Source organism: Streptomyces sp. SID12488, from assembly GCF_010548275.1.
In the GTDB taxonomy this organism is placed as follows: Bacteria; Actinomycetota; Actinomycetes; order Streptomycetales; family Streptomycetaceae; genus Streptomyces.
On record NZ_JAAGLT010000016.1, the window covers coordinates 1 to 113,358 of the forward strand.

Consider the following 113,358-nt stretch of genomic DNA (forward strand, 5'->3'; position numbering starts at 1 on the left):
GTTTACTACTTCAAAGGAACCTCAACCCACAGACAAAGCCTGTGAGCCGGGGTATCAACAAACTTGGCGTTGATTTTTGGCACGCTGTTGAGTTCTCAAGGAACGGACGCTTCCTTCGTACTCACCCTCTCGGGCTTTCCTCCGGGCAGTTTCCCTTCGGTCTTGCGTTACCGACTCTATCAGACCGTTTCCGTATCCGATTTCCTCGGCGCTTTCCAGGTTTCCGCTTTCGCGTTTCCCTTTCCGGCGACTCCGACTCTACCAGACCGTTTCGGGCCTGATTCCCAGTCAGCGGGGCTTGTCTTCCCGGCTGTTGGGCCGTTCCGACGAGTGAGACTTTAGCGGATTCCCTGCCTCCCGAGCCAATCGGGGGGTGCGCCCTTTCGAACGCGGATTCCTCATTTCGCAAATACGCATGCCAATGACATGCCAGCGGCGCGACGACAAGTCGTCGACCGTTGCTTGGTACCTGCGGAATGGCTGTCCGGGGACCGACCGGGGTCGGCGCTCACGTCGAACAACTCGGAGAACACTACGTATGGGCCTGGGACGTGTCAACTCGGTGTCGGAGGGGGCGTCGGCGGCGTAGTCTCGTGGACGTGATGACTACGCATACGTGCACCCAGCAGTGGTGGGCCGCCTGACGGCGGCCGTACACACGTATGTACTCAACGGCCGCCGCCTCGGCGGCCGTTCTTGTTTCTCCCTCCAGAGGGGGTCGGCCGGCCGGGTGCGGTGGTCTCGACCAGGAGGTGGAGAAGAGATGACACGGGTCTTCAGCGGGATCAAGCCGACCGGGCATCTGACACTGGGGAACTACCTGGGGGCCATGCGGCGGTGGGCCGCGGTGGACCAGCATCGGGCGGACTCCCTGTTCTGCGTCGTCGATCTGCACGCGCTGACCGTTGATCATGATCCCGCGCGCGTGCGGCGGCTCAGTCGGCAGGCGGCCACGCTGCTGCTGGCCTCGGGTCTCGACCCGGAGCTGTGCACCGTCTTCGTACAGAGTCATGTGGACGAGCACACGCGGCTGTCGTACGTGCTGGAGTGCGTGGCGTCCGACGGGGAGATGCGGCGGATGATCCAGTACAGGGAGAAGGCGGCGCGGGAGCAGGCGCGGGGTGGGAGTGTGCGGCTGTCGTTGCTGACGTATCCCGTGCTGATGGCGGCGGACATCCTGGCGTACGGGGCCGACGAGGTGCCCGTCGGGGACGATCAGACGCAGCATGTCGAGTTGACCCGGGATCTGGCTGTGCGGTTCAACCAGCGGTACGGGCATACGTTCGTGGTGCCGCGGGCCACGCGTCCGGCGGTGGGTGCTCGGGTCATGAATCTTCAGGAGCCGACGTCGAAGATGGGGAAGAGCGAGGACGTCGGGCCGGGGATCGTCTATCTGCTCGATGAGCCCGACGTGGTGCGGAAGAAGGTCATGCGGGCCGTGACCGACAGCGGCCGGGACGTCGAGTACGACCCGGAGGGGCGGCCGGGGGTCGCGAATCTGCTGGAGATCCTGGCGGCCTGCACGGGTGGGGAGCCGTCCCAGCTGGCCGGTGTGTATCAGTCGTACGGGGATTTGAAGAAGGACGTCGCGGATGCCGCGGTCGAGATCCTCAGGCCCCTGCGGGACCGGCACAGGGAGTTGTGCGCGGATCCCGCGTTTGTGGAGGGGGTGCTGCGGGACGGGGCGGAGAGAGCGCGGGCGATCGCGCGGCCGACCGTTGATGCCGCTTACCGTGCGATCGGGCTGCTGCCTGCGCAGCCCGAGGTCGCGGTCAGGGTCGAGGTGGGCATGGGTCGGTAGGCGCGGTGGCGACCGGGCTTCAGCTTCAGTTGGTGTTGCCGGCGGCCAGGGCGCGGCTGCGGTCGCGGGCGGCTTCGAGGGCGGCGATGAGGGCGGCTCGTACGCCGTGGTTCTCGAGTTCGCGGATGGCGCTGATGGTGGTGCCCGCGGGAGACGTGACGTTCTCGCGGAGCTTCACCGGGTGTTCGCCGCTGTCGCGGAGCATCACGGCGGCGCCGATCGCGGACTGGACGATCAGGTCGTGGGCCTTGTCGCGAGGCAGGCCGAGCAGGATGCCGGCGTCCGTCATGGCCTCGACCAGATAGAAGAAGTACGCCGGGCCGGAGCCGGAGAGTGCGGTGCAGGCATCCTGCTGGGACTCGGGGACGCGGAGTGTCTTGCCGACGGCACCAAAGATCTCCTCGGTGTGGGCGAGGTGCTCCGCGGTGGCGTGGGTGCCTGCGGAGATGACCGACATGGCCTCGTCGACGAGGGCCGGCGTGTTCGTCATGACGCGGACGACCGGGGTGCCGGTGGTGAGGCGGGTCTCGATGGAGGTCGTGGTGATGCCCGCGGCTCCGCTGATGACCAGGCGGTCGACGGGGACGTGGGGGGCGAGTTCGTCGAGGAGGGTGCCCATGTCCTGCGGTTTGACCGTGAGGATCAGGGTGTCGGCCGTCTTCGCCGCTTCCGGGTTGGTGACCGGGGTCACTCCGTAGCGGGTGCGGAGTTCTTCGGCTCGTTCCGGGCGGCGGGCGGTGACCAGGAGGTCGGCCGGGGCCCAGCCTGCCCGGATCATTCCGCTGAGCAGGGCTTCGCCGATCTTGCCGGTGCCGAGGACTGCGACTTTCTGGGTCATGGTTGCGGTGCCCTCCGGGGGTTGCGTCGTCCGGGGTCATCCTCGCATCGGGGGCGGGTGGGTGGGATGGGTGTCCGGTGGGCGGGATGTTCGTCCCATCCCGTATCTGGGGGCTGCGCCCCCAGACCCCCGCTTCGGCCCTGAAGGGGCCTCGTCCTCAAACGCCGGACGGGCTGGGGTGCCTGGATCTCGGCTGCAGAGGTGTCGTCACTGGGTTCGGCGGCGGAGGGTTGCCGCGCCGAGGGTCAGGACCAGTAGGGCGCAGGTCGCGACGATCAGGATGTCTCGTACGAAGGTGGCTGTGATGTCCGTGTGGGTGAGGACCTCGTTCATGCCGTCCACGGCGTAGGACATGGGGAGGACGTTCGAGATCGCTTCCAGGACCGGGTGCATGTTGGAGCGGGGGGTGAAGAGGCCGCAGAGGAGAAGTTGGGGGAAGATCACCGCCGGCATGAACTGGACCGCCTGGAACTCCGACGACGCGAAGGCCGAGACGAAGAGGCCCAGGGCGGTGCCCAGCAGGGCGTCCAGCAGGGCCACCAGGAGGAGCAGCCAGGGGGAGCCCGTCACGTCCAGGCCGAGGAGCCAGACCGCCAGGCCGGTGGCCAGGGCCGACTGGATGATCGCGAGGATTCCGAAGGCCAGGGCGTAGCCGGCGATGAGGTCGCCTTTGCCCAGGGGCATGGCGAGGAGGCGTTCGAGCGTGCCCGAGGTGCGTTCGCGCAGGGTGGCGATCGAGGTCACCAGGAACATCGTGATGAGGGGGAAGATCCCGAGGAGCGACGCGCCGATGCCGTCGAACGTGTGCGCGCTGCCGTCGAAGACGTAGCGGAGCAGGAACAGGAGCAGGCTCGGGAGCACGATCAGCATCGCGATGGTGCGCGGGTCGTGCCGGAGTTGCGCCAGGACCCGGATCGCGGTGGCCGTGGTTCGGGAGGCGTTCAGGGCCGAGGTGGAGGTCGGGGCCGGGTTGGGGGTGGGAGTAGGAGTGGCGGGCGCGGTGGTCACTGGGTCTGCTCCTTCTTTGTTGTCGAGTTCTTCGCTTCGTCCACCAGGTGCAGGAACGCCGCTTCCACCGTCTCCGTCGCTGTGCGGGTGCGGAGGGCGTCCGGGGTGTCGTCGGCGAGGAGTTCGCCGTCGCGCATGAGGAGGAGGCGGTGGCAGCGTTCGGCCTCGTCCATGACGTGGGAGGAGATGAGGAGCGTCGCTCCGCGGGTGGCCGCGATGGTGTGGAACAGGGCCCACAGGTCGCGGCGGAGGACGGGGTCCAGGCCCACGGTCGGCTCGTCCAGGACCAGGAGCTCGGGGGTGCCCAGGAGGGCCACCGCCAGGGAGACGCGGCTGCGCTGGCCGCCGGAGAGGTTGCCCGCGAGGGCGTCGGCGCGGGTGGTGAGGTCCACGTCGGAGATGGCTCGGGTGACGTTCTCGTGGCGGCGGTCGGCGGCTGCGCGGCCGGGGTCGAGGATCGCGGCGAAGTAGGCCAGGTTCTGGCGGACCGTCAGGTCGTCGTAGACCGAGGGGGCCTGGGTCACGTAGCCGATGCGGGTGCGGAGGGTGGCGTGGCCGGCGGGGTGGCCGAGGACGTCCAGGGTGCCGGTGACCTTGGCCTGGGTGCCGACGATCGCCCGCATGAGGGTCGATTTTCCGCAGCCCGAGGGGCCGAGCAGGCCGGTGATCCGGCCGCGCGGGACGGTGAAGTCGAGGCCGCGCAGGACTTCGCGGGTGCCTCGTACGGCGGTGAGGGATTCGGCTCGGACGGCGGGGGTGTGCGGGGTCGCTGTTCCGGTGTCGGGTGGACCGGAAGAGTAATTCATCATGTGATGAATAATGCTCCCGTGGGCGGGTGCCGTCAAGCGGGTGCGTGCGGTGGCGCATGCGTGCGGCGGCGTGCGGCGGCGTGATCGGAGGCAGGCGGTCCGGTTCGTACGCTTCCGATGCCTCCGGCCGCCGGGCGGGCCCGCTGCGCGATCAACTCCCGGTCCCGACAATGCATTTCAGTGCGAGGTCATATGCCGCGCATGGTGGTCCGCCGTGCCGTCCCCCGGTGCGGGACCCACGCATCTCCCGTGACCGTGGTTGATCGTCGGAGGTGCTTCTGTCATGCGCGGTGGCGTACGCAAGGCCGATCTGTTCGGTTCTCTCGTCGTGTTCCTCGTCGCGCTGCCGCTCTGTGGGGGAGTCGCCGTCGCCTCCGGTGTGCCTGCCGAACTGGGGCTGGTGACCGGGATCGGCGGCGGCCTGGTCGCCGGGCTGCTGCCCGGCAGCAGCCTGCGGGTGAGCGGGCCGGCGGCGGGGATGACCGTGCTGGTCCACGAGGCCGTGCAGAGGTAACGGGGTGGGGACGCTCGGGGTTCTGGTGCTGGGGAATGTGTTCGAGGGGGTGCTGGTGGGGTTGGCGCTGGCGGTGGCGAAGACCGCGTGGGACACCAGCCATGTGCGGGTGGAGACCGAGGACCGGGGCGAGGCGGGGATCGTCCTACGGGTGCTGGGGCATGCGACGTTCCTGCGGCTGCCGAAGCTGCTGGACGAGTTGGAGGCCCTGCCGCGGGACCGGGAGGTGCGGCTGGAGCTGGGCGGGCTGCGGCACCTGGACCATGCGTGCACGGCGGCCCTGGAGGGGTGGGCCGCCGCGCGGGTTCAGGCGTTGACGGCGAGCAGCAACTCGACGTCGTAGGTCTCCTCGACGATTCCGTCCGGGAAGACCTCCAGCAGGTGCCGCCGCTCCTCGGTGAGGAAGGCGGTGGCGTGTTCCTCGCCGGCGACCAGGAACATCGAGTGGCTGCCGAGGTTGGCGAAGTGCGTGTCGACGGGGACGTGACGGCTCCAGCGGACCGTGCGGAAGGTGAAGTCCAGACGGTCGGTGGGGTCGGAGAGGGCGGCTCGGGCGGCGCTGCCGTTCACCTCTACGGACGGACGGCCGCCGAATGCGGCGAAGTGCGCACCGATGCGGTCCGTCTGGGCGACGATCCACGGCACGTCGAGGGCGTAGGTGTTCCACCACAGTGCCAGCGCACCGCCCGGACGCAGCACGCGGACCGCCTCCGGGGCGGCGAGGGCGGGGTCGGTCCAGTGCCAGGCCTGGGCGTAGGTGAGGAGGTCGGCGGAGTTGTCGGCGAGGGGCAGGTTGTTGCCGTTGCCCCTGACGATCGGTATGCCGGGGTGGGTGCGGCGGAACTGGGCGGCCATTCCGTCGCCGGGTTCGACGGCGATCACCTCGGCGCCACGGGCGTGCAGGAGGGTGGTCGCGATGCCGGTGCCGGCGCCGACGTCCACGACGCGGGAGCCGGTGAGGGGGCGGCCGGCCAGCTCCTCGATCGCGTCGAAGAGGGCGGGCGGGTAGGAGGGGCGGTTCGCCGCGTACTGGGCCGCTGCGGCGTTGAAGGAGTGGGCGCGGGTGGTGTGCGAGGGAGCCGTCATACGGCCATGGTGACCCGGGTTCGGTGTGGGAGTGGTGGTTTTTGGTGTGCACCGGGGCTCGGCTAGGAGCGGCGGCGCTTCTTCGAGGGGTTGCCGGTGCGGCGCGTGGAGCGCTTCTCGTACCGCTCGACGGCGGTGTCGTACTCCTCGCGGTGGAGTTTCTCGCCGGGGGCCTCGGTGAGGGAGCGGAAGAAGTAGGCGAGGAGGGAGCCGACGAAGCCGATGGCCAGCAGACCGCGGAGAGAGGCCTGACGGTCGGGGGCGGGGCGCTTGGTGAAGCCGTCCCAGGTGTGGCGGAAGGCGAGGGCGCTGCAGATCGCGAACATCACGACCATGAGGAGGGTGACGAAGTTGCCGATTTCCGCGATCCGGAGGCCCTGGTAGGCGAAGCGGAGGACGAGACAGGCGGCGACGAAGGCCGCGAGCGAGCCGGTGGCCGCGGCGATGCGGCGGGCCGGGTAGCCGTTGTCGTGGTCGACCCAGGTCGTGCCGAAGAGGCGGATGGGCTCGGGGCGGGGACCGGGTGCGGAGCCCGCGGGTGTTTCCCGGATGTCGTGTTCGTCGCTCACGCGTCGATTATCGCTCCGGGCGGGCGCGGGCTCCGCGGGGGATCAGCTGCAGCGGGCGCCTTCGGCGAGGAGGCGCACGATGGCGTGGTCCGTGCCGGGGTTACTGCTGACGTTGAGGCGATAGCCGGGGGCGGTGTCGTCATAGCGGACCGCGACCTCGGCGTGTGCGGCACCGGCGAGGCCGGCGACCATGAGCTGCGCTTCAGGGATGGGGCATGGGGATCCTCAGGGGTTCCAGGGGGGGCAGGCCCGCAGCGGTCGGCTGTACGGCCGACCGCTGCCGGTGTTCACGTAGGCGTCCGAGACGTGCTTACCGCCGGCGGCACGGTCCCGGATGCCGCTCGGGAGAAAGCCGCCGGCGGCGCCCGGGAGCAGGACGGATCCCGTGTCCGGGGGGTCGCTGGTGATTCTCTGGGTGGTGGTGTCGGGGATCAGGCGCAGTGTGAGGCGACGTAGCCGTCGCTGCCGGTGTGCACGTAGGCGTCCGAGACGTACTCGCCGTCGTCGATGTTGTCCCAGATGTTCGACGTGCCGTACGGGCCCGCGATCGACTGGCCCGGTGTCTGGCACCAGATCGGGACGCTGGCTCCCTCGGACAGAACGCGGACGATGTGGTAGCTGGTGCTGGGGCCGCTGCGGACGTTGAGGCGGACCCCTGGGGCGACCGAGTAGTAGCGCACGGTCGCACTCGCGGTGGCCGCCATGGTGACGGTCTCCTTCTCCGCGCTGCCGTCAACCTCTTCAGCACGCTCAACAGACATGAAGAACCTCCCCCGTTGGATCCCACGGCTGCCGTGGGCCCCGTTGATTCCCCCAAATCACGCTGTCAAACACATGTACGCAACTCGTACACGGAGATCAGCAAGCCGCCTCTGTCTCGTAACGGTCATCGACTAGGATCCGGTCTTCGCGCGCGCGGACGATCAGCACGGGGGTGGGCCCATGGCGCCACAGCACGACACCGGAGCGGGCCCGGAAGCGGAACTACCCGAGTACGCCGGTCACTACCGTCTGGAGTCGTGTCTGGGGTCCGGCGGCATGGGAGTCGTGCATCGCGCCCGGAGCGGCTCGGGGATGACGCTCGCGGTGAAGGTCGTACATGCCGAGTTCTCCAAGGACCCTGAGTTCAGGGGGCGTTTCCGACAGGAGGTCGCTGCGGCGCGGCGGGTCAGCGGCGCCTTCACCGCGCCGGTCGTCGACGCCGATCCGGAGGCCGAACGGCCTTGGATGGCAACGCTGTTCATTCCCGGGCCGACGCTCTCCGAAGAGGTGAAGCGGAACGGCCCCATGGCTCCTGCCCAGTTGCGCCGGATCATGGCCGGACTGGCCGAGGCGCTGCGCGACATCCACCGGGTCGGCGTCGTGCACCGGGACCTCAAGCCGAGCAATGTGCTGCTCGCCGAGGACGGGCCGAAGGTCATCGACTTCGGTATTTCCCGGCCAAAGGACAGCGAACTGCGCACCGAGACCGGGAAGTTGATCGGGACGCCTCCCTTCATGGCGCCCGAGCAGTTCCGGCGGCCCCGGGAGGTCGGGCCCGCCGCCGATGTCTTCGCGCTCGGGTCCGTGATGGTGCACGCGGCCACGGGGCGCGGGCCGTTCGACTCGGACAGCCCGTATGTCGTGGCCTACCAGGTCGTCCATGACGAGCCCGATCTGACCGGCGTACCGGAGAACCTCGCTCCGCTCATCGTGCGGTGCCTCGCCAAGGAACCCGAGGACCGGCCCACACCGGACGAGTTGATGCGGGAGCTGCGGTCGGTCGCGGCCTCGTACGACACGCAGGCGTTCATACCGGAGCAGCGGTCGGGTGGTACACCGCCGTCCGAGCCGCGTGCCGACGTGCCCGAGAAGCGGCGCGGGACAGGCTTCCGCAAGCGGCCTGCGGTGCTGGCGGCCGGGGCGGTCGGTCTGATCGTGATCGGTGCCTTCGTCTCGATCCGGTTGACCGGTGGGGACCGTCCGACGTCCCCCGGCGCGAGCCCCACGACCGCGGGCACGGCCACGACCACCGGGTTCGTCCCATGGACGGCGAAGCCGGTCTCCGAAGGCGCGGGCGCCCCCCAGTGTTCCTACGGCGCCGGAGAGTTGTTCTGCGCGCAGCCCGGCGAGATCTACGCGCTCTCCCCCTCCGACGGCACCGTGCTGTGGCGTCGCTCCGTCGCGAAGGCGCTCAGAAGCGAACCGCCCGTTGTCTCGGGTGGACTTGTGCAGATCACCACGGACGAGGAGCAGCGGGTGGAGGCGCTCGATCCCACGTCGGGAAAGACCCGCTGGCAGTGGGACCTGCCCGCGCACGAGGGCATGGGCTACGCCGGCGGCATGCTCCTGCTCTCCCACTCCGACGGAAGCGTCACCGGTGTGGACAGCGCGTCGGGCGCCATCACGTGGAACCATCGGGTGCCGGGCCAGAAGTCCCCGTCCATCGCCTCGTTCGCCGGGGATCCGCTGATGTACGCGACGACGAGGTCCGACGACGCGTCGAGCACGCGGGTCTCCGCGATCGATCCGGCCACCGGTGACGTGCGCTGGACGGCCACGCTGGAGGGAGGGCTCCAGCCCGTCGGTTCCAGCGGCGGGTCCGTCGTCTTCCTCTCCCTCGACAACGTCTACGGCGCCACGGAGGCGGTGGTCCGGTACACCCCGCGCACCAAGGAGTCACGCCGTGTGGCGCTGCCCGTCGCACGTGACGGCGTCCACGCCGGCGTCCACGGGAACCGCGTCTACCTCCTGGCCACGGGTGGTTCGCTGGAGGCGTTCGATCTGGGGACGCGCAGGCAGCTGTGGCGGCTCGAGACGTCCGTGCCTCGCGGATCGACACCGGTCGCGGACGGAGACCACGTGTACGTCACCGCCCCTGACGGCCGGCTGCTCGCCGTGTCCGCCGACGGCGGCACGCTGCTCGGCCAGACACCGGCGCGGCTCGGCGCGAACTCGGACCGGGTCACAGCCTCGCTGCCCGACCCTGTCATCGCCGACAACCACGTCTACGCCACGGCCCCCGACGGCACGGTGTTCGCCGTACCCGCGCACAACCCCTCCACCTGGTGACGCGAAAGGGCCGCCCCCGAAGGGACGGCCCCCGCGAAAACCGACCTCAGCCGAGCTTGCTCACGTCCCGCACCGCGCCCTTGTCGGCGCTCGTCGCCATCGCCGCGTACGCGCGCAGGGCCTGCGAGACCTTGCGCTCGCGGGAGACGGGGGCGTAGACGCCGTTCAGGGCGTCGCGGCGGGCCGCCAACTCCTCGTCCTGGACCAGCAGTTCGATCGTGCGGTTCGGGATGTCGATGCGGATGCGGTCGCCGTCCTTGACGAGGGCGATGGTGCCGCCGGCCGCGGCCTCCGGGGAGGCGTGGCCGATCGAGAGGCCCGAGGTGCCGCCGGAGAAGCGGCCGTCGGTGACCAGGGCGCAGGCCTTGCCGAGGCCGCGGCCCTTCAGGTACGAGGTCGGGTAGAGCATCTCCTGCATACCGGGGCCGCCCTTGGGACCCTCGTAGCGGATGACGACGACGTCGCCCTCCTTGACCTGCTGGGTGAGGATCTTCTGGACGGCTTCTTCCTGCGACTCGCAGACGACCGCGGGGCCCTCGAAGGTCCAGATCGACTCGTCGACGCCGGCCGTCTTCACGACGCAGCCGTCGACTGCGAGGTTGCCCTTGAGGACCGCGAGGCCGCCGTCCTTCGAGTACGCGTGCTCGGCACTGCGGATGCAGCCGCCGGCGGCGTCCACGTCCAGGGCCTCCCAGCGCTCGGACTGGGAGAAGGCCTCGGCGGACCGGACACAGCCGGGGGCCGCGTGCCACAGTTCCAGGGCCTCCGGCGACGGGGAGCCGCCGCGCACGTCCCAGGTCTTCAGCCAGTCCGCGAGGGACGAGCTGTGAACCGAGTTCACGTCCTCGTTGAGCAGGCCCGCGCGGTGCAGTTCGCCGAGGAGGGCGGGGATGCCGCCGGCCCGGTGCACGTCCTCCATGTAGTACGTGCGGTCCTTGGCGACGTTCGGCGCGACCTTCGCCAGACACGGCACCCGGCGCGAGACATCGTTGATGTCGTCCAGGTCGAACGCGACGCCCGCCTCCTGGGCCGCCGCCAGCAGGTGCAGGATCGTGTTGGTCGAGCCGCCCATCGCGATGTCGAGGGCCATGGCGTTCTGGAAGGCCGCGAAGGTGGCGACGTTGCGGGGCAGGACCGTCTCGTCGTCCTGCTCGTAGTAGCGGCGGGTGATGTCCATCACCGTGCGGCCCGCGTTCTCGTACAGCGCGCGGCGGGCCGTGTGCGTGGCCAGGACCGAGCCGTTGCCGGGGAGGGCGAGTCCGATGGCCTCCGCGAGGCAGTTCATCGAGTTGGCCGTGAACATGCCGGAACAGGAACCGCAGGTCGGACAGGCGTTCTCCTCGATACGGAGGATGTCCTCGTCCGAGATCTTGTCGTTCACGGCGTCGGAGATCGCGTCGACCAGGTCGAGCGTGCGGACCGTGCCGTCGACCAGCGTGGCCCGGCCGGACTCCATCGGGCCGCCCGAGACGAAGACCGTGGGGATGTTGAGCCGCAGGGCGGCGTTCAGCATGCCCGGGGTGATCTTGTCGCAGTTGGAGATGCAGATCAGGGCGTCGGCGCAGTGGGCCTCGACCATGTACTCCACGCTGTCCGCGATCAGGTCTCGGGAGGGGAGGCTGTAGAGCATGCCTCCGTGGCCCATCGCGATGCCGTCGTCGACGGCGATCGTGTTGAACTCGCGCGGGATGCCTCCGGCGGCGGTGATGGCCGCGCTGACGATGCGGCCGACCGGCTGGAGGTGGGTGTGGCCGGGCACGAACTCGGTGAAGCTGTTCGCGACCGCGATGATCGGCTTCCGCCCGATGTCGGCACCCGGTACACCGGAGGCACGCATAAGGGCGCGGGCGCCCGCCATGTTGCGGCCGTGGGTGACGGTACGGGACCTCAGCTCGGGCATCTTCGCTCGCCTCGCTCCTTCAGAAAGTTATGACTGAAGTCGAGCGTACGCCGGTTATCCAGTGGGCGGACACGCCGTCCGGAATGCGGGACGGGTGTCTCGGGTTTCGGGTCTTCGGGTTCTCGGCTGCGGGTCCTGCGTGTGTGTGGGGGGCTGGTCGCGCCCGGGCTCAGGGCGCTGTCAGGTGGGACTGGATCACCGGGGCCACCCTCTGGATGATCTGCTCCGGGTCCGCCGAGGCCAGGGGTTCCACCTTGATGACGTAGCGCAGCATCGCGATGCCCACGAGTTGGGCGGCGGCCAGTTCGGCGCGGAGTTCGGCGTCCGAGAGGTCCACCTGGCCGGCGATGCGGCGCAGCACCTGGGCGGAGATGATGCGGCGGAAGACCCCGGCCGCGGCCTCGTTGTTCATGGCGGAGCGGACGATCGCGAGCAGCGCCTTGCGCGTCGCCGGGGTCTCCCAGATGCCGAAGAAGAAGCGGGCGAGCCGCTCGCCGACGCCGTCGAGCGGGCCCTCGACGATCGAGCCGGGCGCCTCCAGGACAGGGCCCATGGCGACCGCGATGGACGCCTCGAAGACCTGCTCCTTGGTACCGAAGTAGTGGTGCACCAGCGCCGGGTCCACCTCCGCCGCCTTGGCGATGCCGCGTACGGAGGTCTTGTCGTAGCCCCGCTCGGCGAACTCCTCGCGGGCCGCCGCCAGGATGCGGTCGCGGGCCGCGGGGGCGTCCGCGGAGTCCGTACGGGAAGGGCGTCCCCGGCGGCGCGGGGCAGCGCTGGTCACGGGCGCGGTCCCCCGCGGGGGACGGCTCTGACGGCCGAGGCCAGGTGGAGGCGGGTGAAGGCGAGCGCCTCGGCGAGGTCGGCCTCACGCTCGACGCCGGACATCGCTCGGCGTGTGTTCACCTCGATGACGACATGGCCGTCGAAACCGGTGGCCGCGAGCCGTTCGAGCAGCTCGGCGCAGGGCTGCGTACCTCGACCCGGAACCAGGTGCTCGTCCTTGTTGGAGCCGTTGCCGTCGGCGAGGTGGACGTGCCCGAGGCGGTCGCCCATGAGGCCGACCATCTCCATGGCGTCGCTGCGGGCCGTCGCGGTGTGGCTGAGGTCGATCGTGAAGTGCCGGTAGTCGTCCTTCGTGACGTCCCAGTCGGGGGCGTACGCGAGCATCTCGCGGTCGCGGTAGCGCCAGGGGTACATGTTCTCGACGCCGAACCGGACGTCCGTCTCGTCGGCCATGCGCCAGATGCCGGTGACGAAGTCACGCGCGTACTGGCGCTGCCAGCGGAAGGGCGGGTGTACGACGACGGTCGACGCGCCGAGCTTCTCGGCGGCTGCCTGGGCGCGCTGGAGCTTGGTCCAGGGGTCCGTGGACCAGACGCGCTGGGTGATGAGGAGACAGGGGGCGTGGACGGCGAGGATGGGGATCCGGTGGTAGTCGCTCAGTCTGCGCAGGGCTTCGATGTCCTGGCTGACCGGGTCTGTCCAGACCATGACCTCGACGCCGTCGTAGCCGAGACGCGCGGCGATCTCGAAGGCCGTCGCCGTCGACTCCGGGTACACGGAGGCTGTGGACAGCGCGACCTTCGCATCCGGGATGCGTACGACTGGTTCTGCCACGGGGACAGGGTACGGGGTGCGTAAGTTGGCCGGGGGTGGGGTGCCCATTCGCCGTTCTGGTTCGGTGGTTGGGCGGTGCGGGTCCGTGGGTGGCTTGTCGCGCAGTTCCTCGCGCCCCTGGGTGGGTGCCGTCCAGGTTGATCGAGAAGTGGGGGAGTTGGTCTACTCCGTGCCCATGTGGGTGCCCATGTGGTCGAGGCGGCGGAGGATCACGCCCTCTCGGAGGGCCCAGGGGCAGACCTCCAGGGTTTTCACGGCGAAGAGGTCCATCGCCGCCTCGGCCACCAGGGCGCCCGCGACCAGCTGGTTGGCCCGGCCTTCCGAGACTCCGGGGAGGGCGGCTCGTTCCGCTGTCGTCATGGAGGCGAGTTCGGGGACCAGGGCCTGGAGGGACTCGCGCTTCAGCTCGCGCTGGACGTAGAGGCCGTCCGTGGAGCGGGCAGCCCCGGCCAGGCGGGCGAGCTGCTTGAACGTCTTCGAGGTGGCGACGACGTGGTCGGGGGCGCCGAAGCGGCTGAACTCCCCCACCGTACGGGCGATCTGGGCGCGTACATGGCGGCGCAGGGACCTGATGTCGTCGGGGTCGGGCGGGTCGCCGGGGAGCCAGCCCGCGGTCAGGCGGCCGGCGCCGAGCGGGAGGGAGACGGCGGTGTCGGGCTGCTCGTCGATGCCGTAGGCGATCTCCAGGGAGCCGCCGCCGATGTCGAGGACGAGGAGCTTGCCGGCCGACCAGCCGAACCAGCGGCGGGCCGCGAGGAAGGTGAGCCGGGCCTCCTCGGAGCCGGACAGGACCTGGAGCTCGACGCCCGTTTCGGCCTGCACGCGCGCGAGGACGTCGTCGGCGTTGCTGGCCTCGCGCACGGCGGAGGTGGCGAACGGCAGCAGGTCCACGACGCCCTTGTCCTCGGCGGCCTGGAGCGCGTCCTGGATCACTGCGACGAGTTTGTCGACCCCTTCGGGGCCGATGGCTCCGGCGTCGTCGAGGAGCTGGGCGAGCCGCAGCTCGACCTTGTGCGAATGCGCGGGCAGGGGGCGCGCGCCGGGGTGCGCATCCACCACCAGCAGATGCACCGTGTTCGATCCCACGTCGAGGACACCGAGTCTCATGGACGGAACGCTACTGCCAGCCGCGCCCGCATCCGTCCCCGGAGCGGTGCCGGAAGGGGCTCCGGGCCACTTACCCTGGACGCGTGCCCAAGACGAAAAAGGCAAAGGCCGACAAGTCGGCAGCGTCAGCCCTCCCCGCGAAGTCCGCGAAGGCCGTGAAGTCCCCGAGATCCGCGAAACCTCCGAAGAAGGTGGTGGTGAGCGACGAGAAGGGGCTCGACTTCGCGCGCGCGTGGGTGGAGTTCCCCGATCCGGCGGACGAGGAGCAGGTCTTCCGCTGTGATCTGACCTGGCTGACCTCCCGCTGGAACTGCGTCTTCGGAAGCGGCTGCCAGGGCATCCAGGCCGGCCGCGCGGACGACGGCTGCTGCACGCTGGGTGCCCATTTCTCCGACAAGGACGACGAGAAGCGCGTCGCCGGACATGTGGCGCGGCTCACGCCCGACATCTGGCAGCACCACGCCATCGGCACCGAGTCCGGCTGGACCTCGGAGGACGACGAGGGGTCGCGGCAGACCCGGCCGTACCAGGGGTCCTGCATCTTCCAGAACCGGCCGGGGTTCGCGGGCGGCGCCGGCTGCTCGCTGCACATCCTGGCGCTGAAGGAGGGCCTCGAACCGCTGGAGACCAAGCCGGACGTGTGCTGGCAGCTTCCGGTGCGGCGGACGTACGACTGGATCGACCGGCCCGACGACACGCGCGTGCTCCAGGTGTCGATCGGTGAGTACGACCGGCGCGGCTGGGGTCCGGGCGGCCACGACCTGCACTGGTGGTGCACGTCGGCGACCTCGGCGCACGGCGCGGGCGACCCGGTGTACGTCTCGTACCGGCCGGAGCTGGTCGAGCTGATGGGCAAGGCGGGGTACGACCGGCTGGTCGAACTCTGTGAGGAGCGGCTGGCCTCGCAGCTGCCGCTGCTGGCTCCGCACCCGGCGGACCCCGTTCGCTGATTCCCTTCGCCGACGCGGCGGACTCAGGGAGTTGTCACGGGACTCGGGGCTCCGCTGTCGGCGGGCGGCGACGAGCCTCCGGGGTCCGCGGGGGTCGAGGTCGCCGAGGCCGTCGGGGTGGGGGTCGGCGTGGGCTCCGGGTCCGGCGACGAGGACGGTGGCGGGTCGCTGGGGGGCGGGGTCGCGGGCGCGGAGGTCGTCGGGTCCGGGGGCGGGGTGCTCGGCCGGGGCGGGCCGGGGGCCGGTGGGTGCACCGGGATCGGGTCCGGGGGTGTGGGCGCGGTGCCGTACCCCTCGATGGAGACGACGGCGGACGCCGGTGCGATCGACACCCGCGCGCTCCAGTGACCGGACGGCTCGCGCAGAGGGTCGACGTACACCTTGATCGTGAACGACTCGCCGGGCCGCAGCGTTCCCGACGACCGGCTCGGATAGAGCCAGGACGCCCCGGTAACCGCCGTCCAGCGCACCGGGGTGTGGCCGGACGCGGTGAGGGTGATGAGTGTGGTGTCGCCGTCGCTGGACGCCTCCACGGTGAGCAGGCCCGGGCTCTCCTTCGCGCCGGGGACCGCGCTGACGACCTCCACGGAGACGTCCGGTGAGCCGTGATCCTTCCTGACGAGACCCTTGTCGGCGCCTGCGCCCGCGTTGCCGGCGTTGCCCGCGTTCTCGTAGCCACCGCCCGAGGCCTCGCCGTCGAGGATGTCGTGGCGCTGCGCCTCGCTCGCGGTGGCCGACCGGTCCCCCGGGCCGCCCTCGCCGGTCGCAGGCGCGCGGTAGGCCGCCCACAGGGCGAGCACGGGGGCGGCGACCACGGTGGCGACGACGGTGGTCGTGACGGCACGCGCGCGTAGCCGGTCCCTTCGGGCAGCGCGGTCCTTGGGGTCCATCGGGAAACCGCGCCGGTCGAAGCGCGGGGCGGCGGTGCCCCGCGCGCGCGGGAGGTGTGCCATGGCGATGTGCAGGGCCGCGCGGGGCGCCTCCAGGACGGGCAGTTCGGCGGGCGTGACGCTGGTGCCGGGCCAGGAGCCGGGGACGGCCCGCTCGGCGGTACGGCGGCACCGCGGGCAGTCGTCGACATGCCGGACCAGTTCGCGGCGCAGTGCCGTGCTGAGCACCAGCTGGTGGTCGCCGGTGAGGCGGGAGACGCTCGGACAGGCGCCGGTCTCGACGACGGCGAGGGCCGCGCGGGTGCGTTCGACCTCGCAGGCGGCGGAGGCGAGCAGGTCACCGGCGGCGGCTGAGTCCAGGCCCAGCACGGCGGCGACCTCGTGGGCGTCGAGCTTGTGGCGCACGGCGAGTTCGAGTGCCTCGCGCTGCTCGGGGGTGGTGCCGGCGGCCTCCGGCCAGGCGAGCTGGGCCAGTTCACGGCGGTGCGCTTCCTGGACCTCCTCGGAGACAAGACCCGTTGAGGAGGCAGCGGATGCGGCGGATGTGGCGGATGCGGCGGATGCGGGGCCGGTCCGGGGCGCGGGGGCGGGGGCGGCGGAAGCCTGCCTCTTGCCGCGTCGGCCTGCCGCATGCGTGCTCTGGCGTCGCTGCTTGGCCTCGGCCAGCTTGCGCAGACAGGCCCAGCGGGCCAGGGCGTAGAGCCAGGCCCTGCGGTCACCGGCGGACTCCGGGCCGCGCGGGCCGCGCGGGCTGCGGCGCTCGGCGAGGGCGAGGACGTCGCCGAGGGCGGCGGTGGCCGTGTCGTGGTCGCACAGGACGGACAGACAGTAGGTGAACAGGCCGTCCAGATACGGCTCGTAGCGCGCGGGTGGGCGCTGGACCAGCGTGCGTCCGGCCGCCCGGTCGCGCGCCTCACGATGCGCCCGGTGTGTGCCGGTGCTGCGGGTCGGGGTGTCCGGACTACTGCTCATCACCCGTGCGACCGTAGGCGCCTTACGACGGCCCCCTCTCCCACCTTGAGCACTTTTAATCCGTACGGGTGAAACGATCCCTCAATAGGGGACAGCGACCCCGGATTACGTGGCCTGTTCCCGCCCTGACGTGGCCGATTAGCGCCGGGAGCGTGGCCTCCGGCACCCGTCGGCGACGGTGGTGACGGTGATGTCAGTGGGCCCGGCTACGGTTCGTCCCATGGCTGTACGTACGAAGACCGCTAAGGACCGTCCGTCCTACCGCTGCACCGAGTGCGGCTGGCAGACGGCCAAGTGGCTCGGCCGCTGCTCCGAGTGCCAGGCGTGGGGCACGGTCGAGGAGTACGGCGCGCCCGCGGTCCGTACGACGGCACCGGGCCGGGTCACCACCTCCGCGGTCCCCATCGGCCAGGTCGACGTCCGCCAGGCCACCGCCCGCAGCACCGGCGTGCCCGAACTGGACCGCGTACTGGGCGGCGGACTGGTCCCCGGTGCCGTGGTTCTCGTGGCCGGTGAGCCGGGCGTGGGCAAGTCGACGCTGCTCCTGGACGTCGCGGCGAAGTCGGCGAGCGACGAGCACCGCACGCTCTACATCACGGGTGAGGAGTCCGCGAGCCAGGTCCGGTTGCGCGCCGACCGGATCAAGGCGATCGACGACCACCTGTATCTGGCCGCGGAGACGGATCTCTCGGCGGTGCTGGGCCACCTGGAGGCCGTGAAACCGTCCCTCCTGATCCTCGACTCCGTCCAGACGGTGGCCTCGCCGGAGATCGACGGCGCGGCAGGCGGCATGGCGCAGGTCCGCGAGGTCGCCGGGGCGCTGATCCGCGCGTCCAAGGAGCGCGGCATGTCGACGCTCCTGGTGGGCCATGTCACCAAGGACGGCGCGATCGCCGGCCCGCGTCTCCTGGAACACCTGGTGGACGTGGTCCTGTCCTTCGAGGGCGACCGCCACGCCCGCCTCCGTCTCGTCCGGGGTGTCAAGAACCGTTACGGCACGACGGACGAGGTCGGCTGCTTCGAACTGCACGACGAGGGCATCACGGGCCTCGCCGACCCGAGCGGCCTGTTCCTGACCCGGCGCGCCGAGCCGGTGCCGGGCACCTGTCTGACCGTCACCCTGGAGGGCCGCCGCCCGCTCGTCGTCGAGGTCCAGGCGCTCACCGTCGACTCGCAGATCCCCTCCCCCAGGCGGACGACATCGGGTCTTGAGACGTCCCGGGTCTCGATGATGCTCGCGGTTCTCGAACAACGGGGCAGGATCAGCGCACTCGGAAAGCGGGACATCTATTCGGCGACGGTCGGCGGGGTGAAGCTCTCCGAGCCGGCCGCGGACCTCGCGATCGCCCTCGCGCTGGCCTCCGCCGCGAGCGACACCCCGCTGCCCAAGAACCTGGTCGCGATCGGCGAAGTGGGCCTCGCGGGCGAGGTCAGACGGGTGACGGGGGTCCAGCGCCGGCTGTCCGAAGCGCACCGTCTGGGCTTCACCCACGCCCTCGTTCCGTCGGACCCAGGCAAGATCCCCGCCGGTATGAAGGTCATCGAGGTCGCCGACATGGGGGACGCTCTCCGGGTGCTTCCGAAGTCGCGTAGGCGAGACGCCCCACGAGACGACGAGGACCGCCGGTAGACTTTGCCCAGGTCTCGCCCGTCCGTACGAACACCGTGTGCGATGCGGGGGCGGCCCAGTACCTGCGACCGGAGGAGTGCAGTGGCAGCCAACGACCGGGCAGCAGCTCCAGGAAAGTACGGCGGGAGCTCCGGTGCCGATGGCCTGATGCGCGCCTCACTGAGCGCCGTGGCACCAGGCACGGCGCTGCGCGACGGGCTTGAACGGATTCTCCGCGGCAACACCGGCGGACTCATCGTTCTCGGCTCCGACAAGACCGTCGAGGCGATGTGCACAGGCGGTTTCGTCCTGGACGTCGAGTTCTCGGCGACGCGGCTGCGCGAGCTGTGCAAGCTCGACGGCGGCATCGTGGTCTCGTCGGACCTGTCCAAGATCCTGCGGGCCGGCGTCCAGCTGGTCCCCGACCCGAACATCCCCACCGAGGAGACAGGCACCCGGCACCGCACCGCCGACCGCGTGTCGAAGCAGGTGGCCTACTCGGTCATCTCGGTCTCCCAGTCCATGAGACTCATCGCCCTGTACGTGGACGGCCAGCGCCGGGTCCTGGAGGACTCGGCCGCGATCCTGTCCCGCGCGAACCAGGCCCTGGCGACCCTGGAGCGCTACAAGCTCCGCCTCGACGAGGTCGCGGGCACGCTGTCCGCGCTGGAGATCGAGGACCTGGTGACGGTCCGGGACGTCTCCGCGGTGGTGCAGCGCCTGGAGATGGTCCGCCTCATCGCGACGGAAATCGCCGGTTACGTGCTCGAGTTGGGCACCGACGGGCGGCTTCTGACCCTTCAGCTGGAGGAGTTGATCGCGGGCGTGGAGCCGGAGCGCGAGCTGGTGGTCCGGGACTACGTCCCCGAGCCGACCGCCAAACGCTCCCGCACGGTCGACGAGGCGCTCGGCGAACTCGACGCGCTCAGCCACGCCGAACTGCTCGAACTCTCCACGGTGGCCAAGGCCCTCGGCTACACGGGCTCACCCGAGGCCCTCGACTCTGCGGTCTCTCCCCGCGGCTTCCGCCTCCTGGCGAAGGTGCCGCGCCTGCCCGGCGCGATCATCGACCGCCTGGTGGAACACTTCGGCAGCCTGCAGAAGCTGCTGGCGGCGAGCGTCGACGAGCTCCAGACGGTGGACGGGGTCGGCGAGACGAGGGCGCGCAGTGTCCGGGAGGGGCTGTCCCGGCTGGCGGAGTCGTCGATCCTGGAGCGGTACGTGTAGGTCGGTACGTGGAGCTGGGTCCGAGGGGCCGACTTACTCGGCCCTCCTCAGTCCCCCCTCAGTCCCTTTCAGTCCTTGTCCAGTACGAAAGACGTCTGGGCCTTCGGGAAGCCCTGGGCCTGCGCCTCCACGAGGTAGGTGTCGGCCGTCGCCGACCCCGCCTTCGGGGTGGCGCACTCGGGGGCGCTCGCCTTGCGGTCCCACTCGAAGGTGTACGTGATGCTGCCGTCGGCCGAGACACGGAACAGCAGAGCTGCCGCGTCCTTGGGGCAGTCGTCCGAGGCCCAGATGTCGTCGTCGCTGCTCGCCTGCGTGATGGTCACGACCGCCGACTTCGGACCGAGGTCGATCTTGCAGTCGTTGGCGGAGGAGTTCTTGGCGACCAGCTGGAAGGTGGGCGTCTCGTCGGGCGCGTAGGCGTTCTGGACACTGCGCAGGCTCAACCGGACGGCGCCGGCGGTGCAGTTGGGCAGGCTGGAACCGGCCGGGAGGGTGTCGCCGCTGCCTACGCTGCCGTTGACGCCGTCGTCCGTGCCGCCGCCCGTCCCGGCGGAACCGCTGTCGCCGCCGGAGCCGCTCGAACCGCCCGAGCCCCCGGAGCCCGCCGAACCACCGGAACCCCCGGAACCCGCAGAGCCCCCGGAGCCCGCCGAGCCGGAACCGGAGTCCGAGCCGCCGGTGCCCGTGCCCGTGCTGCCCGACTCGTCACGCCCGCCCGGGGCTTGACTGATCGCGGGCCCCGAACCGGACGGTCCCGGAGTGATCGTCTGCTCGGGATCCTTGCCGTTGGCGCCGTCCGGGCCGTTGTTGCCGCCTCCGCCGCCGGAAGCGACGATCCAGATGCCCAGCAACGCCAACAGGGCGAGCAAAGACAGCAGAACAGCCCTCCGTCGCCAGTAGATGGAGGAGGGAAGCGGCCCGACCGGATTGCGCATAGATCCCACGGCGCAAACTGTACGAGAGATCGGACAGTTCACTCGCCCCACCCGCCGCCTGGGCACCAACTTTTCCGGATCATCATCCCGGCGAGGGGGCGTTGGTGACGTGGGTGAACTCCTTTCGGGCGGAGAGCAGTTCGGGGCGGGTCGCGTTTCTCACCCGGCCGCACCATCCAGCCCGTCCGGCGTTTGAGGACGAGGCCGTTCAGGCCGACAGCGGGGGTCTGGGGGCGCAGCCCCCAGGGATGGGACGGGTAGGGGCGGCGGGGGCGAAGAAACAACCCGGGCCCACCGCACCGCATCGCACACCCCCGCACCCCCACATGGCAGGATCGGAACCGCCATGACTGCGCCCACGAAACCCCCGCACCGCGACGCCGACCCCACTTCTTCCCTCCCGTCCCCCATCGCCGACGGCACCCCCCTGCACTCCCCCGTCATCGACTGGTTCGACGACCACGCCCGCGACCTCCCCTGGCGGCGTCCGGACGCCGGTCCCTGGGGGGTGATGGTCAGCGAGTTCATGCTGCAGCAGACACCCGTCAGCCGCGTACTGCCCGTCTACGAGCAGTGGCTCGCCCAGTGGCCCCGCCCCGCCGACCTCGCCGCCGCCCCTTCCGGCGAAGCCGTCCGCGCCTGGGGCCGGCTCGGCTACCCTCGCCGCGCCCTGCGCCTGCACGGCGCCGCCGTCGCCATAACGGAACGCCACGGTGGCGACGTACCCACCGGACACGCCCAACTGCTCGCCCTGCCCGGCATCGGCGAGTACACGGCCGCGGCCGTCGCCTCCTTCGCCTACGGCCAGCGGCACGCCGTACTGGACACGAACGTCCGCCGGGTCTTCGCCCGCGCCGTCACCGGCGTCCAGTACCCCCCGAACGCCACCACCGCCGCCGAACGCAAGCTCGCCCGCGCCCTGTTGCCGGACGACGAGCCCACGGCCGCCCGCTGGGCCGCGGCCTCCATGGAGCTCGGCGCACTCGTCTGCACGGCCCGGAACGAGACCTGCCACCGCTGTCCGATCGCCGCCCAGTGCGCCTGGCAGCTCGCCGGGAAGCCCGAACACGTGGGCCCGGCGCGCCGCGGCCAGACGTACGCGGGCACGGATCGTCAGGTACGCGGCAAGCTGCTCGCCGTACTCCGCGAAGCCCACACCCCCGTACCGCAGGCCGCGCTCGACAGCGTGTGGCACGAGCCGGTCCAGCGCGCCCGAGCTCTCGACGGCCTCGTCTCCGACGGTCTGGTCGAGCCCCTGCCGGGCGGGCTGTACCGCCTGCCGCACAGCTGAGACGGACGGCCGGGGACGTACACAGCCAAAACACATGCCCGGCCTTCCGTAACGCCCCAACCCGCTTCCGCAACACGCTCATCCCACCGCCAAATCGCCCTATATCCCTACCGATTACCCCACCGCCTTACCCCTTCCGTATTTCCGTTACACAACCGACGGACAGCCGAGCGCTCCCCGAAGGCTGGCTCGGACAACCCCGTGACAACAGCTCCGTAGCTTCATCCCTGTAGGGACCACAAGGCAGTGAAGCCGGCCTGAAGACGGGTCGGAAACGGGGAGCGGGAGGCGGTCGACATGGCGCAGCAGGGCGAGGTGCTCGAGTTCGAGGAGTACGTCCGCACACGGCAGGACGCGTTGTTGCGCAGCGCCCGGCGACTGGTCCCGGACCCCGTCGACGCGCAGGACCTGCTGCAGACGGCGCTCGTACGGACGTACGGCCGGTGGGACGGCATAGCGGACAAGCGGCTCGCGGACGCCTACCTGCGCCGGGTGATGATCAACACCCGGACCGAGTGGTGGCGGGCGCGCAAGCTCGAAGAGGTACCCACCGAGCAGCTCCCGGACGCGAGCGTCGACGACTCCACCGAGCAGCACGCGGACCGCGCACTTCTGATGGACGTCATGAAGGTTCTCGCACCCAAGCAGCGGAGCGTCGTCGTGCTGCGACACTGGGAGCAGATGTCCACGGAGGAGACGGCCGCCGCCCTCGGCATGTCGGCCGGAACGGTCAAGAGCACGCTGCACCGGGCGCTCGCCCGGCTCCGGGAGGAGCTGGAGGCCCGCGATCTGGACGCACGCGCGCTGGAGCATGAGGAGCGGGAGCGTTGCGCGGCCTAGGCACAGGGGCGACCGATCCCGGGGTCCCAGGGACACGAACAGGGCCAGGGACAGGGACAGGGACAGGGACAGGGACAGGGACAGGGACAGGGACAGCGACAGGGCTGGGAACCGGAACAGGAACAGGAACGACGGATTCGGACGCGGCCTCGCCAGGGGGCCAGGGTCCGGGTCCTGGGCATGGCCCGGGGCCGCTCATGGGGCCGACGCTGTCCGCCCCTGCCCGGCGGGCCTTTCAGGCGGTGATCACGGCGACGGCCGTGCTCGCCGCCCTCGCCCTTTTCGTCTCCGCCTGCGCCACCGGCGGCACCGGCGCCCGTGACGAGGGCCCGGCCGGCGCCGACGCCGTCGCGGGCAAGCTGAGCTCCACCCCCATGCCCTCCGCGTACGCCACTCCGGACGACGTGGACGCGGTCGAGCTGGTCAAGGACGACCCGAAGGTCGCGGCCTCGGTCAAGCGCGCGCTGAAGCCGTGCGTCGGCGACGAGTACCCGGTCGACGTGTCGTACGGGGACCTGACCGGCGGCGCCGCCGACGACGTCGTCATCAACGTCATGACGTGCAGCGATGCCGTCGGCGTCGGTTCCTACGTGTACCGCGAGGCGGGGGACGGGTACCGGAACGTCTTCAGGGCCGAGGAGTCCCCGGTGTACGCGGAGATAGACCGCGGCGACCTGGTGGTCACCAAGCAGGTCTACAAGAAGGACGACCCGGTGACGAGCCCGTCCGGCGAGAATGTGATCACCTATCGCTGGACGGCCGGTCGCTTCATCCTTGAGTACCGCACGCACAACGAGTACAGCGGCGCGGTCGACGGCGACGCACCGACGCCGTCCCCGAACTGACCCGTACCACCCTGTACGAGTACCGACCCCGTACCGCCGCCACACACGAGACGAGAACTGAGAGCACCCGGGATGGCAGACCAGACCCACGTCCTCTTCGTCGAGGACGACGACGTCATCCGCGAGGCCACCCAACTCGCCCTGGAGCGGGACGGCTTCGCGGTCACCGCCATGCCCGACGGGCTGTCGGGCCTGGAGGCGTTCCGCGCCGACCGCCCCGACATCGCCCTCCTGGACGTCATGGTCCCGGGCCTCGACGGGGTCAGCCTGTGCCGCCGTATCCGCGACGAGTCCACCGTGCCGGTGATCATGCTGTCCGCGCGCGCCGACTCGATCGACGTGGTCCTGGGCCTGGAGGCGGGCGCCGACGACTACGTCACGAAGCCCTTCGACGGCGCTGTCCTGGTCGCCCGGATCCGCGCGGTCCTGCGCCGCTTCGGTCACGCGAGCGGCCCGGGCGCGGCGGCCTCGGAGGACAGCGGGCCCGTGACCGGCGGGGTGCTGGTCTTCGGGGACCTGGAGATCGACACCGAGGGCATGGAGGTCCGCAAGGAGGGCCGGACGGTGGCCCTGACACCCACCGAGATGCGGCTCCTGCTGGAGTTCTCGTCGGCGCCGGGCACGGTCCTGTCCCGCGACAAACTCCTCGAGCGCGTCTGGGACTACGGCTGGGGCGGTGACACCCGTGTCGTCGACGTCCATGTGCAGCGGCTGCGTACGAAGATCGGCCAGGACCGGATCGAGACGGTCCGCGGTTTCGGCTACAAGTTGAAGGCCTGAGCGGGCCACCCATGCACTCCAGGGAAATGCGGATCACGCGGGTCATGCCGTTCAGCCGGTTCGCGGGCATCCGCACCGGGCTCAGATGGAAGCTGAGCGCCGCCATCGCGCTGGTCGGCGCGCTCGTGGCGGTCACACTCAGCCTGGTCGTGCACAACGCGGCCCGGGTCTCGATGCTGGACAGCGCGCGTGACCTCGCGGACGAGCGCGTCCTGATCGGGCAGAGCAACTACAACCTGTCGGGACGGCCCAACTTCCCCGGCATCAAGGTCGACGACCCGAACCTGCCGGAGGAACTGCGGGAGAAGGCCGCGCAGGGCCGCCGGGCGACCTATGTGGCCGACCGGCCGGACGGGGTGCCGGACATCTGGGCGGCCGTACCGCTCAAGGACGGGCACATCCTGTCGCTGCACAGCGGGTTCACCGACCGCAGTACGGACATCATGGCCGACCTCGACCAGGCGCTGATCATCGGCTCGATCGCCGTCGTCCTCGGCGGCAGCGCGCTCGGTGTGCTCATCGGCGCCCAGTTGTCGCGCCGACTGCGCAAGGCGGCGGCTGCCGCGAACCAGGTCGCCAGGGGTGAGACGGACGTACGGGTGCGGGACGCCATCGGCGGTGTCGTACGGGACGAAACCGACGACCTCGCCCGGGCGGTGGACGCGATGGCGGACACGCTGCAGCAGCGCCTGGAGGCGGAACGGCGCGTGACGGCGGACATCGCGCACGAGCTGCGTACGCCGGTGACGGGTCTGCTGACGGCCGCCGAACTTCTGCCGCCCGGGCGCCCGACGGAGTTGGTCCTGGACCGGGCGCAGGCCATGCGCACGCTGGTCGAGGACGTCCTGGAGGTGGCCCGTCTCGACGGGGCGTCGGAGCGGGCCGAGCTGCAGGACATCATGCTGGGCGAGTTCGTGGCCCGGCGGGTGCTCGCGAAGGACCCGGAGATCGCCGTGCACGTGGTGCACGAGTCCGAGGTCACGACCGATCCGCGCCGGCTGGAGCGGGTGCTGTTCAACTTGCTCGCCAACGCGGCACGGCACGGCAAAGCGCCCATAGAGGTGTCGGTCGAGGGCCGGGTCATCCGCGTACGCGACCACGGCACCGGCTTCCCCGAGGACCTGCTGGCGGACGGCCCGAGCCGCTTCCGTACGGGGAGCAGCGACCGTTCGGGCCAGGGCCACGGTCTCGGCCTCACCATCGCCGCGGGCCAGGCCCGAGTCCTGGGCGCCCGCCTCACGTTCCGCAACATACGCCCACCGGGCGCCCCGGAACACGTCCCCGCAGAGGGCGCGGTAGCAGTCCTGTGGCTCCCGGAACACGCCCCGACGAACACGGGCAGCTACCCGATGCTGCCGCGCAAGCGCGGTTGAGGGGGAGCCTGCACCATCCAGCCCGTCCGGCGTTTGAGGACGAGGCCCCTTCAGGGCCGATAGCGGGGGTCTGGGGGCGGCAGCCCCCAAGGATGGGACGGGTAAGGGCGGCGGGGGCGAGAAAACACAGCCGAAGACCCCCGGGGCAGACACCACCCCGAGGGCCTTCGCCTCCTCACCGTCCCCCGACCACCACGTCAGACGTCAGCCCACCTCAACTGCGGTCCCCTTGGCCGAAGCCACGTTCCCCGCCGACTCCGACTCCGACTCCGACTCCGACTCCGGCGTCGCCGCCGACGCCGACCCAGGCCCCGATTCCCCACTCTTCTCCGGCTCCGCCCCCTTCAGCGGAACCTCCTTCACGAACACCGCCGCCACCAGCACCACGACCGCCACCACAGCCCCCAGCAAGAACGCCGAGTGCGTCCCGGAAGCCACCGCGTACTGGTACGCCTCCCGCGCCGCCGCCGGCAACTTCGCCAGGCTCGCCGCGTCCAGCTGCGCCGACTGCTCCGTCACCTTGGACCCCAGCGCCCCGGCCCGCTCGCTCATCACGTCCTGCACCCGGTTGTTGAACAGCGCCCCCATGATCGCGACCCCGAACGAGGACCCGAGTGTACGGAAAAGGGTGGTCGTGGAGGACGCGACGCCCATGTCCTTCATCTCGACGCTGTTCTGCGCGACCAGCATGGTGATCTGCATCAGACAGCCGAGGCCCGCCCCGACCACCGCCATGTACAGACCGGATGTCAGCCGCGAGGTCTCCGTGTCCATCTGCGCGAACAGGTACAGCCCGACGCTCAGCAGCACACCGCCGACCAGCGGGAACACCTTGTACTTGCCGCTGCTCGTCGTCACCCGCCCCGCGACCATGGACACGACCATCATCGCCGCGAGCATCGGAAGCAGCAGCAGCCCGGAGTTGGTGGCGGACGCGCCCTGCACGGACTGCTGGTACAGCGGCAGGAACAGCACCGCGCCGAACATCACGAACCCGGTGATGAAGCCGATGATCGACATCAGCGTGAAGTTGCGGCTGCGGAAGATGTGCAGCGGAATGATCGGCTCGGCGGCCTTCGTCTGCCAGAACACGAACCCGACGAGCGAGGAGACGCCGATCCCGATGAGCTCCATGATCATGGCGGAGCCCCACGCGTACTCCGTACCGCCCCAGGTCGTGACGAGCACGATCGAAGTGATTCCGACGGTCAGCAGCGCGACGCCCGGGTAGTCGATCCGTGTCTTCGCCCGCTTCTTCGGCAGGTGCAGCACAGCGCTGATGGCGGCGAGCGCCACGACCCCCAGCGGCAGGTTGATGTAGAACGACCAGCGCCAGCCCAGGTGGTCCGTCAACGCCCCGCCGACCAGCGGTCCGCCGATCATGGCGAGCGCCATCACGCCGGCCATCATGCCCTGGTACTTGCCGCGCTCACGCGGCGGAATCAGGTCCCCGATGATCGCCATGACCCCGACCATCAGGCCACCGGCACCGAGTCCCTGCACGGCCCGGAAGCCGATCAGCTGTCCCATGTCCTGGGCCATACCGCTGAGCGCCGACCCGATCAGGAAGAGCACGATCGAGCTCATGAAGACGCCCTTGCGCCCGTACATGTCGCCGAGCTTGCCCCAGATCGGGGTGGAGGCGGCGGTGGCGAGCGTGTAGGCCGTCACGACCCACGCCAGGTGTTCGAGCCCGCCCAGTTCACCGACGATCGTCGGCATCGCCGTACCGATGATCATATTGTCCAGCATCGCGAGCATCATCGCGATCATGAGCGCGAGCAGTACCACCCGCACACTCCGCGGCTGCTTGCCCTGCTCGGCCTGCTCAACCCGTCCGTCCTGCTCGCCCTGCTCGTCCACTGCTGCCCGCGTGTCCGCCATCGTGCCCGCCCCACTCCCCCACGTACTCCCACTTACTTGCCGCCCGGCAAGTTGACTACACTGGGGAAGCTAGACCGCTAACTAGCCGGGCGTCAAGTAAGTTTTCCCCCAAGGGCACTCCCCAGGGTTCAGAAGCGGAAGCAGGAGTACGGGCATGGAGCGCACCAAGCAGCGCCGACGCGGGGACACCCGTCAGCGCATCCAGGACGTGGCGCTCGAACTCTTCGCCGAACAGGGCTACGAGAAGACCTCGCTGCGGGAGATCGCCGAGCGCCTCGACGTCACTAAGGCGGCGCTCTACTACCACTTCAAGACCAAGGAAGAGATCGTCGTCAGCCTGTTCGAGGATCTGACGAAACCGATCGAGGACCTGATCGAGTGGGGCCGGCAGCAGCCGCACACCCTCGACATGAAGCAGGAGATCCTGCGCCGCTACAACGAGGCGCTCGCGGAGGCGGCCCCCCTCTTCCGCTTCATGCAGGAGAACCAGGCGACGGTACGGGACCTGAGCATCGGCGACATGTTCAAGACCCGCATGCTCGGAATGCGGGAGATCATCATCGACCCGGACGCCCCCCTGGTCGCCCAGGTCCGCTGCATCAGCGCGATGTTCACGCTGCACGCCGGGATGTTCGTGCTCCACGACCTCGCGGGCGACGCGGACGAGAAGCGCCAGGCGGTCCTGGAGGTCGCGATCGGCCTGGTGACACAGGCACACGAGGGCACGGAACGACCCTCGTAGCCGCAGCAACCCCGACCGGCCGGTCACACACCGCCCAGACAGGCCTGACAGGCCCGGCGGGTCAGACAGTCACGCCCTTGGCCCGCAGAAAGGCCACGGGGTCGACGGCGGACCCGTAGTTCGGTGTCGTACGGATCTCGAAGTGCAGGTGCGGCCCGCTGGAGTTGCCCGTGTTGCCGGAGAGGGCTATGCCCTGTCCGGTGGCCACGACCTGGCCGACCTTCACGTTGATCCGCGACAGATGGGCGTACTGCGAGTACGTCCCGTTGCCGTGCTTGATGACGACGGCATTGCCGTACGCCGACCCGTCACCGGCACCGTTGCCGCCGGCCTTGACGACCGTACCGCCGTGCGCGGCGACGACCTTGGTACCGCTCGCCACGGCGAAGTCCTGGCCGGAGTGGGTGGACGACCACATGTTGCCGGCCTGGTTGAAGCGGGCGCTCAGCTTGTACTTCTTGACCGGGTCCACCCAGGAGGCGGCCTTCTTGGCGGCGGCCTGAACCTGGACGGCCCCCGTCGCACCGCTCTCGGCGGCAGCCGCGACCCCGGTCACCCCCAGGACGATCGACGCGCCGAGCCCGGCGGCCAGAACTGAGACGCGGGAGACACGGGAGACACGGGCCGTACGGGACTCGCGGGACGGGGCGGTGGCGCGCTGGAACATCGAGACCTCATGGGGACGGGGACAGAAAAGCCACCCGGCACGAGCGTTCCCGCCGGATGGGCAACCCCTTGGTAACCCCGAGCCCCGCCCATCCCCAAACTTCCGATCTACGACACAAGTTAGTAGACGGCCACAAATTTACCCACTTCTTGACAAACCAACCGAAGCAGTCGCCCTCCACAAACCGCAACCCACCTACACCCTCACCCACTAATCACCCTAGTAACGGACATTTCGCCTGTGCATCATGTCACCGGCCAACAGGATCCATCGACGTACGACTGTGACGCGCACAACGCAAGCCAACACACACCACCAACGCACCACCCGCGGGTCGCCGGCGGGCCGAATAAACACGCTCCGACTACTGGCACCTCGCGGCTACCCGTGAGTAATGTGCCCTTCCCGTCAGCGCCACTCACTTCCGCAAGCATGCCCCTGACATCTGCATGCCCTGGCACCGCACGGCCCTACGTGAGAGGACCCCCATCCCGATGACAAGAGGCTCAGCAGGCTCCTGGACGCCCTGGACCCGCCGTATCGGCCTGACCGCCGCCACCGCGGTCGCCGCGGTGACACTGGCCGCCCCCGGCAGTGCCCAGGCCGCGATCAGCACGGCGACCACGGCCACCGCGTCCGTGTCGGCAGCCGCCGCCGCGGACGTCGACTACGCCACCTGGCAACAGGACTGCCGGACCGTGATGGACCAGGCCCTGCCCTATCTGAAGCAGCGCATCGCCGCCGCCTCCAAGGGCGAGAAGCCGGCGATCGTCTTCGACATCGACAACACGACCCTGGAGACCGACTTCGGCTTCAGTTACCCGTCACCGGCCAACGCGCCCGTGCTGAAGGTCGCCCAGTACGCCCAGAACCACGGCGTCGCCCTCTTCTTCGTCACCGCGCGCCCGGACATCATCAAGCCCGTGACGCAGTACAACCTCACGTACGTCGGCTACAACGTGACCGGGCTGTACGCCCGCAATCTGATCGACCTCTTCAAGAACGTGGCCGACTACAAGACCGCGCAGCGCGTCGACATCGAGTCGAAGGGCTACACGATCATCGCCAACATCGGCAACAGCGCGACCGACCTGTCGGGCGGCCACGCGGAGAAGACGTACAAGCTGCCGGACTACGACGGCCAGCTGTCGTAAGTCTTTGCCAGTCGTCGTCAGTTGTAGCTGGTTGTAGCTGGTTGTCGTCAGGACATGCGAGAGGGGCCGGTGCTGAAAAGCACCGGCCCCTCTCTGACATCTGGCGTGGCGACGCAGCCCTGAGGCTTACGCCTCCTTGCTCAGGTTCGGTCCGGCACCGCCGGCCGCCTGCTCGATCGGCGGGACGTCGGGCAGAGCCGACTTCTCCTCACCCCGGAAGGTAAAGGTCGCGGTCTCGCCCTCGCCCTCCGTGTCGACGACCACGATGTGACCGGGGCGCAGCTCACCGAAGAGGATCTTCTCGGAGAGCGTGTCCTCGATCTCGCGCTGGATCGTCCGGCGCAGCGGCCGGGCGCCCATGACGGGGTCGTAGCCCTTCTTGGACAGCAGCTCCTTGGCGGCCTGGGAGAGCTCGATGCCCATGTCCCGGTCCTTGAGGCGCTCGTCCACCTTGCCGACCATCAGGTCGACGATCCGCAGGATGTCCTCCTGCGTCAGCTGCGGGAAGACGACCACGTCGTCGACGCGGTTGAGGAACTCGGGGCGGAAGTGCTGCTTGAGCTCGTCCGAGACCTTGTTCTTCATGCGCTCGTAGTTGGACTTCTTGTCACCGGAGGCCGCGAAGCCCAGGTTGAAGCCCTTCGAGATGTCCCGCGTGCCGAGGTTGGTCGTCATGATGATGACCGTGTTCTTGAAGTCCACGACCCGGCCCTGGGAGTCGGTCAGGCGACCGTCCTCCAGGATCTGCAGCAGCGAGTTGAAGATGTCCGGGTGCGCCTTCTCGACCTCGTCGAAGAGGACGACGGAGAACGGCTTGCGGCGGACCTTCTCGGTCAGCTGGCCGCCCTCTTCGTAACCCACGTATCCGGGCGGGGAACCGAAGAGACGCGACACCGTGTGCTTCTCGCTGAACTCCGACATGTCGAGGGAGATCAGCGCGTCCTCGTCACCGAAGAGGAACTCGGCCAGGGCCTTGCTCAGCTCGGTCTTACCGACACCGGACGGGCCGGCGAAGATGAACGAACCACCGGGACGCTTCGGGTCCTTCAGACCGGCACGCGTACGACGGATCGCCTTCGAGAGCGCCTTGACGGCGTCCTTCTGGCCGATGACCCGCTTGTGGAGCTCGTCCTCCATGCGCAGCAGGCGACTCGACTCCTCCTCGGTCAGCTTGAAGACCGGGATGCCGGTGGCGGTCGCCAGGACCTCGGCGATCAGCTCGCCGTCGACCTCGGCGACGACGTCCATGTCGCCGGCCTTCCACTCCTTCTCCCGCTTGGCCTTCGCGGCGAGGAGTTGCTTCTCCTTGTCACGAAGAGAAGCGGCCTTCTCGAAGTCCTGCGAGTCGATCGCGGACTCCTTGTCCCGGCGCACGCCGGCGATCTTCTCGTCGAACTCGCGCAGGTCCGGCGGAGCGGTCATCCGGCGGATGCGCATCCGGGAACCGGCCTCGTCGATGAGGTCGATCGCCTTGTCGGGCAGGAACCGGTCGGAGATGTACCGGTCGGCGAGCGTCGCCGCCTGCACCAGGGCCTCGTCGGTGATCGAGACGCGGTGGTGCGCCTCGTACCGGTCGCGCAGGCCCTTGAGGATCTCGATCGTGTGCGGGAGGGAAGGCTCCGCGACCTGGATCGGCTGGAAGCGGCGCTCGAGGGCCGCGTCCTTCTCGAGGTGCTTGCGGTACTCGTCGAGCGTGGTCGCACCGATGGTCTGGAGCTCACCGCGGGCCAGCATCGGCTTGAGGATGGAGGCCGCGTCGATGGCGCCCTCGGCGGCACCCGCTCCGACGAGCGTGTGCAGCTCGTCGATGAACAGGATGATGTCGCCGCGGGTGCGGATCTCCTTGAGGACCTTCTTCAGGCGCTCCTCGAAGTCACCGCGGTACCGGGAGCCGGCGACCAGCGCGCCGAGGTCAAGCGTGTAGAGGTGCTTGTCCTTCAGCGTCTCGGGCACCTCGCCCTTGACGATCGCCTGAGCCAGTCCCTCGACAACCGCCGTCTTGCCGACGCCGGGCTCACCGATGAGGACCGGGTTGTTCTTCGTACGGCGGGACAGCACCTGCATGACCCGCTCGATCTCCTTCTCGCGCCCGATGACCGGGTCGAGCTTGGATTCGCGAGCGGCCTGGGTGAGGTTCCGGCCGAACTGGTCGAGGACCAGGGACGTCGAGGGGGTGCCCTCCGCGGGGCCGCCACTGGCGCCGGCGGTCTCCTTGCCCTGGTAGCCGGAGAGCAGCTGGATGACCTGCTGCCGCACCCGGTTGAGATCTGCGCCCAGCTTGACGAGGACCTGGGCGGCGACGCCCTCGCCCTCGCGGATCAGGCCGAGCAGGATGTGCTCCGTGCCGATGTAGTTGTGGCCCAGCTGAAGGGCCTCGCGGAGCGAAAGCTCCAGGACCTTCTTGGCACGGGGGGTGAAGGGGATGTGCCCGGACGGGGCCTGCTGGCCCTGCCCGATGATCTCCTCCACCTGCTGGCGGACCGCCTCGAGCGAAATCCCGAGGCTCTCCAGGGCCTTAGCGGCGACACCCTCACCCTCGTGGATCAGGCCCAGGAGGATGTGCTCGGTGCCGATGTAGTTGTGGTTGAGCATCCGGGCTTCTTCCTGAGCCAGGACGACAACCCGCCGCGCGCGGTCGGTGAACCTCTCGAACATCGTTAATCGCTCCTCAGAGCGGTCAGGCAGTAAGGGGACGCTCCCCTCCCTGTCCTTCCGCAGCTTAGTCCCGCAAGCGGGGACCGCTCATTCCAACTGCCGACACCGGACCGAGAACCAACACAGCCTCCTGACCCCGTACGCCGACATATGCTCCAACCCGATCGTGCGAGACGATGTTCCCGCAGGCCAGGGAGATAGCCTCACTATCAGTACGCCGATGGCGAACGTGAGACGCCCTTTTCTGCGTGTCGCCCCCTCCCACTAGGGATGTCTTACCCGTACGGACCGACACTCCATGCCGGATGCACGGGTTCCCTCCGCTACGGGCGAACAACCTTGCGCCGCCGAACCGCTCTGCGCGCCTCGGGAATCGGCACTCTGTGCGCCCGCGAGGACACCCAGCGTAACTCGCGGGCTCTTCCGGCGGTTGGCTTTGGCATGGTCCCCACGGTCCCCCTTCCTCGTCGCCCTCTTGCTCTTGATACGGGCGACACCGCCGGTGGTCTCACGAGCAACGCCGGTAGCGATGTCACCGGTGTTGTCCGGCGTTGGTACGAGAACGAACTGGGATGGGAGACAGTGCCCGGCTCCGGTTCCGCGGGGCTTTGGCCGCGACTGGCCGTGGGTCTGTGCTTCGACGTGCTGGACGTGCCGGCGGAGGCGGGTTTCGCGGCACTGCGCCACCGGGCGCGGACGGGAGCGCCGGGTTCTCCGGTGGCCCTGTGCGGGGACCGGATGCTGCTGCTGGTGGCCGCGGGCAGCGCCGACGAGTTGCCGGGGCTGCTGGACTGGCTGGAGTGGGGCCGGCTCACACCGGACCTGAGGGCGATCGGCGCGGGCTGCCACATCGAGGCGCCCCTGTCTCCCGGGCTTCCCGCACTGCCCGGAATTCCCGGCGGTACGGGCGACTTGCCGGGCCGTGAAAATCCGCAGGGGGCCGCTGTCTGGCTGCGGCCCCCTGAAACAGGCTGCGGGACGGAAATCCCGCTGCCGACCATGTCGGCCCTGGGGGGCGTCGGAGGCGCCCCCGATCTCGTACGGCTGGTGGACACGCTGGCGACGCAATGCCATCGCATCCGGCTGCGGCGCGTGAGCGCTCAGCCGTTGGCCTTCTCGTAAGCCTCGCGGATGATCGCGGGAACACGGCCGCGGTCATTGACGTCGTGGCCGTTCTCCTTCGCCCAGGCACGGATCTGCGCGGTGTCCTGGCTGCCGCCAGTGGCGACGCGCGCCTTTCCACGCCCACCCGAAGCACGGCCTCCGGTACGACGACCGCCCTTGACGTAGGCGTCGAGGAGACCGCGAAGCTTGTCGGCATTGGCAGTCGTGAGGTCGATCTCGTACGTCTTGCCGTCCAACGCGAACGTCACGGTCTCGTCGGCTTCGCCGCCGTCGAGGTCGTCGACAAGAAGGACCTGAACCTTCTGTGCCACCGGATTTCCTTTCATCGATAACTTGGGAGCCGAGGCCGCAGCGTGCGCCGCCGATTCGCGTCCCCTGTTATATGCAGTACTGCAGTACATCGGAAAGCAAACCGCTTTTGCCGGAAAAACACAAACCCCCGGGAGAGACAGACCTCCCTTCCCCGGGCCGGAAACGTGCGCGTTTCGGACATAGGGAACCGGGGCAGGGCGGCCGACAGGAATTGCCCGATGCCCGATCACAGATGCAGAAGCATCCGGCTGTTGCCCAAGGTGTTCGGTTTCACTCGTTCGAGACCGAGGAACTCCGCGACGCCCTCGTCATAGGAACGCAGCAGCTCGGCGTAGACATCGGTGTCAACGGGCGTCTCACCGATCTCCACGAAGCCGTGCTTCCCGAAGAAGTCCACTTCAAAGGTCAGACAGAAAACGCGACGAACACCGAGCCAACGGGCGGTCTGCAGCAACTTCTCCAGCAACTGATGCCCGACACCGGAACCTCTGAGGTCGGGGTTCACGGCAAGAGTGCGGACTTCGGCGAGGTCTTCCCACATGACGTGGAGTGCACCGCACCCCACGACCTCAGCGTTGTCGTCGCGTTCCGCGACCCAGAACTCCTGGATGTCCTCGTAAAGCGTCACCGTCGCTTTGTCGAGCAGGATACGACCACGGACGAACGAGTCAAGGAGTCCGCGTACGGCCTGGACATCGCTGGTCCTGGCCCGCCGGACGGTGATGGCTTTCGCGGTGGCTTCGGGACGGATCGCTGACATGAGCGGACGCTATCGCCCGGTGGGGTCCTGGACCGAGGCGGGGTTCTCGAAGACGGTATGTTCCGCGACTTCGGTCTTGTCGGTCTGTTCGGTCTTGTCGGTCTGCCGGGGCCGTTCGACCTGTTCCGGCCCTTGGACGATGTGAACGGCGTCCCTGAGGGAGAGCCGCTGTTCTTCGCTCATCATGCCGAAGAAGGCGACGAGAGCGGCGGCGGGGTTGTCACTCTGCGACCACGCGTCGTTCATCAGCGCGGCCGAGTAGGCGGCGCGGGTGGAGACCGCCTCATATCGATAGGCGCGGCCTTCCGCCTCACGACGGACCCAGCCCTTCTGATGGAGATTGTCCAGAACGGTCATCACCGTGGTGTAGGCGATGGACCGTTCCTGCCGAAGGTCTTCCAGGACTTCCCGAACGGTGACCGGGCGGTTCCACTTCCACACCCGCGTCATGACCGCGTCTTCGAGTTCTCCCAATGGGCGAGGCACAACTCAGCACACTAGTGGGAGAAACGGTGAATAGCGTGAAGGACGTGCGCATTCAGCGCCAAATAGCTACGAAACGGGGCGGTCCTGCCCAGCCTGTGACGCCTGCTCGGCCCGGGCGATGGCGGCGTCGGCGGCCGCGTCCTCCTTGCCCTTGTTGGCACCGCCCTGACTCTTCACCATCGTCACGATCACGGCGGCGAAGAGCGCGGCCATCACTACGGGGGGCACGAGCGCGGAGACGTAGTCCATGGGGTCCAGAGTAGCCAGGCCCGAAGAAAGGCCCGGGCGCGGGCCCGGGCCTTGGTGGTTCCAGCTCTGTTCAGCCTGTCTGTTCAGCCTGGCTGTTCGGTCTGGCTGTTCGGTCTGGCTGTTCGGTCTGTCCGCTCAGCCCGCGGCCAGCTGTTGTGGGGGATTCGCGGGCGGGGTCGGCTTGCGGCGCGGGAAGACCTCGCCCGGGGTGGGGACGGGGCGGGCGGGCCTGGGGGCGTCGGGTGCGGGCCGGGGTGCGGGTGCGGGCCGCTCGTAAGGCTGCTTCTCCGCGGGTTTGTCACCGGGTTTCCTGACGGGCTCCTCGGTGGCGAGACCGCCGGGCAGGGCCAGGAGGCGGGTACGGGAGGCGGGCACCGTGGGTGCGGCCGGCGCACGGCCGGCCACTCTGGCGCTCAGCCGGGCCCGTACGTCCCGCTCGGCGTGACGCAGGCAGCGGTCCAGGAGGGCGGCGGCGACCGGGTTCCCCCGCAGGGCGCGGAGGGCGGCGAGGTCGTCCGGGCTCGGGCGGTACCCGGCGCCCAGCGCCTCCTCCAGGAGCGTGAGAAAGCCGGCGGCGGTGCCGGGCAGAGCGGCGCGGTAGCGGGCGAGATCGGCCACGAGGAAGGCCCGCAGCCTGACCCCCTCGTGCGCCGCCTCGTCGACGGACTCGGCGAGCCGGAGACAGTCCTGGACGTCCTCTGCGGAGGCGGGGCCGGGGTGGGGGGCGAGGGCGAGGGCGCGACGGAGCACACGCAGCTCCTCCGCACCGAACGCCATGCCGCCGCGAGATCCGAATGGCGTGGGCATGCGGCGACGATACGCGCTAATCAGACAAATTCGACATTAGGGACGGGCGTGGCGTGCGTTTTCAGCCCGTCCGGCGTTTGAGGGGACTCACATACGGGACACGTTCCGCTCGTACACCAGCCGCAGCCCGATCAACGTCAGCCACGGCTCGTGCTCGTCGATCACCGACGCCTCACCCAGCACCATCGGCGCCAGCCCGCCCGTCGCGATCACCGTCACGTCGTCCGGATCCTCCGCCAGCTCCTTCGCCATCCGCGTCACCACACCGTCGACCTGACCCGCGAACCCGTAGATGATGCCCGCCTGCATCGCCTCGACCGTGTTCTTGCCGATCACCGCCCGGGGCCGCGCCACCTCGATCTTCCGGAGCTGCGCCCCCTTCACGCCGAGCGCCTCGACCGAGATCTCGATCCCGGGCGCGATCACCCCGCCGACGTACTCCCCGCGCGCGGACACCGCGTCGAACGTGGTCGCCGTACCGAAGTCGACGACGATCGCGGGGCCGCCGTAGAGCTCGACGGCGGCGACCGCGTTGATGATGCGGTCCGCGCCGACCTCCTTCGGGTTGTCGGTGAGGATCGGTACGCCCGTCTTCACGCCGGGTTCGACCAGCACCGCCGGCACATCGCCGTAGTACCGCCGCGTCACCTCGCGCAGCTCGTGCAGCACCGACGGGACGGTCGCGCAGATGGCGATGCCGTCGATGCCGTCGCCGAGCTCGTCCCCGAGGAGCGGGTGCATGCCCATGAGGCCCTGGAGGAGGACGGCGAGTTCGTCGGCCGTGCGGCGCGCGTCCGTGGAGATGCGCCAGTGTTCGACGATCTCGTCGCCGTCGAAGAGGCCGAGGACGGTGTGGGTGTTTCCTACGTCGATGGTCAGCAGCATGGCCGTGTACCTACTCCGCCGCTCGCAGGTCGAGACCGATGTCGAGGATCGGCGAGGAGTGGGTGAGGGCGCCGACCGCCAGGTAGTCGACGCCGGTGTCGGCGTACTCCTTGGCGTTGTCCAGGACGAGCCGGCCCGAGACCTCCAGCACGGCGCGGCCGTCGACGAGCGCGACGGCCTCGTCGCACTCGCCGGGGGTGAAGTTGTCCAGGAGGATCAGGTCGGCGCCCGCGTCGAGCACCTCGCGCAGCTGGTGCAGCGTGTCGACCTCGACCTCGATCGGTACGTCCGGGAAGGCTTCCCGGACGGCCTCGAAGGCCTGGGTGACACCGCCGGCGGCGACCACGTGGTTGTCCTTGACGAGTGCCGCGTCCGACAGGGACATCCGGTGGTTGACGCCGCCGCCGCAGCGGACCGCGTACTTCTCCAGGGCGCGCAGCCCGGGAGTCGTCTTGCGGGTGTCGCGCACGCGCGCCTTGGTGCCCTCCAGGACGTCCGCCCACGCGCGCGTGGCGGTCGCGATGCCGGACAGGCGGCACAGGAGGTTGAGGGCGCTGCGCTCGGCCGTCAGGAGGTCACGGGTGCGGGTCGTGACGCTGAGCAGCTTCTGGCCGGCCTCGACGCGGTCGCCGTCCTCGACGTGCCGTTCGACCTCGAACTCGTCGGTGCAGACCACGGAGACGACCGCCTCGGCGATCCGCAGGCCGGCGACGACGCCGCCCTCGCGGGCGGTGAAGTCGGCGGTGGCGCGGGCCTCCTCGGGGATGGTCGCGACGGTCGTCACGTCCACGCCGTGGTCGAGGTCCTCCTGGATGGCGACATTGGCGATGTCCTCGACCTCCAGGGGGTCGAGGCCGGCGTCGGCGAGGAGGGCGGCGAGCGCGGGGTCCAGGCCGCACTCCATGTACACCTCGTCCGCCATGTCGGGGTCGGAGCCGCAGGCGCAGCCGTCGCCGCAGCCGCCGCTCTGGGCGAGGGGAAGGTCGGGGGTGCTCACTACTGTCACTGCTCCTGGGGACGGTGCTCCGGCTGATGATGCCGGGTCGGGGGGAAGTCTGCGGTGTCGGTGGTGTGTACGGCCAGCGTCCGGTCGGGATTCAGCCGTACGACGATGTGGCGGTGCCAGGTCGTGTCGTCGCGCTCGGCGTGGTCCTCGCGCCAGTGGCAGCCGCGGGTCTCCTCGCGCATGCGGGCGGCGGCGACCAGGACGCGGGCCACGCACAGGAGGTTGGTGGTCTCCCAGGTGTCGACGCCGGGCTCGGCGGTCTTGCCGTTCTCGTCGAGGGCGTCGCGGGCCTCTGCGTGCAGTTTCTGGATGGCCGCGGCGGCGGTGTCCAGGGAGGCGGCGGAGCGCAGCACTCCGGCGCCCTCGGTCATGACGCGCTGGATCGCGAAGCGGGCCTCGGGGGCGAGCAGCGGGTGCGCGGGCTTCTCGGGGTGCGGGACGGGTGCGGGCACGCGTGCGTGGAGGCCGTTTCCGGCGTGGGCCGCGGTGATGTCGGCGACGATGCGCTCGGCGTAGACCAGGCCCTCCAGGAGGGAGTTGGAGGCGAGCCGGTTGGCGCCGTGGACGCCGGTGCAGGCGACCTCTCCGCACGCGTACAGGCCGGGGACGGTCGTGCGGCCCCGGGAGTCGGTGCGGACGCCGCCGGAGGCGTAGTGGGCGGCCGGGGCGACGGGGACGGGCTCGGTGACCGGGTCGATGCCGTGGGCGCGGCAGGAGGCGAGGATCGTCGGGAAGCGGTGCTCCCACATGTGGGCGCCGAAGTGCCGGGCGTCCAGGAACATGTGTTCGGCGCCCTGTTCCTGCATGCGGCGCATGATGCCCTTGGCGACGATGTCCCGGGGCGCGAGTTCGCCGAGTTCGTGCTGGCCGGTCATGAAGCGCACGCCGTCGGCGTCGACGAGGTGGGCGCCCTCACCGCGTACCGCCTCGGAGACGAGCGGCTGCTGGCCCTCGGCGTCGGCACCCAGGAAGAGCACCGTGGGGTGGAACTGGACGAACTCGAGGTCGCTGACCTCGGCGCCCGCGCGCAGGGCGAGGGCCACGCCGTCGCCGGTCGACACGGACGGGTTGGTGGTCGCGGAGAAGACCTGGCCCATGCCGCCGGTGGCGAGGACCACGGCGGGCGCGTGGACGGCGCCCACGCCGTCGTGCTGGCCCTCTCCCATGACGTGCAGGGTCACGCCCGCCGTACGGCCGTCGGCGTCCGTCAGGAGGTCCAGGACGAGCGCGTTCTCGACCGTGCGCAGGCCCCGCGCGCGGACGGCCTCGACGAGGGCGCGGGAGATCTCCGCGCCGGTCGCGTCGCCGCCCGCGTGCGCTATCCGGCGGCGGTGGTGGCCGCCCTCGCGGGTCAGTTCGAGTCCTCCTTCGGAGGACTCGTCGAAGTGGGCGCCGGTCTCGATGAGCCGCCGTACGGCGTCCGGTCCCTCCGTGACGAGGATCCGTACGGCCTCCTCGTCGCACAGGCCCGCGCCGGCCACCAGGGTGTCGTCCAGGTGCTGTTCGGGTGTGTCGCCCTCCCCCAGGGCCGCCGCGATGCCGCCCTGGGCCCAGCGGGTGGAGCCGTCGTCGAGGCGGGCCTTGGTGACGACGACCGTCCTCAGGCCGGCCGCGTCGCAGCGCAGGGCCGCGGTGAGCCCGGCGACACCGGAGCCGACGACCACGACGTCCGCGGAGAGGGCCCAGCCGGGGGCGGGGGCGTGCAGCCGTATGCCGGTGGAGGTGCCGGCGTGGCCGGCGGTGGGGCCTGTGGTGCTCACAAGGCGGCTCCGGGGGGTCCGAAAATGAGAGGGATGTTGTCGATCAGCCGGGTCGTCCCGACCTTGGCTGCGACGGCGAGGACGGCTTCGCCCGTGAAGTCGTCCGGGATCTCGGTGAAGTCGGCGGGGTCGACCAGGGCCAGGTAGTCGAGGACCAGCGGGGGCCGGAGGCGGGCGGCGTCGTCCAGGAGGAGGCGGGCGGCGGCCCGCACGGCGGCGGGAGCGCCTCCGGGGACCTTCGCGACGGCGTGCGCGTCGGCGGCGGCTCGGGATTCCCCGAGCGCGCTGAGGGCCTGGGCACGCGCGTGCGTGGCAGGCACCTCGCGGGCCCGCGCGCGCAGCGCCTCCTGGGCGGCGTGCCGGTCGCCGCCGGCGAACAGGGCCTGGGAGAGGGCGAGCGCCGTACGCCGCTCCTCCGGGGACAGATAGCGGTTGCGGCTGGAGCGGGCCAGGCCGTCGGGCTCGCGCACGGTCGGGACGCCGACGATCTCCACGCCGAAGTTCAGGTCACGGACCATCCGGCGGATCATCGCGAGCTGCTGGGCGTCCTTCTGCCCGAAGAAGGCCACGTCGGGGCGGGTGAGGTGGAGCAGTTTGCCGACGACGGTGAGCACGCCGTCGAAGTGCCCGGGGCGCGTGGCCCCTTCCAGCCGCTCCCCCATGGGGCCCGCGCTGATCCGCACCTGGGGTTCGCCGCCCGGGTAGACCTCGTCCACGGAGGGGGCGAACACGGCGTCCGCGCCCGCCTGTCCGGCGAGTTCGACGTCGGCGTCGAGGGTGCGCGGGTAGCGGTCGAGGTCCTCGCCCTTGCCGAACTGGAGAGGGTTCACGAAGACGGTGACGGTCACGAAGCCCTTGGGGCCGACGTGTGCGCGGGCGGTCCGGATCAGGGTGGCGTGGCCCTCGTGGAGGGCGCCCATGGTCATCACGACGGCGTTGTGTCCCGGCACACCGATGTGCGCGTGGGCGTCCGCCAGAGCGTCGGTGTCGGACAGGATTCCCCAGAATCGGCTGCTCATCGCTCTCCCCCGTCGCTGTTCGGGCTTTCGGGGCTCGCGGGCGGGCTCGCGCCCTCCGCGAGCACCCCGAGGAGGTCCTCGGCCAGTTCCGGCTTGAGGAGGCCGTGCGCGAGCGCGCGGTCGGCGGTCGCGCGGGCCATCGCCAGATATCCGGCGACGCTCTGCGGGGAGTGCTTGCGCAGCTCCGCGACATGGGCGGCGACGGTGCCCGCGTCCCCGCGCGCGACGGGCCCGGTGAGAGCCGCGTCCCCGGAGCGCAGCGCGTTGTCCAGGGCGGCGCCCAGCAGTGGGCCGAGCATCCGGTGGGGGGATTCGACACCGGCCGCGCGCAGCAGGTCCATGGACTCGGCGACCAGGGTCACCAGGTGGTTGGCGCCCAGGGCGAGGGCCGCGTGGTAGAGCGGGCGGCTCTCCTCGGCGATCCACTCGGGCTCGCCGCCCATCTCGATGACGAGGGCTTCGGCGGCCAGCCGCAGCTCGGGGCGCGCGGTGACCCCGAAGGAGCACCCGGCGAGCCGCTGTACGTCCACAGGGGTGCCGGTGAACGTCATGGCGGGGTGCAGGGCCAGCGGCAGCGCGCCGGCCCGCAGGGCGGGGTCCAGGACCTTCGCGCCGTACCGCCCGGAGGTGTGCACGATCAGCTGTCCCGGGCGTACGGCGCCGGTCTCGGCGAGGCCCTCCACGAGGCCGGGCAGGGCGTCGTCCGGGACGGTCAGCAGGACCAGTTCGGCGCGTTCCATGACCTGGGCGGGCGACACGACGGGAACGTCCGGGAGCAGCTCGGCGGCTCTGCGGACGGAGGCGTCGGAGACCGCGGACACGGCCACCGGACGGTGCCCGGCGAGTTGCAGGGACGCGGCCAGCGCGGGACCCACGCGTCCGGCACCGACCACGCCGACGGTGAGCCGCGCGGGGCGGTCCCTGGGGTCTGGCTGTTGGAATGTACTCACTCGACGACGGCCTTCCCGTTCCAGTCCGCTCGGGGTACCGGACGATGTACCGGACGATTTCTCGTCATGTTAACGCGATCGGTCCCGGAGGCGTCCGGTTGTCCACAGGTTGTGGGTGACCGCACGCCCTCCGCGCACGGCCGACGGAAAACCGCGTGACTGCCCGATCCCGCGCGCGGGATGATCCCGGGCATGAGCGACAGGGCGGATGAGGGCGGGCGACCGGGCGAGAAACCCGGCACGGAGCAGGGCACGGATCAGGGCCCGGAGCAGGGCGGGAAGGAACGACGGCTGCGGCGCCGGGCCGCGCTCCGGAGCGCCGAACGGGTCCTGGCCCGCCCGGGGTTCCTCGGGACGATCGGGGAGCGGCTGGCGCTGCTCGACGAGGCGCGGGAGTCGTACGACCTGGACGAGCCGTCGGACATCTACGGCGGCGGGATCGTCGAGACCCTGGAGGAGCGGGTCGCCGGACTGCTCGGCAAGGAGGCCGCCGCCTTCTTCCCGACCGGCACGATGGCCCAGCAGGTGGCCCTGCGCTGCTGGGCGGGCCGCACCGGCAACCCGGCCGTCGCCCTGCACGCGCTCGCCCACCCCGAGGTGCACGAACGGAACGCGTTCAGCACGCTCGGCGGACTGCGCCCGCTGCGGGTGACGAGCGAGCCCCGGATGCCGACGGCCGACGAGGTGCGCGACTTCGACGAGCCCTTCGGGACGCTGATGCTGGAACTTCCCCTCAGGGACGCCGGTTTCGTGCTGCCCACCTGGGATGAGCTGTCCGAGGTCGTGGCGGCGGCGCGGGAACGCGACGCGGTGGTGCACTTCGACGGGGCCCGCCTGTGGGAGTCCACCACCCACTTCGGCCGCCCCCTGGACGAGATCGCGGACCTCGCGGACAGCGTCTACGTGTCCCTCTACAAGTCCCTCGACGGCTACGGCGGTGCCGCACTGGCGGGCCCGCGGACCCTCGTCGAGGAGGCGAAGGCCTGGCGGCACCGCTACGGAGGCGCGGTCTTCCAGCAGTTCCCGACGGTCCTGTCCGCCCTCGTCGGCCTGGACCGCGAGCTGCCCCGCCTCCCGGAGTACGTGGCCCACGCGCGCGTGGTCGCCGCCGCGCTGCGCGAAGGCTTCGCGGCGGCCGGGGTGCCGTGGGCGCGCGTCCACCCGGAGGTGCCGCACACGAACGAGTTCCAGGTCTGGCTGCCGTACGACCCCGAGGTCGCCGCGGAGGCCGCGGTCCGGCACGGCGAGGAGACGAAGACCCTCCTGTTCTCCAACGATTGGAGCCGCGGCGGCCCGGGCCTCGCGTTCACCGAGGTGTTCGTCCGTGCCGCCGGCCTGGAGTGGACGGCGGACGAGGTGAAGGTGGCGGTGACGGAGTTCATGGAGCGGCTGTAGCCCGGCCGGGCAGCGACTTCCTGGAGGGCGTCCTCAGGTGACCGGCGGACGGGCCGGTGGAACAGGCGGTCAGCCGCCTCCGCCGGCCCGCACGAGCCCCGTCTCGTACGCGAGGACGACCACCTGCACCCGGTCCCGCAGCCCCAACTTGGTCAGGATGCGGCCCACATGGGTCTTCACCGTCGCTTCCGACAGCACCAGCCGGGCCGCGATCTCGCCGTTCGACAGGCCCTGGGCGACCAGGATCATGACCTCGCGTTCCCGGTCGGTGAGCCGCTCCAGCTCCTTGTACTCGGGCTGCTTGCCGGTGGCCGGCAGCATGGGCGCGAAGCGGTCGAGGAGCCGCCGGGTCGTCGAGGGGGCCACGACCGCGTCACCGCTGTGCACGGAGCGGATGGCGGTGAGGAGCTCGCCGGGCGGCACGTCCTTGAGCATGAAGCCGGAGGCGCCCGCCTTCAGCCCGGAGAAGGCGTACTCGTCGAGGTCGAAGGTGGTCAGGATCAGCACCTTGGGCGGGTCGTCGCCCTGGCAGATGCGCCGGGTGGTCTCCACCCCGTCGAGCTTCGGCATGCGTACGTCCATCAGCACCACGTCGACCTCGGTCTCCCGGAGCACCTGGAGCGCCTCGACGCCGTCGCCCGCCTCCGCCACGACGTCCATGTCCGGCTGGGCGTCGAGCACCATCCGGAACCCGGTGCGCAGCAGCACCTGGTCGTCGACGAGCATCACACGGATGTGCATGGCGGGGTCCTCCGGTCGGTACGTGTCGAACATCAATGCGTTGATCGAACGTGCACGTGTCAATGAGCGGGTTTGAGCGGCAGCAGGGCGCTGATGCGAAAGCCACCGCCCGGGCGCGGGCCCGCGTCCAGGGTGCCGCCCACCATGCCGACACGCTCGCGCATGCCGATCAGGCCGTGGCCCTGTCCGTCGGCTCCGCCTTCCTCGTAGTGCTCGTGCGGGGCGCCCTTGCCGTCGTCCTCGACGAGCAGGCCGAGACCGTCGTCGAAGTAGACCAGACGCACGCTCGCTCCGGTGTTCGGGCCGCCGTGCTTGCGGGTGTTGGTGAGCGCCTCCTGCACGATGCGGTACGCCGTCAGCTCCACGCCGCTGGGCAGCGGGCGCGGGGTGCCCTCGATCTTGTAGTCGACGGGCAGGCCCGAGGTACGGCACTGCTCGATCAGCTCGTCGAGCTGCTCGACGTCGGGCTGCGGAACGTACTCGCAGCCCTCCTGGTGCTCGCCGGTGCGCAGCACACCGAGCAGACGGCGCATCTCGGCGAGGGCCTGGCGGCCGGTGCCGGAGATGGTCTCCAGGGCCTTCTTCGCCTGTTCGGGGGCGGTGTCGAGGACGTAGGCGGCGCCGTCGGCCTGGACCACCATCACGGAGACGTTGTGCGCGACGACGTCGTGCAGCTCGCGGGCGATCCGGGCGCGCTCGGCGGCGACCGCGACCTTGGCCTGTGCCTCGCGCTCCCGCTCCAGGCGGGCAGCCCGCTCCTCCAACTGGGCGAAGTAGGCGCGGCGGGTGCGCAGCGAGTCGCCGAGCACCCAGGCGAGGGCGAAGGGCACCGCCAGGAAGACCATCAGGGCGAGATTGCCCGCGGTGCTCGACTCCTTCTCCGGCCAGCGCAACTGGGCGAGCGGGGACGCGACCAGACCGCCGATCAGCGCGAACCGTGAGGCCCAGGGGGGCCCGCTCACCGCCACCGTGTAGACGATCACGAACAGGGCGAAGTCGGCGGGCACCGGCTCGACGTCCAGGGCCAGCTGCGCCAGCCCGACCGCGGCGGCCAGCACGAGCATCCGCTCGGGCATACGCCGGCGCAGCGCGATCACCAGGCACAGCAGGACCGTCAGGACGGCGGTCACCGCCGGGGACACGGCACCCGGATTCTCGTTCTGGACGGCTCCACTCAGCATGGAGATCCCGAACAGGAAGACGGCCCAGAAGCCGTCCACCCATGCCGGGTGTCTGCGGAGGAAGTCATAGACGCGTTGCACGTAACCCAGCGTAGGGATGCGTTGTGTGTGCCGGGGTCAACCGGAGGGTCGATCCGCAACGGCCCGGCGTACTCCGCAAGGTGGAGAGCCTCTCCCCTGGGCGGCGGGGGTCCGGGCCCTAGCCTGACCCCGTGGCAGGAGAGACGGTGGGCGCGGCGGCGGGCCGGACAGCGGGCGAGTGGCGTGGCTGGCGTGCGGCGACACAGGAGGCGCTGTACGGCGAACAGGGGTTCTATCGCCGGCCCGAGGGGCCCGCCGGGCACTTCCGTACGTCCGTCCACGCGTCGCCGCTCTTCGCCGGTGCCGTGGCGCGGCTGCTGTGCCGGGTCGACGAGGCGCTGGGCCACCCCACGTCGCTGGGCTTCGTCGACATGGGCGCGGGCCGGGGCGAACTCGTCACCGGTGTCCTCGCGGCCCTGCCCCCGGAGGTGGCCGCCCGCGCGCGTGGGTACGCCGTCGAGCTGGCCGACCGCCCCGCGGACCTCGATCACCGCGTCGAGTGGCTGGCCGAGCCCCCCGGCGGCATCACCGGCCTGCTGTTCGCCAACGAGTGGCTGGACAACGTCCCCGTGGAGGTGGTGGAGGTGGACCCGGCGGGCGTACCGCGCCTGGTCCTCGTACGGCGGGACGGGAGCGAGCGGCTCGGGGAGCCGGTCGTCGGTGCGGACGCGGAGTGGCTGGCGCGGTGGTGGCCACTGCCCCCGGAGACGGGGCTGCGGGCCGAGACCGGGCTCCCCAGGGACACCGCCTGGGCCGCCGCCAGGGCCACTGTCGACCGGGGGCTGGCCGTCGCCGTCGACTACGCCCACACGGCCGGCGCCCGGCCGCCCTTCGGGACGCTCACCGGTTTCCGGGCCGGCCGCGGGACGGCACCCGTGCCGGACGGCTCGTGCGACCTGACCGCCCATGTGGCGCTGGACGCCTGCGCGGGCCCGGGAGGGCGGCTGCTGACCCAGCGGGAGGCCCTGCACGCCCTCGGGGTGGCCGGTGGCCGCCCTCCGCTGTCCCTGGCGTCCACGGACCCCGCAGCGTACGTACGGGCCCTGGGGGGCGCCGGAGAGGCCGCCGAGCTGACGGCGCCGGGCGGCCTCGGGGACTTCGGGTGGCTGGTGGAGCCCGCGGGGATCCCCGACCCGCTCTTGTGACCCACTTGTCCTACTTGCCCTACTTGTCGATGTCTCCGACCACGAAGAACAGCGACCCCAGGATCGCCACCATGTCCGCGACCAGCGTCCCGGGCAGCAGGACCGCCAGCGCCTGGATGTTGTTGTAGGAGGCCGAGCGCAGCTTCAGCCGGTACGGGGTCTTCTCGCCCTTGCTGACGAGGTAGTAGCCGTTGATGCCCAGGGGGTTCTCGGTCCACGCGTACGTGTGACCCTCGGGCGCCTTGAGGACCTTCGGCAGGCGCTGGTTGATCGGGCCGGGCGGCAGTTCGGCGAGGCGGTCGAGGCAGGCGTCGGCCAGGTCGAGCGCGTTGTGCGTCTGCTCCAGGAGGCACTCGAAGCGGGCGAGGCAGTCGCCCTCCTGCCGGGTGACGACCTTCAGGGTGTCCTGGAGCTCCCCGTAGGCCAGATACGGCTCGTCGCGGCGCAGGTCGAAGTCGACGCCCGAGGCGCGCGCGATCGGCCCGCTCACGCCGTACGCGTGCACGGCCTCCGGCGGCAGCACGCCCACGCCGCGCGTGCGCCCCCGGAAGATCTCGTTGCCGAGCACCAGGTCGTCGAACCGGTCCATGCGCGAGCGCACGGACGAGACGACGTCGCGCGCGCGCGTGGTCCAGCCCGCCGGGAGGTCCTCCTTGAGGCCTCCCACGCGGTTGAACATGTAGTGCATGCGCCCGCCGGAGAGCTCCTCCATGACGTGCTGGAGTTCCTCGCGCTCGGTGAAGGCGTAGAAGATCGGCGTGATCCCGCCCAGCTCCAGCGGGTACGAGCCCAGGAACATCAGGTGGTTGAGCACCCGGTTCAGCTCCGCGAGCAGCGTGCGCGTCCACACCGCGCGCGTGGGGACCTCCATGCCGAGCATCCGCTCCACGGCGAGGACCACGCCCAGCTCGTTGGAGAACGCGGACAGCCAGTCGTGCCGGTTCGCCAGCATGATGATCTGACGGTAGTCGCGCGCCTCGAAGAGCTTCTCCGCGCCGCGGTGCATATAGCCGATCACCGGCTCCGCGTGCTGGATCCGCTCACCGTCGAGCACCAGCCGCAGCCGCAGCACGCCGTGCGTGGACGGGTGCTGGGGCCCGATGTTGAGCACCATGTCGGTACTCTCCGCGGCACCGCCGATACCGACGACGGTCTCCGTGGGCTCGGTTCGCTCCGCCATGGGACTCATGGACACAGTCTGTCGTACGTACGCTTGCGCCATGGAGACGGGGAGCCCGGAAACCGCGGGCGAAACGCGAGGCGATGGGCACGACGCAGGGCACGGCGAAGAGCACGGCGAACCGGTGTGGACCGGGCTGCCGCGGGACCTGCTCAAGATGCGCCGGTTGCTGCTGGTGGTCTGGCTGGTGCCGCTGACGCTCGGTGCGGGGCTGCTGCCCGGCCTGCTCGCCGGGCCCGCCTGGGCTGCCTTCGCGCTGCTGCCGCTGGTCCTGCTGCTGTGGGGCTGGCGGATGCTGGGCCGCAACTGGGCCTCCTGGCGGTACGCGGAGCGCGCCGACGACCTGCTGATCAGCAGGGGTGTGCTGTGGCGCGAGGAGACGATCGTGCCGTACGGACGGATGCAGCTGGTCGAGGTGACGTCGGGCCCCGTCGCACGGCACTTCGGGCTGGCCAGCGTGCAGCTGCACACGGCCGCCGCCGCGACCGACGCGCTGATCCCGGGCCTCGAACCGGCGGAGGCCGAACGGCTGCGGGACCGGCTCACCGAGCTCGGCCAGGCCCGATCGGCGGGGCTGTGACGACCCCGGGCACCGAGACGGACGTACCCACGGAGGACGGCAAACAGCCGGTCGTCGAGCAGCGGCTGCATCCCGTCACACCGCTCAGGCGGGCGTGGGCGCCGGTCGCCGTGCTCATCGGGTGGGCCGTGCACGACCCCAACCAGGCGCAGCGGCAACTGACCCGGCTGACGACCACGACCCTGCTGCTCGGCCTCGCCGTGTGCCTCGTCGGGGGCGCCCTGTACGGCTTTCTAACCTGGTGGTTCACCCACTTCGCGGTGACCGACAACGAACTGCGCATACGTACCGGCCTGTTGTTCCGGCGCACCGCGCACATCCGGCTCGAACGCATCCAGGCCGTCGACATCACCCAGCCGTTGCTGGCCCGGGTCGCGGGCGTCGCCAAGCTCAAGCTCGACGTCGTGGGGACGGACAAGAAGGACGAGCTGGCGTACCTGGGCGAGGGGCACGCGCGTGCCCTGCGGGCCGAACTCCTCGCCCGCGCCGCCGGGTTCGCGCCCGAGACCGCGCACGAGGTGGGCGAGGCACCGTCCCGGCAGCTGCTGCACATCCCCGCGCGCGTGCTCGCCGTCTCCCTGGTGCTGACCGGGGCGACCTGGGGATCGCTGGCCGCCGCACTGGTCGTACCGCCGGTCCTCTGGTTCGCCACCCACAGCCTGTGGACAGTGCTCGCGACGGGCGTGCCGCTGCTCGGCGCGGCGGGCGCGAGCAGCGTGGGCCGGTTCATCAGCGAGTACGACTGGACGGTCGGCGAGTCCCCGGACGGGCTGCGCATCGACCACGGCCTCCTGGACCGCACGCACGAGACGGTGCCGCCGGGGCGCGTGCAGACCGTACGGATCGTGGAACCGCTGCTGTGGCGGCGGCGCGGGTGGGTCCGGGTGGAGCTGGACGTGGCGGGCTCGTCCAACTCGGTGCTGGTGCCGGTGGCTCCGCGTGAGATCGCGGAGGCGGTGATAGGCCAGGTGCTGCCCGGGGTGACGGTGCCCGCGTCGCTGTCGCGTCCGCCGCGCCGGGCGGGCTGGTGCCTGCCGTTCTGGTGGCGGGGCTACGGCATCGCCGTCACCGACAGCGTCTTCGTCTCCCGGCACGGACTGCTGCGCCGCAGCCTGGCCCTGGTCCCGCACGCCAAGGTCCAGAGCGTACGGCTGGAGCAGGGGCCCTGGGCGCGCTTCAAGGGCCTCGCGGACGTCCATGTGGACACGGGGGCCAACAAGACCGTCACAGCCGGTCTACGGGACGCCCAGGAGGCCGCGGAACTGCTCCGGGGGCAGGCCGAACGCTCCCGGACAGGACGGCGGGACGCGCGACCGGACCGGTGGATGGCATGACAGGCGTAACAGGCGCCGCGGGGGTACCCGGGAGGGCTTGAGCGGGGCCTGAGGGGTTCCCGGGCCCGGGACCTGAACGTCAGGAAGCCGCGCTCCGCAGCCCCTGCAGGTCGATCTGCTCGGTCTCGTCGTGCGCCGTCAGGTCGATCACCTGACCGTTGCCGACCCCGCGCGACTCCTCGTCCGCGGGCTTGAACTGCGCCTCGGACTCCGCCTTGTGCAGCGCGAGCGCCTCCTGCCCGACGACGTCGGCGAGGTCCTCGTTCTGCACGGCGTCCAGCGCGGCCGACGCCGTCTCCTTCTGTGTGCCGAAGAAGTCGAACCCGCCGGGGACGGCGAGCCTGCGCATGGGCGCGGTCGCCGGTACGACGGCAACCGCGGTCGGCACGGTGAAGTGCCCGAAACCGCGCATCGGCTTGGCGGGCTTCGCCTCGGTGGGGGTGGAGGCGGCGCGCGTATGCCCGCGGGCCGCCTCGGGCTTCCCCATGGCCTCGTCCTCCAGCACGGCCTCCGCCTTGGCGGCGGCGGGGCTGTCGGCGACCTCGGGGGCCTCCGGGACCTCGGCGGACATCTCCGCGGTGTCTGGGGCCGGTTCGGCCTTCGCCGGAACCTCGCCGTCGAACCTGGCCAGGGCCGCCCGCGCCCGCAGGAACAGCGAGGAACCCTCCGGGGAGAAGATCGCCGATGCCGCCGGGCTCTCCTCCGACTCCGTGTCGTCGGCGTCTTCAGTGTCATCCGGGGTCCGCGCACCGACCGTGCCCAGCGCCGCCGACACCCCGGCCGCCGCCGCGTCCAGCGCCGCCGCGTCGGAGTCGGCCTCGTCCGCCTTGTCCACCGCGTCCGCCGAATCCGTCGCCGCAGCCGACTTTACGTCGACGTCCGCCGTATCCGCAACCTCATCCGCGTCGACGTCGACTGCGACGTCCGTGTCCTGGGCCGAGGTCTCCAGCTCCAGCAGCCGCCTGCCCTCCAGCGCGCTGGCCCGCTCGGTCTCCGCAGTGGCGTACCGCCGCAGCAGCGCCGCGTGCTCGTTGCGAAGCTTCTGGAGCTCGGCCCGCTTCGCGCGCAGCTTCTGCTCCAGCTTGACCCGCAGTTCGCGGGACTCCTCCAGGTCGGTCTCCAGCTCGGCGGCACGCTCCTCGTGCCGCCAGTCGTCACCCGCACGCGCGCGCGTGAGGTCGGCGACCTGCTTGCCCGCCTCCCCGTCCCAGCGGCGCATGACGGCCGCGCCCACGACCGTGATCGCCGCGGCGAACGCGGCGATCACCCGCAGGACGCCGGTATCCGTGAACATCCATGGCCCCAGGGCGCAGACGAGCGAGACGCCCGCGATCGCCGCAGGAGGCAGCAGCCGGTGCAGAGGTGGTGAATGGCGGTGACGTCCACGTGGCATGGCCAGAAACTTACCGCGCGTAGGCGAATCTTGGTGCCCCGCCCGGTAAAAACACCGCAGCGCCAAACCCTGCGCGGGCCTTGGGGTGTCAGCGCTCCGTCAGCCGCCCGCTCAGCCACTCCAGCGAACCGGGGATCTCCCGCCGCCAGGTGTTGAAGTTGTGGCCGCCGCTCTCCAGGACGATCGTCGAGATCCTGGTCGGGGCCTTCGTCCTGACGATGTCCACGAACCTCATCGTCGCACCGTAGTTGGCTTCCCCGTGCTTGCTGGTGGTGACCAGCAGGGAGACGTCCGGCGGCGGCATGTGCTTGCCGTACCACTCCAGGTCCGCGTGGTGCTTCAGCCGCTTGTCGCCCTGGAAGAGGTCTCCCGTGGTGGCGTCGATCGGCGCCTTGTAGTACGGCGACAGACCCACCGCCGCCGTGTACACGCGCGGGTGGTGCATCGCGAGCTTCAGCGCGCAGTAGCCGCCCGTCGAGTCGCCGATGATGCCCCAACCGCCGGGCCTCGGCCCGACCCTGTAGTGGCCCGCGACGGCCGCAGGCAGGTCCCGGGCGAAGAACGTCTCCGTCTGCGGCCCGCCCGGCACGTCCACGCACTCGGTGTCCCGGGGCGGCGCCACGGTCGGCCGCAGCATGACCAGGATCATCGGCTGCGCCCGGCCGTCCCTCACCAACCCGTGCGCCGTGTCCGGGAAGTTGAGCTTGGTGACCAGGGCCTTGGCGGTCCCCGGATAGCCGGTCAGCACGACGACCACCGGGAAGGCGCGCTTCGCGTACCGCGGCTGGAAGTACTCCGGTGGCAGATAGACGTACGCCGGCGAGGTGATCCCCGTCTTCTTGCCGACGATGCCGATCTTCTGGATCTGGCCGCCGACCCTGGGCAGGTGTCCGCCCGGCACGCTCACCGGCTGGGTGGACAGCACCTGGAAGCCGCCGTGTACCCCGGTGCTCTGGTCGACGACCACTCCCTGGTCGGTCTCCTTGCCCAGGAGGTCGTCCCAGGAGGCGTAGAAACCGAAACTCTGGTTGACGGCGAGACCCACCGAGGCGAACACCGCGACCTGGGTGGCCAGCAGCAGCACCGTCCGGCCGCCGACGGCCCGCCAGTTGCGGCGCGCCAGCCGGGGCCAGAACACGATGGTGCCGATGAACAGCAGTGCGGCGGCCAGGATCGCCAGCGCCAGCACTGTCTTGCTCGTGAGACCCATGACTGCAGTCGCCCACTCTCTTCGCCGGCGACGCGCGCGCTTCCTTCACTGCGGCTTGCCCCGGACTTTGGATGTCCTTTGATACGGCTTTCCACAGGGGAGTGAACCTCTTCCCCTGAGACACCGTCCTAGAGGGCGCAATGTCGCCGGATGCCGGATTGGCTCCGGATTCCAGGTCTCTCGCAGAACTACGGGATGCGATGTCTGTCAGGATAGATGGGGAAATGTCGGTCGAGGTTCCGGGACGATCAAGCCGAGTACGGCGCATACTGCGCGGTCCGCGTCCCGAAGCCGTCCCCGCCGTCGTCGCCCGGGCCTGTGCGCTCGTGGGTCTGGTCGACATCGCCGCGGGAGTCTTCCCGCGCTTCAGGCACAGCCGGATGCACACGATCGCGGAGGTGCTGCCCGGCGCGCTCGGCCCGTTCGCCGCCGCGCTCTCGCTCAGCACCGGCGTCCTGCTGCTGCTCCTCGCGCACGGCCTCAGGCGCCGCAAGCGCCGCGCCTGGCGAGCCGCCGTGGCCCTGCTGCCGGCCGGCGCCGTGGCCCAGTTCGCCTACCGGCACTCGATCGTCGGGCTCGTCATCTCCGTACTCCTGCTGGTGGTGCTGCTGCGCCACCGCACCGAGTTCGAGGCGCTGCCCGACCCGCGCAGCCGCTGGCGCGCGCTCACCAACTTCGTACTGATGAGCGCCGGTTCACTCGCGCTCGGGCTGGTCATAGTGAGCGCGCACGGCGACCGCATGTACGGCGACCCGAGCCTCGCCGACCGCATCACCCACGTCCTGTACGGCCTGTTCGGCTTCGAGGGCCCCGTCGACTACGACGGGCCCACCTCCTGGACGGTCGGCTTCTCGCTCGGCGCCCTGGGCCTGCTGACCGCCCTCACGACGATCTACTTCGCGCTCCGGCCCGAACACCCGGCCGCGCACCTGACCCCGGAGGACGAGGACCGGCTGCGCGCCCTGCTCGACAAGCACGGCCGCCGCGACTCCCTGGGCCACTTCGCGCTGCGCCGCGACAAGGCGGTCGTCTTCTCCCCCAGCGGCAAGGCCGCCGTCACCTACCGCGTCGTCTCCGGCGTGATGCTCGCCAGCGGCGACCCCATCGGCGACGTCGAAGCCTGGCCCGGCGCCATCGAACGCTTCATGGACGAGGCCAAGGCCCACTCCTGGACCCCCGCCGTCATGGGCTGCTCCGAGACCGGCGGCGAGGTCTGGACCCGCGAGACCGGCCTCGACGCCCTCGAACTGGGCGACGAGGCGGTGGTGGACGTCGTGGATTTCTCCCTCTCCGGGCGCGCGATGCGCAACGTGCGCCAGATGGTCAAACGCATCGAACGCGCAGGCTACGAAACCCGGGTACGGCGCATCCGTGACCTCGGCGAGAACGAACTGGAGCGGATCAGGCTCGCCGCCGAGGCCTGGCGCGGCACCGACACCGAGCGCGGCTTCTCCATGGCCCTGGGCCGCATCGGCGACCCGGACGACGGCGACTGCCTGATCGCCACCGCCCACAAGGCCGACGAGACGCCCGGCCCGTACGGCGACCTGAAGGCGATCCTGCACTTCGTGCCCTGGGGCACCGACGGCGTCTCCCTGGACCTGATGCGGCGCGACCGGGCGGCCGACCCCGGCATGAACGAACTGCTCATCGTGGCCGCCCTGGAGGCCGCCCCCCGCCTCGGCGTCGCCCGTGTCTCGCTGAACTTCGCCATGTTCCGCTCGGCGCTGGCCCGCGGCGAGAAGATCGGCGCCGGCCCGGTCCTGCGCGCCTGGCGCGGCCTACTCGTCTTCCTCTCCCGCTGGTTCCAGATCGAGTCCCTGTACAAGTTCAACGCCAAGTTCCAGCCCCGCTGGGAGCCCCGCTTCGTCGTCTACCGCACCTCCAGCGACCTACCCCGTATCGGCCTCGCCGCCATGCAGGCGGAGGGCTTCGTCACCCTGGCCCTCCCCCGCATCCTCCGCCGCCGCACCTCGGCTCCCCGCCCGTGCGCCCACGGGACGACGGCGGAGAGAAGCAGGGTGCGTGCGGTGTGACGCGGTGACGTGGACGGGTCCACGAATTGCTTTTCGACCGAGCCGCGAATGTTCTCCCGCCGAGCCGAGAATCCTCCCCGCCCGAGCCGACGATGTTTTTCAACCGAGCCGACTGACGGACCGAGACGGGCGGGGGGTGGGAAACAAAGGCCCGAGCCACAACGCACCCGCACTGACAGAACCCGCCCAACCGCCGGGGGCCTACGCTGAACGCATGAACAACCACAGCGGACGCGGCCGCGTCAGCGGCCTCCCGGCCTGGGACCGCTGCGCGGTCATGGGCGTCGTGAACGTGACCCCGGACTCCTTCTCCGACGGGGGCCGCTGGTTCGACACGACCAAAGCCGTCAAGCACGGCCTCGACCTGGTCACCGAGGGCGCCGACCTGGTGGACGTCGGCGGCGAGTCCACCCGCCCCGGCGCCACCCGCGTCGACGAGGCCGAGGAACTCAAGCGCGTCGTCCCCGTGGTCGGCCTCCTCGCCGCCGAGGGCGTCACCGTCTCCGTCGACACCATGCGCGCCTCGGTCGCCGAACAGGCGCTCGCGGCGGGCGCCGTACTCGTCAACGACGTCAGCGGCGGCCTCGCGGACCCCGCGATGATCCCGGTCGTCGCGAACGCGGGCGCCCCCTTCGTGGTCATGCACTGGCGCGGCTTCATGGAGGGCGGCAACGTCAAGGGCGTGTACGCGGACGTCGTCTCCGAGGTCCTCGACGAACTCCACGCGCGCGTGGACGCCGTACTGGCCGGCGGTGTCGCCCCCGACCGGATCGTCGTCGACCCGGGCCTCGGCTTCTCCAAGGATGCCGATCACGACCTGGCCCTCCTGGCCCACCTGGACCGCCTCCACGGCCTGGGTCACCCCCTCCTCGTCGCCGCGTCGCGGAAGCGGTTCCTGGGCCGCGTACTGGCCGGCCCCGAGGGCGCCCCGCCGCCCGCGCGGGAGCGCGACGCCGCCACCGCCGCCGTCTCCGCGCTCGCCGCCCACCAGGGCGCCTGGGCGGTCCGCGTGCACGAGGTCCGCGCCACCGCCGACGCCGTACGGGTCGCCCGCGCGGTAGAGGAAGCCCGCGGCGCGGAAGCGGTCCGCAGCACCGAGGGAGCCCGGTGAGCGCGCCCCACACCGACGTCGAGCAGGTCGAACTCGCCAACACCGCCTTCTACGAGGCGCTGGAACAGGGCGACTTCGACGAGTTGTCCGCGCTCTGGCTCACCCCCGCCGACCTGGGCGTCGACGAGGAGTACCACGACCCGGCGGAGACCGGCGTGGTCTCCTGCGTGCACCCGGGCTGGCCGGTACTGACCGGACGCGGCGAGGTGCTCCGCTCGTACGCGCTGATCATGGCGAACACCGAGTACATCCAGTTCTTCCTCACCGACGTGCATGTCTCCGTCACCGGCGACACCGCCCTGGTGAGCTGCACAGAGAACATCCTCAGCGGCGGCCCTGCCCCCGAGGACAGCGACGAGCTGGGGCCGTTGGTCGGCCAGCTGGTCGTCGCCACCAACGTGTTCCGCCGTACCCCCGTCGGCTGGAAGATCTGGGCGCACCACGCCTCCCCGGTCCTCGCCGAGAGTGACGAGAACGACGAGAACGACGGCGAGGCCGACGACACACCCTCCTGACATCGTCCTCGTGGGCCGAACGCGGCTGACCGCAGCCGAACGCCGCCGAACGCAGTCGAACGTGGTTGGAATCACGAACACGGGGTAAGTGCGGCTACCAACCCGTGAGCAGCCGTGTTCCCGCGGGGAAACGCTCGATGAACCCTCCCGGTCATCACCTGGACCGGCCCCTCGCGGGGCGGGCACTGTCAGTGCCCGCGGGTAGATTCGGAAGTGGCTGCCCGGGTCGACCGCACCCGGTCCGAAGCGGCCGTCAACGACGATTGCAGGAGTGATTCGCGTGGATCGTGTCGCGCTGCGCGGCCTGAGGGCCCGGGGGCACCACGGTGTGTTCCCGCAGGAGCGGGAGGAGGGCCAGACCTTCGTCGTGGACCTCTCCCTCGGCCTGGACACCCGCCCGGCCGCGGCCGACGACGACCTGGCGAAAACGGTGCACTACGGCATCGTGGCGGAGGAGGTCGTGGCCGTCGTCGAGGGCGAGCCCGTCGACCTCATAGAGACGCTCGCCGAGCGCATCGCGCAGGTCTGTCTGAAGCACCAGGGGGTCCAGGAGGTCGAGGTGTGCGTCCACAAACCGGGCGCGCCGATCACCGTCCCCTTCGACGACGTGACCATCACCATCACCCGGAGCCGAGCATGACCACCTCGTTCACCGAGAGTCACAGCGACCCGACCGTCCAGCCGGTGCCCGCCTCCGTGGTGCGGCAGGTGGACGCCGCCGACACCACGCTGCACAACCCGAAACGCGCCGTCATCTCCCTCGGCTCGAACCTGGGCAACCGCCTGGAGACCCTCCAGGGGGCCATCGACGCACTTGAGGACACCCCGGGCGTCCGCGTCAAGGCGGTCTCCCCCGTCTACGAGACGGAGCCGTGGGGCGTCCCGGCGGGCAGCCAGCCCTCGTACTTCAACGCGGTGGTCGTCCTGAAGACGACACTGCCGCCGTCCTCGCTCCTGGAGCGCGCCCACGCGGTCGAGGACGCCTTCCACCGCGTCCGCGATGAGCGCTGGGGCGCGCGCACGATCGACGTCGACATCGTCGCGTACGCCGACGAGGTCTCCGACGACCCGGTCCTCACCCTCCCCCACCCGCGCGCCCACGAGCGGGCCTTCGTCCTCGCTCCCTGGCACGACGTGGACCCCGGGGCCCAGCTGCCCGGCCGCGGCCCGGTTGCCACGCTCCTGGAGACCGTCGCCCTGGAAGGTGTCGCGCCTCGCGCCGACCTGGAACTCCAGCTGCCGGAATAGCCGTTAAGGTCATGACGACCGCAGGTCGGCGGTCCGGTCCGGGGAGCTGAAGGGGCACCGTGAGAGAGCTGCGCGTCAAGATGCTGGCCGGCGTGTTCGTCGTCGCCGGAGTGCTCTCCTGGGCGGGCGCCCGGCTGTGGAACACGGTGGGGACGCTTCCCAGCGTCCCGCTGGCCGCCCCCGTCGTCCTCGCCCTGATCGCCGTGGTCCTGCTGGCCACGGCCCTCTCCCTGCGCTCCCGTCTCAAGGCCCAGCGCGACCGGCGCCCCGGCGCCAAGGGCGTCGACCCCCTGATGGCCGCCCGCGCGGTCGTCTTCGGCCAGGCCAGCGCCCTGGTGGCCGCGCTGGTCGCCGGGATGTACGGCGGCACGGGCGCCTTCCTCCTGGAGTCCCTGGACATCCCGGCCCGCCGCGACCAGGCCATCTACGCCGGTTTCTCGGTCCTGGCCGGGATCGCCGTCATCGCGGCGGCCTTCTTCCTGGAGCGCGTCTGCAAGCTCCCGGAGGACGACGACAACAACGCGAGCACGGCCCCGGCCGCGTAAGCAGGCCTGGCGAGGGACGCCCCAAAAGGGGCACGAGGCTCTGCTTGATTTGCGGCTACCGCCGCGCGAGCGCGACCAGGCACGACGAGCCCGCAGTCGATCCACCGGCCTGCCCGCGGAGCACTCAGCGGGCCATGATCAGGCTCATCGCCTCGTTCCGGGTGGCCGGATCCCGCAGCTGACCGCGCACCGCCGACGTGATGGTCTTCGCACCCGGCTTCCGGACACCCCGCATCGACATGCACATGTGCTCGCACTCCACGACGACGATCACCCCGCGCGGCTCCAGGATCTTCATCAGGGAGTCGGCGACCTGCGTGGTGAGTCGTTCCTGCACCTGCGGCCGACGAGCGTAGACGTCCACGAGCCGGGCCAGCTTCGACAGCCCGGTGATCTTGCCGTCGGCGGAGGGGATGTAGCCGACGTGGGCGACCCCGACGAACGGCACCAGATGATGCTCACAGTTGCTCAGGACCTCGATGTCCTTCACCAGCACCATCTCGTCGTGCCCCAGGTCGAACGTCGTCGTCAGCACGTCCTCGGGCCGCTGCCACAACCCCGCGAATATCTCCCGGTACGCCCGCGCCACCCGCCCCGGCGTCTCCTTCAGCCCCTCGCGGTCCGGGTCCTCGCCGACTGCGATCAGGAGTTCGCGTACGGCGTTCTCCGCCCGCTTCTCGTCGAACACTCCGATCGTGCCCTCGCCGTCCAGCGTCACGGGGTCGGTCATCTGGTGCCTCGTTCCTGTCCCTGTCACGCGTATGGACCACGCGTCGCACGTGCGGACATAACCGGAATGCCGCGCCCCCAGGCTAGATCCTGGGGGGCGCGGCATCCATTCCGGGCCCACTGAACGGGAGGGGCGGGAGAGCCGGGATCAGCTCTCGGTGCTGTCCTCCGGCGCCGACTCCGTCGCGGGGACGGATTCGGTGGCTCCGGCCTTGGCGGTGATCGCCGGCGCCGAGCCGTTGGTCCCGTTCGTCAGCGACAGCTCCTTGGGGGAGAGCACCGGCGGGCGGGTGGACGGCGTACGGCGGGAGGATCCGGTCCACGCGGGGCGGGCCGGGCGCTTGATGATGGGAGTGAAGACCTCGGCGATCTGCTCCTTGCTCAGCGTCTCCTTCTCCAGCAGCTCGAGCACGAGGGCGTCGAGGACGTCGCGGTTCTCGACCAGGATCTCCCAGGCCTCGTTGTGCGCGTTCTCGATGAGCTTCTTGACCTCTTCGTCGACGAGCGCGGCGACCTCTTCCGAGTAGTCGCGCGGGTGCGACATCTCCCGGCCCAGGAAGGGCTCGGTGTTGTCGCCGCCGAACTTGATCGCGCCGAGGCGCTCGGTCATGCCGTACTGCGTGACCATCGCGCGGGCCGTTGCCGTGGCCTTCTCGATGTCGTTCGCAGCGCCCGTCGTCGGGTCGTGGAAGACCAGTTCCTCCGCCGCCCGGCCGCCCAGCATGTAGGCCAGCTGGTCGAGCATCTCGTTGCGGGTGGTGGAGTACTTGTCCTCGTCCGGGAGCACCATCGTGTAACCGAGGGCCCGGCCGCGCGACAAGATCGTGATCTTGTGGACCGGGTCGGAGTTCGGGGAAGCCGCCGCGACCAGGGCGTGGCCGCCCTCGTGGTACGCGGTGATCTTCTTTTCCTTCTCCGACATGATCCGGGTCCGCTTCTGCGGGCCCGCCACGACGCGGTCGATGGCCTCGTCGAGCGACTCGTTGTCGACCAGCTTCTTGTCGGTGCGGGCGGTGAGCAGCGCTGCCTCGTTGAGGACGTTGCTCAGGTCCGCGCCGGTGAAGCCCGGCGTGCGACGGGCGACCGCCGACAGATCGACGTCCGGAGCGACCGGCTTGCCCTTCTGGTGAACCTTGAGGATCGCCAGACGGCCCAGCATGTCCGGACGGTCGACCGCGATCTGGCGGTCGAAACGGCCGGGACGCAGCAGCGCCGGGTCGAGGATGTCGGGACGGTTCGTGGCGGCGATGAGAATCACGCCGCCCTTGACGTCGAAGCCGTCCATCTCGACGAGCAGCTGGTTGAGCGTCTGCTCGCGCTCGTCGTGACCGCCGCCGAGGCCGGCGCCGCGATGGCGGCCGACCGCGTCGATCTCGTCGACGAAGACGATCGCCGGGGCGTTCGCCTTGGCCTGCTCGAAGAGGTCACGGACCCGGGAGGCACCGACACCGACGAACATCTCGACGAAGTCGGAACCCGAGATCGAGTAGAACGGAACGCCCGCCTCGCCCGCGACAGCACGTGCGAGCAGCGTCTTGCCCGTACCGGGAGGCCCGTAGAGGAGCACGCCCTTGGGGATCTTGGCGCCGACGGCCTGGAACTTGGCCGGCTCCTGCAGGAATTCCTTGATCTCGTGGAGTTCCTCGACCGCCTCGTCCGCGCCCGCCACGTCGGCGAACGTCGTCTTCGGGGTGTCCTTGGTGATGAGCTTGGCCTTGGACTTCCCGAACTGCATGACCCGGGAGCCGCCGCCCTGCATCTGATTCATCAGGAACAGGAACACGACGACGATGAGGACGAAGGGGAGCAGCGACAGCAGAATGCCGACGAAAGCGTTCTGCTTGGTCGGAGAGACCGTGTAGCCGTCCGGAATCTGCTTGTTCTGGTATTTGTCCTGGAGAGTGTTCGCCAGGTTGACGCCCTGATCGCCGATGTAGCTCGCCTGGATCTTCGAGCTGCCTTCGACTTTCTGACCGTCCTTGAGCTGGACCTTGATGACCTGCTCGTCACCGGTGGTGATCTTGGCCTGCTCGACCTTGTTGTCGTTGATCGCCTGGACGACCTGGCCTGTGTCCACCGTCTTGTAGCCGCCGGACGAGCCGACGACCTGCATCAACACGACCACGGCAAGGACGGCCAGCACGATCCACATGACCGGCCCACGGAAGTATCGCTTCACGTCCATCCATACGGAGCGGTGCCGCCCCGTCCCTCCTGCCATAGTGAGTTTGACAAAGACTGTTCTAAGAACTGCTCTTCGGACGGTACCCCAGCATTGTCACCCGAAGGCGCACGGGCTGGCTGGCAATACCGTCCACGCCTGCTCCAACGGTGGGAAGCCCGTTCGGGTTCCCGCACGTCCCACAGGACTCGCCCTTTGGCTCAGCGGCCTCGGGACTCAGCCGCCGTAGACGTGGGGCGCGAGCGTACCGACGAACGGAAGGTTGCGGTACTTCTCCGCGTAGTCGAGGCCGTAGCCGATCACGAACTCGTTGGGGATGTCGAAGCCGACCCACTCCACGTCGATGGCGACCTTCGCGGCCTCCGGCTTGCGCAGCAGGGTGCAGATCTTCAGCGACTCGGGCTCGCGGGAGCCGAGGTTGGAGATCAGCCAGGACAGGGTCAGCCCGGAGTCGATGATGTCCTCGACGATGAGGACGTGCTTGCCCTTGATGTCGGTGTCGAGGTCCTTGAGGATCCGCACCACACCCGAGGACTGGGTGCCCGCGCCGTACGACGACACGGCCATCCAGTCCATGGTGAGGGGGGTGGACAGCGCCCGGGCCAGGTCGGCCATGACCATCACCGCGCCCTTGAGGACACCGACGATCAGCAGGTCCTTGCCCGCGTACTCCGCGTCGATCTTCGCGGCCAGTTCGACCAGCTTCGCGTCGATCTCTTCCTTGGTGATGAGTACCGACTTGAGGTCGGCACCCATGTCTTTCGCGTCCACCCGCATCACTTTCGGTCGCCCGTCGCCATTCGCCCGGCTCGCCGACCCCTGGCCCGCCCCGAAGGGGGGTGAGATTCAGCCTTGCCGAATCACCAGTCTGCCACCCTGCCGCTGGGCGACGACCCGGCCGGGGAGATTGATGGCTCCCTGACCTCGCCAGCCGGTGATCAGCCGGTCGACTTCCTCGATGTGGCGGGCGAACAGCGAGCCGGCCGGAGCGCCCGCCTCGATGGCGGCACTGCGCAGGATGCGGCGGCGTACGGCGGGCGGCAGGGCGTACAGCTTGGCGCACTCCAGGAGGCCCGCCGTGTCCCGTACGGAGGCCTCGGCCTGGCGGGCCCAGGTGTCGAGGGCGTCGGCGTCGTCGCGGGAGAGCTGGGCCGTGCGGGCGAGGGCCTCGACGACGCCCTTGCCGAGGGCCTTCTCCAGGGCGGGCAGTCCCTCGTGGCGCAGCCGGGACCGGGTGTAGGCCGGGTCGGCGTTGTGCGGGTCGTCCCAGACCGGGAGGGACTGGACCATGCACGCCTTGCGGGCGGTCTGCCGGTCGAGCTGGAGGAAGGGCCTGCGGTATCGGTCGGGAGCCCCGGGCCGCCCGGAGACGGCCGCCATCCCGGACAGTGAGCGGATGCCGGAGCCACGGGCGAGGCCCAGCAGTACGGTCTCGGCCTGGTCGTCGCGGGTGTGACCGAGGAGGACCGCTGTGGCGCCGTGGCGCTCGGCGGCGGCGTCCAGGGCGCCGTACCGGGCGTCACGCGCGGCGGCCTCGGGGCCGCCCTCACGGCCGACGGCCACGGTGATCGACTCGACCGGGGCGAGGCCGAGTTCGGTCAGGCGCAGGACGACCTCGTCGGCGCGGAGGTCGGAGCCGGGCTGCAGGCCGTGGTCGACGGTGACGCCACCGGCGCGCAGACCGAGTTTGGGCGCTTCGAACGCGAGAGCGGAGGCGAGCGCCATGGAGTCGGCGCCGCCGGAGCACGCCACGAGGACGAGCGGGGCGGACTCGCCGGGGGTGGTGGGGCCGGGGAGGAGGCTGTTGGGCGGGTTGTTCGCAGTCAGGACGTCGTGGAGAGCGCGGCGAACCGCCAGGCGTATCGCCGCGACCGCAGGATGGGGACCCATGTCCGGTTCCCTTCATGAAGTTTTCGGGGGGTGAGCCGACTTCGGTCACTCAGAGTGTGTAGATGGTGACAGAAACAGGGCGTTCCCCGAGCATTGCACGCCTACCCATGCCCCACGGTCCCTCGGACGGGTGATTGAAGGGGCGTTCACCTGCCGTCGGCCGGATTCGTTCACCACGTGGCCCAAGGGCTCACTGGTCGGCCTTGCGGTGCACCCGCGCGACCCAGTCCGCCGGTTTGGCGATCTCCGCCTTCGTAGGAAGGGTGTTCGGAGAGGTCCACACCCGGTTGAAGCCGTCCATGCCCACCTGGTCGACGACGGCACTGACAAACCGTTCGCCGTCCCGGTACTGCCTGAGTTTGGCATCCAGACCGAGCAGCTTGCGCAGCGCGAGGTCCAGCCGTGAGGCACCCTTGGCGCGGCGCTGCTGGAACTTCTCCCGGATCTCGGCGACGGAGGGCACCACCGCGGGGCCCACTCCGTCCATCACGAAGTCGGCGTGCCCCTCGAGGAGGGACATGACCGCGGTGAGCCGGCCGAGGATCTCCCGCTGGGCCGGCGTCTGCACCAGCTCCACCAGGGAACGCCCGCCGTCGTCCTCCTCGCCCTCCGGCCTGCCGCCCGCGAGGGACTGCGCGGCCTCCCTGATGCGCTCCAGGACGGTCATGGGGTCGACTTCCGTCTCCCCCAAGAACGACTGGATTTCGCCCTCCAGATGGTCCCTCAGCCAGGGCACGCCCGTGAACTGCGTGCGGTGCGTCTCCTCGTGCAGACACACCCAGAGCCTGAAGTCATGGGGCTGTACGTCGAGTTCGCGCTCCACGTGGACGATGTTCGGCGCGACGAGGAGCAGCCGTCCGCCGCCGTTCGCGCCCGCCGGCAGTTCGCGGGTGGCCGGGGCGAAGGTCTCGTACTGGCCGAGGACACGGGACGACAGGAACGACAGCAGCATCCCCAGTTCGACGCCGGTGACCTTGCCGCCGACCGCGCCGAGGACGGCTCCGCCCGGTGAACTCCCGCGCCGCTCCCCCATCTTGTCCAACAGGGGCCTGAGCACCTCACGGAACCCGGCGACGTTCGCCCGTACCCAGCCGGGGCGGTCGACGACGAGTACGGGGGTGTCGTGGGCGGCGTCGCCTCCCATCCGGGTGAAGCCCCGGACGTGTTCCTCCGAGGCCTTCGCGTGCCGGCGCAGCTCCGCGACGATGGCCCGGGCCTCGTCACGGCTCACTTCGGGGCCCGGCCTTACCAGCCGGGTCGCGGTCGCCACCGCGAGATTCCAGTCGACCATCCCAGCAGATGCGGCACCACCGATGCTCGTCATGCGTCAACCGTACGGGAGCGACTCCGCTGGGGGCAGGGCGGCGAAGTCGGCAGGGGCGAGGTCCGTTCGGGCTGCACCCGGCGTTGCGGGCTGTGCCCACCCTCCCCCATCGCCCTGCGGAACGCCTGCCCGCAGCGGTGCGTGCGGGACTCACGCGCGCCCGCTGGAGCGCCCCTCAGGGGCGCGGGGCTGTATCGGTCTGCGGCTCCGCCGCGATGCGGGTCCCCCCGGTCTGGGGTCCCCCCGGTCTGGGGTCCCCCCAGGCCCTTAAGGCTCTGGGGGAGAAGCCGAGAGTGGGGGAGCGACAAGCCCCCACCGGGCCCGCGGACGAAGAACCGCCCAGCCGGCGGAGCTACCCGCAGCCGCAGGCCGCGAGTGCCGTCGCCGCGCGGTCCAGGGCCGCCTGGGCCTCCAACTTGCTGATGGTGTCGGCGGCCAGGAAGGCGAAGGCCAGGAGACGGCCGTCGCGGTCGACGACCGTGCCCGCGAGGGCGTTCACGCCGGTCAGGGTGCCTGTCTTGGCACGTACGACGCCTGCCGCGCCGTGCGTGTAGCGGGTGCTCAGGGTGCCCGTGAAGCCTGCCACGGGGAGGCCGGTGAGGGCCGCGCGGAGTTCGGGGTGGGCCGGGTCGCCGGCCTTGGCCAGGAGGGCCGTGAGGAGGTTCGGGGTGAGGCGGTCGGCGCGGTTCAGGCCGCTGCCGTCCGCGAAGCGGGCGCCTGACATGGGCAGGCCCAGCTTCTTCAGTTGGGCGTGGATCGCCTTGGCACCGCCCGTGAAGTCGGGCCGGACGCCCGTGGCGAGCGCGGTCTGCCGGGCGAGGGCCTCCGCGAGGTCGTTGTCGCTGTTGGTCAGCATTCGCTCGACAAGGGCGGAGAGCGGCGGCGAGGAGACCTCCGCGAGGGTGGTCGCGCGGCCCGTGGCCTTGGACGGGCCGGGGGAGGTCGTCCTGACGCCGTGCTTCGCCAGCAGGGTCGCGAAGGTGCGGGCCGCGTCCGCCGCCGGCTCGCTGCTGCGGTGGGCCGTTCCACTGGTCGAGTCGTTCATGCGGGCCTCGTCGGCCATCAGCGCGGTGACCGGGGCGAGGTTGCCGTCGTTGTCGGCCCCGATCGGGTGGAGTTCCGGGCCCGCGTAGAGCGTGGTGTCGTACGACAGCGTCACCTCGCGCACGCCGCGCTTCGCCAGGGCGGCGGCCGTCGAGTCGGCCAGGGTGCGCAGGCTCGCCCAGCCCTCCGGGTCCTTACGGGCCGTCAGGGTGGGGTCGCCGCCGCCGACCAGGACGAGCTCGTTGGTGTCGGGCTCCAGGGCGGCCCGGGTGGTGAGGCGGTGGTCGGCGCCCATCGCGGAGAGCGCGGCGACAGCCGTGGCGATCTTCGTGGTCGAGGCGGGGACGAGCGCCTCACCGGCCCCCAGGCCGTACAGGCGCTTCCCGGTGGCGACGTCGACGACGGCGGCCGTCTGGCGGGCGCCGAGCGCGGGGTCCTTCAGGAGCGGGTCCAGCACGGCCGCGATGGTCCTTCCGGCGGGCGCCGCCCGCACGGTGCCGGTGGCGCCGCCGAGGCCCGTCAACACGGAGGGGGCGCTCGGGGCGGGTGCGGGCGCCCCGGCAGACGTACCCGAGGTGGCGGAGGTGTCGGACGTACCGGAATTACGATCGTGATCTGCGCCACCGGATCGCTCCTGGACGGCGGCCCAGTCCCGCTCGGCCGTACGCTGACCGGAGGAGTCCCAGGGGCCGGCCGCGGTCACCACGCCGGCGGTCAACGCCAGTCCGGCGGTGGCGGCGCCCGCGGTGTACTGCCAGGTCCGCAGGGTCTTCGGCAGCGACAGCGAGAGAGCCGTCAGGGACTTCGGTCCCGGGAGAGCGGTGAGCTTCGGGCCGACGGCCCGTGTGATCCGCGCCACCCGCGGCTTCACGGCGGCTGTGGCTCGTCCGGCTCGTTCGAGCTGCGGCCTGACCGTCGCCGTCACTCGTTCGAGTTGCGGTTTCACGGCCGCCCTGGCCCGTCCGAGCTGGGGTTTCACCGTTGCCGTGGCCCGGGTGAGACGGGGTCCCACGGTTCGCGCGAGCCGCGCCACCCGCGGCCTCGCGGCCCGCCAAGGCCTCAGCTCCGGCACGAACACCAGCCCCTTTCGCGATCACACACCTGCGTGAGGGACACTTAACCACCAGAACTATGTGTTGATCATGGAGGAGCCACCGGTGGAGTTCGACGTAACGATCGAGATTCCGAAGGGTTCACGGAACAAGTACGAGGTGGACCACGAGACCGGTCGGATCCGTCTGGACCGTCGCCTCTTCACCTCGACCAGCTACCCGGCCGACTACGGCTTCGTCGAGAACACCCTCGGCGAGGACGGCGACCCGCTGGACGCGCTGGTCATCCTGGACGAGCCGACCTTCCCCGGGTGCCTCATCCAGTGCCGCACGATCGGCATGTTCCGGATGACGGACGAGGCCGGCGGCGACGACAAGCTGCTGTGCGTGCCCGCGCACGACCCGCGCGTGGAGCACCTGCGGGACATCCACCACGTGTCGGAGTTCGACCGTCTGGAGATCCAGCACTTCTTCGAGGTCTACAAGGACCTGGAGCCCGGCAAGTCCGTCGAGGGTGCCAACTGGGTGGGCCGCGCGGACGCCGAGGCCGAGATCGAGCGGTCGTACAAGCGCCTCAAGGAGCAGGGCGGCCACTGAGGCTCCCGGACCCCGTCACGTCGAACGGGCCGCACGCGTGCGCGTGCGGCCCGTTCGTGTGTCTGTGCGCATACTGAATGGCGTACCAGAGGGGCACGTGCAGGGAGCGATACGGAGTGACGGACGAGGCTCGCAAGCCGGCATCGGACGAGGCCAGGAGTGTTTTCGCGGTTCCCCTCACGGGCGGGGCCTCGGGCGGTGGTGACGGGGAGTCGTCCACCACCTCCGAGTTCGCGCTCCCCGAGGGGATGGCCCCGCCCAGGCCCGTCCTGAGTGAGGCCGAGACGACCTCCGAGTTCGCCCTGCCGCACGGGCTCGACGTGCCGCAGCCGCCGGGCGGCGACGCCGCTGGACCGGCATCGGCCTTCAACACCCCGCGTACGTACCGGGCGCCCGCGTTCACGCCGCCCTTGGGCATCCCTGTGGTGAGTCTCACCAAGGACGTGCCCTGGCAGGACCGGATGCGCACGATGCTGCGGATGCCGGTGGCCGAACGGCCCGCACCGGAACAACTGCGGAAGGCTGCCGAGGAGGACGACGGACCGGCCGTCCCGCGCGTGCTGGACATGAGCCTGCGTATCGGCGAGTTGCTGCTCGCGGGCGGCGAGGGCGCCGAGGACGTGGAGGCGGCCATGTTCGCCGTCTGCCGGTCCTACGGCCTCGACCGCTGCGAGCCGACCGTCACCTTCACCCTGCTGTCGATCACGTACCAGCCCTCGCTCGTCGAGGCTCCGGTGACGGCGTCACGGACGGTCCGGCGCCGGGGCACCGACTACACGCGCCTGGCGGCCGTCTACCGGCTTGTGGACGACCTGAGCGACTCCGAGACCGCCACGACGCTGGAAGAGGCTTACAGGCGCCTCGCGGAGATCCGGCGGAACCGGCACCCGTATCCCGGCTGGGCGCTCACCGTGGCCGCCGGGCTGCTCGCGGGCGCCGCGTCCGTGCTCGTCGGCGGTGACCTGGTCGTGTTCGTGGCGGCGGCGCTCGGCGCGATGCTGGGCGACCGGCTGGCGTGGCTGTGCGCCGGGCGCGGGCTGCCGGAGTTCTACCAGTTCACGGTGGCCGCGATGCCGCCGGCCGCGATAGGGATCGCGCTGACGGCCGCGCACGTGGACGTGAAGGCGTCCGCCGTGGTCACCGGCGGCCTGTTCGCGCTGCTGCCCGGGCGGGCGCTGGTGGCCGGGGTGCAGGACGGACTGACCGGGTTCTACATCACCGCGTCCGCGCGCCTGCTGGAGGTCATGTACTTCTTCGTGGGCATCGTCGTCGGGGTGCTGCTGATCCTGTACTTCGGCGTGAAGCTGGGCGCCGAGCTCAATCCGGACGCGGCGCTGGGGAGCGTGGCGCGGCCCCTGTGGCAGATCGGCGCGTCCATGCTGCTGTCGCTGACCTTCGCGGTCATGCTCCAGCAGGAACGTTCCACCGTGCTCATCGTGACGCTCAACGGGGGTGTGGCCTGGAGCGTGTACGGCGCGATGCACTACACCGGGGGCTTCTCGCCGGTGGCCTCGACGGCCGTCGCGTGGGGGCTGGTCGGGCTGTTCGGGCAGTTGCTCTCGCGGTACCGCTACGCGTCGGCCCTGCCGTACACGACGGCGGCGATCGGGCCCCTGCTGCCGGGGTCGCCGACGTATTTCGGGCTGCTGTCGATCGCGCAGAACGACATGGACGCGGGGTTGGTCTCGCTGTCGAAGGCCGCGGCGCTGGCCATGGCCATCGCCATCGGGGTGAATCTGGGGTCGGAGATCTCGCGGTTGTTCCTGAGGGTGCCGAGCGGCTCCGCCGGGGGGCGGCGGGCTGCCAAGCGGACGCGAGGGTTCTAGTGCCGGGTGCGTTCGCTCGGCTTGGGCGCCCGGGAGCTCGGGGGGTTTCTGTTGTGGGGCGGGTGCGGGTCCGTTGTGGCTTGTCGCGCCCCGCGGCGGAGCCGCAAATGTCACAGCCCCGCGCCCCTGTCGGGGCGCTCCAGCTCGCGTCGGTTCTCAGTTCTGCGGGTAACCGTTGTTGTTCTGGTTGCCGTACGGGTACTGCTGCTGGTCCTGCTGGTAGCCCTGGGGGTACTGCTGGGCGTAGGGCTGCTGGTCGTAGTACTGGTTCTGGTCGTAGCCCTGGTTCTGGCCGTACTGCTGCTGCCCGTAACCCTGGTCGTCGTTCTGCTGCGCCGGGGGGATGCGTCGGAGCTGGGTCGTCGCGTCGTCCATCGGGGCCGGGTACTGCTGCTGGGCCGGGGGCTGCTGCTGGGGCTGCTGGGGCTGCTGGGGCGGGTTCTTCTTGGCCTTGCTGCGGGCTCGGGCGAACTCGATGATGATCGGGACGACCGAGATGAGGACGATCAGCAGCAGGATCGGTTCGATGTTCTTCTTGACGAAGTCGATGTTGCCGAGCCAGGAGCCGAGCAGGGTGACGCCCGCGCCCCAGAGGACGCCGCCGATGACGTTGAACGTCAGGAACGAGCGGTACTTCATGCCGCTGACGCCGGCGATGATCGGCGTGAACGTGCGCACGATGGGCACGAAGCGGGCCAGGATCAGGGACTTCGGGCCGTACTTCTCGAAGAACTCGTGAGCCTTGGCGACGTTCTCCTGCTTGAAGAGGCGGGAGTCCGGCCGGTTGAAGAGCGACGGGCCGACCTTCTTGCCGAACATGTAGCCCGCCTGGTCGCCGAGGACCGCGGCGAGGCAGATGAGGGCGACCGCTCCCCACAGGGGGAAGTCCAGCGTGCCCGCGGTGATCAGCAGGCCCGCCGTGAACAGCAGCGAGTCGCCCGGCAGGAAGAAGCCGATGAGCAGACCGGACTCGGCGAACACGATCAGGAGCAGGCCCCAGATGCCGAACTGGTCCAACAGGTAGTCCGGATCCAGCCAGCTCGGTCCGAGGGCAAGCGTCGTCACTGTTCCGGGCTCCTGAGGCTTGGCAGAGATGAGTGCAGAAGGTGGGTGCAGAAGATGAGTGGGGCCAAAGCTATCAACGCGGTGTGACCCCTCCAGGTTCCCTCAGCTTCCATGCACCACTCCGGGGTGCGCTGTGCGGGAACTGGGGCCACCCTGTGAGGTTATGGGCATCGAAGAGTACGGCGGCGGCCAGGGACCTCAGTCCGACGTCCTGGTCGTGACGACGAACGACATCCCCGGCTACCGGGTCGAGCAGGTCATCGGTGAGGTCTTCGGGCTGACCGTGCGGTCGCGGCACCTCGGCAGCCAGATCGGGGCCGGGCTGAAGTCGATGATCGGCGGTGAGCTGAAGGGGCTGACGAAGACTCTCGTCGAGACCCGCAACCAGGCCATGGACCGTCTGGTCGAGCAGGCACGCGCGCGTGGCGCCAACGGTGTGCTGGCCTTCCGGTTCGACGTGACCGAGGCCGCGGACGTGGGCACGGAGGTGTGCGCGTACGGGACCGCGGTGGTCCTGGCCCGGGAGTGACCCCGGGCCAGGACGGCGCTAGGAGGTGTGCCGGGCCGCGTTCGCCGTGATCGCCTCCCGGAGGTGTTCGGCGAGGCCCGGGCGCATGGAGTCGTAGAACTCCTTGAAGCGCTGGTCGGAGACGTACATGTCGGCGAGGCCCTGGTGGGCTTCGTACGTGCATTCGTAGAACCACTTGGTGATGTGTCGCCGGTGTTCCTCGGCCATGGTCATGGCCGCCTCGCCGGACGGGGGCTCGCCGGCGGCCATCAGGGCGTCGTAGCGCTCACCCCAGGAGGCCACCTCGGCCTGCATGCGCTTCCAGTCGTCCTTCGTGTATGTGGCCGCGCGGCGCTGCGACTCCGCGTACGCGTCCGTGCCGCCCCAGCGGCGCTCGGCCTCCTCCGCGTGTGCCTCGGGGTCCTTGTCGCCGAAGACCTCGAACTTCTCCTCGGGCGTGAGGTTGATGCCCATTCTGCGTGCCTCCATGGCGTGCTCCACGGCCGCCGCCATCTGCTGGAGCCGTTCGATCCGGGCGGTCAGCAGCTCGTGCTGACGGCGCAACTGCGCGCGCGGGTCCGCCTTCGGGTCGTCCAACAGGGCGGCGACCTCTTCGAGCGGGAAGCCGAGCTCCCGGTAGAACAGGATCTGCTGCAGCCGGTCGAGATCGGCGTCGTCGTAGCGCCGGTGGCCCGCGTGGCTGCGTCCGCCCGGCACGAGGAGGCCGATCTCGTCGTAGTGGTGCAGGGTGCGCACCGTGACGCCGGCGAAACCGGCGACCTGTCCCACGCTGTAGCTCACTTCCGCTCCCTTGTCGGTTCGCGCTCCACACTGCTTCCTCACCCGGCGTGAGGTGCAACCCCCGCGGCCCGGGCCTACCGTCGTACGCATGCCACTGCACCGCGGGAACAGCGAAACACCTGACGACAAGGGCGCTGGGCGCAGGCTCGCCGTCAACCCGTTCTACGGGGAGGCCAATCCGGTCGGGGGTATGACCGAGGCCCCGCCCACGCACCGGCTGCCGGACTCCCCGCTGCCGCCGTCAACGGCGTACCAGCTCGTGCACGACGAACTGATGCTCGACGGCAACTCGCGGCTCAACCTGGCCACCTTCGTCACCACCTGGATGGAGCCGCAGGCCGGCGTCCTGATGGGCGAGTGCCAGGACAAGAACATGATCGACAAGGACGAGTACCCGCGCACGGCCGAGCTGGAGCGGCGCTGCGTGGCGATGCTCGCCGACCTGTGGAACGCGCCCGATCCGGCCGCCGCCGTGGGCTGTTCGACCACCGGTTCGAGTGAGGCGTGCATGCTGGCCGGGATGGCGCTGAAGCGGCGGTGGGCGGCGCGCAACGCCGACCGGTATCCGGGGCGGGACGTCCGGCCGAACCTCGTCATGGGCGTCAACGTGCAGGTCTGCTGGGAGAAGTTCTGCAACTTCTGGGAGGTGGAGGCGCGCCAGGTGCCCATGGAGGGCGAGCGGTTCCATCTCGATCCGCAGGCGGCGGCCGACCTGTGCGACGAGAACACCATCGGGGTCGTCGGGATCCTCGGGTCCACCTTCGACGGGTCCTACGAGCCCGTCGCGGAGCTGTGCGCGGCCCTGGACGCCCTCCAGGAGCGCACCGGCTTCGACGTCCCCGTGCACGTCGACGGGGCATCGGGGGCCATGGTGGCGCCCTTCCTGGACGAGGACCTGGTGTGGGACTTCCGGCTGCCGCGCGTGGCCTCGATCAACACCTCGGGGCACAAGTACGGGCTGGTCTATCCGGGCGTCGGCTGGGCGCTGTGGCGGGACAAGGAGGCGCTACCCGAGGAGCTCGTCTTCCGCGTCAACTACCTGGGCGGCGACATGCCGACGTTCGCGCTCAACTTCTCGCGCCCCGGGGCCCAGGTGGTCGCGCAGTACTACACGTTCCTGCGGCTGGGCCGCGACGGCTACCGGGCCGTGCAGCAGTCCACGCGGGACGTGGCGCGTTCCCTCGCCGGGCGGATCGAGGAGCTGGGCGACTTCCGGCTCCTCACCCGGGGCGACGAGCTGCCCGTGTTCGCCTTCACGACGGGGGCGGACGTGACCTCGTACGACGTCTTCGACGTCTCGCGGCGGCTGCGTGAGCGCGGCTGGCTGGTGCCCGCGTACACCTTCCCGGAGAACCGGCAGGACCTGTCCGTACTGCGGGTCGTGTGCCGCAACGGCTTCTCCGCGGACCTCGCCGAGCTGTTCCTGGAAGACCTGGAGCGGCTGCTGCCAGAACTGCGCCGACAGCCGCGCCCGTCGACCCACGACAAGGACGCGGCCACCGGTTTCCACCACTGACGCACCCTTTTGAGAGGCCGCCCGGAGGTGTCCGACTGGATCAGCGGGCGTCCTCGGGATGCCTCTCCCCCGTCGCGTACGGGTTCTCCTCGCCCTCGGCCAGGACGCCGACGAACGGTTCGCCCTCGCCCGCGAAGGTGTACGCGCCGCCCTCGATCCGGGTGATGAGACCGAGCGTCCACTCGGCCTCGGCGTCAGCCGTGTGGATCCACAGGTTCATGATCTCGCCGATGTGGCCGAGCTGTTCGGGGCCGTCCTCGGGGACGTAGTGCTCGGTGACCGAGGACCGCCACTCGCCGATGCGCCGGGTGCGTTCCCTGAGGAGGGTCAGCGCCTCGGCGCGCGGCAGGTCGACGACGAAGCCGATGGCGGCCGACTTGACGTCCATCTTCTGGTCGTACGAGGTCAGGGCCTCGCGCAGCAGCCGCAGGAACTCCTCGGTGCCCAGGTCGGTGATCTCGTACTCCGTGCGTGGCGGGCCGCCGGCCGTGGAGGGCGCGATCTCGTGCGCGTGCAGCAGCCCCTGCTTGGCCATCTGCTTGAGCGCGTGGTAGATCGAGCCGGGCTTGGCGTTGGACCACTCGTGCGCGCCCCAGTACTCCAGGTCGCCCCGCACCTGGTAGCCGTGGGCCCGCCCGTGCTGACGGACCGCGCCGAGCACGAGAAGACGGATCGCTGACATGCGGGCCACATTAGGACCCTGGCGTCAAGCGGCCCGCTCCCGGGCCACCAGCTCGAAGGCGGTGGCGCCGTCGAGGGACTCGCGGACGATGTCGGCGTGACCGGCGTGCCGGGCGGTCTCGCGGATCAGGTGCAGCGCCAGCCAGCGCATCGAGACACTGGCCTGGGGCGGGAACCAGGGGTCCGGCGGGAGATCGAAGGTGACGTCGAGGCTCGGTACGGAACGCAGGAACGCCTCGGTCTCGGCGGCGACCTTCTCCCAGTACGCGAGCTGCGACGCGACCGTCTCCCCCTCGACGAGGACGAAACACTCGTGCCAGTTCGACTCGTCCCGCTTGACGGCCGGCGCTTCCCCCTTGGCCCGCGCGATCCAGCCCTGTTCGACCTCGGCGACATGCTTGAGCAGCCCGGAGAGCGACAGTTCGCTGGCGCTGGGACGCGAGGCGGCCTGCTCCTCCGTCAGCCCCAGCAGGGCCCGCCGGATACCGCCGCGCTGCTCCTCGATGAAGGCGAGAAGGGCTCCGAGCTCGTCGCCGGGCGCTTCGGAGGGAACGTGGGTGACCATGGTCGGCCGCCTTTCATCGGGTCGTGCCGGGCTTCGCTGCCCGACACCGATGAAGTTACGGGGGCTTGCGGTCAGGTTCTGTCCGCAAGCCCCCGGTCACTCACAAGAGGTACTGGTGACTACCACGACTAGAACGGGAAGAAGCTCCGCCCGTGCTGCACAGAGATCCACTTCTGGGTCGTGAACGCCTCCACCGTCGCCTCGCCGTTCAGGCGGCCGATGCCCGAGGACTTCTCGCCGCCGAAGGCGACCAGGGGCTCGTCGTGGACCGTGCCGTCGTTGACGTGGAACATGCCCGTGTCGATCTGCTTGGCGAAGGCGATGCCCCGTTCGACGTCGGCCGTGTGGACGGCGCCACTGAGGCCGTACGGCGTGTTGTTGACGAGGCGGACCGCCTCCTCCTCCCCGTCGAAGGTGACGAGGAGGGCCACCGGGCCGAAGATCTCCTCCTGGAGGAGGGGTGAGTCGGCGGGGAGGTCGGTCAGGACCGAGGGTTCGACCAGGTTGCCCGTCGTCGTGCCGTGGAGCAGGGCCGTCGCGCCCTCCGCCAGCGCCCGCCGCACCACGCCCGAAATCTCCTCCGCCTGGGAGGAGTTGATGACCGGACCGATCACCGTCGCGGGGTCGCTCGGGTCGCCGACCTTCAGGGACCTCACCTTGGTCACGAACTTCCCGGTGAACTCGTCGGCGACCGAACGGTCCACCAGGATCCGGTTCGCGGCCATGCAGACCTGGCCCTGATGGACGTACCGGCTGAAGACGGCCGCGTCGACCGCGTAGTCGATGTCCGCGTCGTCCAGAACCACCAGGGCGCTGTTGCCGCCGAGTCCGAGGACCACGTTCTTGAAGAGGGGCGCGCAGACGGTGGCGACGTGGCGGCCGACGGCGTCCGAGCCGGTGAAGGAGATGACCTTCGGGACGGGGTGTTCGATGAACGCGTCGCCGATCTCCTCTATGTCCGTGATGACGACGTTCAGGAGGCCGGGTGGCAGGCCCGCGTCCTCGAAGATCTTCGCGACCAGGGAGCCGCCGACGATCGGGGTCTCCTGGTGCGGCTTGAGGACGACGCCGTTGCCGAGCGCGAGGGCCGGGGCGACGGACTTGAGGGCGAGGAGGAAGGGGAAGTTGAAGGGGCTGATCACGCCCACGACGCCCACCGGGACTCGGTAGACGCGGTTCTCCTTGCCCTCGACCGGCGACGGGATGATCTGCCCCTCGGGGGTCAGCACCAGGCGGATCGACTCGCGCAGGAACTCCTTGGCGAGGTGCAGTTCGAAGTCGGCCTTGAGGTGCGTGCCGCCGAGTTCGGCGTTGATCGCCGCGGCGATCTCCGGCTCACGGTCCTCGATGATGCGCAGTGCCTTCTCGAAGACCGCGCGGCGGGCGTACGGATTGGTCGCGGCCCATTCCTTCTGGGCCGCGGCGGCGGCTCGGTACGCCTCGTCGACCTCGTCCACCGTGGCGATCGTGATCGAGGCGAGCTTCTCGCCGTCGTACGGATTGAAGTCGATGATGTCCCAGGAGCCGGTGCCCGGGCGCCACTCACCGCCGATGTACTGCTGCGCGAGGTCGGTGAAGTAGTACTCAAGCGATGGCATGCGTTCCCTCAATCCCTCAATCCCGTATCACGGTCTGATCACACGTCATCGTACGTGCGTCCAAAGGGAGTTGGGAGAAGATCAGGAACCCCGGTCACGAGAGTTGAATCAGGCCCCTCAGCAGGTCCCGGCTCTCGTCGGGGCCTGGGCTGTCCTGCTGCAACTCCTTCATCGCCTTCTCGTACTGAGTGACGTCCTCCGCCTTGTCCAGGTACAGCGCGCTGGTGAGCTGCTCCAGGAAGATCACGTCGGACAGGTCGGACTCCGGGAAGCTCAGGATCGTGAACGCGCCGCTCTCGCCGGAGTGCCCGCCGAAGCCGAACGGCATGACCTGCAGCCGTACGTTGGGCCGCTCGGAGATCTCGATCAGGTGCTGGAGCTGGCCCCGCATCACCTCGCGGTCGCCGTACGGGCGGCGCAGCGCTGCCTCGTCCAGGACGACATGGAACTCAGGGCCGTTGGTGGAGAGGAGGTACTTCTGCCGCTCCATGCGCAGCGCGACACGGCGCTCGATGTCGGCGGGGCTCGCACCCTTCATGCCGCGTTCGACGACCGCACGCGCATAGGCCGCGGTCTGCAGCAGTCCGTGCACGAACTGCACCTCATAGGCGCGGATCAGCGATGCCGCACCCTCCAGGCCCACGTAGGTGGGGAACCAGTTGGGCAGGACGTCCGAGTAACTGTGCCACCAGCCAGCGACGTTGGCCTCCCTGGCGAGCGAGAGGAGCGCGTTGCGCTCGGCCTCGTCGTTGACGCCGTACAGCGTCAGCAGGTCCTCGACGTCACGTGTCTTGAAGCTCACCCGGCCCAGCTCCATACGGCTGATCTTCGATTCGGACGCGCGGATCGAGTAACCCGCCGCTTCTCGCGTGATGCCGCGCGCCTCACGCAGTCGCCTCAGGTGTGATCCGAGCAGCATGCGCCGCACCACCGATCCCGGCTCTCCCGCGCTCACGTTCGTCACCCTCCCCAACCTCTCCAGGGGCCGCAGTCTGCCACTAAAACACTCCGAGCAGTACTCGTTCGGTTACTCAAATGGGAAGACGTCAGAGCGTACGCACAGGCAGGGGCAAGGGGAAGACCGGCCAGAGGTGGAAAGTTGGCGGAAAAAATGACCAAGAAGCGGTACGGGTACGTCCAATTCCGGCGCGTGCACGTGCATCTGCCCTTGCATCCGCCGTACGCATCGGAAACCATGGTCTCGCGCCACCGCTGCATCGCAAGGACTGCATCGCAACGACCGCGATCTCCCGGGAGTGCCTCGCATGGGGATGAATGGATCGACCATGCTCGAGCCGTTAAGGCAGGGGCTTCCGCCACTGGATCCCTCGACCGTGTCCAACGCGGCGTCGTGCGCACTGCCCGCCCGCTACGAAGCGGTGCGCGAGGCACGGCAGTTCAGCCGCAGAACACTCACCCAGTGGGACATCGGCGACCGGCTGGACGACGTCTGCCTGGTGGTCTCGGAGCTGGTCACCAACGCTCTTCGCCACGCGGTGCCCACGGACCCCCCGCACTCGCCGGCCCACGAGCCGCTCGTACGGCTGCACTTGATGCGCTGGACCGAGCGGCTGGTGTGCGCGGTGCGCGACCCGAGCCGGGAGAGCCCGGTGACGTACGACGCCGAGGAGTTCTCGGAGGACTTCTCCGCCGAGTCGGGGCGGGGCCTTTTCCTCGTCGACTCGTTCAGCGACAGCTGGGGTTGGCACCCGCTCTCGGGCACGCTGGGCGGCAAGGTCGTCTGGGCGCTGTTCGGGGTGCACTCCGCCGAGTGAGGCTCCGCGGCGTTTCTTCGGGCCACGTTTCTACGCGCGTCACAGCGTGTGGCACGATCGTTACGCCCTGCTTGTCCCGACTCCGGAACCTCCGGAGCGGAGACGGCCGCAGGGCGGTCAGCGCGCGGTCAGGTGGTCGAACTCGCCGTCCTTGATGCCCAGGAGCATCGCCTCGATCTCGGCGCGCGTGTAGACGAGCGCCGGACCGTCGGGGAAGCGCGAGTTGCGCACCGCCACCTCGCCGCCGGGCAGCCGCGCGAACTCGACGCAGGAGCCCTGCGAGTTGCTGTGTCTGCTCTTCTGCCAGGCGGCGACCCCGTCCAGCCGCGCGGCGGCCATGCCGTTGTACACGCCGGACTCATCGGCTGCGCCAACGCCGTACACGTCGTGGTCCACAGGTCGCTCCCTGGTGGTGCACTGGCTGGTGAGGCCATTGGTGCGGTGGTCAACTCTGCCGGATCATAACTCTGTTCACGTGCAGACGCGTGGACAGATGCACAGGCGTATGCAAGGGCATACGCACGGTCAGATGCACGTGCACGCCAGGTACTCGCTCCACTACTCACCTTGACGCACGCACGCCCCCGCGCGTTCCCCCGCACGTCGACACCCCCGCCTCCTGGGGCCTACGGAGACGGGGGTGCGGGTGGGGCGCGGCGGGGGCGCCCGAAGAGATCGCGCAGGTCGCGCGGCTACCGGGACACGTACGGCAGCAGTGCCATCTCCCTGGCGTTCTTGATCGCGCGGGCGAGCAGCCGCTGCTGCTGGGCCGAGACGCGGGTGACCCGGCGGCTGCGGATCTTGCCGCGGTCGGAGATGAACTTCCGCAGCAGATCCGTGTCCTTGTAGTCGATGTACGTGATCTTCGCCGCGTCCAGCGGGTTGGGGCGGGCCTTGAGGGGCTTGCGTTCGATCTTGCGGGCCATGGCGGGGTCAGACCTCCAGGAGGGTGTCGAAGGCGGGCGGCAGGCGTTTCCAGGCGGTGCGCCCGCCGGCGTACTCGGCGTCGGTGAGCAGGCAGGACTCCAGGAGCTGTTCGAGTCCGTCGCGGTCGAGCCCGGGGGACGTGAACACCAGGTGCTGGCAGCAGTCCCCGTGTTCGGGGTGCCAGTCGAGGGCGGCGGCGGCCCGGCGCACGGGCTCGACCATGTCCCAGGCGGCGTCCGGGAGGGATGCGAGCCAGGGGCCCGCGCTCTCCACGCACAGCGCGCCGCCCGCCGCGTCCCAGTGGAGCAGCGTGTCGGGGTGGTCGGCGAGCCAGAACCGGCCCCGGCTGCGCGCGGCGGCGCAGGTCAGGTCCTCCAGCGCCGCGTACAGCCGCTCCGGGTGGAAGGGGCGGCGCCGGTGCCACACGAGGGTGGCCACGCCGTGCGCGTCGGCCTCCGCCGGCAGCAGCGCGCACGCCGGGTGCTGAGCGGCGGCGGCGGCCTCGACGTCGAATCCGGCGAGGGCGGCGGAGGCGAGGGCCGACAGCGGGACCGCCTGCCTTTCAGGCACGTCGGCCGCGTCGGCCGGGCCCGCCAAGTCCCCTGGGTGGCCGCCCGTGACGGGGACTTGGCGGGCTGTCGGGTGGAGCTGCGCGAGCAGCTCGCGGTCCTCGTCGTCGGCGTCCGGGGAGTCGACGAGGGCGAGGACGGTGGCGTACTCCAGCTGGCGGGCGAAGGTGTCCGCGACCGTGCGCTGGTCGGTGGCCGCGGCGGCGAGGCCGCGTTCGGCCAGGTCGTCGCCGTTGCCGAGGTACGGCAGCAGCAGCGCCGGGTCGACGGCGGTGATGACGCCGGTGACCGTGAGGCCGCCGGCCGTCACCACCTCGGCCATCGCCTTGGGCTCGACGGAGTCCCACAGTTCGACGATCGCCAGCCGGGTCCGCCCGGCGTCCGCGAGCCGCCGCAGCTCCGGGACGAGGTCGTCGCGCAGGGCACAGCACGCACAGTCGTTGACCAGGGGCGCCTCGCCCGCGGAGAGGATGCCGGTGGTGTCGCTGACGGTCCGTACGACCGTGCCGGCCACGGCCGTCGCGAGGTCGTGGTGGAGTACGACGCTGCCGGGCACGTCGGCGAGCAGCCGCGCGACGGCGGCCTTGCGGGCGTCGGCGTGCAGTCCGCCGACGATCGCCACGGAGAGTTCGTGAGCCCCGGAGGGCCCGTGCTCATGCACCTGCACGTGTGTTTCCTCAGTCCCTGCTAGTCGTTCTTGCCGTACCGGCGCTCGAAGCGCTCCACGCGGCCGGCCGTGTCCAGGACGCGGGCCGTGCCGGTGTAGAAGGGGTGGCTGATGTTCGAGATCTCGACGTCGACGACGGGGTAGGTGTTGCCGTCCTCCCAGTCGACCGTCTTCTCGCTGGTCATCGTGGACTGGGTGAGGAAGGCGTGGTTCGCGGCCCGGTCCCGGAAGACGACGGGCCCGTACGCCGGGTGGATTCCCTTACGCATGGCGGCTGATCAGCGCTCCTCTCGGAAGTCGACGTGACGGCCGGCGACCGGGTCGTACTTGCGCAGGGTCATACGGTCCGGGTCGTTGCGGCGGTTCTTGCGGGTGACATAGGTGAAGCCGGTCCCGGCCGTGGACCGGAGCTTGATGACCGGCCGGAGTTCGTTGCGAGCCATGCTGGTACCTTACTGAAAACGACTTCCATTTGCATAACCTGATCGAGAGAGGTGCGTCACCTTGTCCGCCCACTGCATGCTGTCCGGCGCCAAGCCGGGCTTCGGCAACAACATCAGCCACTCCCACCGCCGTACGTCACGTCGCTTCAACCCCAACATCCAGTCCAAGCGCTACTGGCTGCCGAGTGAGGGCAGGCATGTCCGGCTGCGGCTGAGCACCAAGGGGATCAGGACCGTCGACACGATCGGCGTCGAGGCGGCGGTGGCCCGGATCCGGGCCCGCGGCGTCAAGGTCTGACAGGCCGGAAGAGACAGCGGCAGCAAGGGACAGAGGTAGTAGCGACATGGCGAAGAAGAGCAAGATCGCGAAGAACGGGAAGCGGCAGGAGATCGTCGCCCGGTACGCCCGGCGGCGGGCCGAGCTGAAGGAGATCGTCCGGCTGCCGTCCTCGACGGACGCGGAACGGGCGGCGGCGCGGCGGGAGCTGGAACGGCAGCCGCGTGACGCGAGCGCCACGCGCGTGCGCAACCGGGACCAGGTCGACGGGCGGCCCCGCGGGTACTTCCGGGCGTTCGGCCTGTCCCGGGTCGGCCTGCGGGAGCAGGCGCACGCGGGATTCCTTCCGGGAGTACGTAAGTCCTCCTGGTAGCTTGCAGCGGTCGTGTCGTGCGGTCGTACGACTATCGCTTGCGACTACTGGTTGGGAGCTTCCCGGTGACTTCGGTGACGTACGCGCGCGTGCTGGCGCGCAGGGCTGGTGTGGCCTCGGCGGCCGGGGTGGCCGCCGTCCTTCTGCTTGCCGGGTGCAGTGGTGACGGGGGGTCGTCCGACGGCGGGTCGGCGAGTGGCGGTACGGACTCGTCGGCCTCGTCGGACCCGTCCTCCTCGCCGTCGCCCTCCGAGTCGGGCGGCAGCGAGGGCAGCAGCGGTTCGACCACCACGGACAGTGCGCTGGTGGGCAGTTGGCTGACCACCAGCAAGGGCAGTGCCGTGGCACTGGTGGTCAACGGGGTGAAGGCCGGGCTGTTCGCCACCACGGGGACCGTGTGCAGCGGTACGGCGGGCAAGGAGGCGGGGATGCAGATGGTCCGCCTGGCGTGCTCGGACGGGAACAAGGACCGGGCCGTGGGGATGGTCGACTCCGTCGACAAGACGTCGATGAAGATCACCTGGTCGAGCGGCCTCGGCACGGAGACGTACACGAAGGCGGAGGGCGGGCAGCTTCCTTCGGGGCTGCCCACGGCGGGGCTGGGGTCCTGAGCCGGGTCGCGGCGAGACGCTGCGCCGCACGCGTTCGTACGGGACACCGCTAGTGCTGTGGCCGGATATGTTCACCGGGTCGGGAGTGGCGGGGTACCGGACAAGCGGTTCGAGGGATCGGGCAGCGTGTGCACTGTGCGTGAGAGCATCGCGCCGTGACCATCAACCTCCATGACTTCGACGGCGAGCACTCGCTGACGCTGGATGCCGGTGGCCTGGCCGCCGATGACGCAGTAGTTGCCGCCGGGCACGAGCCGAACGGGTACTTCTGGGAGGGTCTCGTGCGGTTTGCCTGGCCGGATATTGCCGAGCGCCTTGATTTCGACAGCGAGGCCGGCATGTTCTGTGCGGTCGGGAGTTCGAGCGACCTTGCGCGACTCCAAACGGCTGTTGAGTCCGTCATCACAAACCCTGAGGTAGTCCGCGACATCATTGCCCGTGCGGAGACTGCGGGCTTCGAATTCGACGACTAATGCTGTGACCGCATGGATTCGCAGGGTTGTTCAGGCCGCGGTGGCGAGGGGGCGTCCGCCCCAGCGGATGCCTTTCTCGCTGCGGATGCGGGCGCGTTCTTTGCGTTCGGCGGCCAGGACGTCTCGGTGGCGGGCGTTGGCGTTGCGCCAGCGCAGGTAGGCGTGCAGGGCCCTGGTCTGCACGGGGTGGTTGGGGTGATGGGAGTTGGCGATGGTGAACTGCCTCAGCGGCCCGAAGTGCGCCTCGATCGGGTTCGCCCACGAGGCGTAGGTCGGGGTGAAGCACAGCTCGACCTTGTGTTTCTTCGCCCAGCGGCGGATGTCGGCGCCTTTGTGGGCGGACAGGTTGTCCATGATGACGTAGATGGGGGCGCCGTCGGGCCGGGCGGCGCGGATCGACTTCAGCGCGGCCAGCGTGTTCGCGGCGCCCTTCTTGCGGTGGTTGACGCCCCACAGGCGGTCGTCGCCGACCGAGTAGCAGCCGTGGAAGTAGCGCACTCCGTGAGTGCGGTGGTAGGTGGCCGGCACCCGGTCGGGGTGCTTTCGTCGGGCCCAGCCCGAGCCTGCGGTGGGCCGGATTCCGAGCGGGCCGAACTCATCGAAGGCGAACACCCGGTCCGGGAAGCGGTGAAGGACCTCCTCGATCCGGTCCAGCTTCGTCTCGCGGTCGGGGTCGGGGGATTCCTTCCATGTCTTGGTGCGCTGGAAGGTGACGCCGCGGCGGGCGAGCAGGCCACGTAACGCTTCGCGGCCGATGCGGATGATCCGGCCGTGGACTTTGCGCAGATAGGCGACGAGTTTGCGTAGCGACCAGCGGGTGAAGGGCTGGCCGAGTTTGGCGGGGCGGGTGGTGGCCGTCTGGATGACGAAGTCCTCGTCCTCAAAGCTGAGTTGGCGGGGACGGCCTCCCGCCCACCGAGGGTCCAGACATGCCAGGCCGATCTCGTTGAACCGGTGGATCACATCGCGGACGGTGTCCTCGTCGGCCTGCACCAGCTGGGCGATCACTGGCACCCGGTTCCCGCCGGCCGAGGCCAGCAGCATCATCGCGCGCCGGTAACGCACCGAACTGGTGCTGCCCCGACGCACGATCTGCTGCAGCTTCTGCCCCTCCTGGTCGGTCAGTCTGCGCACGCGGACAGGCTCGGCCACCGCACCTCCAGCAGTCGGATCGCGTCACCCCACATCCAACCGCCACAAGCACCGACCCGGCGAACCTATGCGGTCAGAGCACTAGGCGTTCGGCAGGCGCGGGCGGGCGTGCAGTGCCGCCCGGTCCGCCGCCGCCGCGCCCTCCGTCCAGCCCGCCTCGTCGGTCACGCCTCGTAGGCGGGTTGTCGTGGTCGTGGGGAACATCTGGTCCAGGTGGGCGGTGACCGCCAGGTCCCGGGTGGCCAGGACCGGGAGGAGGGCGGCGGCGGTCTGCGTCGCCGCCGCGTCCGCCGTCTGGGCTTCCGCCGCTGCCGCCAGGCGGGTGCCCGTTTTGTGGGCGTAGGCCGCCAGGAAGGACTGACGGAAGGTCTTCGTTCGCTTGCGGCCCGCAGCCCGCTGCGCGGCCTCCGCCTTGGTCATCGCCGTCGTGGCCTGCACCAGCAGGGACGTGTAGAGGAGTTCCACCGCCTCCAGGTCGGGTTCGAAGCCCACCACCGTGGAGAAGCCCAGGGCCTCGTTCCACACCGCTCGGCAGCGGTTCGCGTCGGCCACGGCGTGCAGGAGGACCGCCTTGGCCTCCTCGTACGGGGCGTCCACACCCAGGCGCCGCGCGCGCGGGGCGTCGCCCGCCGGGGCGCCGACCGCGAGCAGGGCCTCGTCGATGCTGTGCCGGGCCATCAGCTCCTGGGCCTTCGCGCTCAGCGCCTCGGCCTCCTCGGGGAACCCGGTCGCCTCCGCCTTCGCCAGCAGCGCGCGAATACGGGGCAGCATGCGGGACTCCGGGTGTTCCCGGCGGGCACTCTCCCCCGGCCTCGTCCGCTGCTCGTCCAGGGGCTCCAGTGTCGGCAGGGTCAGCAGCAGGCGGTACAGCTCCAGAACCGTCGTCGCGTGCGTGAAGCGGTCCGTGCGAGGTGGGGCGGGGGTCGCGGCGAGGTCGGTCAGCTGTTCCGTCCAGCGGCGGTCACGGGCCCGGTCGTTCGGCGCCTGGGCCGTGATCAGGGCCGACACCAGGCGGACGTGCACGTCGTCCAGGTCGCGCCGGACGAGGCGTACGACGTCGGCCGGCTGCCAGCCCCGCCGCCATGCGGATGCCACGAACTCCTCACCGCGCCGGGCGAGTTCCGCGTCCGCGGCCGGGTCGGCGGCGAGCAGGGACGCGCCCGTGTCGAGGGAGGTGTCCGTGTCGGCGTACAGGGCGGCCTGGAAGGCGCGTTCGACCGCGCTGGGCGGGTCGGGCGGGAGGGGCGTGCTGCTGGTCACCCGTCGATCGTTTCATGCCGTCGCCATGCACTGTCAACTTCGGGTTGACAGTCATCCGACTGACAACCTAAGGTTGACACATGACAGCCAACCAGCCCGTCCGGGCCTCCGTACGTCTCGACGACCTCATCGAGGCCATCAAGAAAGTGCACACCGACGCCCTCGAGCAGCTCCAGGACGCGGTGATCGCCGCCGATCATCTCGGCGAGGTGGCGGATCATCTGATCGGCCACTTCGTGGACCAGGCGCGGCGTTCCGGCGCCTCCTGGACCGACATCGGCAGGAGCATGGGCGTCACCCGGCAGGCCGCGCAGAAGCGGTTCGTGCCCAAGGCCGAGTCGGACCTCGACCCGAGCCAGGGCTTCAGCCGCTTCACGCCACGGGCCAGGAACGTGGTGGTCCTCTCCCAGGAAGGGGCCAGGGCCGCCGACAACGACCAGATCCGCATCGAGCACCTGGTCCTCGGCCTCCTCGCCGACCCGGAGAGCCTCGGGGCGAAGGCGATCACCGCGCAGGGCGTCTCCCTGGACAGCGTGCGCGAGGCCGCGACCGCCGGCCTCCCGCCGAGCGCCGAGAGCATCCCCGCCCTCATCCCCTTCGACGCCGACACCAAGAAGTCCCTCGAACTCACCTTCCGCGAGGCTCTGCGTCTGGGCCACAACTACGTCGGCACCGAGCACATCCTGCTCGCCCTGCTGGAGTTCGAGAACGGCGAGGGGCTCCTGTCGGGCCTCGGCCTCACCAAGCCGGCGACGGAGGAGTACGTCACCGCGGCCCTCGCCAAGATCAAGGTGGAGTTCGACCAGCAAGGCTGAATGCGCTGGTCGGGGGCATTGTCAGACCCTCCTGCCACACTCGGGGACATGGCAGGTGTGGCGGACATGGCCGAGCGGTGGGCGCTCGCTCCGGCCGAGGACGGTGGCGTGGAGATCGCCCCCCTCGGTCCGGACGGGCTGCCCGCCGGGCCGGTGCGGCGGGAGGCGGATCTCGGCGCGGCCGTCCGCGACCGGCCGGATGTCACGCGGTGGGTGTGGCGGTCCACCCCCGAGGTCTACCCGCGACTGCTCGCCACGGGGGTGCGAGTCGAGCGGTGCTACGACATCGAGGACGCCGAGACGCTCCTGCTCGGCCACGAGGGGCGGCTCGGTGAGCCCCGGTCCGCGGCGGCGGCCCTCGCCCGGCTGCGCGGAGGTCCCGTACCGCCGGATCCGCCGCAGCGGTCCGCCGAACCCGGCGCGCAGTCGCCGCTGTTCGAACCGGGGCCGGTGCACGTGCCGCTGGCGGATCTGCTGGAGGTGTACGCCGACCAGCGGCGGCGGCACGACGCGACCGCGCACCCGGACCGGATGCGGCTGCTGACGGCCGCCGAGTCCGCGGGGATGCTGGTGGCCGCCGAGATGAACGCGGCGGGACTGCCGTGGCGCGCGGACGTCCATCGCGACCTGCTCCACGAACTGCTGGGCGAGCGGTACGCGGGCGGGGGTGAGCCCCGGCGGCTCGCCGAGCTGGCGGACGAGGTGTCGGCGGCGTTCGGGCGCCGGGTGCGGCCCGATCTGCCCGCCGATGTCGTCAAGGCCTTCTCGCAGGCCGGGATCAAGGTGCGGTCCACGCGGAGATGGGAGATCGAGAGCATCGACCATCCGGCGGTGAAACCCCTCATCGAGTACAAGAAGCTGTACCGGATCTGGGTCGCGCACGGCTGGTCCTGGCTCCAGGACTGGGTGCGGGACGGGCGGTTTCGGCCCGAGTTCATCGCGGGCGGGACGGTCACCGGGCGCTGGGTCACCAACGGCGGGGGCGGGCTGCAGATCCCCAAGGTGATCCGGCGGGCGGTGGTCGCCGACCCGGGATGGCGGCTCGTCGTCGCCGACGCCGACCAGATGGAGCCGCGTGTCCTCGCCGCGATCTCGCGCGACCCCGGGCTGATGGAGGTCGCGGGGCGGGAGAGCGACCTGTACCAGTCCGTCTCCGAGCGCGCGTTCTCCGGCGACCGGGCGCAGGCCAAGCTCGCCGTGCTGGGCGCGGTGTACGGGCAGACCTCCGGGGACGGCCTCAAGAACCTCGCCGCGCTCAGACGCCGGTTCCCGAAGGCGGTGGCGTACGTGGACGAGGCGGCGCGCGCGGGAGAGGAAGGGCGGCTCGTGCGGACGTGGCTGGGGCGTACGTGTCCCCCGGCCGTGCGGGCCAACGACGACTCGGTGGAGGAGGCCGGCATCCCGCTCTCGGAGGACGAGGGCACCGACCCCGCCGGGGGTACGGGAGGCACGGGGGCGCAGGAGTGGGTGCCCGGGTACGCCTCGTCCAACTCCCGTGCCCGGGGCCGGTTCGCGCGCAACTTCGTCGTCCAGGGCAGCGCCGCCGACTGGACGCTGCTGCTGCTCGCCGCGCTGCGCCGGGCCTGTGCGGGGATGGCGGCCGAGCTGGTCTTCTTCCAGCACGACGAGGTGATCGTGCACTGTCCCGAGGCGGAGGCCCCGACGGTCGTGGCGGCGATCCGGGAGGCGGCGGAGCTGGCGGGGCGGCTGACGTTCGGCGAGACGCCGGTGCGGTTTCCGTTCAGTACGGCGGTGGTGGAGTGCTACGCCGACGCCAAGTGACGCGCGTCAACTCTGACCGGCCGTCGTGTCGCCGTTCGCCGTCTCGGCCGCGGCCAGTTCACGGGCGTAGTCCCTGACCAGGTCGTGGGGTGCGTAGTGGCCGTACGCGGTCTCCTCCAGGAGGGCTGCGTCGACGAGGCGGTCCAGGGCTGCCCCGGCGCGGCGTTCGTCGGTCGCGGTGAGGCGGGCGAGCAGCGGGGCGTCGTACGTGGGGAGGTCCAGGGCGCCGATGCGGCGCAGCGCGAGGGCCGCGTCGCGGTCGGTCTCGCGGGCGGAGGTGCGCAGCGTGTCGTGGGCGCCGGCGAGGGAGCGTCGGACGCTCAGGTCGTCGTACTCCAGCAGTGGCAACCTGCTGTCGTCGGCGGCCAGTTGAGCGGCGAGCACGTCCGGAGTGAGGGCCCGGCGGGCGGCGAGTCTGGCAGCGACCACGCGCAGGGCGAGCGGGAGGCGGCCGGTGAGCCCGACGAGGGGGTGGGCGGCGTCGAGGCCGTCCCGTCCGGACGCCGCGCGCAGCAACTCGGCGCTCTCACCGTCGGTCAGGGGGGTGAGGGGGAAGCACCGGGCGCCGTCGAGGGCGGTCAGCGGGGACCGGCCGGTGACGATCACGGCGCAGCCGGAGCCCGCCGGAAGCATCGGCCGTATCTGCGCGGCTCCTTCGGCGTCGTCCAGGACCAGCAGGGTGCGGGTCGGTGCGAGAAGGGAGCGCAGTAACGCGGCTGCCCCGTCCGGGTGTTCGGGGATACGGAGAGGGTTGGTGCCGAGGTCACGCAGCAGGGCGGTGAGGGCCTGGGCGGAGGTGAGAGGGGGCATGTCGGGGGTGCTGCCGTGCAGGTCGACGTACAACTGACCGTCCGGGAAGCGGTACCGGAGGGTGTGGGCGACGTGCAGCGCCAGGGCACTCTTGCCCACGCCGGGCATGCCGTGGATCACGGCGACGGGGGCACCTGCGGTGACATCGGGCCCGGGGTGCGGCTTTGGGGCCAGAATCCGGCGCAGGTTGTCGGCGACGGCTGTGCGGCCGGTGAAGTGGGTCGGGGCTGGGGGGAGTTGGGCAGGGCGAGGCATGCGGGGCGGTGCGGATGCCTGCGCGGTGCGCGGTGTTGGGGCGGGGCGCGGTGCGGAGGCTGAGCGTGGCGTAAGGGCGGAGCGCGGTGCAGGGGCGGGGTGTGCTGATGCCGACGCGGGGCGCGGTGTTGGCGCGGAGTGCGGTGTAGGGGTCGAGCGCGGGGATGCCGACGCGGCTCGTGGTGTGGGGGCGGGAGCCGGTCGCGGGGCGGAACCCGAGGTCGGCTGTGCGGGGATGTAGGGAACCGCCCGGTGGGTGGGCGTCGCCAGGGGGGCGGGCATCGAGAAGCCGCCCGGAACATCCGGAGTCTCCAGGCCACCTGGGCTTCCCGACCCCGCTGGGCCTGGTGCACCCGCCGGGGTCCCCGGTCCCGCCGAGGTCCCCGGTCCCGCCGAGGTCCCCGGTCCCGCCGGGCCCTCCTGGTCACCCAGGTCCGCCGGATCTGCCGGATCTGCCGGGGCAGCAGGATCCCCCATCCACGCGCGCCCTGTCAGGCGTGCCAAGGCCCCCGGATCCCTCGGGCCGGACTGGGCCGCCGAACCCACCGGTCGCTCCCCGCCCATCGGACCAGCCGGGCCTCCCTGGCTCACTGAGCCTCCCGAACCTGCCGGACTCGCCGGACTCGCCGGACTCGCCGGACTCGCCGGGGTCCGCCTGCCCGCCAGACCTCCCGAACCTGTCTGGCCCGCCGAACCCACCGGCCACTCCGGGTCCACCGGACCTGTCTGGCCTCCCCAGCCCGCTGGACCCGCTGAACCCGCCGGGCCTCCCGAACCCGCCGGGGCAGCCGGGCCCGTCGGGGCAGCCGGACCCACCGGACCCACCGGACCCACCGGCAGCCGCAGTACCTCCACGTGGGCCGCTCGTACTGCCGGGCCCGGTTCTACGCCCAGTTCTTCCAGTAGGCGGTTGCGCAGGTCTCGGTGGAGGGCGAGGGATTCGGCTCGGCGGCCGGTGCGGTGGAGGGTGAGCATCAACTGGCGGTGGTAGGACTCGCGCAGTGGGTGTTCGGCCGTCAGGGCCGTCAACTCCGGGATCAGGGAGGGGAGTCGGGGGCCGCCGAGGTACAGCTCGGCGTCGTACCGCCACTCCAGCAGGAGCAGGCGGGCCTCCGTCAGGCGCTGGGTGAACGCGTATCCGACGGTCTCGGGCGGGAGGCCGGTCAGTGGGGCGCCGCGCCACAGGGCGAGGGCGGACGCGCTCTCGGCCAGGACGCGCTGCCAGTCCTGGTTGGCGTGGGCCGCCCGCGCCCTTTCGACGTGTGCCTGGAAGACGTGCACGTCCAACTCGCCCGGGCCGACCCGGAGCAGATAACCGGGCGGCACGGCGCGCAGCCGTCCCGAATCGTCCAGGAGGCGGCGCAGCCGGGCCACGTGGTTGTGCAGCGAGGCCTGCGCGGACGCCGGAGGCGCCCCGCCCCACAGTGCGTCCTTGAGCACCCCGACCGGGACGACTCGGCCCGGTTCGAGGAGCAGGGCGGCGAGCAGCGTCCGTACCTTGATGCTGCCGATCGGCCGGAATCCTTCGCCCGTAGGGCCGTTGGGGGCTTCAGCGTCGTACAGGACGGGCGCGCCCAGCAGCCCGAACCGCAGACCGCACCGCATGCTCTCGCCCCACTGCCATCTCGTTCGCCACCGGAAGTACATGTTAGCGATCTGTTGGCGTGGCCTGATGTGATCACCTCAACGGAACCGGCCCGAGGGTGCGCGCGTGTGACGCGCAGCTCGGGGGAGTGTCGCCGTCGCGGCCGGGTCCGGGACGCGAGAGGGCCCGGGTCGTTGGAGATGACGACCAGGGCCCTCGTATCGCGTGTGGGGTGTCAGGGGTGCCGTGAGGCCCGTTTCGTCAGGTCACAGCACGGGTGGGCGGCCGAGCCGGGTCAGTGTCCACACCGTTCGCCAGCTCATCGGGCGGCGTTCGCCGGCCGGTTCGCGCAGGCCCTCAACGAAGCCGCCGAACCAGGCCCGCAGCGCGCGAGTGGAGCCGCCGCGCAGGACGGTGATCGCGATCCAGACGCCCAAATGCACCGGGATCAGCGGCAGCGGGAGTCGGCGGCGGACCAGCCAGACCCGGTTGCGGGCGGTGACCCGGTGGTAGATGGCGTGCCGGGCGGGCGAGGTGCTGGGGTGGCGCAGCAGGAGACGCGGTTCGTAGAGGATCTTCCAGCCGGCGTCGACGGCCCGCCAGGCGAGGTCGGTCTCCTCGTGGGCGAAGAAGAAGGCGGCTGGCCAGTCGCCGGTCTCGTCGAGCATCGCCATGCGAAGGGCGTGGCCGCCGCCGAGGAACTGGGTGACGTATCCGCCGAGCATCGGGTCACCCGCGCCGGGCCGGGGGACGTGCCGCCGCTGGGTCACGCCGTTCTCGTCGGCGATCCGGAAGCCGACGATGCCGAGCCGGGGGTCGGCGGCGTACAAGTCCCTTACACGGGTGAGCACATCGGGGTCGATGAGCAGGCCGTCGTCGTCGAGGTCGACCACGACGTCGATGTCGCCGAACTCGCGCAGCCGGGCCAGGGCCACGTTGCGGCCGCCCGGACAGCCGAGGTTCTCGTCGACCTCGATGGTCGTCACCTCGCCGGAGAGGCCGGGGAGTTCGGGCAGCGGACAGCCGTTGCCGACGAGCACGATCCGGTCGGGGGCGAGGTCCTGCTTGGCGATCGACTCCAGCAGCGCGTTCAGCGCGACGGGCCGGTTTCCCATGGTCACCACGGCCACCGCGATACGCGGCTCCACCGCCATGCCACCCACCAGACCCACCTCGTCCCGGCCGCCGACGTACACCATCGCGGTCGGATGCTATCTGTTTACAGTAAGGATGTATTAAGTACTCATTGAGTACGTCTCTTATCCATAACGCCCTACGGCATTCCGTCGGTGCCGCGCCCCAGCCAGGTCCGCAGCGCCCACCACCAGTGCAGGGTGCCGGCCGGCCCGGAGGCGCTGCCCGGCAGATCGTCCGTCAGGGACTCGCCGGTGAGCTGCTGGAGGCGGGCCAGGCGGTAGCGAACGGTGTTGGGGTGGGTGAACAGGGTAGCCGCCGTCCGGTCGAGGCGACGGCCGTGGTCGAGGAACGTCAGTGCGGTGACCGCGATCTGACGGTGGAAGTCGTCCCGGGGGTCGAGGTTCGCGAGGAGGTGGGCGCTGAGCCAGGCGCCCAGGAGCGGCTGGTCGGCGAGGGCGATCTCGGCCGCCAGTTCGGTGAGTTCGTACACGCCGTAGCGCCCGTACGGTCCCGGTCCCGGTGCTGCTGTCGCCCCTCCGTCGAGGTCCAGGGCGCGGACGCAGAGAGCGTAGGTGGCCCGGAGGTCGTCGAGGGGAACGGCCGGTGAGACCACCACGAGCGCTCCGTCGATCCCTGTCTCCTCCCCTTCCGCCTCCCCGTTCTCGATCGTCTCGCCCACCGGCAACCGTGGGTACAGGCCCACCAGTCGTCCGTCGAGCATGCCGAAGAGGCAGCCGCGCAGGGCGGCGAGACGGTGGGCCAGGCGCCGGGTGCGGGCGAGGTCGCCGCCCGGGTCGGCGACCAGGAGATGGCGTACGGCGTTGTGGCGCAGCCCGGCACGGGCCAACTCCTCAGCGGCGGGAGGCGATTCGCCCTCGACGAGGAGTCGGCGGAGCAGTCCCGCCCGGGTCTCGCCCAGCGCCCCCGGGGTGTCCCACTCGGCGGCGCGGTACCCGTGGACGACGTGCCGCTGCAGGGTGTCGCCGTACTCCTTGAGCCGCAGGACGGCGGTGAGCAGCGCGGCGTCGGGCACCCCGGCCGCACGACAGCGGTCGACGGTGATCTCGACAGTGCGGGTGAGGGCCGCTTGGACTCCACGCAGTACGGCGGTCATCGGCACCCCCTGACCGGCCCGGTCGGCGCCGAGTATCAGTGCGGCGGCGAAGTCCTGTGCGTCGACGTCCTGTTCGCCGTCGTCCCCGGTACCGGGTGCGTCGGGAGTACCGGAAGCAGGCCCACCAGGGTCTCCCAGCCAGGCGCCGGCCGCGTTGATCATGGCGGTGACGTGCCAGTGCGTTTCCGCCTCGGCGAGCCGGGCCACCTCGGGAGAGTGTTTCCGGGCCGCGTGCACGAGTTCGTCCTGGACGTCCGCGTCCGCTGCCATGGCGCGCAGCACCTCGGCGACGGTCTCGTGCTCGGGGCGCTGGGTGACGTCCGTGCGGACCGTCATGGGCCTCTCCCTTCCGCGTCGGCGCGGTGTCGCCGGGGCACAACGGAGGGTCGCACGCGTTGGCTCCCGCCTACTACCGCGCTGTGGTACCGACCTGATTCCCTGATCGCTACCGACGGTAACCCCAGGCTCGCCACCAACACACCCTTCGCACGGGCACCCCACGCCCCGTGCACGCGCACCTGATCCCCCGTCTGCACCCGCATTCGCACCCGCATCCTCCGTACGCCCCTCCCCGGAAGGCACCCTCATGGAGCACTTGACTGACCCGGTCAGCCGCCGCCGGGCGTTGACCCTGGCCGGCGGCGCGGTCGCCGCGACCGCCCTCACCCAGGCGGGCACGGCGTTCGCGGCCTCGGCGGCTGCCACCTCGGCCGACGCGATCGTCGTGGGCCACGGGCTGGCCGGGCTGGTCGCCACAGCCGAACTCGCGGCAGCGGGCCGCAAGGTGCTGCTGCTCGACCAGGAACCGGAGTCCAACCTCGGCGGTCAGGCGTTCTGGTCCTTCGGCGGGCTGTTCTTCGTCGACTCCGCCGAGCAGCGCCTGATGGGCGTCAAGGACTCGAAGGACCTGGCCTGGCAGGACTGGCAGGGCGCCGCCGCCTTCGACCGGGGCATCACCGACCCGCTCGGCCAGGACTACTGGGGCTACAAGTGGGCCCAGGCGTACGTCGACTTCGCGTCCGGCGAGAAGCGGTCCTGGCTGGCCGGCCTCGGCATGCAGTGGTTCCCGTTCGTCGGCTGGGCGGAGCGCGGCGGCGGTCTCGCGGACGGTCACGGCAACTCCGTACCGCGCTTCCACGTCACCTGGGGCACGGGCCCCGCCGTAGTGGAACCGTTCGAGAAGAAGGTACGGGCGGCGGTGGCGGACGGGCTGGTCACGTTCAAGCACCGCCACCGCGTGGACGAGCTGATCCGGACGAACGGCACGGTCACCGGCGTACGCGGCGCGGTTCTCGAGGCGAGCACCGCCGCGCGGGGCAAGGCCAGTTCGCGGACGGTGGTCGGCAGCTTCGAGCTGAACGCCGAGGTGGTCATCGTGACGTCGGGCGGTCTCGGCGGCAACCAGGATCTCGTACGGCAGAACTGGCCGGCCCGGATGGGCACCGCGCCCAAGTCGATGATCACGGGTGTGCCCGCGCACGTGGACGGGCGGATGCTCGGGATCACCGAGAAGGCGGGCGGCCGGATCGTCAACCCGGACCGGATGTGGCACTACACGGAGGGTCTGAAGAACTACGACCCGATCTGGGCCAAGCACGGCATCCGTATCCTGCCCGGCCCGTCCTCCATGTGGTTCGACGCGACGGGCAAGAGGTTCTCCGCACCCGACATGCCGGGTTACGACACCCTCCACACCCTCAAGACGATCGTCGACACCGGCTACGACTACTCCTGGTTCGTGACAACCCAGAAGATCCTCGCGAAGGAGTTCGCGCTCTCCGGATCCGAACAGAACCCCGACCTCACCAACAAAGACATCTGGATGCTGCTCTCGCGCGCCTGGCAGACTCCTGAGCCGCTCGAGCGTTTCAAGAAGTACGGCGAGGACTTCATCGTGTCCGAGACGCTGTCCGAGCTGGTCCGGGGCATGAACAAGCTGACCGGCACAAGCCTGATCGACCTGGCCGCGCTCCAGCGCCAGATCGAGGCCCGGGACCGGGAGATCGACAACGCGTACAGCAAGGACGCCCAGGTCATGGGCATCCGCAACGCCCTCACCTACCCCGGCGACGTCCTCAGCCGGACGGCGTCGGCCCACAAGATCCTGGACTCCTCCGCCGGACCGCTGATCGCCGTACGGCTGAACATCCTCACCCGCAAGACGCTCGGCGGCCTCCAGACCGACCTGTCGGGCCGCGTCCTCGACGCCACCGGCACCCCGGTTCCCGGTCTGTACGCGGCCGGTGAGGTCGCGGGCTTCGGGGGCGGCGGCGTTCACGGGTACCGGTCACTGGAGGGCACGTTCCTCGGCGGGTGCCTGTTCTCGGGCCGCCAGGCGGGCAAGGCGGCGGCTGCGGCCACCGCCTGACGGCACGGCACGGTCCCATCCGATCCGGTTCGGTCCGAGCCGAGCCGAGCCGAGCCGAGCCGGTCACCTTGACGGCCTGGGTGTCCGACGGCCTGGGTTCAACTTCGGTAGGTGCGCCGCGCGTTGACCGCGCGGCGCACCTACTGTGCGTTCCGGGCGGGCCGTCAGGCACTCGGGTCGCGCAGGACCAGGTCGGCGGCGAAGACGCGTTCGCCCTGCTGGGTGGCGAGGACGTGGACGCGGAGGTCCTGGGCCCGGCCGGGCCCGAACGCGTCGGGGCGGGCGACGCGGGCCTCCATCCAGCAGGGGGCGTCGAGTTCGGCGTACCTGGTGAAGTTGCTGTCGAGGCCCAGGAGGAGCGCGTCGGGGCGGCCGGTCGCGGCGCGGGCCGCCTGTCGGGCCGCCTCGATCAGCAGCATGCCGGGGACATGGTCGACGGGGTGATCGAAGAGGATGGGGTGACCGGTGTCGACCCGGAGTTCCCATCTGTTCGCCCAACTGTTCGCCCAGCGATTCTCGCCGCCGCTCACCCTGCTGTTCGGCCTGCCGTTCGCGCCGGTCCGCGCCGGGGCGGCGAGCAGGACGTTGCCCGGGTCCGTGTGGCCCACCTCGGCCGGGTCGACCGGGGTCGGCAGGGCACGGTCCACCACGGTGGGGCGGCCCTCGCGCAGTCGGCGGTGGACGGCGGGGCTGGTGACGCCGAAGCTCGCGCCGCCGGTGGCCACCGGCACTCCGTCGCGCCGGACGGAGACGTCGTAGCGCATGCCCGAGATGGTCCGGCCCCGGCGCACGATGTCGTGGCACACCGTGTGCAGTTCGACGTCGGTCGGGGTGGCTCCGGTGGTGAGGGCGGCGGGGGTCGCGGCGAAGGACAGGCCCCACATCAGGAACTGGTGGCCGAACGGGACCCCGTACTCCGCGTGGGACAGCAGGGTGCCGGCCTGCCGGATCGACTCCAGCAGGAGGAGTGGGTCCTGGTGGCCGTGGGCGGGTGCAAAGAGCGCGTGGCCGCGCGGCAACTGGGCGCGGACGACGAACGAGTCGGACGCGGTGGTGGGGGCGGCATGTGCGGTCGGGGCGGCCTCCCAGCCGGTGAGGAACACCTCGGCCACGGCGGCGCGGTGGACATAGCCGCGGGGAACCGTGGTGGTGAGCAGTGAACCGGTCGGCGAGGCGGTGTCGGTCCCGGGTGCTCGGGTCGGACTCGGCATCCTCGGCACTCCTGTCTGTTTGTGGACAGGGGCGAGCCGGACCGCGCGTCAGGATCCCCCGTCCCTGATGAACGCTATGCAGTCACCAAGATACAGACAGGTTGGTCTGTTTCAACAGTAAAACCTTACTAAAGTCATACAGCCGCGCTTGGTTTACACGCCAGTTACGTTCACTTCTCATACGCGCCTCCGCGCGGAACGGAGGCGGAAGTCAGGATTCCGCAAGGTCAAATAGTGAGAAACAGCAGGATTCTCGCCTAATCGGCCACGCCTGCATGACATCCACGTCGACAACCAGACGACTGTACGGGCCATCCATAACACGTTGACAAACAGACCGAGTTGCCTGTTACCGTCCTTGGCGGTACCCGCTCACCAGTTCGCCGTGGCGTGCCTCAGGAGGGCAGAGATGAATCAGCAGGTCATGGATTCAGCCAGGCCGCACCAGGAGCAGCAGGAACGGCAGGGGCAGCAGGAGAACGACGCGTTGAGGGTGCTCGTCGTGGAGCACGAGGCGCAGGCCGCGGACGCCCTGGTGCAGGAACTGCGCCGGCACGGCCACCTGGCCAGGAGCGTTCCCACCGCCGCCCTCGCGCTCCAGGCCCATCACAGCGTCGATCTGGTCCTGCTCGACCTCGACCTGCCCGATCTGGACGGCCTGGAGGTGTGCCGCCGGATCCGGGCGGTCGGTGACGTCCCGATCATCACCGTGACCACCCGCGGGGCCGAACTGGACTGCGTACTCGGACTCCAGGCGGGCTCGGACGACCACCTCGTGAAGCCCTACGGGTTCCGGGAGTTGCTGGCCCGCATGGAGGCGGTGATGCGCCGGGCGAGACCGCGGCAGGCTTCGACGCGCCGGCAGGTCATCACGTACGGGCCGATGCGCATCGACGCCCGGACACGCGAACTCCTGCTGGAGGGAAGACGGGTGTACCTGACGCCCAAGGAGTTCGACCTGCTCCATCTGCTCGCCTCCCAGCCCGACACCACCCTGTCCCGGCGGCAGTTGATGAGCCAGGTCTGGGACGACGACTGGTCGCACCGCGGACGCACCATCGACACGCACGTCAGCAGCCTCCGGGGCAAACTCGGCTCCAGCAACTGGATCGTCACGGTGCGCGGGGTCGGATTCCGCCTCGGGCACCCGTGAACACGCCGCCAGATGCGCACTTGTCGCCCTCACCGCCGTGACTCGAAACGGGCTGCGGAATTTCCCCGTGCAATCCGGCCGCATACAATGCAGACCGGTTTGTATTTTTTCCGAGCATGGGATGCGAGGACCGGGGATGGCCCAGCAGGAGCGAGGCATCAGGTCGAAACGCTCGATCCTGGAGGCAGCCGCGGGCGTGTTCGGCGAGCGCGGGTACGACGCGGCCAGCACGAACGAGATCCTCGCGCGAGCCGGCCTCACCCGGGGCGCCCTCTACCACCACTTCCCCTCCAAGGAGGCGATCGCCACCGCGCTGCTGGAGGCGCAGGGCGAGGCCCTGGTGGTGCCGGACCAGCCGGTGAAACTCCAGGCGGTCATCGACCTGACCCTGGGATTCGCCCAGCGGCTCCAGTACGACACGGTGCTGCGGGCGAGCGTACGGCTGGCGGTGGAGCAGTCGTCCTTCGCGCCGCCCGCCCAGACCCCGTACAACCAGGCGATCGGGGTGATCGAGGATCTCCTCCGCAAGGCCGACGCGCAGGGCGAACTCCTGCCGGGGACGGACATCGCCGAGGTCGCGTCGACGGTCGTCGGGTCGTTCACCGGTCTGCAGGTGATGTCCCAGGCGTACAGCAACCGGCAGGACCTGCCCGCGCGGATAGGAGCGCTGTGGCGCCTGATCCTGTCCGGCCTGGCGGCCCCGGGGATACTGCCCCGGCTGCGCACGACGGTGCCGCCGAAGGCGGTCGGGACAGCGGCGGAAGAAACAGCGGAAGAAGCACCGAAGGGCGTGCTGAAGGGCGTACCGACGGACGCGGCGAAGGAAGTGGCGAAGGAACCCGTGGGGGGAGCGGCGGGCTAGGAGACGGTCTCCAGCAGGCCGAGACCCTCCGTGTTTCCGACGCCGCCGCGCAGCTCCTCGACGAGCCAGGCGATGCGCTCCTCGTCGCGCCGGTAGTGGGTCCACTTGCCGACGCGCGTGGAGCGGACGAGGCCCGCGCGTTCGAGTGTGGCCATGTAGGCGGAGACGGTGGACTGGGCGAGCCCGGTCTTGGCCTGGATATGGCTGACGCAGACACCGACCCTGCGCGGATCGGTGACTTCCGGGTTGACCGGGAAGTGGTCCTCGGGGTCGCGCAGCCACTGCAGCACCTGGAGGCGCACCGGGTTGGCGAGCGCCTTGAGGGGCTCCAGCAGCGGGGTGAGGTCGCCCGTCGTGGGCAGGTCGTGAGTCGTCATGAGCCTTCCGAGCCGGGCGTAGGACTGGTGCGGGGCAACGATTATCCATCGATGATAAGCGATACGTCACCTGATCGGCGGGTGCGCTCTGACCTGCGACGGAACTCCCCCGACGACCGCCGCACGCCCCCCACCAGCGACGAAGCCTCCGGCGGGCGGGGTTGACAGTTCATATCGAGGTTCTGCGATACTTCGATGCGTTCGAGCTTCGCTTCATCGCAACGGAGGGTTTTCTCATGCCTATCGGGCTTATCGCCCTGGCTCTGGGAGGCTTCGGTATCGGCCTCACGGAGTTCGGGATCGTAGGACTGCTGCCCGAGGTGGCAGACGACTTCGGTGTCTCCGAGTCCGTGGCCGGCTATCTGGTCTCCGGCTACGCGCTGAGCGTCGCGATCGGCGCCCTCGGGCTCACCGCCGCGATCGCCCGCTTCGACCGCAAGAAGGTCCTCGTCGGCCTGATGACCCTGTTCATCGTCGGCAACCTGATCTCCGCCGTCGCCCCGACCTACTCGCTGCTCATGGTCGGCCGGGTCGTCGCCGCCCTCTGCCACGGCGCCTTCTTCGGCGTCGGCGCCGTCGTCGCGTCCGACATGGTCGCCGAGAACAAGAAGGGCAGCGCCATCGCCCTCATGTTCGGTGGACTGACCGCCGCCAACGTGCTCGGCGTGCCGCTCGGCACCTTCCTGGGCCAGCAGCTCGGCTGGCGCTCCACCTTCTGGGCGATCACGATCCTGGGCTTCGTCACCCTGGCCGGCATCCAGGCCCTGGTCCCGAAGAGCACGGCGTCCGCGCCGACCGACCTGCGCACCGAGCTCGCCGTCTTCCGGCGCGGTCAGGTGTGGGTCTCCATCGCGCTGAGCATCCTCGCCTTCGGCGGTGTCATCGGCGGCTACACCTACATCGCGTTCACGCTCACCGACGTCAGCGGGTTCTCCGACAGCGCGGTGCCGTGGCTGCTCGTCCTGTTCGGCGTCGGCACGTTCGTCGGCAACTTCTTCGGCGGCAAAGCGGCCGACAAGTCCCTGAACAACACGCTGATCGGCGCCATGGCCGGCCTCGCCGTCGTCATGGCCCTCTTCGCCCTCACCGCCGAGAACAAGATCGCGACGATCGTCGCCCTGCTGCTGATGGGCGCCATCGGCCTCGCCGCGGCGCCCGGACTCCAGGCACGCGCCATGAAGTACGCCTCGGACGCCCCCACCATGGCCTCCGGCGCCAACATCGCCGCCTTCAACGTCGGCAACGCGCTCGGCGCCTGGATCGGCGGCCTCACCCTCGCCGCCGGGTACGGCTTCGTCTCGCCGCTCTGGGTCGGCGCCGCGCTCGCCCTCGCCGGACTCGGTGTCGCGGTGGCGGGTTCACTGGGTGACCGCGGTTCGGCGGCTCCGGCCGCTTCTCCGAGCGTTGCCCGACGGCCGGACAGTGTCGAAGCCGGCGTTCAGTAGAATTCCTTTCACACACGCCGGAAACAAATTTCAGGAAAAGCAGGGCCGGGAGACCTTTACGGTTTCCCGGCCCCTTTTCGTCTGCCGACATCCATTTCACCGGCACTCCTGACCAGCAGGCCCAACCAGCACGCCCGACCTGCTCACTTGACACTCTCTGACATTTTATTGACACAGCCTGAAAAGACACTGAAAAGGCCTGTAGAAGCCTGTACCTGAAATTGTTGAAAACCGTTGCACGGGTGGAAAGAATTTCTCTGTTGCCTCCGCGCCCAAAGGCGAGCGCGCGACCGACGCCCGACCAGAGAAGGCGATACTCGTGCCCCGGTCCCTGACCCACACCGTCCCGAACCCGGCCACCACCGCGACCGCCCCCGACCGCCTCACGCCCGTCGAGGACGTCCGAACCAAGGACCGCGTCCGCGTCGCCGGTTTCTTCCCCGGCCTCGGCAGCCGCGCCGCCTACCAGAACCTCGGCCGGACCCTGCTCGACTCGGGCGTCCCCGAGATCACCGCCCTCTACGAGGAGGCCGCCCGCGCCCTGGGTGTGCCCGGCCGGCCCGAACGGCTGCTGCCGACCGCCGAGAACCTGCCCGGTGAGCCGATCGAGCGGCAGGGTTTCATCGGCGCCGCCCTGCTGGTGCACAGCCTGGCCCTGGACGCCTTCCTGCGGGACCGGATCGACGAGAACGGCACGCCCGTCGGTCTCGTCGCCTACACCGGAGAGAGTTTCGGCATCCTGGCGGCGGCCGTGGCGAGCGGTTCCCTGTCGGTGTTCGACGGCGTCAAGATCGCCCAGGCGTTCACCCCGCTGATGCTGCTGGCCGCCGGCACCGACCCGGCAGACGCGACCGCACCCTCGTACGACGGGCCCTTCGCCCGCGCCATCGCCTGGTATCTCCCCGAGTCCGTCCGCCGTACGCCCCTCGTCCCGGAGCCCTCACACGTGCTGGCCGTGCGCGCCCGGACCCCCGACGCGCTCGCCACCGTGCTGGACGAGATCCGCGGCTCGTATCCGGCCCGGGACGTCGAGCTGCACAAGACGTACTCGCCGACGCAGGTCAATCTGTACGTCCGTGCCGGCGTCAAGGCGGGCTTCGACCGGTTCATGGCCGCGTATCCGCACATCGCCACCGAGGAGCTGAAGGATCCGACCGTCTTTCTGGCCCACTCCTCCCGGATGCGGCCCGCCCGGCACGCGCTGGAACGTTTCCTCGACGTCAACCGCATCCGCTTCGAGGAGCCCCGCGTCCCCGTGGTGTCGAACCACGACGCGTCCCTCCTCACCACCGCGGCAGGCGTCCGGCGCGGTGTGCTGGCCATGACGGACCAGGTCATGGCGTCCCGGGACACCTGCGAGATCCTCGGCGGCCTCGACACGGACATGGTCCTGGAACTCGGCCCGGGCGCGAAGTCCGTACAGCTCCTGCGGGACAACGACTTCGCCGCTCCGGTGCTGGCGTACACGGGCGGCGAGGAGGACACCGAAACATTCCTCCGGGCGGTCACCGTCGTGGATTCACTCATGGCGTCGCTGGAGCGGCTCTACGCGGCGGACGAGCGGTCGCGCGAACCGCAGGAACCGCAGCACGCACCGTACGACATCCTGCGCGAGCTCTTCCGGCTCGCGGACCGGAGCGAGTTCTGCGACGACTACTTCTCGCGCTCCCTCGGCCGGGTCATCACCGCGGAGATGCTGAGCCCCTCGCGGGAGGGGTCGGCGGCTTTCTACGCGTTCCTCGAAACCTTCCAGCACACGCGGAACCACCGGGAGCACATCGCCGTAGGGCGGGGCGAACTGGTCGTCAAGGCACGGCTGAAGAAGCGGATCACGGGGGCGGCGCACGAGGACCCCGACCTGCTGGGCCGGGCCACCGTCGAGCTGAAGGTGCTCGACCACGCCGGGAACGCCGTCACGCGGACGGTCGACACCGCCCGCCCCGAGGTGGTCGTCTCCCACTTCGACGCTCTCGCGGGCGTCGACGCCGAGACCATGGCCCGCCGGACCCGGCTGCTCCTCGACACCCAGCCGACGGCGCTGCAGACGTACAACCGGATGCTCGAAGGCCTGCATCTCGACCGGCTGGACCGGTTGGACTCACTCGGCGACGACACGATCCCCCGGATCGGTCACCGGGTCGTCTACCAGTACCTGCTGTTCGACGCGTTGGTGCAGCACCGGCCCGCTCTGTTCGCGCAGAGCGACCACTACCTCGAAGGCGGCGACCCACTCGGCTGGCTGGTCGCGCTGGCCGTCGCCGGTTCGCTGTCACCGGCCGACGCGGTCGTCCTGTTCGAGCAGTACGAACGGGATGAACAGGACGAGCAGCACCAGTCGCACGAGGCGCGTGCGCGTGCGCGTCTGGAGGCTGTGGAGCGGATGCTGGAGCGGCTGGCCGAGGCCGAGATTCCCCTGGTCTCACCGGAGGGTGTGCCGGTGCGGTCCCGCAGGGACCTCCAGGACGCGACCCGGGCGGTCCTGCTGTCCGGCGCCCTGGACGGTGGGGTGCGGCGGGTTCATCTGAACGGCAACTGCCAGGTACTCGCGCTGGGTTCGGACCTGTCCCCGACCGGCGAGAGTCTCGACACCGGGCGGTACGACGCCCATCTCGTCCGGATCACGGAGCCCGCCGAGTCCTGGAAGAGGCGGCTCAACCCGGACCTGGACGCCTTCGAGTCCGCCTGTGTCCTCGCGCTCACCGAGGAGAACGAGCGCGTCCTGCACAACGCCCGCAGCCGCCGCCTCCTCTCCAGCACGGTCTACGCCTACACCCACATCGACGAGGCGATCGTCAACTTCGGCAAGGGCGGCAGCGAGTCCATGACGATCTTCGTCAGGAAGGCGGGCGAGGAGCGGATCACGGTTCGCAAGATCCTCAGCGAGGCACTGACGACCGCCCACTGGCACCCGGACGGCGACGGTGTGATGCTCCCGCCGTTCGCGAAGGCCGCCAAGCAGGCCGAGTTCCTCCAGTCCCTGCCCGCCCCGGTGCGCGACTACTTCCCCGAGGTGTACGACGTACTGGAACGCGAGGTCCCGGTCGGCGGTCCGAACCATGGTCCGGCCCATGGTTCGGCTCGTACGGTCGGGCGCGAGGTCATCTACGAGATGAGCTACGTGGCCGGTGACGAGGTCAGCCGGTTCGTGGAGAAGCACACTCCGCCGCCGGCCGTGGTCGCCCGCCTCTACGAGCAGATCATCCGGGTGCTGTACGAGGACGTGCACAGCGTCGGGCGGGTCGCGGCGCCCGGCGAGACGCTGGACATCTCGTACTTCCGGAAGATCGAGGACCGGCTGGCCCTGTGCCGGCGAACGGCGCCGCGGACCTTCGGCTCCGCGCTCCTGGACACCGAGCGGATCGTCGTCAACGGCGTCTCCTATCTCAACTCCGGTGCCCTGCTGCAGCGTTTCCGGGCGGCGCCCGAGTTCCTGGAGATACTCGAACCGGCCTTCCACTCGCTCGTCATGGGCGACACGAACACCGAGAACATCAAGATCACGAACAGTGAACCCCTGCTGCACGCCCAGCGGTTGATCGAGTCCGGGGCGGACGAGGGGCAGGTGCGGGCGGCTCTCGACGCGATCACCGCCGACGCGCTCGGCATCAAGTTCCTCGACCCGCGCGCCATCGGCTTCAAGGGCGAGGGCCGGGACACACGCGACGACGCGATGTACGACAACAAGCCCTGGCACAACTCCATCGGCCACTACGACGAGATCCACTTCGAGCAGTTCACGATGAACATGGAGGCCGGCGGGGCGGGGGCTGTTCCGCGCGTCGACATCTCCTTCCTGGACGGCAATCCGTACCAACGGGCCTACCGGGTACGGGACGTGGTCGCGACCGGGGGCTCGGTCGACCCCGACTCCCCCGACGGTATGGAGGACTGGTTCGCGCCCGTGATGACGGCGGCGCTCGGGCTGGACGATCCCGGCTCGGCGTTCCTCCGGGACGACCCGTACTGGCTGATCCGGTTCGTCTTCATGATGGGCCAGCACTTCACGGCGATGCCGCCCTTCCACTTCCAACAGGAGCTGGACGGCACCCTCGTCGACACCTACCGGACCCAGCGCCGCCCGGTCGCCATCTACTGCGAGGGCGTCAAGTGGCTGAACTGGGCCCTGGAGATGCTGGAGGGCACCCGGACCGAGTTCCTGGGACTCCGGGTGCCGCCGCTGCCGTACCGCACGGGCCACTGACCGCTCGACAGGAGGCACCTCTCATGACGACCTCTCCCCTGGCACCAACTCCCCTGTCCCCGTTCGCCGTTCCCGTGGACGGTCTGCGTCACCTGTCGAACGAGACACGCGTGATGGCCACCCCGTGGAGCCGGATGGTCCGCGGGATAGGGCTCGGGCAGTATCCGATCCCGTACGACGCCCAGGGCGCCGCCCGGATCCGGCAGGCGTTCGGACTGCTGGCCGCGAAGGGCGTCGAGCGCGGCGCGTACACCCGGTTCTCGCGGCTGCTCGCGGACTTCGTCCTTGACGTCGTCGATCCGGGCCGTCCGCTGCGCCGCGCCGACCTGGAACTGCGGCTCGGCCCGGTTCTCGACGCCGTACGGGCGGAGGAGAACCCGTACTTCCGGATCATGGCCGGGTGCATCCTGATGGACGCCGTCGCCAAACTCGGCCTGGACAGAAGCCTGTTGGTGAACTCGCAGACGGACATCGACTTTCCGGCGGAGATGCTGGCCGTCGTCGACACGATCGAGCCGGACCGGATCAAGGACGAGAACGCTGGCCGGCACGGCCACTACGAGAAGCTGTCCGCGTCCACCGCCGTGTTCCTGGCGATCGGCCAACTGGGGCTCGGCGACCGGCTGGTGATCGGGCGGCGCAACCATGTCCGGGAGGCGCTGGCGCTGCTGGAGAAGATCCCGGCACCGTTCTTCCGGGGGCGCGGCGGGGCCATGCTGCTGTCGGTGGTGGCGCTGCTCGGGCACGGGCGACTGGTCTCCGGCGAGGGTGGCGGAAGCGGTGAGGGTGCCGAGAGCGGCGCGGGGCGTGCGGGCCGGGACCACATCAAGGAGGTCCTCGACTACCTCGACCGGGCAGCGGAGTTGAACCTGCCGCCGGCGTTCCCGCAGCCCATGTCGGAGAGCTTCACGGAGATCTATCCGCTGCTGACCATGCTCAACGCCATCGCCCTGACCGGCCGCCCGGAGGAGTATCTGACGTACGGCCGGGACCGGTTGGCGCAGGCGAAGGAGCTGCTGGCCCGGATCACCCCGGTCGAACGCACCCACATGGGCCTCTACTACATCGTCGCCCTGCACAACCTCGGCCGTCTGGACGATCAGGTCCCGGACCTGGACGCCCTGGTCGAGGACATCGTGGGCCAGTGGAAGCACATCGATCCCGGGGCGAACTACTTCCTCAACGGCATCTCGTACGCGTACATCATCCAGACGGCGATGCTGACGGGCCGTATGGACCTGATCGGCCCGGGCACGCTGGACCGCCTGGTGGACGGCTTCCCCGACCTCGACCGCACGGACGACGACCGGATCAACCGCCCGTACCCGTTCGCGTACACGCTGAACGTGCTGGCGGAGATCGGCGCCTCGGATCTCCTCTTCGAGCCCCGGGAGGCGTACGGCGGTGCGGCTCCCCTGGCCTGGGTCGTCGACCAGCTCTCCGAGGGCGGCCGGGAGGAGCACCGGCTGTACATGCTGAACCACGCCCTGGTGAGTTACGCGCTGCGGATGCGAGGGGCGGCGCGGGGCGAAACTCCTTTGTTCCAGGGCGCGTTCGCATAGGAGGTCGGGGGTTTCAGGCGCGTAGGGGGTGTCAGACACCCCCTGTCGTCGGGTGTCAGGCGCGCAGGGGGTTCGCGCGGGCCGCTGCCAGCAGGTACCAGGCGGTCGCGCCCGCGTGGCGGTACGGGTAGTAGCCGAAGCCGAAGCCTGTGTCGAGGGGGCTGGTCGCCGAGACGACCCCGGCGCGCTCGGGCAGGGCCAGACTGCCGACGGTCTGGCCGGTGCCGAGGAGTTCCTGGGCCCGCTCGATGGAGGCGATCAGCCGGTGGGCGCGTGCCTCGTCGCCGTGTCCGGCGCGGTCCCGGAGGGCGAGGGCGAGGTGCGCGGTCCCCTCGAACCAGACGCCGTTGCGGTCGGGCCTGGGCTGGAACGGGGCAATGGGGGTGTCCTCGGCGGCCAGCAGGCTCGCGGAGCTGAAGGTGACTCCCTCGTAGGACTGTCCCGCGGGCACCGTGCTGTTGGTGCGGTCCGCCCGGTCCAGGACGGCCAGTTCGGTGGCGGCCCAGTCCAACGAACCCGAGTAGCGGCGGGAGTTGAGGGCGAGGTGGGTCCAGGTCTGGGTGTCCTCGGGGATCGGGGACTTGTTGACGGTCACTCCGTCGTTGGTGCCCGTGTAGAAGAACCCGGCCCGCTGTGTTCCCACCGGCTCCCACATCTTCTCGACGAACGCCCGCGCCCTCGCCCGCCGTTGGCGCCACACCGGGTCCCCGGTGAGCAGGGCGAGCTGTCCGAAGAGGGCGACCAGGTCGGTGTTGTGCTCGGTCGAACTGAACGGCAGTTTCGCGTTGGCGCCGTCGACCCCGAACTTGTAGCCACCTAGGGGCTGTTGGGTGTCGGCGTTCACCTCGATCCAGGTGCCGATCCGTACGGCGGCGTCCAGGAAGCGGCGCTTCCCGGTCCGGCGGGCCAGCGCGGCGAGCGCGATCCCGGCCCAGGCCATGTCGCCCACGGCAGTGCCGGTGAACCCGAACTGGGTGCCGACGTTGGCGGTGCCGTCGGCCCGCACGAACCCGTCGGGCTGGGCGACCCCGTCGTAGAAGACGTACGGCCCGACGTTGTAGGCCTGCCGGAGCCTGCCGTCGTCGTACACCGGGTCGTGCGTCTGCGCGTACCGCAGGGCGTCCCCGAGAGCGACGGCCCGGCGCAGGCCCGGCTCGGTGCGTGCGGCGAGGTGCGCGAGGATCGCGAGGGCGTTGTCGTAGGTGAACGCCGTGCTGAACAGGCCCGCCTGGTCGGAGTAGCTCTGGGTGAGGCGGATGTCTCCGTGGTCGGGGTAGGCGTCCATGGCGGCGGCGAGGAAGGCGCGGGCGCGGCGCTGGGCGGAAGTCCCGTAGCCGGTCCCGGAGTTGACGGCAGAGGTCGCGGAGGTGGCGGCGCCTGCCACGCCCGAGCCCGCGGCGGTGAGCACTGCGGCACCGAGGCCGACGGCACCGATGAGCGTGCGGCGGCTGAGCGCGGGGCCTGGTGCGTCTGGTGCGCCTTCTCTGTCGGGCCTGCCGTTCATGGGTCTCCTCCACTGGGCTGAGAGCGCTCTCAAACACGTGCGGGGGCTCATTCTGCTGGTGCGCCCGGGGCGGGTCAACGCCCTTGATGCGCATGCAGGTTGAACAGACTTAACCGTCCCGCAGAGAAAGGAAACCCCGAGCCAGGAGGGTGGCCCGGGGTTTCGGCAAAGGGGCGTCGCCCGGTCAGAGCAAGGACGAGGCGTTGCGCAACCGCGCGAACGACGTGTCCAGGCCGCGCTTCAGCAGGCGCGCGAGGGGCGCTTCCACGAACATCTCGACGCCTGTCCAGCCGTAGGCGGAGAACCGGAACCAGGTCGGCATGATCTCGTCGAGGGGCCGCTTGTCCCCCTCCGGGTGCAGGTCTGTCCCTCGAAGGTCGGACGTGGAAAGGCGGCCTTCCGAAGAAGGCCGCCTTGGCGGTCGCAGCCGCGCGCCCGTGGGAACGGGTGCGGGTGTTACCAGGTCCACTTCTGTTCGTCGCCGGTCGTGCACGGCCACTGGATGACCCTGGTGCCGATGGTGGTGCTGCCGCTGGGGACGACGAGGCACTTGCCGCTGTGCAGGTTGCGCACCCGGCCGATGCTGTCGTGGATCCAGACCTGCTCGTCGTCGCCGCTGCAGGCCCACTGGATGGCCTGGACGCCGTCCTCGACGCTGGCGCCAGGCATCGCGAGGCACTTCTGGCTGTTGCTGTTGCGGACGATGTAGCGGTCGCCGTTTCCGCCTGCGACATTCTCCAGGCGCCACAGCTGTTCAGTGCCGTTGCTGCAGGTCCACTGGAACAGCTGGGTGCCGTTGGCAGTGCTGTCGTTGGGGACGGCCAGGCACCTCTTGGTCCCGATGTTGGTGAGGGGACGGAAGGCGTTGACGGAGGTCGCGACCCAGGAAGCGAGGCCGTCGACGCGGGCGGCGATGCCGCCGGTGCGGGTCTCGGCCGCATCGATGCCGAAGCAACCACCCTGGTAGGAACGGCTGTTGAGGGCTGCCAACTGAGCGGTGCCGCCGACCGTGCGGGTGACGGGGCCGCCGGTGTCTCCCATGCAGGCGGCCGCGCCGTTCTTCCCGGTGACCGTGGCCGTGGTGGTGGCCGAGGCGTCCACCGACAGCGTGCCGGTGTGCAGGTTCAGCGGCGCCCACTCGGTCGCGGTACGCCCGTATCCGGCGAACGTCAGCTCCTCGCCCGTGGTGGGCGCGGTGGTGGCCAGGGCGATCGGGGTGACGTTGGTGACCGGGCGGTCCAGCCGGGCCAGGACGACGTCACGGTCGGTGCGGGGCACGAGCTCGACGACCTCGCGTACCGCGCCCGCGGTGCTGGTCAGGTCGGAGCGGCCGATGGTCGCGGTGGTCGTGAGGGCGGGCTTGCCCGCGGGCACCGAGATGCTCGTGGCCGGGTCGGCGGCGAAGCAGCTGGCCGCGGTGAGCAGCCACTGCCTGGCGACCAGGACGCCGGAGCAGCCGCGGTCGTGGTCGCCGATGACGATCTGCGCGGCGTAGGTGGCGTTGGCGGAGGGGGCGGGCGTGCCGCCGGTGACGGCGGACGCGGGCGTGGCGCCCAGCGCGACCGGGATCGCGAGCAGGGCCGCGGTGAACGCGGACAGACGCTTCGGTCTGGTGTGTCGCATGACGTGATTCCTTGGGCTGGAGATCTGCGGGGCCGGTCCGGCACCCCGCACGACGAAGGACAAGAGGTTCTGGACGGGGACTACTTGGCCGCTCGGATCTCCACGAGCATGTGCTCACGGCTCTGCTCGTCGGCGCTCTCGCCGACCGCGGTCCAGGTGTTCTTCTCCACGTCGAAGGACTTCTCCTCCGTACCGACCGTCATGTCGACCTCGGTCGCGTACGTGTTGCCCTTGATGGCGTAGACCGAAGGGATCTCCAGGGTCAGCCAGCCGGAGGTGCCCTTCACCGCGAAGCAGATCTTGTCCGTCTTCTCACGGGCCCAGACCTCCAGCAGATCGGTCCCGCTCGCACAGTCGGCCAGCGTGATGTGCCCGTCCCCGCGCTTGAGGACGATGTTCTGCTCGGCCAGGATCTTGTCCGCGTTCGGGTAGGCGAAGTTCTCCACCGCGTACCCCGGGGCCTCGTCCGCGACCGACGTGGCCGCCCCGGACGCGGCGGGCACCCCGCCCGACATCCCGGACCACGCCAGCGCACCTGCGGCGATGGCGATCAGGGCGGTGCCCATGAATCTCCTACCGTGCGATCTCGCCTCTGTCACGACACGCGCCTTCATCCACAATCCTTTAACTGTCAGCTCCGCACGGGTACGCCGGAGCACGTTTCGCGCACGGGTGTGAAGGTGACCGGAATTGATGTACGGCCCCCACCGCCGGCGCTGAAATAGGCCCATTGCCCACATGCCGGAAACACTCGAAATACCTATGGAACCCCACCCACCTGACCTCTTCGACTTCGCCAACTCTGGCAAACAAGATGGCTTTCGAGATCTCGGAATGAGGTTGGTCACACCTCTGAAGGTTGTACGGTCTTTCGCAAAGAACAAGCAAAAGGAACACGCTTCGCGAACGGCGCAAAACGGTCAAAGTTCGCTTCAGAAAACGTCCGCGCCCCCGCAAACCCCCAGTTCACACGCATGGTCCCTACTACCGCCCCCGCCGGTAGACACGACACTCTCCCCCGTCACGTACGCTCAACATAGCAAAGCGCCAGTCAAATGGAAAGTCTTTTCATGGGTTACCGAAAGCGTAAGCTCAGCAGGTGACACAACGAAGAAAGCAACGGAGAATTCCACGGCGGGGAATGGCGATACGGGTCACGCAGGCTCTGAGCCTGACCCTTCTGCCTGCCTTGTTGGCGGGGCTCCTGTCCGCCGCGCCCGCCACGGCCGTCGACGATCCCAACGAGCCGGAGCCGACCGGCCTCGAACATATTCCTGCCACTGATCGCGGCCGGGTCCTCGGCCTGTGGAAGAACGGCGGCCCCGGTGTGCGCGCCGCCGCGGAGGCCGCGCTCACCGGCACCGACGCGGACGTCACCGAGTTCCTCGGCCACGAGCAGGAGATCGCGCAGCTCAGTGACGACCGCGTGCAGACCGTCGAGATCTTCTCGGCGGGCGGGCGCGCGGTGCGTGCGGCGGCCGAGGTGGCGATCGACGGGACGCAGGAGCAGCTCACCGCCTTCCTGAAGGGCGGCTGGAAGGCCCCCCTCGAGGAGGACCAGCGGGTCCAGGTGGCCCAGCTGATCTCGGCCGGCGGCAAGCAGGTCAAGGCCAAGGGCAACACGGCGCTCAGCGGCACCGCCGACGACGTACGCGCCTTCCTCAACAAGGGCCAGTACACCGCCCAGGACAGCGACGACCGGGTCCTGACCGTCCAGATCCTGAGCACCGGGGGCGCCGCCACCAAGGAGGCCGCCGGCATCGCGCTGGACGGCACGGTGGACGACGTACGGGAGTTCCTCGCCGTCGGCCAGTACATCGCGAGTGCCCGTGACCAGGAGCAGGCGACCATCGCCGACCTGGCCGCGCAGGCCACCGAGTCGGGCCGGCAGGCGTCGGTCGAGACCGTGGCCGCCAAGGAGGCGTCCGCCCGGGCGATCGCGGCGACCAAGCTCGCCAAGACGGCCGCGGAAAAGGCGGCCCGCGAGGCCGCTGCCGCCGGGAACGACGTGACCAAGGCGTCCAACGCGGCCGGGCGGGCCGCCGACGCTGCCAGGGGTGCGGCACGCGCCGCCGAGCAGGCCATCACCTCGGCCCGGGCGGCCAACACCTCGGCCCGTATCGCGGCCAACGCCGCCGCCAAGGCCGCCTCGGCCGCTGCGGCAGCCGCGCAGGCCGCTTCCCGTGCCCGCAGCGCGGCTGCGGACACGGCGACCGACGCGACCAAGGCCGAGGCCGCGCGCAAGGCCGCCACTCAGGCCCGGGACGCGGCGAAGGGCGCCAAGAAGGCGGCCCAGGCCGCCGAGTTCGCGGGCACGGCCGCCACCGAGGCGGGCAACGCCGCGAAGGCCGCCGCCAGTGCCGGAGTCAACGCCGACGCCGCCGCGACTGCGGCGGAGCAGGCGAGCGGTCAGGCGGGGGTCTCCGCCTCACAGGCCCAGCGGGCCCGGGAGGCGGCGGCGGACGCCCGTCGGCACGCGGCCGACGCAACGCGCTTCGCGAACGCCGCGGAGGCCCTCTCGAGGAAGGCGGCAACAGCCGCTTTCGAGGCCCGGGACGCCGCGAACTCTGCCGCCGAGCACGCCGAGAAGGCTGCCACCGCGGCCGACGCCGCCGCAAACGCCGCGCACGACGCGGCCACGGCTGCGACGGAGGCGACCAAGCACGCGAACGCGGCCACGGAGGCCGCGAACGTCGCGACCGCCGCGGTCGCCAAGGCCCGCAAGACCTTCGATCTGGCACGCGAGGTCGAGAAGGAGGAACTCGCGGGCCGTACCGCCGAGTCGGTCGCCCGCGCCGAGTACCTCAAGCGGCTGACCGACGAGCGTACGGCGCGTACGGACGCGGCCGTCGCGGAGGCGAAGCGGAAGGATACGGAGGCCGCGGCCCTGGTCGCACGGGCTGACGCGCCGGACGTCGATGTCGCCGCGATCGCCGACCAGGGCCGCGAGGCCGCCCTGCACATCGCCTCGACGCGCGGCCCGTGGAGTGCCACGGCCGCCGAGGTCGCGCTGGGCGGTTCGAACCGGCAGGTCCTCGACTATCTGCGTACCGGCCTCGAACGGGCCGCCGAGCAGGACGAGTTCGGACGCGTCGACCAGCTGGCCACCGATGCGGGCTCCGCGGCGGTGCGCACGGCCGCGGAGAAGGCGCTCGACGGCAACACCTCCACGGTCCACGCCTTCCTGACCACCGGGCAGCACACGGCCGCGGCGACCGACTACCGCGTAGAGCTCACCCGGCTGCTGAACGAATCCGGCGGCGGTGTGAAGTCGGCCGTGCAGGAGGTCCTCGACTCGGGCTCCGTCGACCGGATGCGCGAGTTCCTCACCACCGGCTACTACGCCAAGCGAACCGAGGACGAGCGCGTCCGCGCGATCCAACTGGCGTCGACCGGCACCCCCGAGGTGGCAGGCGCCGCGACGGCGGCCATAGCGGGGCCGCCCGAGGTACTGCACGCGTTCATCGAGGTCGGGCAGTTCAAGGCGCAGCGGCAGGACCTGCTCACGGCCACGCATGTGGCCCGGATCCAGCGGCTGATCGCCGGCGCGGCCCGGGTGGCGGCGACGGCACAGCAGAACGCCGCCCTGGCGCAGAAGGTGGCTGCCGACGCCCGTAAGGCGGCGGCCGAGGCCGCGAAGTACGCCCAGCAGGCGCTGGACTCCGCCAAGCAGGCCGACACGTACGCCACCGAGGCCCGTGCCTCGGCCGCCGCCGCCGAGAAGTCCGCCGCCGAGGCCGCGGCTTCCGCCCGGAAGGCCCGCGCGGCTGAGGCCGACGCCCACGCGGCGGCTCGTCGGGCGACCAACTCCGCAGCGCAGGCGGACGCGTCCGCGACAGCGGCGCAGGGTTCCGCCGGCGCCGCCTGGCAGGCCGCGAACGAGGCCCGTGCCTCGGCGGATGCGGCCGGCAAGAGCGCGGAGGAGGCGCAGAAGGCCTCGGATGAGGCGATCATCGCGGTCGCGTACAAGGTCTTGCAGGAGGCCGAGGCCGAGCGCAAGGACGCGGAGTACCGCGAGGACGTGGCCACTCTCCAGGAACTGGAGAAGGCCTTCGCGGACATGGCGGCCGAGGGGGAGACCGACTGGTGGGGTTATATCTCCGGCGCCGGCCATCTCGCCCTGGACGTGGCCGGCATGGTTCCCGGCGCAGGCGAGCCCTTCGACCTGGCCAACTGCGGCTGGTACGGAGCCGAGGGCGACGCCCTCAACTCCAGCCTGTCCTGCGCCTCGGCGATCCCGATCATCGGGTGGGGCGCGGCGGGCGCCAAGTGGAGCAAGAACGGGATGAAGGCGCTGGAGGCTTTCGCCAAGTCGCAGCGGGCGGCCGGCCAGGTGCCGCACATCTGGTCGATCCCCAAGGGTGCCGCGAACGCTCCCAACGTCAAGACTCCCGCCGCGAACGCCGCGAAGCACTGGAAGTACCACAAGGCGGAGTTCCCCGAGCTGAGTTCGGCACGGGACTACGTCGAGCTGGCGCACAGCATGCGTGGCATGAACAAGACACCCCCGCCCAACGGTTACCGCGTCTTCGACCGGGTCAACGGCGGCTATGTTATCTACAACAAGAACAGCAACACGCTCGCCGTGTACAACCCGGACGGCCTGCCCATGTCGCTGAACCGGCCGGCGCCGAAGTCCGACGCCAATCCCCGTGGATTCAACCCAGCCAATTACCCCACCCTCGCCGACTACCTCCGGGCGCAGGGCGTGGAACGCTGACGCCCTCCGGGTAAACCCCCCGAGCGAAAGGAGCCGTACCGCATGTCATCCGAGCCAGGGAGTCCGCAGGGCCCCGAGTGGGAAACCGTCTGCCGCGTCTGCGGATACGACGACGGTGTGGAACCTTTCTGGGAACACGGCTGGCCCAACGAGGGTGCCATCTGCCCGTGCTGCGCCAACGAGCCCAGCATGGGCGATGTCAGCGTGATGGGGATCCGCGACTACCGCGGCTACTGGCTCGGCCAGGGCGCCCCGTGGAGCTCACCGAGTTGCCGCCCGAAGGACTGGGACCTGCTGAAGCAGGTGGCCCACATTCCGGCTGAGTGGCGCTGACCGTCCACTCGAACGTGCAGCGGTGCACGAAAAGCCCCTCCGAGGAGCGTTCGCTCCTCGGAGGGGCTTTTCGTGTCAACCGGTGTGCGGGTGTCGGCCTGCGGCTACCGGGCCGTCCAGCCGAAGCGGACGCCTGCCGACGGGAGGCCGCCGGTACCGGGCCGGTAGGTGGTGATCGCGGTCGCTGTGGCGCCGGCGGTCACGTTGGCCATAGGCAGCGCGTACAGGGCGCCGTAGGTGCTCGGGCCGTTCGGCATGCCGACGTACAGGTTGGTGCCGGTGAAGTGGAGGCTGCGGCCGAGGTACTGGTTGGCGCCCGGGAGGCCGGGGATGCCGAAGCCGTCGCCGGGCTTCAGCCAGCGGTCGTTGGCGCCGGGGAGACCCACCAGGGAGAAGGTGTGGATCACGCCCGCGTTCGACGCCGC

104 protein-coding genes and 1 pseudogene (1 of these 105 only partly in view) are annotated in these 113,358 nt (G+C 70.4%); 44 read left to right on the forward strand and 61 right to left on the reverse strand.

The genetic code is table 11. The features are described from left to right. Nucleotides 1–763 precede the first annotated feature (763 nt). Nucleotides 764–1,801 carry a tryptophan--tRNA ligase gene (gene trpS / locus G3I56_RS23450; RefSeq protein WP_164412092.1) on the forward strand — a complete coding sequence of 346 codons (1,038 nt, stop codon included), beginning with the start codon at nt 764–766 and terminating at the stop codon, nt 1,799–1,801. 25 nt (nt 1,802–1,826) lie between these two features. On the opposite strand, the gene proC is transcribed toward trpS, so the two are convergent. The 3 genes from proC to G3I56_RS23465 all read right to left on the reverse strand — a co-directional run bounded on the left by proC (nt 1,827) and on the right by G3I56_RS23465 (nt 4,456). Next, complete coding sequence (proC, locus tag G3I56_RS23455) at nt 1,827–2,639, reverse strand: pyrroline-5-carboxylate reductase (protein WP_164412094.1); 813 nt, start codon at nt 2,637–2,639, stop codon at nt 1,827–1,829. Between the two features lie 207 nt (nt 2,640–2,846). Further along, entirely contained in the window at nt 2,847–3,647 is an 801-nt protein-coding gene (locus G3I56_RS23460) for an ABC transporter permease (RefSeq protein WP_164412096.1), read from the reverse strand. After that, the gene (locus G3I56_RS23465) at nt 3,644–4,456 is read right to left on the reverse strand and encodes an ABC transporter ATP-binding protein (protein ID WP_164412098.1); all 813 of its coding nucleotides are present in this window, start codon (nt 4,454–4,456) and stop codon (nt 3,644–3,646) included. The genes G3I56_RS23460 and G3I56_RS23465 overlap by 4 nt, the downstream gene beginning before the upstream one ends. Nucleotides 4,457–4,739: 283 nt before the next feature. Here G3I56_RS23465 and G3I56_RS44030 point away from each other — a divergent pair, with 283 nt between their 5' ends. After that, nucleotides 4,740–4,970, forward strand: a complete 231-nt coding sequence (locus tag G3I56_RS44030; RefSeq protein WP_239135056.1) for a SulP family inorganic anion transporter — start codon at nt 4,740–4,742, stop codon at nt 4,968–4,970. Nucleotides 4,971–4,974: 4 nt separating this feature from the next. After that, a complete protein-coding gene (locus tag G3I56_RS44035) occupies nt 4,975–5,313 on the forward strand; it encodes a hypothetical protein (RefSeq protein WP_239135057.1) in 339 nt (112 codons plus the stop codon). Here G3I56_RS44035 and G3I56_RS23475 read toward each other — a convergent pair. From G3I56_RS23475 to G3I56_RS23490, 4 genes are all read right to left on the reverse strand, one after another. Beyond that, nucleotides 5,277–6,056 (reverse strand): class I SAM-dependent methyltransferase, encoded by a 780-nt coding sequence (locus tag G3I56_RS23475; RefSeq protein WP_164412100.1) that lies wholly within the window; start codon nt 6,054–6,056, stop codon nt 5,277–5,279. The two genes, G3I56_RS44035 and G3I56_RS23475, sit on opposite strands and share 37 nt — an antisense overlap. A gap of 62 nt (nt 6,057–6,118) precedes the next feature. After that, the gene (locus tag G3I56_RS23480) at nt 6,119–6,625 is read right to left on the reverse strand and encodes an EamA/RhaT family transporter (protein WP_164412102.1); all 507 of its coding nucleotides are present in this window, start codon (nt 6,623–6,625) and stop codon (nt 6,119–6,121) included. A gap of 42 nt (nt 6,626–6,667) precedes the next feature. Beyond that, nucleotides 6,668–6,817, reverse strand: a complete 150-nt coding sequence (locus G3I56_RS23485) for a hypothetical protein (RefSeq protein WP_164412104.1) — start codon at nt 6,815–6,817, stop codon at nt 6,668–6,670. A gap of 239 nt (nt 6,818–7,056) precedes the next feature. Then, on the reverse strand, nt 7,057–7,386 hold the full coding sequence (locus G3I56_RS23490; RefSeq protein WP_164412106.1) for an SH3 domain-containing protein: 330 nt from the start codon (nt 7,384–7,386) through the stop codon (nt 7,057–7,059). A 181-nt stretch (nt 7,387–7,567) separates the two neighbouring features. On the opposite strand from G3I56_RS23490, the gene G3I56_RS23495 reads away from it, so the two are divergent. Then, a complete protein-coding gene (locus G3I56_RS23495; RefSeq protein WP_164412108.1) occupies nt 7,568–9,676 on the forward strand; it encodes a serine/threonine-protein kinase in 2,109 nt (702 codons plus the stop codon). Between the two features lie 46 nt (nt 9,677–9,722). Here G3I56_RS23495 and ilvD read toward each other — a convergent pair whose 3' ends face one another. The 4 genes from ilvD to G3I56_RS23515 all read right to left on the reverse strand — a co-directional run bounded on the left by ilvD (nt 9,723) and on the right by G3I56_RS23515 (nt 14,303). Continuing rightward, entirely contained in the window at nt 9,723–11,576 is a 1,854-nt protein-coding gene (gene ilvD / locus G3I56_RS23500; protein ID WP_164412110.1) for a dihydroxy-acid dehydratase, read from the reverse strand. Between the two features lie 169 nt (nt 11,577–11,745). After that, a complete protein-coding gene (locus G3I56_RS23505) occupies nt 11,746–12,360 on the reverse strand; it encodes a TetR family transcriptional regulator (RefSeq protein WP_164412111.1) in 615 nt (204 codons plus the stop codon). Further along, on the reverse strand, nt 12,357–13,196 hold the full coding sequence (locus G3I56_RS23510) for a sugar phosphate isomerase/epimerase (protein WP_164412113.1): 840 nt from the start codon (nt 13,194–13,196) through the stop codon (nt 12,357–12,359). The genes G3I56_RS23505 and G3I56_RS23510 overlap by 4 nt, the downstream gene beginning before the upstream one ends. Before the next feature lie 162 nt (nt 13,197–13,358). Next, nucleotides 13,359–14,303: a Ppx/GppA phosphatase family protein gene (locus tag G3I56_RS23515; protein ID WP_164412115.1), complete on the reverse strand. Its 945-nt coding sequence runs from the start codon at nt 14,301–14,303 to the stop codon at nt 13,359–13,361. Between the two features lie 155 nt (nt 14,304–14,458). On the opposite strand from G3I56_RS23515, the gene G3I56_RS23520 reads away from it, so the two are divergent. Next, nucleotides 14,459–15,253: a hypothetical protein gene (locus G3I56_RS23520; RefSeq protein ID WP_343240040.1), complete on the forward strand. Its 795-nt coding sequence runs from the start codon at nt 14,459–14,461 to the stop codon at nt 15,251–15,253. A gap of 23 nt (nt 15,254–15,276) precedes the next feature. Here the strand turns inward: G3I56_RS23520 and G3I56_RS23525 are convergent, their stop codons facing one another. Further along, nucleotides 15,277–17,118, reverse strand: coding sequence for a BACON domain-containing protein (locus tag G3I56_RS23525; protein ID WP_164412119.1), 1,842 nt, complete (start codon nt 17,116–17,118; stop codon nt 15,277–15,279). Between the two features lie 217 nt (nt 17,119–17,335). Here G3I56_RS23525 and radA point away from each other — a divergent pair, with 217 nt between their 5' ends. Both radA and disA read left to right on the forward strand, forming a co-directional pair. Further along, nucleotides 17,336–18,745: a DNA repair protein RadA gene (gene radA / locus G3I56_RS23530; RefSeq protein WP_164412121.1), complete on the forward strand. Its 1,410-nt coding sequence runs from the start codon at nt 17,336–17,338 to the stop codon at nt 18,743–18,745. Nucleotides 18,746–18,826: 81 nt separating this feature from the next. Further along, nucleotides 18,827–19,951, forward strand: coding sequence for a DNA integrity scanning diadenylate cyclase DisA (gene disA / locus G3I56_RS23535; protein ID WP_164321979.1), 1,125 nt, complete (start codon nt 18,827–18,829; stop codon nt 19,949–19,951). A 68-nt stretch (nt 19,952–20,019) separates the two neighbouring features. Here disA and G3I56_RS23540 read toward each other — a convergent pair whose 3' ends face one another. Further along, nucleotides 20,020–20,895, reverse strand: a complete 876-nt coding sequence (locus G3I56_RS23540; RefSeq protein ID WP_164412123.1) for a hypothetical protein — start codon at nt 20,893–20,895, stop codon at nt 20,020–20,022. A gap of 337 nt (nt 20,896–21,232) precedes the next feature. Between G3I56_RS23540 and G3I56_RS23545 the strand changes: the two genes are divergently transcribed. The 5 genes from G3I56_RS23545 (at nt 21,233) to cseC (ending at nt 26,015) form a co-directional block, all read left to right on the forward strand. After that, nucleotides 21,233–22,177, forward strand: a complete 945-nt coding sequence (locus G3I56_RS23545) for an A/G-specific adenine glycosylase (protein ID WP_164412125.1) — start codon at nt 21,233–21,235, stop codon at nt 22,175–22,177. Nucleotides 22,178–22,474: 297 nt separating this feature from the next. Beyond that, nucleotides 22,475–23,017, forward strand: a complete 543-nt coding sequence (locus G3I56_RS23550; RefSeq protein WP_164412127.1) for a SigE family RNA polymerase sigma factor — start codon at nt 22,475–22,477, stop codon at nt 23,015–23,017. Between the two features lie 197 nt (nt 23,018–23,214). After that, a complete protein-coding gene (locus G3I56_RS23555) occupies nt 23,215–23,862 on the forward strand; it encodes a hypothetical protein (RefSeq protein ID WP_164412129.1) in 648 nt (215 codons plus the stop codon). Between the two features lie 72 nt (nt 23,863–23,934). After that, nucleotides 23,935–24,642: a two-component system response regulator CseB gene (gene cseB, locus G3I56_RS23560; protein ID WP_164412131.1), complete on the forward strand. Its 708-nt coding sequence runs from the start codon at nt 23,935–23,937 to the stop codon at nt 24,640–24,642. 11 nt (nt 24,643–24,653) lie between these two features. After that, nucleotides 24,654–26,015, forward strand: coding sequence for a two-component system sensor histidine kinase CseC (gene cseC / locus G3I56_RS23565; protein WP_239135058.1), 1,362 nt, complete (start codon nt 24,654–24,656; stop codon nt 26,013–26,015). A 204-nt stretch (nt 26,016–26,219) separates the two neighbouring features. On the opposite strand, the gene G3I56_RS23570 is transcribed toward cseC, so the two are convergent. Continuing rightward, a complete protein-coding gene (locus G3I56_RS23570) occupies nt 26,220–27,899 on the reverse strand; it encodes an MDR family MFS transporter (protein ID WP_203690504.1) in 1,680 nt (559 codons plus the stop codon). 154 nt (nt 27,900–28,053) lie between these two features. On the opposite strand from G3I56_RS23570, the gene G3I56_RS23575 reads away from it, so the two are divergent. Beyond that, nucleotides 28,054–28,641 carry a TetR/AcrR family transcriptional regulator gene (locus G3I56_RS23575; RefSeq protein WP_164412133.1) on the forward strand — a complete coding sequence of 196 codons (588 nt, stop codon included), beginning with the start codon at nt 28,054–28,056 and terminating at the stop codon, nt 28,639–28,641. Nucleotides 28,642–28,702: 61 nt separating this feature from the next. Here G3I56_RS23575 and G3I56_RS23580 read toward each other — a convergent pair whose 3' ends face one another. Next, on the reverse strand, nt 28,703–29,308 hold the full coding sequence (locus G3I56_RS23580) for a M23 family metallopeptidase (RefSeq protein WP_164412135.1): 606 nt from the start codon (nt 29,306–29,308) through the stop codon (nt 28,703–28,705). A 494-nt stretch (nt 29,309–29,802) separates the two neighbouring features. On the opposite strand from G3I56_RS23580, the gene G3I56_RS23585 reads away from it, so the two are divergent. Then, nucleotides 29,803–30,462, forward strand: a complete 660-nt coding sequence (locus tag G3I56_RS23585) for an HAD family acid phosphatase (RefSeq protein ID WP_164412138.1) — start codon at nt 29,803–29,805, stop codon at nt 30,460–30,462. A gap of 126 nt (nt 30,463–30,588) precedes the next feature. On the opposite strand, the gene G3I56_RS23590 is transcribed toward G3I56_RS23585, so the two are convergent. Next, nucleotides 30,589–33,117, reverse strand: coding sequence for an ATP-dependent Clp protease ATP-binding subunit (locus G3I56_RS23590; protein ID WP_164412139.1), 2,529 nt, complete (start codon nt 33,115–33,117; stop codon nt 30,589–30,591). A gap of 441 nt (nt 33,118–33,558) precedes the next feature. On the opposite strand from G3I56_RS23590, the gene G3I56_RS23595 reads away from it, so the two are divergent. Next, nucleotides 33,559–34,239, forward strand: a complete 681-nt coding sequence (locus G3I56_RS23595) for an SCO3374 family protein (protein WP_164412141.1) — start codon at nt 33,559–33,561, stop codon at nt 34,237–34,239. On the opposite strand, the gene G3I56_RS23600 is transcribed toward G3I56_RS23595, so the two are convergent. The 10 genes from G3I56_RS23600 to G3I56_RS23645 all read right to left on the reverse strand — a co-directional run bounded on the left by G3I56_RS23600 (nt 34,218) and on the right by G3I56_RS23645 (nt 42,476). Beyond that, nucleotides 34,218–34,553 (reverse strand): Lsr2 family protein, encoded by a 336-nt coding sequence (locus tag G3I56_RS23600; protein ID WP_164321959.1) that lies wholly within the window; start codon nt 34,551–34,553, stop codon nt 34,218–34,220. The two genes, G3I56_RS23595 and G3I56_RS23600, sit on opposite strands and share 22 nt — an antisense overlap. A gap of 227 nt (nt 34,554–34,780) precedes the next feature. Continuing rightward, the gene (locus G3I56_RS23605) at nt 34,781–35,314 is read right to left on the reverse strand and encodes an amino-acid N-acetyltransferase (RefSeq protein WP_164321957.1); all 534 of its coding nucleotides are present in this window, start codon (nt 35,312–35,314) and stop codon (nt 34,781–34,783) included. A 9-nt stretch (nt 35,315–35,323) separates the two neighbouring features. Next, nucleotides 35,324–35,800 (reverse strand): BlaI/MecI/CopY family transcriptional regulator, encoded by a 477-nt coding sequence (locus G3I56_RS23610; RefSeq protein ID WP_164412143.1) that lies wholly within the window; start codon nt 35,798–35,800, stop codon nt 35,324–35,326. A gap of 66 nt (nt 35,801–35,866) precedes the next feature. Further along, complete coding sequence (locus G3I56_RS23615) at nt 35,867–36,049, reverse strand: hypothetical protein (protein ID WP_164412145.1); 183 nt, start codon at nt 36,047–36,049, stop codon at nt 35,867–35,869. Nucleotides 36,050–36,184: 135 nt separating this feature from the next. Then, nucleotides 36,185–36,826: a hypothetical protein gene (locus G3I56_RS23620; protein ID WP_164412345.1), complete on the reverse strand. Its 642-nt coding sequence runs from the start codon at nt 36,824–36,826 to the stop codon at nt 36,185–36,187. A 117-nt stretch (nt 36,827–36,943) separates the two neighbouring features. Then, a complete protein-coding gene (locus G3I56_RS23625) occupies nt 36,944–37,741 on the reverse strand; it encodes a type III pantothenate kinase (protein ID WP_105970850.1) in 798 nt (265 codons plus the stop codon). A 10-nt stretch (nt 37,742–37,751) separates the two neighbouring features. Next, entirely contained in the window at nt 37,752–38,738 is a 987-nt protein-coding gene (gene nadC, locus G3I56_RS23630; protein ID WP_164412147.1) for a carboxylating nicotinate-nucleotide diphosphorylase, read from the reverse strand. A gap of 5 nt (nt 38,739–38,743) precedes the next feature. Next, nucleotides 38,744–40,507: an L-aspartate oxidase gene (locus G3I56_RS23635; RefSeq protein ID WP_164412149.1), complete on the reverse strand. Its 1,764-nt coding sequence runs from the start codon at nt 40,505–40,507 to the stop codon at nt 38,744–38,746. After that, nucleotides 40,504–41,526 (reverse strand): pantoate--beta-alanine ligase, encoded by a 1,023-nt coding sequence (panC, locus tag G3I56_RS23640; protein WP_164412151.1) that lies wholly within the window; start codon nt 41,524–41,526, stop codon nt 40,504–40,506. The genes G3I56_RS23635 and panC overlap by 4 nt, the downstream gene beginning before the upstream one ends. Beyond that, on the reverse strand, nt 41,523–42,476 hold the full coding sequence (locus tag G3I56_RS23645; RefSeq protein ID WP_164412153.1) for a DUF2520 domain-containing protein: 954 nt from the start codon (nt 42,474–42,476) through the stop codon (nt 41,523–41,525). Before G3I56_RS23645 ends, panC begins: the two co-directional genes overlap by 4 nt. Before the next feature lie 192 nt (nt 42,477–42,668). Between G3I56_RS23645 and G3I56_RS23650 the strand changes: the two genes are divergently transcribed. Further along, nucleotides 42,669–43,871, forward strand: coding sequence for a beta-eliminating lyase-related protein (locus tag G3I56_RS23650; RefSeq protein WP_164412155.1), 1,203 nt, complete (start codon nt 42,669–42,671; stop codon nt 43,869–43,871). Between the two features lie 69 nt (nt 43,872–43,940). On the opposite strand, the gene G3I56_RS23655 is transcribed toward G3I56_RS23650, so the two are convergent. Both G3I56_RS23655 and G3I56_RS23660 read right to left on the reverse strand, forming a co-directional pair. Beyond that, a complete protein-coding gene (locus tag G3I56_RS23655; RefSeq protein ID WP_164412156.1) occupies nt 43,941–44,612 on the reverse strand; it encodes a response regulator transcription factor in 672 nt (223 codons plus the stop codon). Between the two features lie 59 nt (nt 44,613–44,671). Next, a complete protein-coding gene (locus G3I56_RS23660) occupies nt 44,672–45,874 on the reverse strand; it encodes a sensor histidine kinase (protein ID WP_164412158.1) in 1,203 nt (400 codons plus the stop codon). Nucleotides 45,875–46,005: 131 nt separating this feature from the next. Between G3I56_RS23660 and G3I56_RS23665 the strand changes: the two genes are divergently transcribed. Then, nucleotides 46,006–47,019: an SAM-dependent methyltransferase gene (locus G3I56_RS23665; RefSeq protein ID WP_164412160.1), complete on the forward strand. Its 1,014-nt coding sequence runs from the start codon at nt 46,006–46,008 to the stop codon at nt 47,017–47,019. Nucleotides 47,020–47,038: 19 nt separating this feature from the next. On the opposite strand, the gene G3I56_RS23670 is transcribed toward G3I56_RS23665, so the two are convergent. After that, nucleotides 47,039–48,199, reverse strand: a complete 1,161-nt coding sequence (locus G3I56_RS23670; protein ID WP_164412162.1) for an NADH-quinone oxidoreductase subunit D — start codon at nt 48,197–48,199, stop codon at nt 47,039–47,041. Between the two features lie 40 nt (nt 48,200–48,239). On the opposite strand from G3I56_RS23670, the gene G3I56_RS44040 reads away from it, so the two are divergent. Together G3I56_RS44040 and G3I56_RS23680 are read left to right on the forward strand one after the other, a co-directional pair. Further along, complete coding sequence (locus tag G3I56_RS44040; protein ID WP_239135059.1) at nt 48,240–48,779, forward strand: PH domain-containing protein; 540 nt, start codon at nt 48,240–48,242, stop codon at nt 48,777–48,779. Next, nucleotides 48,776–50,113, forward strand: coding sequence for a PH domain-containing protein (locus G3I56_RS23680; protein ID WP_164412166.1), 1,338 nt, complete (start codon nt 48,776–48,778; stop codon nt 50,111–50,113). Before G3I56_RS44040 ends, G3I56_RS23680 begins: the two co-directional genes overlap by 4 nt. Nucleotides 50,114–50,192: 79 nt before the next feature. On the opposite strand, the gene G3I56_RS23685 is transcribed toward G3I56_RS23680, so the two are convergent. After that, nucleotides 50,193–51,506, reverse strand: a complete 1,314-nt coding sequence (locus tag G3I56_RS23685; protein WP_164412168.1) for a hypothetical protein — start codon at nt 51,504–51,506, stop codon at nt 50,193–50,195. A gap of 88 nt (nt 51,507–51,594) precedes the next feature. Beyond that, a complete protein-coding gene (locus G3I56_RS23690) occupies nt 51,595–52,716 on the reverse strand; it encodes an alpha/beta hydrolase-fold protein (protein ID WP_164412170.1) in 1,122 nt (373 codons plus the stop codon). 224 nt (nt 52,717–52,940) lie between these two features. Here G3I56_RS23690 and G3I56_RS23695 point away from each other — a divergent pair, with 224 nt between their 5' ends. From G3I56_RS23695 to G3I56_RS23720, 6 genes are all read left to right on the forward strand, one after another. Beyond that, on the forward strand, nt 52,941–54,752 hold the full coding sequence (locus G3I56_RS23695) for a phosphatidylglycerol lysyltransferase domain-containing protein (RefSeq protein WP_164412172.1): 1,812 nt from the start codon (nt 52,941–52,943) through the stop codon (nt 54,750–54,752). Nucleotides 54,753–54,966: 214 nt separating this feature from the next. Beyond that, nucleotides 54,967–55,863 carry a dihydropteroate synthase gene (gene folP / locus G3I56_RS23700; protein ID WP_164412174.1) on the forward strand — a complete coding sequence of 299 codons (897 nt, stop codon included), beginning with the start codon at nt 54,967–54,969 and terminating at the stop codon, nt 55,861–55,863. Beyond that, nucleotides 55,860–56,378, forward strand: a complete 519-nt coding sequence (locus G3I56_RS23705) for a nuclear transport factor 2 family protein (protein ID WP_164412176.1) — start codon at nt 55,860–55,862, stop codon at nt 56,376–56,378. The genes folP and G3I56_RS23705 overlap by 4 nt, the downstream gene beginning before the upstream one ends. A 280-nt stretch (nt 56,379–56,658) precedes the next feature. Continuing rightward, nucleotides 56,659–57,018 (forward strand): dihydroneopterin aldolase, encoded by a 360-nt coding sequence (gene folB / locus G3I56_RS23710; protein ID WP_164321915.1) that lies wholly within the window; start codon nt 56,659–56,661, stop codon nt 57,016–57,018. Then, on the forward strand, nt 57,015–57,626 hold the full coding sequence (gene folK, locus G3I56_RS23715) for a 2-amino-4-hydroxy-6-hydroxymethyldihydropteridine diphosphokinase (protein ID WP_164412178.1): 612 nt from the start codon (nt 57,015–57,017) through the stop codon (nt 57,624–57,626). Before folB ends, folK begins: the two co-directional genes overlap by 4 nt. Nucleotides 57,627–57,685: 59 nt before the next feature. Continuing rightward, on the forward strand, nt 57,686–58,171 hold the full coding sequence (locus G3I56_RS23720; RefSeq protein ID WP_164412180.1) for a DUF3180 domain-containing protein: 486 nt from the start codon (nt 57,686–57,688) through the stop codon (nt 58,169–58,171). A gap of 124 nt (nt 58,172–58,295) precedes the next feature. Here the strand turns inward: G3I56_RS23720 and folE are convergent, their stop codons facing one another. The 6 genes from folE to dacB form a co-directional block, all read right to left on the reverse strand. After that, nucleotides 58,296–58,901 carry a GTP cyclohydrolase I FolE gene (gene folE / locus G3I56_RS23725; RefSeq protein ID WP_164412182.1) on the reverse strand — a complete coding sequence of 202 codons (606 nt, stop codon included), beginning with the start codon at nt 58,899–58,901 and terminating at the stop codon, nt 58,296–58,298. A 147-nt stretch (nt 58,902–59,048) separates the two neighbouring features. After that, complete coding sequence (ftsH, locus tag G3I56_RS23730; RefSeq protein ID WP_164412184.1) at nt 59,049–61,085, reverse strand: ATP-dependent zinc metalloprotease FtsH; 2,037 nt, start codon at nt 61,083–61,085, stop codon at nt 59,049–59,051. A 213-nt stretch (nt 61,086–61,298) separates the two neighbouring features. Then, the gene (gene hpt, locus G3I56_RS23735; RefSeq protein WP_044471976.1) at nt 61,299–61,859 is read right to left on the reverse strand and encodes a hypoxanthine phosphoribosyltransferase; all 561 of its coding nucleotides are present in this window, start codon (nt 61,857–61,859) and stop codon (nt 61,299–61,301) included. 69 nt (nt 61,860–61,928) lie between these two features. Continuing rightward, the gene (tilS, locus tag G3I56_RS23740) at nt 61,929–62,972 is read right to left on the reverse strand and encodes a tRNA lysidine(34) synthetase TilS (protein WP_164412186.1); all 1,044 of its coding nucleotides are present in this window, start codon (nt 62,970–62,972) and stop codon (nt 61,929–61,931) included. A 190-nt stretch (nt 62,973–63,162) separates the two neighbouring features. Then, nucleotides 63,163–64,296: a zinc-dependent metalloprotease gene (locus tag G3I56_RS23745; protein WP_164412188.1), complete on the reverse strand. Its 1,134-nt coding sequence runs from the start codon at nt 64,294–64,296 to the stop codon at nt 63,163–63,165. Between the two features lie 352 nt (nt 64,297–64,648). Next, nucleotides 64,649–66,418 carry a D-alanyl-D-alanine carboxypeptidase/D-alanyl-D-alanine-endopeptidase gene (dacB, locus tag G3I56_RS23750; protein WP_164412190.1) on the reverse strand — a complete coding sequence of 590 codons (1,770 nt, stop codon included), beginning with the start codon at nt 66,416–66,418 and terminating at the stop codon, nt 64,649–64,651. Nucleotides 66,419–66,497: 79 nt separating this feature from the next. Here dacB and G3I56_RS23755 point away from each other — a divergent pair, with 79 nt between their 5' ends. Together G3I56_RS23755 and G3I56_RS23760 are read left to right on the forward strand one after the other, a co-directional pair. After that, nucleotides 66,498–66,989, forward strand: a complete 492-nt coding sequence (locus G3I56_RS23755) for an inorganic diphosphatase (protein ID WP_164412192.1) — start codon at nt 66,498–66,500, stop codon at nt 66,987–66,989. 116 nt (nt 66,990–67,105) lie between these two features. Then, nucleotides 67,106–68,815, forward strand: a complete 1,710-nt coding sequence (locus tag G3I56_RS23760) for a threonine/serine exporter family protein (protein WP_164412194.1) — start codon at nt 67,106–67,108, stop codon at nt 68,813–68,815. A gap of 156 nt (nt 68,816–68,971) precedes the next feature. On the opposite strand, the gene G3I56_RS23765 is transcribed toward G3I56_RS23760, so the two are convergent. After that, nucleotides 68,972–69,880 (reverse strand): VTT domain-containing protein, encoded by a 909-nt coding sequence (locus G3I56_RS23765; protein WP_164412196.1) that lies wholly within the window; start codon nt 69,878–69,880, stop codon nt 68,972–68,974. Between the two features lie 163 nt (nt 69,881–70,043). Between G3I56_RS23765 and G3I56_RS23770 the strand changes: the two genes are divergently transcribed. Further along, entirely contained in the window at nt 70,044–70,409 is a 366-nt protein-coding gene (locus G3I56_RS23770; protein WP_164412198.1) for a YbjQ family protein, read from the forward strand. A gap of 18 nt (nt 70,410–70,427) precedes the next feature. On the opposite strand, the gene G3I56_RS23775 is transcribed toward G3I56_RS23770, so the two are convergent. Continuing rightward, entirely contained in the window at nt 70,428–71,189 is a 762-nt protein-coding gene (locus G3I56_RS23775) for a MerR family transcriptional regulator (RefSeq protein ID WP_164412200.1), read from the reverse strand. A gap of 88 nt (nt 71,190–71,277) precedes the next feature. Between G3I56_RS23775 and G3I56_RS23780 the strand changes: the two genes are divergently transcribed. Beyond that, nucleotides 71,278–72,705: a glutamate decarboxylase gene (locus G3I56_RS23780; protein ID WP_164412201.1), complete on the forward strand. Its 1,428-nt coding sequence runs from the start codon at nt 71,278–71,280 to the stop codon at nt 72,703–72,705. Nucleotides 72,706–72,745: 40 nt separating this feature from the next. Here G3I56_RS23780 and G3I56_RS23785 read toward each other — a convergent pair whose 3' ends face one another. The 4 genes from G3I56_RS23785 to G3I56_RS23800 all read right to left on the reverse strand — a co-directional run bounded on the left by G3I56_RS23785 (nt 72,746) and on the right by G3I56_RS23800 (nt 76,468). Next, nucleotides 72,746–73,387, reverse strand: a complete 642-nt coding sequence (locus tag G3I56_RS23785) for a PadR family transcriptional regulator (protein ID WP_164412202.1) — start codon at nt 73,385–73,387, stop codon at nt 72,746–72,748. Between the two features lie 24 nt (nt 73,388–73,411). Next, entirely contained in the window at nt 73,412–73,951 is a 540-nt protein-coding gene (locus tag G3I56_RS23790; protein WP_164412203.1) for a DinB family protein, read from the reverse strand. Nucleotides 73,952–74,079: 128 nt separating this feature from the next. Then, nucleotides 74,080–75,549, reverse strand: a complete 1,470-nt coding sequence (locus G3I56_RS23795) for an aldehyde dehydrogenase family protein (RefSeq protein WP_164412204.1) — start codon at nt 75,547–75,549, stop codon at nt 74,080–74,082. Between the two features lie 94 nt (nt 75,550–75,643). Beyond that, nucleotides 75,644–76,468: a helix-turn-helix transcriptional regulator gene (locus G3I56_RS23800; RefSeq protein WP_164412347.1), complete on the reverse strand. Its 825-nt coding sequence runs from the start codon at nt 76,466–76,468 to the stop codon at nt 75,644–75,646. A 367-nt stretch (nt 76,469–76,835) separates the two neighbouring features. Between G3I56_RS23800 and G3I56_RS23805 the strand changes: the two genes are divergently transcribed. Then, nucleotides 76,836–77,324 carry an ATP-binding protein gene (locus G3I56_RS23805; protein ID WP_164412205.1) on the forward strand — a complete coding sequence of 163 codons (489 nt, stop codon included), beginning with the start codon at nt 76,836–76,838 and terminating at the stop codon, nt 77,322–77,324. A gap of 117 nt (nt 77,325–77,441) precedes the next feature. On the opposite strand, the gene G3I56_RS23810 is transcribed toward G3I56_RS23805, so the two are convergent. The 5 genes from G3I56_RS23810 to rpmG all read right to left on the reverse strand — a co-directional run bounded on the left by G3I56_RS23810 (nt 77,442) and on the right by rpmG (nt 79,930). Next, on the reverse strand, nt 77,442–77,720 hold the full coding sequence (locus tag G3I56_RS23810) for a DUF397 domain-containing protein (RefSeq protein ID WP_164412206.1): 279 nt from the start codon (nt 77,718–77,720) through the stop codon (nt 77,442–77,444). A 296-nt stretch (nt 77,721–78,016) separates the two neighbouring features. Beyond that, nucleotides 78,017–78,250 (reverse strand): 30S ribosomal protein S18, encoded by a 234-nt coding sequence (rpsR, locus tag G3I56_RS23815; RefSeq protein WP_006376563.1) that lies wholly within the window; start codon nt 78,248–78,250, stop codon nt 78,017–78,019. A 7-nt stretch (nt 78,251–78,257) separates the two neighbouring features. After that, nucleotides 78,258–79,481, reverse strand: a complete 1,224-nt coding sequence (locus tag G3I56_RS23820; RefSeq protein WP_164412349.1) for a GTP-binding protein — start codon at nt 79,479–79,481, stop codon at nt 78,258–78,260. A 26-nt stretch (nt 79,482–79,507) separates the two neighbouring features. Next, nucleotides 79,508–79,756: a type B 50S ribosomal protein L31 gene (locus tag G3I56_RS23825; protein WP_164412207.1), complete on the reverse strand. Its 249-nt coding sequence runs from the start codon at nt 79,754–79,756 to the stop codon at nt 79,508–79,510. Nucleotides 79,757–79,765: 9 nt separating this feature from the next. Beyond that, nucleotides 79,766–79,930 (reverse strand): 50S ribosomal protein L33, encoded by a 165-nt coding sequence (gene rpmG / locus G3I56_RS23830; RefSeq protein ID WP_015658813.1) that lies wholly within the window; start codon nt 79,928–79,930, stop codon nt 79,766–79,768. Between the two features lie 61 nt (nt 79,931–79,991). Here rpmG and rpmB point away from each other — a divergent pair, with 61 nt between their 5' ends. The 4 genes from rpmB to G3I56_RS23850 all read left to right on the forward strand — a co-directional run bounded on the left by rpmB (nt 79,992) and on the right by G3I56_RS23850 (nt 81,664). Continuing rightward, complete coding sequence (gene rpmB / locus G3I56_RS23835; RefSeq protein ID WP_164412208.1) at nt 79,992–80,228, forward strand: 50S ribosomal protein L28; 237 nt, start codon at nt 79,992–79,994, stop codon at nt 80,226–80,228. Between the two features lie 46 nt (nt 80,229–80,274). Continuing rightward, complete coding sequence (rpsN, locus tag G3I56_RS23840; RefSeq protein WP_164412209.1) at nt 80,275–80,580, forward strand: 30S ribosomal protein S14; 306 nt, start codon at nt 80,275–80,277, stop codon at nt 80,578–80,580. A gap of 65 nt (nt 80,581–80,645) precedes the next feature. Further along, nucleotides 80,646–81,191, forward strand: a complete 546-nt coding sequence (locus tag G3I56_RS23845) for a hypothetical protein (RefSeq protein WP_164412210.1) — start codon at nt 80,646–80,648, stop codon at nt 81,189–81,191. A 155-nt stretch (nt 81,192–81,346) separates the two neighbouring features. Further along, nucleotides 81,347–81,664 (forward strand): Imm51 family immunity protein, encoded by a 318-nt coding sequence (locus tag G3I56_RS23850; protein ID WP_164412211.1) that lies wholly within the window; start codon nt 81,347–81,349, stop codon nt 81,662–81,664. Nucleotides 81,665–81,694: 30 nt separating this feature from the next. On the opposite strand, the gene G3I56_RS23855 is transcribed toward G3I56_RS23850, so the two are convergent. After that, entirely contained in the window at nt 81,695–82,816 is a 1,122-nt protein-coding gene (locus G3I56_RS23855; RefSeq protein WP_164412212.1) for an IS630 family transposase, read from the reverse strand. Between the two features lie 81 nt (nt 82,817–82,897). Beyond that, a complete protein-coding gene (locus G3I56_RS23860) occupies nt 82,898–84,076 on the reverse strand; it encodes a DUF2786 domain-containing protein (RefSeq protein ID WP_164412213.1) in 1,179 nt (392 codons plus the stop codon). Nucleotides 84,077–84,156: 80 nt separating this feature from the next. On the opposite strand from G3I56_RS23860, the gene G3I56_RS23865 reads away from it, so the two are divergent. Next, the gene (locus tag G3I56_RS23865; RefSeq protein ID WP_164412214.1) at nt 84,157–84,891 is read left to right on the forward strand and encodes a Clp protease N-terminal domain-containing protein; all 735 of its coding nucleotides are present in this window, start codon (nt 84,157–84,159) and stop codon (nt 84,889–84,891) included. Between the two features lie 66 nt (nt 84,892–84,957). After that, nucleotides 84,958–86,673 (forward strand): bifunctional 3'-5' exonuclease/DNA polymerase, encoded by a 1,716-nt coding sequence (locus tag G3I56_RS23870; RefSeq protein ID WP_164412351.1) that lies wholly within the window; start codon nt 84,958–84,960, stop codon nt 86,671–86,673. Between the two features lie 6 nt (nt 86,674–86,679). Here G3I56_RS23870 and G3I56_RS44045 read toward each other — a convergent pair whose 3' ends face one another. The 3 genes from G3I56_RS44045 to G3I56_RS23890 form a co-directional block, all read right to left on the reverse strand. After that, nucleotides 86,680–89,343 carry an AfsR/SARP family transcriptional regulator gene (locus G3I56_RS44045; protein ID WP_239135060.1) on the reverse strand — a complete coding sequence of 888 codons (2,664 nt, stop codon included), beginning with the start codon at nt 89,341–89,343 and terminating at the stop codon, nt 86,680–86,682. A 246-nt stretch (nt 89,344–89,589) separates the two neighbouring features. Continuing rightward, the gene (locus G3I56_RS23885) at nt 89,590–90,522 is read right to left on the reverse strand and encodes a glycosyltransferase (RefSeq protein WP_203690513.1); all 933 of its coding nucleotides are present in this window, start codon (nt 90,520–90,522) and stop codon (nt 89,590–89,592) included. Nucleotides 90,523–90,596: 74 nt separating this feature from the next. Continuing rightward, entirely contained in the window at nt 90,597–91,910 is a 1,314-nt protein-coding gene (locus G3I56_RS23890; protein WP_164412216.1) for a helix-turn-helix domain-containing protein, read from the reverse strand. 250 nt (nt 91,911–92,160) lie between these two features. On the opposite strand from G3I56_RS23890, the gene G3I56_RS23895 reads away from it, so the two are divergent. Next, nucleotides 92,161–93,942 carry an FAD-binding dehydrogenase gene (locus G3I56_RS23895; protein ID WP_164412218.1) on the forward strand — a complete coding sequence of 594 codons (1,782 nt, stop codon included), beginning with the start codon at nt 92,161–92,163 and terminating at the stop codon, nt 93,940–93,942. A gap of 164 nt (nt 93,943–94,106) precedes the next feature. Here the strand turns inward: G3I56_RS23895 and G3I56_RS23900 are convergent, their stop codons facing one another. Continuing rightward, nucleotides 94,107–95,153 (reverse strand): ScbA/BarX family gamma-butyrolactone biosynthesis protein, encoded by a 1,047-nt coding sequence (locus G3I56_RS23900; RefSeq protein WP_164412220.1) that lies wholly within the window; start codon nt 95,151–95,153, stop codon nt 94,107–94,109. Between the two features lie 409 nt (nt 95,154–95,562). Between G3I56_RS23900 and G3I56_RS23905 the strand changes: the two genes are divergently transcribed. Together G3I56_RS23905 and G3I56_RS23910 are read left to right on the forward strand one after the other, a co-directional pair. Beyond that, nucleotides 95,563–96,306 carry a response regulator transcription factor gene (locus tag G3I56_RS23905; protein ID WP_164412222.1) on the forward strand — a complete coding sequence of 248 codons (744 nt, stop codon included), beginning with the start codon at nt 95,563–95,565 and terminating at the stop codon, nt 96,304–96,306. Nucleotides 96,307–96,442: 136 nt separating this feature from the next. Then, nucleotides 96,443–97,168, forward strand: coding sequence for a ScbR family autoregulator-binding transcription factor (locus G3I56_RS23910; protein ID WP_164412224.1), 726 nt, complete (start codon nt 96,443–96,445; stop codon nt 97,166–97,168). Here G3I56_RS23910 and G3I56_RS23915 read toward each other — a convergent pair. Continuing rightward, nucleotides 97,165–97,545: a metalloregulator ArsR/SmtB family transcription factor gene (locus G3I56_RS23915; RefSeq protein WP_164412226.1), complete on the reverse strand. Its 381-nt coding sequence runs from the start codon at nt 97,543–97,545 to the stop codon at nt 97,165–97,167. The two genes, G3I56_RS23910 and G3I56_RS23915, sit on opposite strands and share 4 nt — an antisense overlap. A 236-nt stretch (nt 97,546–97,781) precedes the next feature. Here G3I56_RS23915 and G3I56_RS23920 point away from each other — a divergent pair, with 236 nt between their 5' ends. The 3 genes from G3I56_RS23920 to G3I56_RS23930 all read left to right on the forward strand — a co-directional run bounded on the left by G3I56_RS23920 (nt 97,782) and on the right by G3I56_RS23930 (nt 104,753). After that, nucleotides 97,782–98,990 (forward strand): MFS transporter, encoded by a 1,209-nt coding sequence (locus G3I56_RS23920; protein ID WP_164412228.1) that lies wholly within the window; start codon nt 97,782–97,784, stop codon nt 98,988–98,990. Nucleotides 98,991–99,309: 319 nt separating this feature from the next. After that, nucleotides 99,310–103,191 (forward strand): ACP S-malonyltransferase, encoded by a 3,882-nt coding sequence (locus tag G3I56_RS23925; RefSeq protein WP_343240035.1) that lies wholly within the window; start codon nt 99,310–99,312, stop codon nt 103,189–103,191. Between the two features lie 23 nt (nt 103,192–103,214). Further along, nucleotides 103,215–104,753 carry a hypothetical protein gene (locus G3I56_RS23930; RefSeq protein ID WP_164412230.1) on the forward strand — a complete coding sequence of 513 codons (1,539 nt, stop codon included), beginning with the start codon at nt 103,215–103,217 and terminating at the stop codon, nt 104,751–104,753. Nucleotides 104,754–104,808: 55 nt separating this feature from the next. Here the strand turns inward: G3I56_RS23930 and G3I56_RS23935 are convergent, their stop codons facing one another. The 5 genes and pseudogenes from G3I56_RS23935 to G3I56_RS23950 form a co-directional block, all read right to left on the reverse strand. Further along, nucleotides 104,809–106,257, reverse strand: a complete 1,449-nt coding sequence (locus G3I56_RS23935; protein ID WP_164412232.1) for a Tat pathway signal sequence domain protein — start codon at nt 106,255–106,257, stop codon at nt 104,809–104,811. 184 nt (nt 106,258–106,441) lie between these two features. Then, nucleotides 106,442–106,579 (reverse strand): hypothetical protein, encoded by a 138-nt coding sequence (locus tag G3I56_RS23940; RefSeq protein WP_164412090.1) that lies wholly within the window; start codon nt 106,577–106,579, stop codon nt 106,442–106,444. A 134-nt stretch (nt 106,580–106,713) separates the two neighbouring features. Beyond that, on the reverse strand, nt 106,714–107,100 hold the full coding sequence (locus G3I56_RS44050) for an RICIN domain-containing protein (protein WP_343240041.1): 387 nt from the start codon (nt 107,098–107,100) through the stop codon (nt 106,714–106,716). A gap of 33 nt (nt 107,101–107,133) precedes the next feature. Then, a pseudogene (locus G3I56_RS44055) lies at nt 107,134–107,880 on the reverse strand (S1 family peptidase); the annotation flags it as partial. Between the two features lie 80 nt (nt 107,881–107,960). Beyond that, on the reverse strand, nt 107,961–108,446 hold the full coding sequence (locus tag G3I56_RS23950; RefSeq protein ID WP_203690515.1) for a hypothetical protein: 486 nt from the start codon (nt 108,444–108,446) through the stop codon (nt 107,961–107,963). 575 nt (nt 108,447–109,021) lie between these two features. Here G3I56_RS23950 and G3I56_RS23955 point away from each other — a divergent pair. Continuing rightward, nucleotides 109,022–112,600, forward strand: a complete 3,579-nt coding sequence (locus G3I56_RS23955) for a hypothetical protein (protein WP_164412236.1) — start codon at nt 109,022–109,024, stop codon at nt 112,598–112,600. Nucleotides 112,601–112,642: 42 nt separating this feature from the next. After that, nucleotides 112,643–112,933, forward strand: a complete 291-nt coding sequence (locus tag G3I56_RS23960) for a hypothetical protein (RefSeq protein ID WP_164412238.1) — start codon at nt 112,643–112,645, stop codon at nt 112,931–112,933. A 104-nt stretch (nt 112,934–113,037) separates the two neighbouring features. Here the strand turns inward: G3I56_RS23960 and G3I56_RS23965 are convergent, their stop codons facing one another. Continuing rightward, nucleotides 113,038–113,358, reverse strand: partial view of a trypsin-like serine protease gene (locus G3I56_RS23965; protein ID WP_164412240.1) — the 3' end only. The gene runs 1,893 nt beyond the window's last position; only the last 321 of its 2,214 coding nucleotides appear in the window; the start codon falls outside the window, past its right edge; the stop codon is at nt 113,038–113,040.

What these genes read in the sequence shown, in the direction of transcription:
- G3I56_RS44030 (WP_239135056.1), top strand. Translation starts at nt 4,740, where the DNA reads ATGCGCGGTGGCGTACGCAAGGCCGATCTGTTCGGTTCTCTCGTCGTG.
- folE (WP_164412182.1), bottom strand. Translation starts at nt 58,901, where the DNA reads ATGACCGACCCCGTGACGCTGGACGGCGAGGGCACGATCGGAGTGTTC.
- G3I56_RS23575 (WP_164412133.1), top strand. Translation starts at nt 28,054, where the DNA reads ATGGAGCGCACCAAGCAGCGCCGACGCGGGGACACCCGTCAGCGCATC.
- G3I56_RS23625 (WP_105970850.1), bottom strand. Translation starts at nt 37,741, where the DNA reads ATGCTGCTGACCATCGACGTAGGAAACACCCACACCGTCCTCGGCCTC.
- G3I56_RS44045 (WP_239135060.1), bottom strand. Translation starts at nt 89,343, where the DNA reads ATGCGGTGCGGTCTGCGGTTCGGGCTGCTGGGCGCGCCCGTCCTGTAC.
- G3I56_RS23485 (WP_164412104.1), bottom strand. Translation starts at nt 6,817, where the DNA reads ATGGTCGCCGGCCTCGCCGGTGCCGCACACGCCGAGGTCGCGGTCCGC.
- G3I56_RS23935 (WP_164412232.1), bottom strand. Translation starts at nt 106,257, where the DNA reads ATGAACGGCAGGCCCGACAGAGAAGGCGCACCAGACGCACCAGGCCCC.
- G3I56_RS23495 (WP_164412108.1), top strand. Translation starts at nt 7,568, where the DNA reads ATGGCGCCACAGCACGACACCGGAGCGGGCCCGGAAGCGGAACTACCC.
- G3I56_RS23545 (WP_164412125.1), top strand. Translation starts at nt 21,233, where the DNA reads ATGACTGCGCCCACGAAACCCCCGCACCGCGACGCCGACCCCACTTCT.
- hpt (WP_044471976.1), bottom strand. Translation starts at nt 61,859, where the DNA reads ATGCGGGTGGACGCGAAAGACATGGGTGCCGACCTCAAGTCGGTACTC.
- G3I56_RS44040 (WP_239135059.1), top strand. Translation starts at nt 48,240, where the DNA reads ATGGAGACGGGGAGCCCGGAAACCGCGGGCGAAACGCGAGGCGATGGG.
- G3I56_RS23620 (WP_164412345.1), bottom strand. Translation starts at nt 36,826, where the DNA reads ATGGCGTTCGGTGCGGAGGAGCTGCGTGTGCTCCGTCGCGCCCTCGCC.
- G3I56_RS23900 (WP_164412220.1), bottom strand. Translation starts at nt 95,153, where the DNA reads ATGCCGAGTCCGACCCGAGCACCCGGGACCGACACCGCCTCGCCGACC.
- G3I56_RS23800 (WP_164412347.1), bottom strand. Translation starts at nt 76,468, where the DNA reads ATGCTGCTCGGATCACACCTGAGGCGACTGCGTGAGGCGCGCGGCATC.
- G3I56_RS23695 (WP_164412172.1), top strand. Translation starts at nt 52,941, where the DNA reads ATGTCGGTCGAGGTTCCGGGACGATCAAGCCGAGTACGGCGCATACTG.
- G3I56_RS23580 (WP_164412135.1), bottom strand. Translation starts at nt 29,308, where the DNA reads ATGTTCCAGCGCGCCACCGCCCCGTCCCGCGAGTCCCGTACGGCCCGT.
- G3I56_RS23605 (WP_164321957.1), bottom strand. Translation starts at nt 35,314, where the DNA reads ATGTCAGCGATCCGTCCCGAAGCCACCGCGAAAGCCATCACCGTCCGG.
- G3I56_RS23745 (WP_164412188.1), bottom strand. Translation starts at nt 64,296, where the DNA reads ATGACGAGCATCGGTGGTGCCGCATCTGCTGGGATGGTCGACTGGAAT.
- G3I56_RS23555 (WP_164412129.1), top strand. Translation starts at nt 23,215, where the DNA reads ATGGGGCCGACGCTGTCCGCCCCTGCCCGGCGGGCCTTTCAGGCGGTG.
- folK (WP_164412178.1), top strand. Translation starts at nt 57,015, where the DNA reads ATGACCACCTCGTTCACCGAGAGTCACAGCGACCCGACCGTCCAGCCG.
- G3I56_RS23670 (WP_164412162.1), bottom strand. Translation starts at nt 48,199, where the DNA reads ATGGCGGAGCGAACCGAGCCCACGGAGACCGTCGTCGGTATCGGCGGT.
- G3I56_RS23570 (WP_203690504.1), bottom strand. Translation starts at nt 27,899, where the DNA reads ATGGCGGACACGCGGGCAGCAGTGGACGAGCAGGGCGAGCAGGACGGA.
- G3I56_RS23585 (WP_164412138.1), top strand. Translation starts at nt 29,803, where the DNA reads ATGACAAGAGGCTCAGCAGGCTCCTGGACGCCCTGGACCCGCCGTATC.
- G3I56_RS23650 (WP_164412155.1), top strand. Translation starts at nt 42,669, where the DNA reads ATGAGCGACAGGGCGGATGAGGGCGGGCGACCGGGCGAGAAACCCGGC.
- radA (WP_164412121.1), top strand. Translation starts at nt 17,336, where the DNA reads ATGGCTGTACGTACGAAGACCGCTAAGGACCGTCCGTCCTACCGCTGC.
- G3I56_RS23590 (WP_164412139.1), bottom strand. Translation starts at nt 33,117, where the DNA reads ATGTTCGAGAGGTTCACCGACCGCGCGCGGCGGGTTGTCGTCCTGGCT.
- G3I56_RS23475 (WP_164412100.1), bottom strand. Translation starts at nt 6,056, where the DNA reads ATGACGGCTCCCTCGCACACCACCCGCGCCCACTCCTTCAACGCCGCA.
- cseC (WP_239135058.1), top strand. Translation starts at nt 24,654, where the DNA reads ATGCACTCCAGGGAAATGCGGATCACGCGGGTCATGCCGTTCAGCCGG.
- G3I56_RS23805 (WP_164412205.1), top strand. Translation starts at nt 76,836, where the DNA reads ATGCTCGAGCCGTTAAGGCAGGGGCTTCCGCCACTGGATCCCTCGACC.
- G3I56_RS23655 (WP_164412156.1), bottom strand. Translation starts at nt 44,612, where the DNA reads ATGCACATCCGTGTGATGCTCGTCGACGACCAGGTGCTGCTGCGCACC.
- cseB (WP_164412131.1), top strand. Translation starts at nt 23,935, where the DNA reads ATGGCAGACCAGACCCACGTCCTCTTCGTCGAGGACGACGACGTCATC.
- G3I56_RS23865 (WP_164412214.1), top strand. Translation starts at nt 84,157, where the DNA reads ATGACAGCCAACCAGCCCGTCCGGGCCTCCGTACGTCTCGACGACCTC.
- G3I56_RS23465 (WP_164412098.1), bottom strand. Translation starts at nt 4,456, where the DNA reads ATGATGAATTACTCTTCCGGTCCACCCGACACCGGAACAGCGACCCCG.
- G3I56_RS23515 (WP_164412115.1), bottom strand. Translation starts at nt 14,303, where the DNA reads ATGAGACTCGGTGTCCTCGACGTGGGATCGAACACGGTGCATCTGCTG.
- folP (WP_164412174.1), top strand. Translation starts at nt 54,967, where the DNA reads ATGAACAACCACAGCGGACGCGGCCGCGTCAGCGGCCTCCCGGCCTGG.
- G3I56_RS23905 (WP_164412222.1), top strand. Translation starts at nt 95,563, where the DNA reads ATGAATCAGCAGGTCATGGATTCAGCCAGGCCGCACCAGGAGCAGCAG.
- G3I56_RS23770 (WP_164412198.1), top strand. Translation starts at nt 70,044, where the DNA reads ATGGGCATCGAAGAGTACGGCGGCGGCCAGGGACCTCAGTCCGACGTC.
- G3I56_RS23890 (WP_164412216.1), bottom strand. Translation starts at nt 91,910, where the DNA reads ATGACGGTCCGCACGGACGTCACCCAGCGCCCCGAGCACGAGACCGTC.
- G3I56_RS23595 (WP_164412141.1), top strand. Translation starts at nt 33,559, where the DNA reads ATGGTCCCCACGGTCCCCCTTCCTCGTCGCCCTCTTGCTCTTGATACG.
- G3I56_RS23490 (WP_164412106.1), bottom strand. Translation starts at nt 7,386, where the DNA reads ATGTCTGTTGAGCGTGCTGAAGAGGTTGACGGCAGCGCGGAGAAGGAG.
- panC (WP_164412151.1), bottom strand. Translation starts at nt 41,526, where the DNA reads ATGAGCAGCCGATTCTGGGGAATCCTGTCCGACACCGACGCTCTGGCG.
- G3I56_RS23685 (WP_164412168.1), bottom strand. Translation starts at nt 51,506, where the DNA reads ATGCCACGTGGACGTCACCGCCATTCACCACCTCTGCACCGGCTGCTG.
- rpsN (WP_164412209.1), top strand. Translation starts at nt 80,275, where the DNA reads ATGGCGAAGAAGAGCAAGATCGCGAAGAACGGGAAGCGGCAGGAGATC.
- G3I56_RS23825 (WP_164412207.1), bottom strand. Translation starts at nt 79,756, where the DNA reads ATGCGTAAGGGAATCCACCCGGCGTACGGGCCCGTCGTCTTCCGGGAC.
- proC (WP_164412094.1), bottom strand. Translation starts at nt 2,639, where the DNA reads ATGACCCAGAAAGTCGCAGTCCTCGGCACCGGCAAGATCGGCGAAGCC.
- G3I56_RS23550 (WP_164412127.1), top strand. Translation starts at nt 22,475, where the DNA reads ATGGCGCAGCAGGGCGAGGTGCTCGAGTTCGAGGAGTACGTCCGCACA.
- tilS (WP_164412186.1), bottom strand. Translation starts at nt 62,972, where the DNA reads ATGGGTCCCCATCCTGCGGTCGCGGCGATACGCCTGGCGGTTCGCCGC.
- G3I56_RS23915 (WP_164412226.1), bottom strand. Translation starts at nt 97,545, where the DNA reads ATGACGACTCACGACCTGCCCACGACGGGCGACCTCACCCCGCTGCTG.
- G3I56_RS23950 (WP_203690515.1), bottom strand. Translation starts at nt 108,446, where the DNA reads ATGGGCACCGCCCTGATCGCCATCGCCGCAGGTGCGCTGGCGTGGTCC.
- rpsR (WP_006376563.1), bottom strand. Translation starts at nt 78,250, where the DNA reads ATGGCCCGCAAGATCGAACGCAAGCCCCTCAAGGCCCGCCCCAACCCG.
- G3I56_RS23780 (WP_164412201.1), top strand. Translation starts at nt 71,278, where the DNA reads ATGCCACTGCACCGCGGGAACAGCGAAACACCTGACGACAAGGGCGCT.
- G3I56_RS23690 (WP_164412170.1), bottom strand. Translation starts at nt 52,716, where the DNA reads ATGGGTCTCACGAGCAAGACAGTGCTGGCGCTGGCGATCCTGGCCGCC.
- trpS (WP_164412092.1), top strand. Translation starts at nt 764, where the DNA reads ATGACACGGGTCTTCAGCGGGATCAAGCCGACCGGGCATCTGACACTG.
- G3I56_RS23790 (WP_164412203.1), bottom strand. Translation starts at nt 73,951, where the DNA reads ATGGTCACCCACGTTCCCTCCGAAGCGCCCGGCGACGAGCTCGGAGCC.
- ftsH (WP_164412184.1), bottom strand. Translation starts at nt 61,085, where the DNA reads ATGGACGTGAAGCGATACTTCCGTGGGCCGGTCATGTGGATCGTGCTG.
- G3I56_RS23930 (WP_164412230.1), top strand. Translation starts at nt 103,215, where the DNA reads ATGACGACCTCTCCCCTGGCACCAACTCCCCTGTCCCCGTTCGCCGTT.
- G3I56_RS23795 (WP_164412204.1), bottom strand. Translation starts at nt 75,549, where the DNA reads ATGCCATCGCTTGAGTACTACTTCACCGACCTCGCGCAGCAGTACATC.
- G3I56_RS23940 (WP_164412090.1), bottom strand. Translation starts at nt 106,579, where the DNA reads ATGCCGACCTGGTTCCGGTTCTCCGCCTACGGCTGGACAGGCGTCGAG.
- G3I56_RS23885 (WP_203690513.1), bottom strand. Translation starts at nt 90,522, where the DNA reads ATGGTGTACGTCGGCGGCCGGGACGAGGTGGGTCTGGTGGGTGGCATG.
- G3I56_RS23955 (WP_164412236.1), top strand. Translation starts at nt 109,022, where the DNA reads ATGGCGATACGGGTCACGCAGGCTCTGAGCCTGACCCTTCTGCCTGCC.
- G3I56_RS23785 (WP_164412202.1), bottom strand. Translation starts at nt 73,387, where the DNA reads ATGTCAGCGATCCGTCTTCTCGTGCTCGGCGCGGTCCGTCAGCACGGG.
- G3I56_RS23920 (WP_164412228.1), top strand. Translation starts at nt 97,782, where the DNA reads ATGCCTATCGGGCTTATCGCCCTGGCTCTGGGAGGCTTCGGTATCGGC.
- G3I56_RS23870 (WP_164412351.1), top strand. Translation starts at nt 84,958, where the DNA reads ATGGCCGAGCGGTGGGCGCTCGCTCCGGCCGAGGACGGTGGCGTGGAG.
- G3I56_RS23910 (WP_164412224.1), top strand. Translation starts at nt 96,443, where the DNA reads ATGGCCCAGCAGGAGCGAGGCATCAGGTCGAAACGCTCGATCCTGGAG.
- ilvD (WP_164412110.1), bottom strand. Translation starts at nt 11,576, where the DNA reads ATGCCCGAGCTGAGGTCCCGTACCGTCACCCACGGCCGCAACATGGCG.
- G3I56_RS23615 (WP_164412145.1), bottom strand. Translation starts at nt 36,049, where the DNA reads ATGGACTACGTCTCCGCGCTCGTGCCCCCCGTAGTGATGGCCGCGCTC.
- G3I56_RS23960 (WP_164412238.1), top strand. Translation starts at nt 112,643, where the DNA reads ATGTCATCCGAGCCAGGGAGTCCGCAGGGCCCCGAGTGGGAAACCGTC.
- G3I56_RS23895 (WP_164412218.1), top strand. Translation starts at nt 92,161, where the DNA reads ATGGAGCACTTGACTGACCCGGTCAGCCGCCGCCGGGCGTTGACCCTG.
- rpmG (WP_015658813.1), bottom strand. Translation starts at nt 79,930, where the DNA reads ATGGCTCGCAACGAACTCCGGCCGGTCATCAAGCTCCGGTCCACGGCC.